Raw genomic sequence first — 91,350 nt, forward strand, 5'->3', positions numbered from 1 at the left:
GCTAATGTCGTCAAAGGCGGTGAAAAATTAGCCAAACAATTGTATATCTACGATACTAAAAAGATCGTATCTCCTCAGCAAAAAGGCAGCTTGAAAGTCAAAGACTATCTCAAAGAAGCCAAGAGCAGTGCCTTAAAAGAGTTGCATTTTAAAGCAATGTTCAAAGACTTCAGTAAGGCTAAAGGTTTAGGGCGAGTTATCCCTGGAATAAATATCGCCAGCAAGACTTTATCGCTCTATGACGGTTTCAATGAATCAAATAAGATGGCAAACGAACATAAGCTAAAAGGCAAGGCAAGAGCAATGAGTCTGATCGGAGGTACAGCGATCGATCTAGGTGATATGGCTGTGACTGCGGGTCTATCGACTGTTGGTAGTATGGTGGGGACAAGTATAACTACAGAATTGCTAGGGGGAGCAACTGCAATGTTTGGCTTAGCAATAACGCCTACTTTGCTAACTGTTGGTGTTGGTGTCGTTATAGGTATTGGTGCAGCAATTGCAGTGTCGAAATTTATTGATGGTTCGGGATACAAAAAGAAAATAAAGCGTGCTTGGAATGACTTTTGGGAAAATATATAAGTTAGTGGAGGTAGAAAATGCATCGAACATTTAGGAAAGTACAATATGCTTTTTTGAGAATAACAACATATTCGAAATTTGAGAACACAATAATGTTATGGATCAACGGTTTCCTTTTTGCTACGTTACCAGTAGGAACGATTCCAGAATATATCCTTTCTTCAGAAACGAAGAAGTGGTTGATATATTTTTATGGAATTACATTAATATTATTAGTAATTGAGCGAATTTTTTGGGATCAATATCACAAAAAAAGATGGGCAGGGGTTGTAGAAGTAATATCTAATTATGTCAATGTCTATACTTTATATAGACTTTTTAGGGTTACGATGGACATATCAGAAAATATGATGTTGGTGGGCTTAATACTGGTGATTTTATATTATGTTAGTTTTATGGCTTTTTGTATATGGTATGAATATCGTGGAAAAAAAGAGAGAAGGGTAACCAAATATATGATATATATGATCGTTATAGTAGGAATGCCTGCGGTTCTAATTGCATACTTTACTGATAATGAATTTTTCTATGGGATTGGTATTCTGATTTGTGCAATGTTTTTCTCACTTAAAGTCATTCCATATTGGCTAATGCTAGATACACCTTATCGTCGTAATCTAATAAAAGAGTTTGGACCTAAAGACATCGAAAAGTCGGCAATTTTTGTATCAAAGAAAAAAGGAGAGAACTAAAATGAGAGTAGTAGCATTACATCAAGAAAATATGATGACCATTGAGCGTCATCTAAAGAGCGAACAGTTGGTAGATCTAGTTGAATATATCGACATGATGGGATATGGCGAAGGGGTCTATAAGACTGGCCCAGCAATGGTATCTCTGCCGACTGATCAATTTTTTGCAGATGAGATCGATTTTAAGGCTTATGCACCGATAAGTGTTGAAGTCGAGCTTGAGGAAAATCCTTTTGATTGGCAAACGATTTTGGATATTCCTGAAGCAGTGACAGAAACGGTCCGCTTTGGAGATGAGATCAATGATGCTTACCAAAAGATCCTTGATTTTCTTAAGGAAAAAGATTTACCGATCCCAGAGCGCTTCTTTATGGTGTTTACGCCGATCTATGCTGATTATTGGGTAGATCTCATCTTTCCGATCAAACCGATCGAAGAAAAGTAGGTGAAAAGTGATGATAGCACATGGACAAAGTATTACTGCAAAAAATGTTATTAGCTTGAATTGTGTTGTTGATATGGAAATGATAAATGAGGCATTCAAAGATTTTATCGATAATGTGATCGAAGCAGGTTATACCCCTGTCGGAAATGTATTTTTTGCTAATGGTGGCGAATTGATGCAAACAGAGGCGATCCCAATGCAACTTTTTGTTTCAGTGAAAGAAGATCATCATGGCGGTTTGACTGAGGAATTTAATTACCGTACTTATTTTCAAGTGAGAAGAATGTTACAAACACGTGTTAAGGGTATGAGTCAGCTAGATTTTGCACGTGGGATGGAAGCTTTGGGAGAAGCCGTAATGAAATTAGATGGCGAATATCCAAACACCCCGACATTTTTTGTTTTCACTGAATTTGAAGGTGAAATTTATACTGATATCGGTGTGGGGCTACAATTTGAAAAAAGAATAAGAGAGGAATTTTTAGATGGGAAAAGTTGGAGTTGACCTTCAAGAGTGGCAAATAACAGTCGATCGCAATCAAGCAGCACTTGGGCGAGTAGATCCACTTAAGCACGCAAATATCAAGAAAACGGACTTAAAGCAGTTTAGAAATGTAGACCAGACGATCGAAAATTTTAATAAAACATTAAACGCTTTGAAGGAGCAGACAGCAAATGAGACACGACAACTGATCCAGTTAGGATTAAATAAGCAAAATGACGATGCCCAGTACGGAAAGTAAGAAAAATAAGGGGATAGTCTAGATGTCACATTGTAAAGTTATTATAGGTGGCTGATCATATTTCAAAGGAAAATGTCTAGCGTGAACATTAAAGATCACACTAGACATTTTTTATTTTGTTGACGAAAAATTCAAAGATAACAGCTTTTTGTGTTTAAAAATATGAGGGACAAAAGATAGTAGTGATCGTGATATATAAAACTTATTAGTAAATATATTTATTTACAAAATAAATATTGACACTGAAATTTGTTACTGATAAAATTAGGGAAACCTAAAAAAGGAGGTGATACCTATGAATAGGTTCCCAATAAAACGTAGACTTGGCTATCGCGTTGGCGGTAGATAAGAGAAACTAGTCTTTGATCAGCAATGATCAAAGACTAGTTTTATTAAGAAAAGGGAGGGGATAATTATGAAGATCAAGCGAACATTGCAGCCATATGTTGAAGATGAAAAAATCGTTTTTGGCTTCGGAAATGCAACATTAGTACGAACTGTACCATATACAGAAGATAATGCATATTTGGTGAAAAAATTAGATAAGTATGACACTGATGATACAGGAAAGTATACAAAAGAAGAATTAAAAAAAGTTGAACAATGGAGAAGTATGGGGTTATTGACAAACAATGATTACAGTGATACTAGATATTCTAGGAATATCAATTTCTTTGAATGGATAGATGTTTCCAGAAATCTTGATCCAAGTACTTATCAACGACAATTAGAGCAAAAAACAGTATTGATCGTAGGTCTAGGTGGTATTGGTGGGAATGTTTCGGAGATCTTAACTAGATTAGGAGTAAAAAAATTTATTTTATTGGATTTTGATATTGTGGACATATCAAACTTAACGCGTCAAAGTGTATTTAGAGAAAAAGACATTGGTCGACCTAAGGTGGATGTTGTAAAGGCGTACTTAAAAGAAATAGATAGTAACGTGGAGATCAAAACTCTGAGTAAAAAAATATTATCAAAAGAAGATCTGGCTAAAATTTATGAAAAATATGATTTTGATCTAGCGCTCTGTTGTGCTGATAAACCTACAGTTAAGATCGATTATTGGTTCGATGATCTTTCCTACCAATATGACCGTCCACTTATTGTTGGTTCCTATGCTTCAACGGTGATAAATTACGCTAGTATTAGACCAGGAAAAACAGAGTCATTGCATAAATTCTATGGTGAAAATATGATCACTGATGATAATCTTTTGAAAAATGAAGTGCCGACAAGCATAATTTCTCCTATTTCATATATGTCAGCGGGATTGATTGCATATCGTGCTTTTTTTGAATTAGTAGAATTGGATAATGTAATGCCCGATGCTTTGCAACTCGATTTGTTAAATTGGCAGGTGATGCAGTATGACCTTTCTAAGTAAATATCCCAAAAATTTCAAAAAATTGCTTTTAAGCGGAGCATCAGATAATATCGGCGATAGTTTTTATGGTGTTGCCTTATTGCTTGGTTTGGTCGAGGTCTATCACATCAAAGCAGATTCTTTATCATTATTTGCCTTGTTGGGAATGATCCCGTCAATGTTTGCGTTTTTGTATAGCCCGCTTTTAGCTAAGATCAAACGGACAAAAGAGTGGTTCCTTGTTTTTAGGGCTTTGTACCTAGTATTAGCGTTACTTGTCATCATTAGTTTTTACTATAAAGTTGCGATTGGCTATATTTATGTCTACAATATTTTATTTAGCATGATATCTTGTATCCAAAGTGCCTTACAGATGCGACTAGTACCTGAAGCATTGGAAAATGACAGTGAGTTGATCGAGCGCTCAGTTGACATTCAGTATTTTACGGGAAATACTTTAGATATTTTAAGTAATTTTGTAGCGTCGCTCTTGTTAGGACTCATGTCATATTTAGGCTTGCTACAGTTGAGTTTACCGTTTTTAGTGTTAGGTATCATTTTTATCGTACAACTAAAGACTTCTAGAGCTTTACTACAGCCAACAACTGAAGAACTTCCACCGTTAAAGAGTTTAGTAGGATACATCAGTAAGTTTTTTAAGCAAAAACAAGCTAGCCAGATCATTGTGATCGAAGCCTTTTTGAGCGGAGCATTGGATCTTTTAACAACATTAGCTCCGTTATATTTGATCAGCTTACACATTGATGTTAAATGGCTAGGCTTGGTCGTAGCTGTTCAACAAGCAGCTGATTTTACAGGTGCTTTATTAGCGCCATATGTTTCAATAGAACATCATAGATTTTTTTGTATCGAATATATCTTTTCGGGAACAGCTTTTTTATTGCTATTTTTAGTTCCACAGCTGTATTTAAAATTGATCTTGTTATTTCTAGGTTTTGTTTTGATCGGGATATCAGGTAATATTTTTGAAAAGATGATCTATAAAGAATATAAGCAGTTGGACTTTTCAATCGTTTCGACTTTGATCACGAGTCTATATTCATTTTTTGGGATCATTTTTCTATTATTACCACAAGTCTACAGCAATATCGTCGTCTTAGGGATCGTTTTAAATGTTTTGACGCTTTTGTTTGGGATCGCCATCTATTATCAAAGGCCAAATAGTTGAACACATTGGCTGTGATATAAGTAGTTATTAATATTATATATATTAATAAAAACTACCGCTAAAGAAAAAACATCTTCAATGCCAAACATTGGAATTGAAGATGTTTTTTACTTATGTCGTGTTTAATAAGTTGGTTTGATCTTTAAGTTTTCTTGAGCAGTTAGATCAGCATCAGGATACTTACGCTTTAAAGCCGTAAGTAAGATCCGCTTAGCTAATTCACCGTTTCTAGCCAGGATCGGGCCGTGGAAGTAAGAACAGTAAACATTCTTATAGATCGCCCCTTCACCTTGATCTTTGCCGTTATTACCATGACCACTGATGACTTTTCCTAAAGGACGCTCACCCTTACCAAGGTAGGTGACACCATTGTGATTTTCAAAACCATGGTATTTTTGCCCCGTTTCTTCATTTTCGATCACGATATCGCCGATGAAACGGTTATTGTCTTGGCTTTTTGTATAATGATCAAGTGCAGCGATCCCCTCGATGCGTTCGCCGTTTGCACCGATATAGTATTTGCCTAGCAATTGGTAGCCTCCACAGATCGCAAGCATCGGACCACCGTCTTCGATATAATCAGTCAAAGCTTGTTTTTTTGCTTGAATATCCTTAGAAACAATGGCTTGTTCATGATCTTGACCACCACCGAAAAAGGCAATATCGAATTTTGAAGCATCAAATTGTTGGTCAAGTGAGATAACTTCTGAAGTCAATTCGATATCCATCTGTTTAGCATAGTATTCTAAAACTAAAACGTTGCCGATATCACCATAAGTGTTCAATAGATCGCCATAAAGGTGTGCTAAGTGAAGTTGGTATTTCATATTAATCCATGCCTCCCTTGATATAGCCTTCATCTGCCAAAAGTTTCCGTAATTGTAAGACTGCAGTATATGTTGCTAGTACGTAGATATGTTCTGTCGGCATCGTTTTGAGGTGAGCTAAGACGTCTTTTAGACTTTCACGTTGCGCAAAGTTTTCTTCGGGAACACCAGCTACACGTAAACGGAACGTGATGTCTTTGTAACGTTCGCCCCCAGTCAAGACACTAGGGATCTTATCAAATGGTAAGTTTTCAAAATCACCATCCCAGATCCAGCTCGTATCGATCCCGTCAGCGTAATTGGCGTTTAGCAAGACTGCCAGTGAAAATGGCTTATCATCGGTCTTGATCATCTCTAAAACTTGGTCAAGGCCGACTGGGTTTTTGACCAAGATCATGGTCACTTCTTTACCATCAAGGTCGATAACTTCTTGCCGACCAAAGACTTTTTCGTCATTTTGACTAAGTGCTTGGCAGATCGTTTTTGGTTCGACGTCTAACTGTGCGCCGACTGCATAAGCGGCTAGGGCGTTATAGATGTTGTAAGTTCCACCGATATGCAGCTCAACTTCATGTCCATTGATCGTAAATTTAGAAGATCCTGGGGTCTGAGCACTGACTTGATCGACTTTATAAGTCAATTCAGGGCGCTTAAAGCCACAATGCGGGCAGAAGTACTTACCTAAGTTGCTGTAAGAACGGTATTTGAAATGCAAGATATGTTGACAACTAGGACACAATAGCCCATCAGTGTTAGCTGGCGCGAGTTGGTCTTTTTCAGCTTTATCTGCAAAACCGTAATAAATGACTTTATTAGGTAGTTTTTTACTATTAAATATAGGTGCATCTCCATTTGCAAGCACAAGTGCATCAGGATGCATCAATACACCTTTTAAGATCTTGTCATAAGTCGTGTAGATCTCACCATAGCGATCCATTTGATCACGGAAAAGGTTAGTCAACACGAACATTTTTGGTTTGATATATTCACAGACGATCGGCACATTGGCCTCATCGGTTTCAAGGACAGCGAGTTTTTTGCCAGAGCTCGTTTTTTGAGCTGTCAAAAAAGCAGTCACGATCCCTTGTTTCATATTAGAACCGCTCTTATTAGTCAAAACATTACCGTATTTAGCTTGTAACACTTTTACGGTCAAAGCGGTCGTCAGTGTCTTACCATTGGTCCCAGTGATGATCACGATCTCGTAGTCTTTAGCTAAAGCTTTTAAAACATCAGGATCGATTTTTAAAGTTAACTTACCAGGCAGAGAGGTCCCACCATGCATAAAATTATGCAAGAACCAGTGAGAAGTTTTACCCGCAGTGATTGAGATTGAACTTTTAAATGACATGAAATTTCCTCCGATTTTTTTATGTCAACTTGTATCTTACCATAAAATACAGATCAGTGCGCAGAAAAACGGGTTGAGCCGTACGGATAGCATAGGATAAGCCAAGAGGCGTTTTTGGCGTCTTGCTTATCCGTAGCTATCAGCTAGGCTCAGTTTTTCGGAGCACGACAAAGATCAGTGCGCACAAAAACAAGTCGAGCCGTACGGATAGCGATACCTAACAAATTTATTAATGAAATTTATGCACAAATCATATATACTAGTTTAGGAACTATTAAAAGGATGGTGGCGTTAGTGGCACAGCTTTTTTTCCGCTATGGAGCAATGAACAGCGGCAAGACGATCGAGATCTTAAAAGTCGCACATAATTATGAAGAGCAAGATAAAAGCGTAATTATTATGACTAGTGGCTTGGATGACCGCGATGAAGTCGGTTATGTTTCGAGCCGGATCGGGCTTAAGCGTAAGGCATTTCCAATTTTTGAGGAAGATGACCTTTTAGCTAAGGTCAAAGAATTAGACCCAAACGCTGCATGTGTTTTGGTCGATGAAGCTCAATTTTTGAGTAAGCATCATGTTTTAGAATTGACACGGGTGGTCGATGAATTAAATATCCCCGTGATGACATTTGGCTTGAAAAATGATTTCCGTAACGAACTTTTTGAAGGCTCAAAATATTTACTACTGTATGCGGATAAGATCGAAGAGATGAAGACGATCTGCTGGTTTTGCAATAAAAAAGCGATCATGAACTTACGGGTCAATGATGGTAAGCCAGTTTATGATGGTAAGCAGATCGAGATCGGTGGCAATGAATCTTATTATCCGGTGTGCCGTAAACATTACGTTACGCCACCAACTGATACAAACAACATTATTAAATAAGGAGAATTTTATGGATAAGTTATTTGACAGATTGCAAATGCTTGAAGATCGCTATGAAGAACTCGGCGAATTGCTCTCTGATCCGGATGTGATCGCAGATACTAAGCGCTTTATGGAACTTTCAAAAGAGATGGCTGATCTGCGTGAAACAGTCGAAAAGTATAACAAATATAAGCAAGTGATCCAACAGATCAAAGATGACGAAGAGATGCTTAGTGCAGGACTTGACGATGATGAAATGACAACGATGGTCAAAGAAGAATTGGCAAGTTCAAAGACTGAAAAAGAACAATTAGAAGAAGAGATCAAGATCTTGCTTTTACCTAAGGATCCTAACGATGATAAAAACATCATCATGGAGATCCGTGGTGCTGCTGGTGGGGATGAAGCGAGTTTGTTTGCGGGCGATCTATTCACGATGTACAGCAAGTATGCTGAACATCAAGGTTGGAACATCGAAGTTATCGATAAGACGATGACAGAAGTAGGTGGTTTCAAGGAGATCGCATTGCTCATCAATGGTCGAAGCGTTTACTCTAAATTGAAATATGAATCTGGGGCTCACCGTGTTCAACGGATCCCTGTAACTGAATCTCAAGGTCGGGTGCATACTTCAACGGCTACCGTAGTTGTCATGCCTGAAGAAGAAGATGTTGAGATCGAGATCGATCCAAAAGACATCAGAGTCGACGTTTATCGCGCTTCTGGTGCTGGTGGTCAGCATATCAACAAGACATCTTCAGCTGTGCGGATGACTCACTTGCCAACGGGGATCGTCGTTGCTATGCAAGATCAACGTTCCCAACAACAAAACCGTGAAAAAGCGATGAAGATCTTGCGCGCACGTGTCTATGACTATTATGCTGCTCAAGAGCAAAGTGCTTATGATGAAAACCGTAAATCTGCTGTCGGTACCGGGGATCGCTCGGAACGTATCAGAACTTATAACTATCCGCAAAACCGTGTTACTGATCACCGGATCGGTCTGAGCTTGAACAAGCTTGATCGTATCATGAACGGTGAATTAGAAGATGTGATCGATGCTTTAGTTCTTTACGATCAAACTAAAGCCTTAGAAGAATTACAAAATGGATAAAATGACCGTTTTTAAAGCTCAGCAATGGGCTTTTTCTTTTATCAAAGATCATGGAAAAGATCCAAGTGCTGCTGATCTGCTCTTGCAAGGTCAGTTGAATTGGAGTACAACAGAGATGTTGATGAATTATCAGACCCAATTGTCAGCTGAACAGTTAGAGCGCTTTTTTACCAATGTCAAGTTGTACTGCCAAGATTGGCCAGCGCAATATTTACTAGGAAAAGCTAACTTTTTTGGCTTGGAGTTCAAAGTAAACGAAGCGACCTTGATCCCACGACCAGAGACAGAAGAATTAGTCGAGTGGATCTTGGAAACTGAACCTAAAACTTCTCTGAAAGTCTTAGATATCGGGACTGGTACTGGAGCGATCGGCCTAAGTTTAAAACATGAACGTCCTGATTGGGAAGTTACTTTAAGTGATATTTCCCCCCAAGCGCTAGCAGTTGCCAAAGAAAATAAGCAAGCCTTAAAGCTAGAGGCCACATTGATCGAAAGTGATCTTTTACAAAATATTACGGGCGAATTTGATGTGATCGTCTCAAATCCCCCGTATATTGCCGAATCAGAGGCAAAATTAATGGACAAAAGTGTTTTAGAGCATGAACCTAAAACGGCTTTATTTGCGCCAGATGAGGGCTTATATCTATATAAGAAATTAGCTGAAAACCTCAGAAAACATCTGACAAAACAGGGTAAGCTCTATTTAGAGATCGGCTTTCAACAAGGTCCAAGTGTAGTCGAGATCTTTAGCAAAGCTTATCCCACAGCTAAAGTTCAATTACGCCAAGATATCACCGGTCATGACCGAATGGTAAAAGTAAGTTTTTAATAGAAAAGAGGAAATAACAGTGTTGATAACTGAGATCTATACACCAGATAAAGTTGCTTTGGCCGCTAGAGAACTACAGTTGGGCGAATTGGTCGCTTTTCCCACTGAGACCGTTTATGGGCTAGGAGCTGATGCAACTAACGCCCAAGCAGTCAAACGCGTTTATCTTGCCAAGGGTCGTCCTTCAGATAATCCCTTGATCGTGACGGTTTGTTCAAAGGAAATGGTCGAACGCTACGTCGAAAAATTACCTGAAACAGCCCAAAAATTGATGGATGCATTTTGGCCAGGCTCGTTGACGATCATTTTACCGATCAAACCTGGTTCACTGCCCGATGCAGTCACGGGTGGATTAAAGACGGCTGCTTTTCGGATGCCTGACAATCAAACAACGCTAGAATTGATCAAAGAAGCTGGAGTCCCATTGGTTGGACCATCAGCTAATTCTTCGGGTAAACCGAGCCCTACGACAGCAGAACATGTCTTTCATGATCTGGAAGGCAAGATCAAAGGGATCGTTGATGATGGTCCGACTACGGTTGGGGTCGAATCCACGATCGTTGACTTAAGTACAGCTGTGCCAACTGTCTTGCGTCCAGGAGCAGTCACCCCAAAACAGATCAGCGAGATTTTAGGTTGCAAAGTTCGTTCAGATAAGCATCATGTCGGTCAAGCCGAGATACCTAAAGCTCCAGGGATGAAGTACAAACACTATGCACCTGATGCTCAAGTTTTGATCGTAAATGCTGATGAATGGAAAGAAGCTCTGGCTTGGGCTAAGACACAAACATCTAAGATCGGGGTGATGGCTTTTGAACCAGAAGTAGCTAAAGTATCTGAGCTACCAGAAAATATCGAAGGCTACTCATTAGGTTCAGACGTTAAGAGTGCTAGCAGTCGGCTCTTTTCAGGGCTCAGGGCTTTTGATAACAAAGACTACATCTTATGTGCGGGCGTTTTGGAAACAGGTTTAGGTGAAGCTTATATGAATCGCTTAAAGAAAGCGGCTGGAAATGCTTTCTTTAAGGAATTCAATAAGAATAAATAATTTAGCGCTAATAGTAGCAAATGGGCGCATTTTCGGCTAAAATAAGTAGCAGAGCTAGACAAAGGAGGAATTTAACAAAATGGGTAAATTTGAAGTCTTAGATCATCCATTGATCCAACACAAACTAACGATCATTCGCGATAAGGATTGCGGGACACGAGAATTTCGTCAATGTGTCGATGAGATCGCAACTTTGATGGCATATGAAGTTTCGCGTGAGATGCCGTTGGAAGATGTTGAGGTCGAAACACCGATGGGCAAGACATACAAGAAACGTTTGGCTGGTAAGAAAGTTGTTGTTGTACCGATCTTACGGGCTGGACTTGGGATGGTAGAAGGTATTTTGAATCTTATCCCTGCTGCTAAAGTTGGTCACATTGGGATGTATCGTGATGAAGAAACGATGCAACCACACGAATATTTCGTTAAGATGCCTAGCGATCTAGCTAGTCGTGAAGTTTTTGTGGTCGATCCAATGTTGGCAACTGGTGGTTCAGCTATCATGGCTGTAGATGCTTTGAAGAAGCGTGGTGCCCAATCGATCAAGTTTGTGTGTTTAGTTGCTGCGCCAGAAGGTGTGGAAGCTTTACGTAAAGCACATCCAGATATCGATATTTTCGCTGCTGCTTTGGATGATCGGCTTGATGAAAATGGTTATATTGTTCCTGGTTTAGGTGACGCGGGCGATCGCTTGTTTGGTACTAAATAGACAAGTCGTGCAATGTGTCGCGGATCTAATACTGGTCAAATGCTTTAAATACAGTTGTTGCCCCATTTTTTAACTTTTAGAATAAATTCATTTAAATTTTGAATTTTGGGGGATTTGGTGGTATTATTGCTTTTGTATTCAAAAATAGTTTTTTATCTATGCTTGAATCTTAATCTTATGGTTCGACCATTTTGTTCAACCGTATTGATCACAATTGAAAAGAGGTGAAACTTGGTGAATGAAGAAGCTCAAGTTTTGAAGCTTTTTGGTATTCCTTTTAATGTAGGTAACTGCCTTTCAGGACTGGTTTCAGCATTGATCGTTTTTGGACTCGTCTTTTGGTTCTCACGCAGATTGCAAATGAAGCCAAAGGGTAAGCAAAATATGATCGAGTGGATGATAGATTTTACAAATGGGATCGTCAAAAGCTCCATGCCTGATGAACAGGGAAAAAAATATGGACTCCTTATTTTTACTCTCTTCTTGTTTATCTTTGTTTCTAACCAAATAGGATTGGCTATTCAGCTTCCAATTAATGGTGTAAACTACATTAAAAGTCCGACTGCTTCGCCCGCAACGACTTTGACATTGGCATTTCTAGTCTTGCTATTGTCACATCTCATGGGAGTTGCGAAGTTTGGCTTTAAGGGATATGTCAAAAATTCGTACTTTAGTCCAATGCCGGCCTTATTCCCAATTAATGTTTTGGAACAATTTACGAATTTCTTGACTCTGGCATTACGTCTTTACGGTAACATCTATTCTGGTGAAGTGTTGTTGACTGTTATCTATGAACAGTTGGCTAAATCACATACACCGTGGACGTATTTACCAGCGATCCCGCTCGAAATGATTTGGCAGGGATTTTCAGTCTTTATTGGATCGATCCAAGCTTACGTTTTCGTAACATTGACAATGGTATATATTTCTCAAAAGGTCGAAAAAGAATAATTAACTTGTAGGATTAATTTTAAGGAGGATTTTTATTATGACAACAGCTTTAGCTTTACTTGGTGCGGGTCTTGCCGCAGGTTTTGCTGCTATCGGTACAGGTGTAGGTAACGGTTTGGTTATCGCAAAAACTTTGGAAGGTATGTCTCGTCAACCTGAACTTTCAGGTCAATTACGGACAACAATGTTTATCGGTGTCGGTTTGATCGAAGCTGTGCCGATCATCGCTATCGTTATCTCATTCATGTTGATGGCTAAATAATCTCTGATCTATCAGTATAACTTTGTCACATTATTGAAAGATTAGGAGGTGTCAATGAATGAACTCAGCATTACTATTGGCTACTGCTGAAGGTGGTGTACAATGGGGCGACTTCTTATTTTATCTCTGTACTTTCTTGATTTTGATCGCACTCGTTAAGCATTTTGCTTGGGGACCTGTGACTGAAATGATGGAAAAACGGGCCGATAAGATCGCAAACGACATTGATTCAGCAGAAAATGCCCGCAAAAAAGCGGAAGAGCTCGCAGCTAAACGTGAATCAGCGCTTAAAGATTCTCATGTTGAAGCTTCAAAAATCATTGATCGTGCAAAGAAGAACGGTGAACAGCAAAAAGCTACTATCGTAAATTCGGCACAAGAAGAAGTCAGCACATTGAAAAAGAATGCTAAAAAAGACATTGAGCAAGAACGCCAAGAAGCGCTCTCCAATGTAAAAAACGATGTAGCTGCTTTATCTGTTGAAATTGCTTCAAAGATCATTCAAAAAGAATTGAGTGCAAAAGACCAAGAAGCCTTGGTCGACTCTTATATCGAAGGGTTGGGGAAGCAAGATGGCATTAGATAAGCAAACAATAGCTAAACGTTATGGAAAAGCTTTGTTTGAAACGGCTAAGGAACAAGATGTTTTAACAGAAACTTCTAGTGAATTGGCTCAGATCAAACAAGTCTTGCAAGCAGAACCACAATTTGTTGATTTCATGACAAGTGCAGCGATCAAACATGCTGCTAAGCTTGAAATGTTAAAAAATCTACAAAGTGGTACTTCTGAATTGACATCTAACTTGTTAGCGATGTTATACGATTACAGACGGATCGCCAATTTAGAAGATATTATTGATGAATTCAACAGATTAACTGATGAAGACGAAAAGACAGTCCGCGCGACGGTGACAACTGCGGTCGAGTTGGATCAAACTCGTAAAGATAAGATCGCAGCTTCCTTTGCTAAGGTAGTTGGAGCTAAAAAAGTAGAACTTGAAACAGTAGTTGATCCCGAGATCATTGGCGGGGTCGTCTTGCAATCAAGTAGTTATGTGTTTGATGGCTCCATTAAGTCGAAGATCGCAAATATTAAGCGTCTGTTATTAAAATGATTTTTAAAGAGGTGAGACTTTTATGAGCATTAAGGCTGAGGAAATCAGTGCTCTTATCAAGCAACAATTAGCTAACTATAAAGACGAACTTACCGTCGATGAAGTTGGTACAGTTACTTACGTTGGTGACGGGATCGCTCGTGCTAATGGTCTTGATAATGCCCTTTCTGGTGAGCTTCTTCAATTCGAAGATGGTACATACGGAATGGCGCAAAACTTAGAATCAAACGATGTCGGTATCGTTATCTTAGGTGCTTATAAAGGCATTCGTGAAGGCGATACGGTAAAACGTACTGGTAAGATCATGGAAGTCCCTGTTGGGGAAGCTTTGATCGGCCGTGTAGTAAACCCCTTAGGCCAACCGATCGATGGTTTAGGGGAGATCAAAACGGACAAGACTCGTCCGGTAGAACGTAAGGCTCCTGGCGTTATGGAACGTCAATCTGTTAATGAACCACTTCAAACAGGTATCAAAGCGATCGATGCACTTGTGCCGATCGGTCGTGGCCAACGTGAATTAGTTATCGGTGACCGTAAGACTGGTAAGACATCAGTTGCGGTCGATACGATCTTAAATCAAAAAGACCAAGACATGATCTGTATTTATGTTGCTATTGGTCAAAAGGAATCAACTGTTCGTACTCAAGTAGAAACATTACGCAAATATGGTGCAATGGACTATACGATCGTTGTTTCAGCTGGTCCTTCTTCACCAGCGCCATTACTTTGGTTAGCTCCATACGCTGGGGCTGCAATGGGTGAAGAATTCATGTTTAACGGCAAGCATGTTTTGATCGTGTATGATGATCTTTCAAAACAAGCTGATGCTTACCGTGAACTTTCCTTGATCTTGAGACGTCCACCTGGTCGTGAAGCTTATCCTGGGGATGTTTTCTATCTTCACTCACGTTTGTTGGAACGTGCAGCTAAACTTAGTGATGAATTAGGTGGCGGTTCGATGACTGCTCTACCATTTATCGAAACTAAGGCTGGTGACGTTTCAGCTTATATTCCAACTAATGTTATCTCCATCACTGATGGTCAGATCTTCTTGGATAGCGATAACTTCTATTCTGGTATTCGTCCAGCTATCGATGCGGGTACTTCAGTTTCTCGTGTTGGTGGTTCGGCTCAGATCAAGGCGATGAAGAAAGTTGCTGGTACATTACGTTTGGACTTAGCTTCATATCGTGAATTGGAATCATTTGCGCAATTTGGTTCTGATCTTGACGAAGCAACACAAGCTAAGTTGAATCGTGGTCGTCGGACAGTTGAAGTCTTGAAGCAACCACTTCACAAGCCACTTCCAGTTGAAAAGCAAGTCTTGATCTTATATGCTTTGACACATGGATTCTTAGACTCTGTTGTTGTTGATGAGATCTTGCGTTATCAAGATGAAATGTTTGATTTCTTTGATAACAACCACAAAGATCTCTTAGATCACATTGCTAAGACTGGTCAATTACCAGACACAGATAAATTAGATACAGCAATCAAAGAATTTGCAGCGACTTTTCAAGCAAATTCAAAATAAGAAAGGGTGGTGAGAGCTAATGCCAGCTTCTTTACAAGAAGTTAAGCGTCGAATCGTTTCGACTAAGAAAACTGGACAGATCACAAGTGCGATGCAAATGGTCTCGACTGCTAAGTTGAGTCAGATCCAAAAGCACTCTGTAAGTTATCAAGTTTATGCTTCGAAGATTCGTAGCGTGATTACCCATTTGGCACAATCTCATCTACTTGATTCTGCCTCAGCAGTTGAAAGTGGGAAAGACCAAACGGGCAAACTCAACACCTTAGGTATGCTAAAACAACGTCCTGTGAAAAAGACCGGGATCGTCGTTGTGACTTCAGATCGTGGCTTGGTTGGTAGCTACAACAGTAACGTTATCAAACAAACGCTTGATCTGATCAAAGAAAACGGCCACACCAAAGATGATGTTGTGATCATCGCAGTTGGTGGTACCGGGGCTGAATTTTTCAGTAAACGTGGTTACAACGTTGCGTATGAATTTCGCGGTGTCAAAGACGTACCGACATTTAGAGAAGTACGTCCGATCGTTGAAGCTATCGTGACGATGTATAGCAATGGGCTGTACGACCAATTGTTTGTTTGTTACAACCACTTTGTTAACACTTTGACCTCTATTTTCCGAGCTGAAAAGATGTTACCTATCACAGCTGAAAATATGGGTGATGATGACTTGACTGCACTTGATGAAGATCAAAAGTATCATATCGAATATGAAACAGAACCTTCACGTGATGCGATCTTAGAAGTTATCTTGCCTCAATATGCGGAAAGTTTGGTTTATGGAGCTATCTTAGATGCTAAGACTTCTGAACATGCATCAAGTTCGACTGCAATGAAGTCAGCTTCTGATAACGCTAAGGATATTATTTCTGCGTTAGAGCTTCAATATAACCGTGCACGTCAAAGTGCGATCACAACTGAAATTACGGAAATCACAGGTGCGCAAGCTGCCTTAGATTAGAACGATTAGGAGGAATTAACTAGATGAGTTACGGTAAAGTAGTTCAGGTAATCGGCCCAGTTGTCGATGTCCAATTCCCTCTTAGTGAATCCTTACCTGATATTAACAATGCTTTAACAGTTGAACGTGAAGATGGATCAAAATTGGTGATCGAAGTTGCTCTTGAATTGGGCGACGGCGTAATGCGGACGATCGCGATGGATTCCACTGATGGTCTTCAACGTGGGGCAAAAGTTGTTGATAACGGCGCAGCTATCAGTGTGCCCGTTGGTAATGATACTTTGGGACGTGTTTTCAACGTCTTAGGGGAAACAATTGATAATGGTCCAGAAATTAGTGCCGACCATCGCAGAGATCCTATCCACCGCGATGCGCCAGCTTATGACCAATTAAACACAAGTACAGAAATTCTTGAAACAGGGATCAAAGTTATCGACTTATTAGCGCCTTATATCAAGGGTGGTAAGATCGGTCTGTTCGGTGGTGCCGGTGTTGGTAAGACCGTTTTGATCCAAGAATTGATCCACAACATTGCACAAGAACATAACGGTATCTCTGTCTTTACTGGTGTTGGTGAACGTACACGTGAAGGTAATGACCTTTACTTTGAAATGAAAGAATCAGGTGTTTTAGAAAAAACAGCCATGGTCTTTGGTCAGATGAACGAGCCACCTGGAGCTCGGATGCGGGTTGCCTTGACTGGTTTGACGATCGCGGAATACTTCCGTGATGTTGAAGGCCAAGACGTGTTATTGTTTATCGATAACATTTTCCGCTTTACCCAAGCTGGTTCTGAAGTTTCTGCCTTGTTAGGCCGTATTCCATCTGCCGTTGGTTACCAACCAACATTGGCAACTGAAATGGGGCAATTGCAAGAACGTATCACTTCAACTAAGAAAGGTTCGGTCACATCGATCCAAGCCGTTTATGTGCCTGCCGATGACTACACTGACCCTGCGCCAGCCACGACCTTTGCTCACTTAGATGCTACAACTAACTTGGAACGTTCCTTGACTCAACAAGGTATCTATCCAGCTGTTGACCCATTGGCATCTACTTCAAGTGCTTTAGCACCTGAGATCGTGGGTGAAGAACATTACCGTGTAGCGACTGAAGTCCAACACGTATTACAACGTTACCGTGAATTACAAGATATTATTTCGATCTTAGGTATGGATGAATTATCTGATGAAGAAAAAGTTATCGTTTCACGTGCCCGCCGGATCCAATTCTTCTTGTCCCAAAACTTTAACGTTGCGGAACAATTTACTGGTGTCCCAGGTTCTTATGTACCAGTTGAAGAAACAGTTAAAGGCTTCAAAGAGATCCTTGAAGGTAAGTACGATGATCTTCCAGAAGATGCTTTCCGAAGCTGTGGTCCGATCGAAGATGTTGTGAAAAAAGCTGAACAGATGACACAAGGCAATTAAGGGGGTAGCGTCCAATGGATGAAAAACCTGTATTAACTGTCAATGTGGTTACGCCTGATGGATCGGTTTATGAAAATACAACTGATCTAGTGATCTGTACAACAACGGTCGGGCAGGTCGGTATCATGCCGAACCGTCTACCTTTGTTGGCATCACTGGCAATTGATAAGATCAGAGTCAAGACAGGTGAAGATACCTTTGATGAAGTCGCAGTTAGCGGTGGATTCATCGAATTTTCAAACAATGTTTTATCTGTAGTTGCATCAGCAGCTGAAAGAAAAGAAGAGATCGACACTTCACGGGCTGAACGGGCGCGCAAACGTGCCGAAGCACGGATCGCAAAAGCCAAAGAAAATCACGATGATAATGAATTAAAGCGTGCTGAAGTTTCTTTACGTCGGGCGATCAACCGTTTGAGTGTTTCGAAGAAATAAGCAAAAAGATCCTTGTCATTTTGGCAAGGATTTTTTTGCTATATCTGAGTAAGCGTTTTATCTGAATTTCGCGTAGATATAGCTATATTTTTTTATAGATTCACCGTAAATGAGTGACTGAACTGAAAAATTATGCTATGATTATTTCGGATTGAGTAAAAGAGAAGAGGGAAAAAGATGCAATATATAGGAATAATGGCGCTTTTGATGATCATCAGTCATTTTGTCTTTATCGCCTTGGCATTTGTGGGACTCCAGTCTTTGAGACTCGATCGCTACATTGAACCAGCACGGCAAAATAGTTTCCGGCTTGTATTAGTCATGGTCGCGGTAGCTCTTGGTTTTGCCTGCAGTTCGTTTTTTACGAGCTTTGTGGACAATGTGGTACATCTATCATATTTGATTTAAATAATATAGTAATTTTCGGAGGAGTAACAATTGGAAAAGATTATTGTGCGTGGCGGGCATAGATTGAATGGAACAGTAGAGATCGAAGGAGCAAAAAATGCGGTCTTACCGATTTTAGCTGCGGGTATCTTACCAAGTGAAGGTCGCACATTTTTGACAAATGTTCCGATCTTATCTGACGTTTATACAATGAACAATGTGATCCGCTTTTTAAATGTTAAGGTTGGTTTTGACGAAGAAAATAAAACGATTGCATTGGACGCAACTGATGAACTTTCTTATGAAGCACCATTCAAGTATGTCTCAAAGATGCGAGCATCGATCGTTGTTTTGGGACCACTTTTGGCGCGTTTAGGTCGTGCTAAAGTGGCGATGCCAGGTGGTTGTGCGATCGGCTCACGTCCGATCGACTTACATTTGAAGGGCCTTGAAGCTTTAGGTGCAAAGATCGATCGGCATGACGGTTACATTGAGGCTTTTGCGCCAAATGGACTCAAGGGTGCAAATATCTACCTTGATTTCCCAAGTGTTGGTGCAACACAAAATATCATGATGGCAGCTACTTTAGCCAAGGGAACCACGATCATCGAAAATGTTGCACGTGAACCAGAGATCGTTGACTTAGCCAATATTTTGAACAAAATGGGTGCTAAAGTCAAAGGTGCTGGGACTGAAACCTTAAAGATCACGGGGGTCGAGACTTTACACGGTACTGAGCATGCGATCATTCAAGATCGGATCGAAGCCGGAACATTTATGGTCGCCGCTGCTTTGACTAAGGGAAATGTTTTGATCAAAGATGCCGTAGCCGAACACAACAAGCCTTTGATCTCTAAATTAGAAGAGATGGGTGTTCAAGTCTTAGAAGAAGAAAATGGCTTGCGCATCATCGGACCAGAACAATTGAAACCAACAACGATCAAGACTTTACCACATCCAGGTTTCCCAACGGATATGCAACCACAATTTTCGATCTTGCAGTTAGCAGCTAAGGGTACGAGCATCTTGACTGAAACTGTTTTTGAAAATCGTTTCATGCATTTAGAAGAGATGCGTCGTATGAATGCTGACTTTAAGATCGAAGGAAATTCGGTCATTATTTACGGTCCAACTGATTTTTCAGGTGCTGAAGTAGCTGCAACTGATCTGCGGGCTGCTGCTGCCTTAGTTTTAGCAGGACTTCTATCACGTGGGATCACCCAAGTCACACATTTACAATATTTGGATCGTGGTTATTACCACTTCCACCAAAAATTAGCTGCTTTAGGAGCAGAGATCAAACGGATCGACGATATTACAAACGAAGAATACGTTATTTCTAAGAAGAAGATCAAATAATAATTTTCAAGGCTGCAGGTTATCTTAGCAGCCTTTTTTTATAAAAAATTTTAAAATTAAACCAATTTGATTGGGGGAACACGGTTTTTCAGGTGCAATTAATATGCTATAATTGGCTGTGTGTATTTTAAAATGAATTGAACTGAGATAAGCTCTCAGTCCTACTTACATGTGTAATTAAAAACAAAAGGAGAAAATTTTATGGCTAAAGATATCGGTATCGATCTAGGTACGGCAAATGTATTGATCAATGTCAAGGGTAAGGGCATTGTGCTAAATGAGCCTTCAGTTGTAGCTGTCGATACGCAAACTGGCCGGGTCCTAGCAGTGGGTTCGGAAGCCTACAAGATGGTCGGCAGAACGCCAAGTAATATTCGTGCGATCCGCCCATTAAAAGATGGGGTCATTGCAGACTTTGACATGACAGAACAGATGTTATCGTATTTCATCAAGAAGTTAAATGTTAAAGGTGTGATGTCTAAGCCGGCCATTCTGATCTGCTGCCCAACTAATACGACTGACATTGAACGTAAAGCGATCCGCCAAGCCGCTGAAAAATCTGGCGGTGGTGATGTTTATTTGGAAGAAGAACCTAAAGTGGCGGCTGTCGGTGCTGGACTCGACATCTTCCAACCTTATGGCAATATGATCATTGATATTGGCGGTGGGACCAGTGATATTGCGGTTCTTTCCTTAGGTGATATCGTGATCAGTCGTTCTTTACGCAGTGCTGGTGATAAGTTGAATGCAAACATTGCTAATTACGTTCGCCAAGAGTACGGTCTGATGATCGGTGAACACACAGCTGAAAAGATCAAGATCGAGATCGGCAGTGTCATTAAGGGTCATCGCAACAAGGAAATGACCGTACGCGGACGTGATGTTGTTAGCGGGTTACCAAAATCGATCCGCATCACATCTGATGAAACGGTAGATGCAATGCGTGATACGATGGATGCTATGATCGCAGCTGCTAAAGAAGTGTTGAGTGAGACGCCACCCGAACTTGCATCTGATGTGATCGATCGTGGGATCGTGATCACTGGTGGTGGTGCCTTGCTTGACGGGATCGAAACTTTATTTGCAGAAGAATTGACGATCCCAGTGATGATCGCAGACACACCACTTGATGATGTGGCAGTCGGTTCAGGTCAATTGCTCGAACAGATCGAAAAACTAAAAAAGAGTAAATAATGAAGATTTTTAGCAAGTTACTTATCTTACCGGTTAAGTTTTACCAAAAGGGGATCTCCCCCTTATTGCCACCGAGTTGTCGTTATTATCCGACCTGCTCAACTTATATGATCCAGGCGATCGAAAAACACGGCGCTTTATTGGGCTTGCTGATGGGATGTGCCCGTATTTTACGGTGTAATCCTTTCGTTAGAGGTGGCTATGATCCAGTTGGCGATCATTTTAGTTTACGTAGAAATAAAAATCCGAAAAAGTGAATTAACATAGGGGGATATACCTTGTCGAAAAAAGAACGTAATATTCAGATCATTGAAAATGAAAAGATGGTGAATGGTGATTTAGTCTTAGAATTGACGATCCAAGATGAAGTGATCGGTAGTGTCAAACAAGACGGAATGCGCTATATTGCCGTTTTATCCAATGGCGAAGAATCAAAGCTCAACTCAAGAAATGAAGCTGTTGACTATCTCTTGCGTGATTACCACTTACACCGCGGATAAGTTAATAAAAAAATAAGTTTGCCGACTGAGCCTTTCTTCAGTCGGCAAATTGTATATAATTAGTAAGAATCAAATAAAAGGAGTGACTTTTAATGGCGCGACAACAGTTCTTACGCCGTGATGAAGACGATGATGCTCGCATCGACTGGGGCATTATCTTTTCGGTCCTTGTGTTAGCTGTGATCGGGATGATCTCACTTTATGTAGCTTTGACGCATGATATGAGTACGACTAGTGTGACACGTACGATGATCACCCAAGCGATGTGGTATGTTTTAGGGATCGGGGCTGTGATCTTTATTATGCAATTTGATGCTGAGCAGCTATGGAAGATCGCACCACTAGCTTATGGGATCGGGATCTTTTTACTGATCTTAGTGTTGTTTTTTTATAGTCGAAGAATGGCCTATTTGAATGGGGCTAAAAGTTGGTTTGCGGTCGGCTCGTTATCATTTCAGCCTTCCGAAGTGATGAAACCTGCCTTTATTTTAATGATGGGACGGGTCATTTCGCAACATAACAGTGAGTATCCTGAACACACGACGCGTTCGGATTGGTTATTGTTAGGTAAACTTTTTGCTTGGACGATCCCAGTGGCAGTCCTATTGAAGCTACAAAATGACTTTGGGACGATGCTCGTGTTCTTTGCGATCTTAGGGGGGATGATCTTAGTTTCAGGTATCACCTGGAAGATCATCGCACCGGTCGCTGGAGCCGTGACTGTTCTAGGTAGTTTAGCGATCTTTTTAGTTGTTTATGATAGGACTTTACTTGAAAAGATCGGATTTCAGGCTTACCAGTTCAAACGGATCGATTCATGGCTCGACCCTTCTGGAAGCACTAGTGGTAGTAGTTATCAGCTCTGGCAGAGTATGAAAGCGATCGGTTCAGGGCAACTATTAGGTAAAGGTTTCAATGTTTCCAATGTTTATGTGCCAGTGCGTCAATCAGATATGATCTTTTCGGTCATTGGAGAAAATTTTGGCTTTATCGGTTGTTGTTTATTGATCTTTATCTACTTATTGTTGATCTTTCAAATGATCCAGGTGACTTTTGACACGAAAAATGAGTTTTATGCTTATATTTCGACAGGGGTCATCATGATGATCTTGTTCCACGTTTTTGAAAATATCGGGATGAACATCGGGCTTTTACCTTTGACAGGTATTCCATTACCATTTGTCAGTCAAGGGGGATCAGCTTTGATCGGGAATATGATCGGGGTCGGATTTGTGATGTCGATGCGTTATCACAACAAGAGTTATATGTTTAGTAATGGGACAGATTTTAGATAGGGTGAGTGTAAATGAAAAAATTCTATTGTTATGCACGTTGTAGTACCTGTAAAAAAGCCGAAAAATGGCTCTTGGAAAATCAAGTTCAATTTGACAAGCAAGATCTAGTTGCAGATCCTCCGACTAAAGAAGAGCTCTTAGCGATCTTTGCCAAAAGTGATCGACCATTGCGTTATTTCTTCAATACCAGTGGTCAAGATTACCGCAAGTTTAACTTAAAAGAAAAAGTTCCCACGATGACAAAAGAAGAGGCAGCAACGATGATGTCGGAAAATGGTAAACTCATTAAACGTCCGCTGATGGTCGATGAAAATACCGTAACTTGTGGCTTTAAGCCTGAAGTTTATCAAGAAACTTGGCTTTAGTCGCCCAAAATATAGAAAAGGCTAAAAATCACAGTATTTTAAACATGATTTTTAGCCTTTTTATATTATCTTTGTTTGGCAAATTTTTTAGCTTCACCGACGAGATGAATGAAAAGCTTTAACGAATTCTCGTGATCTTGGTAAAGTGTCTCAGGATGCCACTGGACACCTAAGAAATTAAAGTTTTTACCAACTGCTGCTTCCACGATCCCATCTGAACTGTAAGCTACAGGGATCAATTCAGAAGAGATGTCTTTTAGCGCTTGATGGTGAAATGAATTTACGCGTGCTGAAGTGCCAAAAAAGTCTTGGATCAAGTTATCTTCTTTGACCTCGATCGAATGTGTCAATGCTTGCCAAGGAGCTGTTTGATATTGGTTGTGTTTGACGGCTAGCCTATCATAGTCACTTAAATCTTGGTAAAGACTGCCACCTAAAAAGACATTAGCAAGTTGGAGCCCGCGACAGATACCCAGAGTCGGAAGATCGCGTTCATAAGCTTGGCGTAAGAATTCGATTTCAAAAGCATCAAGGGTTGAGTCGATCGCACCGAGTTTAAGACTAGGTTCTTCATCGTAGAAATAAGGATCGATATCTTTACCGCCGGGCAATAATAGACCGTCGATCCGATCGATCAAAGCACTGATGCTCTCAAGTGAGCTCTTTGGGGGGATGATAACTGGGATCCCACCGGCTTTTTTTACGGCATCTAAATAGCCTTGCCCGATATAGGAGATAGGTAAGTTTGCGTGTTCAGGAATCAGAGCGCCGTTGAAATTTCCGATAATGCCAATGATTGGTTGCACGTTTATGCCTTCTTTCGTAATTATATTTTGAACAAGGTTTTCCAATTGAAAGTAATTCTCAATTAGACTACAATGATGATAGTATACTTATTTAGTTTAGCGGAGGAATGAAAAATGTCAACTCTTGAAGTAAAAAATCTCCACGTTTCGATCGATGGAAAAGAGATCTTAAAAGGACTTGATCTTAAGATGCAAACAGGTGAGATCCATGCGATCATGGGCCCAAATGGAACTGGGAAGTCGACTTTATCAGAAGCGATCATGGGCAACCCTGCTTACACGATCACTGAAGGTGAGATCTTATTAGATGGTGAAAATATTTTGGATTGGGCGGTTGATGAACGCGCACGAGCAGGGCTCTTTTTAGCGATGCAATATCCAGCTGAGATCCCAGGGGTCACGAATGCTGAATTTATCCGTAGTGCGATCAATGCTCGGTTACCTAAAGATGAACCGATCTCGATCCGAAAATATTTAAAAGATCTCGAAGAAACGATGGACTTTTTAGATATGCCATTTTCTATGGCAGAACGTTACCTCAATGAAGGTTTCTCCGGTGGGGAAAAGAAACGCAATGAGATCTTGCAACTGATGATGATCAAGCCTAAATTTGCGATCTTAGATGAGATCGATTCTGGTTTGGATATCGATGCCTTAAAGGTCGTTTCTAAGGGGGTAAATGAGATGCGCAGTCCAGACTTTGGTTCATTGATCATCACACACTATCAACGACTTTTAAACTATATCGTACCAGATGTCGTGCATGTTATGATGGATGGGCGGATCGTAACGACAGGTGGTCCTGATCTAGCTAAGCGTTTGGAAGCTGAAGGTTATGCTGGTCTCCGTGATGAACTGGGGCTTGATATCAAGCTAGCAGAAGACAAAGCTTAGGTGGTGGTAAAGATGAGTGCACTAACAATACAAACCCAGGCACTAGTAGAGTTTGGTAAACAAAATAATGAGCCTAGCTGGTTTACAAAAAAAAGGACCCAAGCTTTAAAAAAAGCTCAAGAACTTGAGTTACCACGCTTTGAAAAGATCAAATACAAACGTTGGCCGATCGAAGTGACTAAGCCAGTGGAAGTGATCCAAAATAAACTTCCTGAAACTAAGACGGCTGAGATCACGATCAAAGATAATGTTGTTGTCGAATTTGGGCAAACGACCGCCAAATTAGAACTTGATCCAAAGTTAAAAGCCCAAGGGGTGATCGTCTGTGATTGGCAAACAGCTTTAAAAGAACATCCAGAATTCATCGAGAAGTACTTCATGGAAGCGATCAAAGATGATGAAAATCGTTTGAATATGCAACATGCTGCTAATGTTACCAGTGGGGTGTTGATCTACGTACCTAAAAATGTCGTAGTAGAAGAACCTTTGACGTCGTACTTCATTCAAGATGCCACGACAAAACAAGACTTTGTACATCATGTTTTGTTGATCGCTGATGTCAATAGTGAAATTTCATATTTGGAGAATTTGCAGACTTACGGTGAACAAAATACAACTGCTAGCGTGATCGTAGAAGTTTTTGCCAAGGCGGGCAGTCACGTGAAGTTTGCCAGTGTCGATCGCTTGGGTAAAAATACAACTGCTTATCTCAATCGTCGGGGGCATTTGGACCAAGATGCTAAGATCGACTGGTCGATGGGGATGATGAATGACGGTAATATCGTTGGAGACTTTGACTCTGATCTGATCGGTGATGGATCCCATGCTGAAACTAAAGTCGTTGCGATCTCGACAGGTAAACAAGTTCAAGGGATCGATACCCGCGTGACTAATTATGGTAGACATTCGATCGGTCATATTCTCCAACATGGAGTCATCTTATCCCGGTCATCGCTGGTCTTTAATGGGATCGGTCACATCATTCATGGTGCTAAGGGAGCCGATGCACAACAGGAAAGTCGGGTCTTGATGCTTTCGACTAAAGCACGAGGCGATGCTAACCCGATCTTATTGATCGATGACAATGCCGTTACTGCTGGTCACGCTGCCAGTGTCGGACGGATCGATCAAGACCAGTTGTATTACTTGATGAGTCGGGGCTTGTCAAAAGAGATCGCTGAACGTTTAGTGATCCGTGGTTTCTTAGGCCCTGTTTTGACGGCCATTCCAAGTCGGAAAGTTCAAACAGAGCTCTCCGACATGATCGAAAGGAAGCTTATCGATGGACAAGATGAAAAATGAGATCCGGACTGATTTTAAGATCTTAGATCAAAAAGTCAACGGGGAGCCGTTAGTCTATTTGGATAATGCGGCTACGACCCAAAAGCCACAAGCTGTGATCCAAAGCTTAGTGGACTATTATGAACATGACAATGCTAACGTTCATCGAGGCGTGCATACTTTAGCACAACGAGCAACAAATGCTTATGAAGCTACGCGCCAAAAGGTCAAAGAGCTGATCAATGCTGATAGTGAATGTGAAATTGTCTACACTAAAGGTACGACAGAAAGTCTCAATTGGATCGCACGAGGCTATGCAAAAAAATTCCTACATCCAGGAGACGAGATCGTTTTATCCTATGCAGAACACCATTCCAATATCGTTCCCTGGCAACAGGTCTGTGAAAAAATAGGGGCAAAGCTAGTCTATTTGGAGCTAAATGCAGATGGTCAAGTTGACTTAGAAAATGCCAAGCAACTGATCACTGAAAAGACCAAGATCGTATCGCTAGCGCAGGTGTCAAACGTCTTAGGAGCCGTCAATCCGATCAAAGAACTCGCTCAATTAGCACATCAAAACGGTGCTATCATGGTCGTGGATGGGGCACAATCAGTTCCCCATATGCCAGTAGACGTTAAAGAATTAGATATTGATTTTTTAGCCTTTTCTGGACATAAGATGCTAGGCCCAACGGGGATCGGGATCTTGTGGGGCAAGCTGGACTTACTAAACCAGATGGAGCCACTTGATTTTGGGGGTGAGATGATCGACTTTGTCGAATTAGAGCATTCGACCTTTAAAGAAGTTCCGTGGAAATTTGAAGGTGGGACCCAAAATATTGCAGGAGTGATCGCCTTAGGAAAAGCGATCGATTATTTGCAAGCAGTTGGGTTGACCAATATTTTACAGCATGAGACCGAGTTGATGGAATATGTTTTGCCTAAGCTACAAGCGATCGATGGGTTTGAATTGTATGGTTCAGCTGATCCAGCTAAACATGCAGGGATCATTTCGTTTAACCTTGCAGGACTACATCCACATGACACGGCGACGGCGCTTGATATGGAAGGGGTTGCGATCAGGGCTGGTCATCACTGTGCCCAACCGTTGATGAAAAAATTACAGATCGCAGCTTCGGCTCGGGCTAGCTTTTATTTGTATAACACTAAAGAAGATGCTGATAAATTAGTGGAGGCATTGATCAAAACAAGGGAGTTCTTTCGATGAGTTTATCCAGTTTAGATAATTTATACCGTCAAATGATCTTAGAACATGCTGATCGTCCTCATCATCATGGCAATCTTCCTGTAGCTGATAAGCAGATCGAATTGCGCAATCCGACTTGTGGGGATGTGTTAGAGTTAGAAGTCAAACTAGATGATGAAGGTAAGATCGCTGATATTGCTTTTAGTGGGACGGGTTGTACGATCTCACAGGCTTCTGCTTCAATGATGACCGATGAAGTGATCGGCAAAACGCCAGCACAGGTCAGTGAGATGGTCGAGGCATTTTCAGAAATGATCACTAAAAATGAAGATAAAGATTATGAAGATTTATTAGGCGATGCTGTCGTCTTAGAAGGGGTCGCTCAATTTCCAGCACGGATCAAGTGTGCAACTTTAGCCTGGAAAGCGATCTACCAAGCACTAGAGAAGGAGGACAAAGCCCATGACTGAAAATACAATGCCTGAATTGGGTGGCGAATACAAATACGGTTTTAAAGATGATATCGAACCACTTTTTACAACAGGGGAAGGTTTGACAGAAGACATCGTCCGCCAGATCTCGGCTGCTAAAAATGAGCCAGAATGGATGTTAGATTTTCGATTAAAAGCCTATGAATTATACCGCAAGTTGCCAATGCCTGATTTTGGCCCTGACTTATCTCCCCTTGATTTTGAACATATCAATTACTTTAGACGTGATTCTGATCGTGTTGCCCGTGACTGGGATGATGTGCCCGAAGAGATCAAAAAGACGTTTGATCGTCTTGGAGTCCCCGAAGCGGAACGTAAATACTTAGCGGGTTCTTCGGCTCAGTACGAATCTGAAGTGGTCTATCACAATATGCGTAAAGATTTTGATAACTTGGGGATCGTTTTTATGGATACTGATTCGGCTGTCCAAGAATATCCCGAATTAGTCAAAAAATACTTCGGGAAATTGATCCCGCCAGCCGATAACAAGATGGCAGCTTTGAATTCGGCTGTTTGGTCAGGTGGGACCTTTATCTACGTACCAAAGGGCGTTAAAGTCTCAGTGCCGATCCAAAGTTATTTCCGGATCAATGCGGGTAACTCAGGTCAGTTTGAACGAACGTTGATCATTGTCGATGAAGGAGCAAGTATCAATTATGTGGAAGGCTGTACTGCGCCAAACTATTCTGAAGATAGCTTACACGCGGCGGTCGTTGAGGTAAACGTCTTAAAAGATGCTTACTGTCGTTATACCACGATCCAAAACTGGTCCGATAACGTCTACAGTTTAGAGACTAAACGGGCGCGGGCTTTAGAGAATGCGACGATGGAATGGGTCGATGGTAACTTAGGTTCAAAAGTTACCATGAAATATCCAAGTGTCTACTTAGATGGTCGTGGTGCTCGAGGGACGATGTTATCGATCGCCTTTGCGGGTAAAGATATTGACTCTGATACTGGGGCGCGGATGATCCATAATGCTAAAAATACTTCGTCTTCGATCGTTTCAAAGTCACTTTGTAAAGATGGGGGTCGGGTCGATTATCGCGGACAAGTCCGCTTTGGCCGGCACTCCGATGGCTCATTTGCACATATCGAATGTGATACGATCATCATGGATGACAAATCAGCCAGCGATACGATCCCATTTAATGAGATCTTGAATGGCAATGTTTCAATGGAGCACGAAGCCAAAGTCTCCAAGATCTCAGAAGAACAACTCTACTACTTGATGAGTCGTGGGATCTCCGAAGAAAAAGCGACTGAAATGATCATTATGGGCTTTGTTGAACCATTCACCAAAGAGCTACCAATGGAGTATGCGGTTGAGTTGAACCGCTTGATCGAATATCAAATGGAAGACTCAGTAGGATAAAGGAAAACACATCTTGGCGTTTGGCTGGGATGTGTTTTTGTATGGAATGACCAGCTATAACTGTGCTATGGTATAGATGATATTTCTTGGGAAATACTAGAGGTGAGAAAAATGATAGTAGATGAGATCATGGAAAAATGGATACTAGCTTAGCGATAAATGCTAGTATGGAAGATGGTAAAAAGATAATGGATGCTATCGCTTGTTTTCAAATTGATGATGAGTTATATGAACAACTAACGGTCAATACTTATTTAAAAATGTTAGTTGGTTACGTAAAAGATATTTATAATTATTATTTAGGTTTGCGCGATATTTTTGTGTTACTAGTCTGGTTTGGATTAGATATCTGGGTGTTCATCAAAGCGTATCAAAAGATGAATAACTGATATATTTTGAAAGGGTCTGCAATGTTGTCAAAGGCTTTAATGATCATATTTAAAGAGCTGGTGAGAAACTATCACTCATCAGTTCTTTTTTATTATAAAAGTTGTATTATTTCAATGGAAGTACTGGAGAATATCGAGCTAGCTATTATTTTTGGCTAAAGTTTTCCAATGATCTAAATAGATCGAGAAATATTTTACTGAATTCTTCTGATTTTTCTGTAGGTAAATTTTGAAGTTTCAAAAAGAGAAGTTCGGTATATGGAGTCGAATTGTCAGAGAATTGAGGCTTATCGTTAGTAAGTAATGTTGCAAGATCGACATCAAGTGCATCAGCAATATCAGAGAGCTTTTGGATGCTGATATTTTTTGCTGAACCATTTTCTAGTAAAGAGATATATTTAACTGATAACCCACTATTTTCAGCCACTTGTTCCTGTGTTAGCCCTTGTTTTTTTCGATAAAATTTTATTGTTTGACCGATATCAATATGCTTGGCACTCATTTAAAATACTCTCCTATCATGTTTACTTTTAATAATAGAAAAATATTTCCTAGATTATAACTCAATATATTTCTGTATTTTATAGAAATATAGTTCTTGATTATAGTGATTAAAAGAAATATAATTCTTGTATTGGCAAAATTAGGAGCTGTAAGAAGGTGGATATATGTCTAAGAGAAATTACGGTATCGATCTATTAAGAATAGTTTCGATGTATATGATCGTTTTAAATCACGTTTTGCTTAAAGGAGAGGTGATAAAGCAAGCGACTCAGCTAGGGATCGGAACACTAAATTATGATCTAAGTTGGATATTAGATGTTATTTGTTATGCAGCTGTAAACTGTTATGCACTGATATCTGGCTATGTTGGGGTCAAAGCTAAGTTCAAGACCGTAAATATTATTAAGTTGTGGTTGCAGGTATTATTCTATTCTGTCGTGTTAAATATTGTGGTAGCAGGAGTGGTACCTAGAGCTGAGTTGAGTAAGAGCGAGATGATCCAAATGTTTTTTCCAGTATCTTATCAGAGGTATTGGTATTTTTCTGCTTATTTTGTACTATTTTTCTTTATGCCGTTTTTAAATTACCTGTTGAAGAATTTAGATAAGAATATGTTGCAAAAATTGATCTTAGGATCGATCGTATTTTTTTCGATCGGGGAGACGTTTATTTTTAGGGTCAAAGAATTTTTAGCACTCCAAAGTGGATATAGTTTTTTATGGTTGATGGTTTTGTACTTGATAGGGGGCTATATTAAGCTGCACGATTGGAATTTATGGAAACATGATCGACTGATTTTTATAGGAATGGCAGTACTATCATTTGTCGTTTTACTACTGCTTGGTGGCGAAGAAGGACATGGACGACTACTGATCAATTATCCAGCCCCGACGATGCTATTTATGGCGATCGCACTATTAAATCATTTTAAAGACTTAAGGCTTCAGCCATCTCAGATCAAATGGGTAAAAGTATTTGCTCCGTTGACTTTTGGAGTGTACTTGATCCATTTACAACCGATGGTGGCTGTATATATTCTCCAAGGAAGGTTAGCGACGCTTGCGTTTGAGTCGCCTTGGGTATTAGTTGTTGATGTCATTTTTGTGAGCTTTATGATCTATTTATGCTGTTCAGTGATCGAATGGGGCAGACAAAAACTATTTTATTTGATGAAAGTAGAGACCTTAGCAGAAAAATTAAATAACATCTTGTCAAAGCTTATATACGCTAGCAAAAAATTATGAGAGGGAGTATTGTTGTATGAAAACATGGGGTAAAAAAATAAGTGTCTATATCTTTTTTATGTTTTTAAGTATTTTTTTTGTCTTTTTTCTATATAAAACAAGACAGTTAGGGATCGATTCTGATGGAAGTTTTCATTTTTCTAGAGTCGAGGAAATATATCAAAATTTAAAAGCAGGCGAGTTGTTCACCTTTATTGCAACGCATACATTCCACAATAGTGGTGTTGGTTCATTTTTATTTTATCCAACAGTTTTTTTGTATCCTTGGGCGTGCTTACGATTTTTCCTTGATCCGATAACATCATTTTATGTGTGGTATGGTCTTTTTATGTTTTTAACGCTTAGTATTGCATACTATTCGATGTATGGCTTTTCACGAAGCAAGCTTAGAGCACTCATGTTTGCTCTGTTTTATACAATAGCGATTTACCACCTATATTTGGGTGTTAGAAATTATGTTTTAGGTGAATTTATTGCGTATACATTTGTCCCACTGGCATTATATGGATTTTATGAAGTGATCTGGGGAGATCATAGAAAGTGGCCATTATTAGGAATAGGTGTTGCACTATTACTATATAGTCATTTGATAAGTGTCGTGATCACAGTAATACTTATGTTCGTATTATTTATTAGTAAATTGGTCGTTGATATCAAATTTCCTAAAGTCAGATGGATGGCGCTCTTTAAAAGTATCGGTTTAGCATTGATATTATCGCTTTGGGTCATTTATCCATTTTTTACAGACTTTATGCATACAAAATTGGGAACACCTAGTTTTGGCTTTGCTTTTTTGTATAGTATGCAAGACCTCTGGGCAGCTTCTTTGGAGAATCATGCTACTAATCGAGGTGTTGGAATAATATTTTTAATGGCAGCGATCAGTGGTTGGTATTTTGTAAGAAATAAGAAACAAGAATTTTGGATCTATATTCTAGGGTTGATATTTATAGCTTTATCGACTAATTTATTCCCATATACAGAGTTAGCCCGGATAGATAGTTTATTTTTCTTAGGGATGATCCAATTTCCATATCGTTTTTTGACCTATGCATCTTTATTTATGGCAGCTACCTTATCTTTGATATTTGAGCGAGTATTTAATAAATTTCAAGCACATAAAAAAATGTTGTTCTTTTGTGTGCTAGGTGTAATGATGTGTCTTTATATTCAAACACTAACACCAGTATTAGACAGGATCTATGATGCTACGCCAGAAGCGCGACTAAAGAAGGGAAATATTACAGATCCAGTGCCTGCAGGGGCTATTTTGGATAAAGATAATTACTATGATATGTATACTTATCGAGTACTTTATGGCGAGACAGACTATTACCCGAAAGCTTCGTTTGATGGAAATGTAACGATAACTGATTCAAATGTGCAAAAGACGATATTAGATAGATCTCAAAGTATTATGTTGCATAAAGCAAAAATAGAGAATAAAGATATCACTATAGATCCAAGCGTAGCACCTAACGAACTTGATTACCAAGTAAAACTTCAAAAGTCAGCACTAGTTGATCTACCTGTTGTTAATTATCCTAGTGAGAAAGTATATGTTAACGGCAAAGAATTTCCATATTCTGTAAGTGATCGCGGAACAGTCCAAGTAAAACTTGCTCAAGGGAAAAATCGCGTGGTCGTTCGATATGTAATGAAGCAAACATATTATATTTTATGTGGTATTGCGGTAATGACATGGGTAGTTATCTGTATTACTACACTTCTAAAAAAATATAAAGAAGTAAAGACGAATAAAGGGATGAAAATTAAGTCGTAAAAATTAGTGTTGCTGACCCAAGTATTACTTTTTACAAGAATACAGGAAGTGTTTTTTAAAAAAGATATAGATCAATTCGTAAAAAATTAACAAGAAGCGCTAAGTTCTGGCAAAAGCAAGGCAGAACTTAGCGCTTTTTAGTCTGATAAACTTTAAAACCTTGTACCACACATTTTTTTTGATCGATGCTATACTAAAAGCGAATTTATATAAGTGCCATATCAAGTAGGAGTTGATATCTTTGGATGAGCAAAAATCATTGGAACTAGGTGAACTTTTTCGTGAGTTACGAATTGCACGCGGATTAAAATTAAAAGATGTTGCAGGTGATACTCTTTCGATCTCACAGTTATCTAAGTTTGAAAATGGGCAGACGATGTTGTCAGCAGATAAGTTATTAGTAGCCATTGCAAAGATCCATATGAGTTTTTCGGAATTTGGTCATGCACTGAATAATTATCAAGAACCGTTCTTTTTTAAATTAGGGAAAAGCGTTGCTAAATTACATGCCAAACATGACATTGAAGGATTGAAGGGATTATTGGATAGTGTTAAAGGACATGAGACTTTTGAGGTTTATGACCAGTTGAATCTATTAGTAGTTAAAGTAGCATTAAGATCACTTGATAGTAACTATGAGATCTTGGAAAAAGAAAAAGAGTTTGTGACTGATTACCTTTATGGGATCGAGGGATGGACTGAATATGAACTGTATCTTTTTGGCAATACGATGTCTATTCTATCAGACGATGATTTGATTTTTTTAGGGAAAGCTTTTATAGACCGAGATAAAATATATTTATCTTTGACGAGTCATCATAAAACTGCGGAATTAACGTGTTTAAACCTTATTTTATCGTTATTAGAACGAAGGAAAATGTATTATGTAAAATACTTCATGGATGAATTAGAAAAGATGTTAAACTACCAAGATATGTTTGCGACTACCTGCTTACATTTTCTAAAAAAAGTTGTTGCATATCTGACAGATCAAAGTGTTGAATTAGCTGAGTTGGAGCATGATATTGAAATGATCACTGCGTTAGGTAATCCAACAGTAGCCAATATTTTAAATATAAACTTAAAGCGACTTTTACAATAAAATTCTAGGTTTTTAGCCAATTACTTTTACAGTGCTTAAAAACCTAGAATTTCATTAATTTAGATAATAGTTATAAAAATGGTAGTAGGAGAAACGGAAAAAATATTACAAATGAAAAAAATTTTTTTAGCATAATATCATCCTCCTTCCATTTAATTGTAGCTCCTTTTGCAAAGTTATTTCTTAATTCTCAAATATGAAAAAATATTTTGAGTAAGATTCATATCTGAGATTATTAAAATAATGACCGATCAAGTGGTATATTGAGAGTGTGCTCAAGTACACATAGGTTTATCAGATAGCGTCAGTGGTACCTCAAAATTATATCTAAGAAAGGTGTGGCAAAAATGAAAGATGTATTATCACATTTCAAATTAACTAGAATCGAAAAAGGCTTCTTATTTAGTTTAGTGGCATCTGTAGGTGTTGTACTAGCTTTAGGTAATATTTATTGGGTTTGTAACAAGTTTGGTATTCAGTTAGCACCTGGTTGGTATCAAGATATTGTTGATTTTGTTGCCGCTGGCGGATCGATCGTAGATGCTTTTGCAATTGTTGCGGGAGTCACGTTGCCTGCTTGGGTAGGACCAGTCTTGGCTGCGTTTGGTGTCGTAAGTGCGTAATGCTTTGAAAAGATTGGGGGAGAGATGATCTTCCTCAATTTTTTCAATAGAGAAATATTAAAAAATGACGAAAAAAAAATATTTAATTCTGACGTATTTATCAAGTGCCTTGATAGTTTTCTATTTTTCTAATTCTTCTGAAAAACAAGTAATTTTAAATTACGGAGTGGTATTTAGTTGGCAGGATTTTATTCAAATATTACTAAAAAATACGATCGCAAGTATTTGGTTATTGCTAGCTTATGTATTCGGAGAAATAATAGTGTATCTTTTTTTTATAGTTAATGGAGCTATTTTAGGATCATTGCTAGCTGCTTTTCCAACATTTGATTACTTATTGCTAGTCGTACCACATGGGATATTTGAAATTGCTGCTTATATTTATCTTGCTGATGCAACAATTTGTTTGAAAAGAAAAGAACAAACAAAAGTGTATTTTTTAAGACATTTACAAATCTCTTTTTTGTTACTGATATTTGGAGCAGGAATTGAAACTTTTATCACTCCCTTAATGGTCAAATTTCTCAATTAAGGAGAATATAATGAATATCAAAAATCGAAAACTAGCTATATTGTATGCTATTTCACTAGTGCTCTTTATTATCCGAAGTATTTTTATCGCGAAAAGTGAAATTCAAGTAAAATATGATGTAGCTTTTGATTTTAGTACAACACTGATTTTTATAGGGATCTCAGTAGTGATAACTGCAGGAATATTAATCTTAAATGTTAACATTAATTATTTTATTATTGAAAATGTAGGTAGGAAGTTTTGTGGGATAGATCTATTGAAATATGATTTTAAAAATACGCTTTATTATATATATTTATCAGCTTACTGTCTTACTACGATAGTATCTATGATCATTGGAGCAATATTTTCAGAAACTGACCTTGTTACAGTGACAACTAGCTTATGCAATTATCTTATTGTAGCTTGCTTTTTATACTTCAAACTTAGAAAAATTGGAATGTCACAAAAAATCGACGTTCTGATTACAATTACTATTTTTTTAGGAAATTGTCTCACTGTTTTGTATATGTTGTTGAGGTGATATTATGCAACTAAAACCAGTAATAACGATCTCAGAGCTAACAAAAAACTATGGCGGATTTCGTTTGCATATTGATGAGCTAAACGTCAATGCTGGTAGTTTTGTCGGCTTGATCGGAGAAAATGGCGCAGGGAAATCGACACTATTGCAACTTTTGTTAAACCAAATAAGAAGTGACACAGGCAGTATAAGAATTTTTGGGTCAAGTTATCAAAAACATGAACGACAGATCAAGCTAAAACTAGGGGTAGTTTTAGAAAAGAACTTTTTCCCACTTTCTTTTTCAGCAAGTCAGATCGAAAAGATGATGAGAGATATCTACCCTAGTTGGGATGAAGAGCTGTTTTTGACTTTGCTTCAAGACTTTGCTTTACCGACCACTAAAAAACTAAAGGAATTTTCGCGTGGGATGACAGTCAAATTGAATTTTGCGGTTGCCTTAGCCCATCATCCCCAAATACTCTTTGCAGATGAGGCTACTAGTGGCCTTGATCCGATCATTAGAAGAGAGATCTTGTCATTGTTAGAGTCTTATGTACAAAAGCAAAAAATGACCGTTGTTTTGTCTTCCCATATTTTAAGTGATCTGGAGCAAGTCGCTAGTTATTTTGTTTTTATTCATAACGGTGAGATCTTGCTACAAGAGAATAGAGATGACCTACTTAAACGTTTTGTCGTGACCACTAAAAGGCATAAGAAGTGTTATCAGCTCAAACAAGCAGAGACGACAAAATATTTGGTAGAAGTCACGGGTAAAAAAGCTACTGCTACTCGTTATGCTACGTTAGAAGAAATTCTACTATTTCTAGTAAAAGGGGTGAAGATCGATGAAAGGACTACTGTATAAAGATTTTCAGCTTATTTTGAATAAATTTAACCACATTCAGCGTATTTTTCTTGTAGTAGTAACAATTGTAATGATGCTTTTTTTAAAAGAAGCTGGGACCTTATTTTTAGCAATGATCTTACCCTTAGCTCTAGCTGCGTTGCCGACCAGTTTATTAGTGGCTGACCATGAGAGTGGGTGGGAACGATTCGTTGGCGTTTTTCCGATCGCAAAAGAAAAAATAGTGCTAGCTCGTTACTTATTTTGTTTCATGTTGACGGCTTTAGTGGGTGGGGGAGTTTTTTCTTTGTGTTTAGTGGCTCATGCTATTTTTGGGCAATACAGTTTAGAACTTCATCTGATCATTATTGGAGTTGGCTTGCTGTTTGGTATGCTGTATATCGTGATCTTGTTGCCTTTTATTTATGCTTTTGGAACTTTTGGCAATACGCTCGTAAATATAATTTTTTTGGCACTGATCATGGGTGGTGTTTATGCGTTGCAAAAAACAAGTTTTGGTGTAACTTTTACTGTCTGGCTTGCAAAAACTAATAATGCTTTGTTGATAATGGGCGCAGTGCTGGTGCTTCTCATAGGTACAATTATCTCATTAAAAATAGCCACGATCATTTATGGACGAACATTTACTGATTAGGAAGGAAGGTCATCATGAAAAAGAAACTTTATCATCAACTAGCACTTGTATTAGCGGTCCTCTCAGTTATTTTGGCACTAGGACTACTTATCTGGGGTGAAAGAGGAACGGTTTTTATCGCAATTATCCCAGTCTTGTTGGCAGGCATACTAGAGAAAATGAGTAAGCGTTAATACACAAATGACATAAAAAGTATATAGAACTATAATTTATAGCTTCCAGAGAGACTGAATTTCTGGAAGCTATTTTTTGGTCGAGAAATCTCCGTCATTTTAGGGTGAAATGACGGAGATAAATCAAAAATGACGTAGAAAAAGCTGATGAGCTACTCACCAGCTTTTTTGTAATATTAGTCATAGCTATCTTTACCGAACAAAATAAAGTTTCTGTGAGAAAATACTAGGGAAACTTATATAAAAGTATTTGGTTCAATTTGCGTATCTTATAAGTGTAGGACAAAAACCCCCACTCAGTCTACAGACTAAGTAGGGGAAAAAACTAGTTTTGACTAGGTTTTTTATGTGCGATCAAGACAAGTAAAGCCAGTGCGATCACGACTTCAATGATGATATAAACTAACCGTAAGGCGATCTTTGTTCCGCCGAGCCAAACATCAAAGACTACAGAAAAGACAACAAGTGCGATCATTAGATACCATTGTGATCGATCAAAAGCAGTGCCATATTTGAGCTCACGTCGTCTTATCGAAGGTAACAAGGCACCTAGACCGATCAAAACGACGATCGAGACGATATTGATGACCAATTCGTACCACCAAGTATGGCTGAACTGTTCAACATCTTGTGGGGCGATCCCAAGTAGGGTAGCCAATGCCGTAACGAGTAACAATAAAAGTCCAGCAAGATAAGCTAGTTTATCATTTTTGATAAAGACATATTGGGATGGGTATTTGCTAGAGTTTTTGCGGATCCGCATGAAAGCATAAAAGATCCAGCAAGTTACCCCAGGAGAGATGATCCCGTTTAAGTTCAAAAGCCAGTTAAAGACGTCATTCATTTCAGGTAAGAATACACCCAAGAACATAATGAAGGCACATAAAGTACAGGTCAAAATGTAACCGTTGATCGGAAGACCATCTTTGGTCGTTTTACGTAAGAATTCAGGCATGTATTTATCACCGGTATCTGAGATCAACATCCGTGTCATCGCATCTAATAAAACTGCTAGTAAAGCACACATGTAGACGACCGAAGTCCAAGCATAGACATACATGAAGATATCACCGAGCCCAAATTGTTCTCCCAAAGCTCTAAAAGCGTAGTAAGAGCCGTTCATCTTAAGGTCATTTGGTAAGTGATAAGCGTTAAAGTAGATCCCTAAGGCAAAAGAGCCAAAGATCGTTAGAAAAGCTGTCATAACGGCTAAGGCGATCATTGCTTTAGGGAATTCACGCTGTGGTCTACGCATTTGTGTTACATATGGTGCGATCAATTCGCTCCCATTAACAGCGTAGATCAACATTCCGACAGTCGTCCAATATTTCAGATCAAAATTAGGAATGATCGTATGTACGTTCATCGGTTGAGTTGCCATGTGTCCGCCATTTTTAGCCAAGCCAACAAAGGCTAATACGACAAAGAGGATCGTCATGACAAACATCATTCCGCCCCCAACAACGCTTAGAAATTCCATTGAGTTAGCTAAGCGTCGTTGAATAATGATAAAGATAATGAAAATAATAAAAGTCCAAAGAGTAAATTCTGCATTTGACATGGTGTCTTGGAATTTGCCTGAGCCAGTAAAAGCCCAACCAAAGCCAACGACAACAGAGTTAGCTGAGTCAACGACATAAGGCACTGAAGCCGCCCAATAAGTCCAAGCAGTAAAGTAACCGAGAAATTCACCATTTGTCCCTCTGATCCAGGAGCTCAGGCCACCGCCTTCTTTATTGAAGACAGATCCAAGTTGTCCGACCATTAAAGAATAAGGGATAACATATAAAAAGAGCATCAAGATCCAAGATGTGATCACTGTCATACCTTGGTTTTTAAAGTTGTACATAATATCATCAAAGCCGATGACGGTCACAAAAGCCATCAACGTCAAGATCGGCCAACTGATATATTTTCCGTGTGTTTGTGTGTTGTCCATGAAAATAAACCTTCCTTTTTACATAAAATAATCATACCTACAAAGAATATCCTAACCATAGATAAGTTGCAAGAGTGAATCAAGTACAGGATGTAAATAATAGAGTTCATATCTAACAAATTATGATATGAGAAGCTAATGCTAGCTGGATCTATTCAAAATAAAAAATCAGATATTGTTCAAGTAAGCTTTGGAAATACATGGCCTTTTGGTAGAGCATAGACGTACCAAAAATGAATAAGTATAATAGAAGATAGTAAGAATGAGAAAAGGGATGCGAGATTAATGTTGATCGATTTTTTAAATGAATACTATCAAGCTGATCTAGAAACGATCCATGATGTAGCGGGAAACAAGCATTTGACAGGTCACAGCAAGCGGTTTGCTTGTGATCTGTTCGTTAAGATCTTCAAAGATAAAGACAAGTTTTATGCAGAGCAGCATGTAAATCAAGTCTATTGTCCAGATATTTATCTTGATAATGTGATCTATGAGGATAATTACGTTATCGTTTTGAAAGATAGAGTGATGAATGACGTTGAAAAAGAAGATCTAACGCTGGCTAAAGCTTACCAATTTGGCGAGAAATTAGCCTTGTTTCATGCTGGGTTAACAGAAAAAGTGGCTGTTCCTGATGATAAACGTGCGCTGTCACAACGTTTGGAAGAACAGGTGGCTAAATTTGCTGGTACGGCGTATGAAACTGAAGTAAATGAGGTCTTTTCACTCTTAGAAGAAGACCTAGCGCCAGCTGACACAGACTATGATCTACTACCCAAAGTCGTCTTGCACGGTGATTTTAGCATCCGTAACTTGATGCTTTATGGTGATCATGAAGTTTTGATCGATTTTGAACGGGCTCATATGGGGGTAGCTTATGAAGATCTGATCAAGTTTTTCTTTAATGAGGTCAAGGAACGTGATCTGCGCAATGCATTTATTTCAGGTTATCGCAGTCAAAAAGAACTTGAGATCCCTAATTATAGTCTTCAACATTGCCTGTTGTTCTTTTGTGCTTTAGACATTTTGGAATTTCACTTGACTCATGAAAAGCAAAAATTTGGTCAAATGGCCCATGAAATGTTCGAAACTATCAAACAGGGAAAAGCCATCCTTGAATTGTGAGCATATTTTACGTACTGAGTTATTTTTTTCCTAAATACATGACAAAAAATGCCTTTTCGTGGTATCATTTTCTTAGTTATTGGAGACAAAAAGACCGCTGTTAAGGCTGATTTGTGGACAATAAAAAGCCGTATAATAATATTATATATAAGAGGATGGATATACCATTATGGCAGATAAAAAATTGCACATTGCATTGCTTTTTGGCGGAAACTCATCTGAACACGATGTTTCAAAGCGTTCCGCACACACAGTTTACGACGCATTAGATAAGGACAAATATGAAGTTTCAGTCTTTATGTTCACTAAGGACGGTTTCTTACTTGGTAATGAAGACTCAATGAAGATCTTTAATGGCGCTGTGGAAGATGAAGTGGTTGCCGAAGCGATCAAAGATGTTGATTTTTCCAACCCATTAGCTAACTTACAAAATCTTTCAGAAGTTAAAGATGTTGATCTTTTCTATCCAGTTATCCACGGTAACATGGGTGAAGATGGGACTGTGCAAGGGTTGTTTCGTTTATTGAACAAACCTTATATCGGTAGTGGGATCGCTTCTTCAGGTGTTTCCTTTGATAAGGACTTAACGAAACAACTTTTGACTTTACATGGGATCCGCAATACTAAATATGTGGTGGTCACACCTGAAACACGTGCTGATCATCCATATGAAGAATGTGCTGCCAAATTAGGTGAAACATTATTCATCAAACCAGCACGTCAAGGTTCTTCTGTTGGGATCCACAAAGTTGCTAACAAGGAAGAATTTGAAGCAGCTTTAGACGATGCTTTTCGTTATGACTACAAGGTCTTGATCGAAGAAACGATCAATAGCCCACGTGAAGTTGAATGTTCCGTATTAGGTAACCGTGAAGCTAAGGCATCTAAATTAGGTGCAGTTGTAGTTCCTGAAGGCGATGACTTCTACGATTACAACAACAAATTCGTGGATGCTTCAGGCGTGGTCTTTGAAATTCCAGTTGAATTACCAGAAGATCTAACAAAAGAGATCCAGCAAATGTCCTTAGATGCTTTCCGAGTGTTAGACAACCGTGGTATGGCTCGGATGGACTTCTTAGTTGATGAGAACAATGTTCCTTACTTTGGTGAAGTTAACACCTTACCAGGGTTCACGAATATTTCATTGTATCCACAACTTTGGGCTGTTTCTGGTATCAACTACAAGGCCTTGATCGATGAATTGATCCGTTTAGCGATCGCCGAATTTGATGACAATGCTAAGTTGCACTATGACTTCCAAGAATTAGGTTCTGAAAAACTTGGTACAGGTCTTTTAACAGACGAAGATAAAAAATAATCATTATATTTGACAAGGGGATGCGGTTTTACCGTATCCTTTTTTTGTGAGGTGAGAAATTTTGAAAAAATTGGATCAAACCTTAGTGGTCTTAGGTTGTATTATTATATTTTTGAACAGTTTGATGCTGTATTGGCCGATCTTTAGTCTTTTGAGCATTATACTCTTACCACTTTTAGCGACGACTTTGACGAAACAAACTGGAAAGAACTATTTAGCCAAATTATTTTATATCGTTATTTTGTTATTTTTATGGTTGCCATTCAGTGCGCTAAGTTTTAGTTTGGAGCGCTTAAATCAAGTAGCCCTTTCACTTTCGCTCAGTGCTTGGATCTTTACTAATCGGCGGATAATATTGGGAATAGGGCTGATGATCTTTTTAGTGCTCTATTATCTAGCTTTACGTTCATTTTTGGGGATCATCCCGTACTTTACGACGTCAGCTTCACTTAAGGAAACGCTTAAGCAGAGTTTTTCAAAAACTAAGCACCATATTTGGCATTATGCTAAATATATTATATTAGGTGGGATAAGTCTTTGGCTCGTTGATCTATTAGGGCTATGGGCGACGATCTTGGTAACGACTCCAAGAGTGGCTGTACTCTATGCTGTTAGTTTTTGGACGCTCAAGCAAGTCTTATTATTGAGCCTAGTTTTTTGGAGCGTAAAAAGCGAGCTGACTAATAGAGCAGTTGTTGTTTTACCAGCTAAATGGAGAAAGTGGGGTGCGGGAGTTTTGGTACTTTTAGCCTTGGGTATCCAGGTGAATTTAGCATATAAAGCTTTAAATGTTGATCCAGGAACGTTACCACTTGTGATCTCACATCGCGGAGTCGATGGTAAAAATGGGGTGCAAAATACATTGCCTGCACTAGATAAGACAACACACACCGCCAAACCAGCCTATGTCGAATTAGATATCCAAGAGACTGCTGATCGCCGATTTGTGGTGAGCCATGATGAAGATCTCCGTAAATTAGCACATAAGAATTTAGTGATCGCTGATAATTCCTTGGAACAACTGATCCAAGTCAAGCTTAAAGAAAACGGACATGTAGCTTATGTGACCAGTTTTGATAGCTATTTGAAGCAGGCTCAAAAACTAAAGCAGCCACTTTTAGTAGAACTAAAGATCAATCAAGGAACTGGGAAAAAATTTAGTGAGTATTTTTGTGAACTATATGGGAAAAAGTTAGCTAAAAAAGATGCTGTTCATTCGATGGATCTAGCTGCGATCAATGAATTAAAAAAACGTGTTCCTAAAATACAGGCAGGTTATATTTTGCCATTCAATCTCTTTAGTTTGGCAGAAAATAAGGCTGATTTTTATTCACTTGAATATAAGACAGCAACTAGAAACTTTATCAAAACAGCACACGCTAACGGCAAAAAAGTCTATCTTTGGACAGTCAATTCGCCCCAACAAGCTTTGATGGCTTGGGTCTTAGGAGCTGACGGTGTGATCACTGATGAGCCAAGTAAGGTCGAAAAAAGTTTAACTGATCACAGTTCAAAAACATACTTGAAAGCCAATCTAAAATTATATCTAAAGGAGATGATCTAGTGCCACGATGTGATTGGGCGGATAGTGATCCCAAAATGCAAGCTTATCATGATAAAGAGTGGGGTTACCCCGAACATGATGAGCAAAAACTGTTTGAATTGATGAGTTTAGAACTGATGCAAGCCGGGCTGAGTTGGCAAACGATTTTGAACAAACGGACAGCTTTGCGAGAAGTCTTTTATGATTTTGATATCCAAAAGGTCAGTCAGATGGATCAAACTGATGTTACACGCTTAATGCAAGATAAACGTATCATCCGTAATCGCTTGAAAATAGAAGCGATCATCAATAATGCTAAAATTGTCTGTCAACTAGAACAAGCAGGCTTGAGCTTAGATGAGTTATTGTGGCAGGCAGTTGACTATAAGCCGTGTGTTAACCACTTTACCAAACCAGAGCAAGTTCCTGCTAAGACGAAAACTTCACTTGAGTTAGCTAAAAAATTAAAAAAGCAAGGCTTTAAATTTTTAGGACCAACAATAGTTTATTCGCTGATGCAAGCGGCGGGAATGGTCAATGATCATTTAGTTGGTTGCCAGACATAAAGAAAAAAGCTTCGTTGTCCCATGTTTTGGGATAACGAAGCTTAATTATTATTTCTTGTCTTTTTTGTTGAGAGCAGGTTTGTTTTCTAAGTCCGTTCTGACTACTAAAACATCACAATCAGCTGTGCGAGTCACATATTCAGTTACCGAACCGATCAAGAGACGTTCAACGGCATTTAAACCAGTTGCTCCGATCATAATGAGATCGATATTTTTTTCTTCAGGAAGATCCTTAGCAATAACTGCCTTTGGAGCACCATACTCTACTGAATAAGAAATGTTCTTAAGACCTTGTTCTTTAGCTTGCTTTGCGTAACCGTCCATTGTCTTCTTCGCAGTTTCAGTCACTTGTTCGACCATTGCCGTATCGAAACTGGAGATATTTTGGAATGCACGGGTATCAACTACATGGACCAAATACAAACTAGTATCATCACCGTTACGCTTAGCGACTGCAACAGCTTTTTTGAACGCTAATTCGGATTCATGCGAGCCATCGACCGGCACAAGAATGTTTTTATATCTTTGTAACATCAGGATCACCCTTTCTTCTTTATCAATTTTATTTTACTTTATTTGTTTGAAAAATGAAAGCAAGAACAACTACGGCATGCGTAAGTATGTCGGCATTAAGATCGACATGATAAAGACTAAGATCGCATCTAAAATGAGCATTGTGATCTGAAAGGCAAGGATGCCTATAAAAGCAGCAATGATCGTTAAACCACCCAAGATCGTTAAGATATATGCCCATAATGTCATGGCTTTTTTTAGGGCAGGATCATCTTTTGGAGAAAAGACACCAAAGAGCGTTTTGGTGCGGTGGGTGAAGAGATAAAAGCCTATGTAAAGTAAGATCAAGCCTAAGATGATCGTTAGACCTAAAGTTAGCATTTCTTTCACGTGACAAAAATTCCTTTCTCTAAATAAAGATAGCGGTCAAGACAAGATCCCGACCGCTATCCAAAGCTTTTAACTTTAGAATATCCGATAATGCCGTTAATCATCCTTGTAGTTGAACCCGCGTGTAAGCAGGAAAATGTATCCCTAGTCTAACTTTTGACTCCCAGTAAAGGTCTGCCAGCTATTAGACATTGCGAATAACAAAAATTAAAGTTGTTCGGTCAACCTTACATTTATAGGATAACGCGTACATTTCAGAAGTTCATTATCATAGTAGCACATTTTTTTTAGGAATGCAATGAAACCAAATGAAGCGTTATCAATAAATTTAGCTTTTAAATTTGTTCAAACGTTCATACTGTTCTTGCAAGGCTTTCTCATAACGACTGTTGTCTTTAGGCGCATAATAATGCGTATTTTTAAGCTTATCTGGGAGATATTGTTGTTTTACCCAACCGTGTGGATAATCGTGAGGATATTTATATCCAATTCCACGACCTAATTTTTTAGCACCTTGGTAATGAGCATCCCGTAAATGATCGGGTACATCGCCGTAGTTGCCCGCTCTAACATCGGCTAAAGCGGAATCGATCGCCATGATCGCCGAGTTTGATTTAGGTGAAAGACAAAGTTCGATCACGGCTTGAGCTAGGGGGATCCTAGCTTCAGGTAGCCCGAGCTTTTCGGCAGCTGTGATCGCTTGGACCGCATGGGCACAGGCATTGGGATTAGCGAGGCCGATATCTTCATAAGCGATCGTCAGTAAGCGCCGGATGACCGAAGGTAGATCGCCCGCTTCAAGTAGGCGTGCCATGTAGTGCAAAGCGGCATCCGTATCTGAACCACGGATCGATTTTTGAAAAGCCGAGATCACGTCATAATGGGCATCACCATCTTTGTCTTGCACTAAAGCTTTACGTTGAACGCATTCTTCGATCGTTTGTAGATCGATCGTGATCACGCCCGAATCATCGGAGGGTGTCGACATTACGGCCAATTCAAGTCCATTCAACGCACTGCGTAGATCGCCATGTGTAACACGGGTCAAGTGCAAGCGTGCTTCGTCGGTCAGTATGATATTTTGATCACCAAGACCATTTTCCTTATCGGTGAGTGCACGTTTGATCGCTTGGGCAATATCATCTTCGGTCAAAGGTTTGACTTCAAAGATCTGAGTTCGACTGCGGATAGCAGGATTGATCGTGATGTAAGGATTTTCTGTCGTGGCGCCGATCAAGATGATACTTCCTTTTTCCAAATGAGGTAAGAGGAAATCTTGTTTTGGCTTAGTTAAGCGGTGGATCTCATCGAGTAGTAAGATCACAGTCCCACTGATCTTAGCTTCTTCAGCGACTTTTTCGAGTTCTTTTTTCGAGTCTGTAGCGGCATTTAGCATGCGAAATGCGTATTTAGTCGAACCGGCGATCGCACTAGCAATACTAGTCTTGCCGGTTCCTGGTGGTCCATATAAGATCATCGAAGATAATAATTTAGCTGAGACCATTCGATTTAAGATCTTACCAGGGGCAACAAGATGTTGTTGACCTACGATATCTTCGAGTTTTTTCGGACGCATCCGATAGGCTAATGGTTTCAAAAACACTCATCCTTTCGTTCGCTCAATAGTAGTATTATAGCAAACCGACACCAGCTGACAAGCAAATAGCGATCGCAGGACGGCAAGGGATTTGTTATAATAATAAAAATGAGAACTGTAAAGGATGAACAAGATGAAATTTGATGAAATTGGTGATCAAATTATTGATTCAGATCTGGCAGAAGCGTTGCATGCTTTCACATTCCAAGTTATCCGGCGCTGGCAGATCTTAGATAGACAAAAAAATTTAAATACTCAAGTGCTTCCCTTAGTTGGAACTGAAAATGAATATGTTACCGTCCAAGAGGCACAGTTGACATTAAAAACAAAAGCCAATCTTTCGTTAGATGGTGTTTTGACAGATATGGAATTACAAAACCAAGCTTTACGCAAACGGTTAGGTAGTCAAGTCGTATTGTGGCCATTTTCTGAAAAATTACATGCAAGTTTAGCCAAGGGTGTTGGAAGCAAGATCCGCTTAGCCTTACCCGAACAGCTATTTACTGAACTCTATGCAGCTAAATTCAGTAGATCAAAGATCTCGTATGTGACTTTCAGAAACCAAGTCTATCACAAGTTATTGGAAGGATTTAGCCTAAAAAAAGCATTCTTGATCTATTTATTTGGGGCGACCCCTTATGTTTGGGAAACAAAAGCAAGTGATAGTCAAGTCTCACCTAAGCGGAGTGTAGCTGCTCAAGCTAAGCTAGTCGATGACCAAACTACTGGGATCAGACTCAGCGGAACTTATCAAGAACCAAGTGAGATGCAGACTAAGGGGGTCCACTATTTGGAATTTGATCTCTTAGACTTTGATCCATTCCACGAAAACGGTGTTACAGCCCATCAGTTGCGCTTGCTTGAAGTGATGGCTGGTTACTTTTTATTGAATGAAAGTACGATTACACCAAGTGATCTCCAAGCTGCTGACGCTTTGGCTAAGGAAGTGGCACGAGAGAATCCGTTTGCTAAGAGCCAGATCTTTGTACAAGCCCATACTTTCTTGAAACAATTAGATCGGTTCGCTCAAAAATTTGGTTATACTAAGTGGCAAGGGACTTTTGATGTTTTAAAGAAACGTCTAGAAACACCGGCTGAGACCCCAAGTACACGTTTGTTAAGGACACAGGGCAAACACGAAACTTTAGCTGACTATGGTATTTTTTTAGCTCAAAATTATCAAGAAGCAGCATTATTAAAAGAACCAAGTCGGGATAAAAACACGCAAACGGTCTTGGATGAAGCGATCATTTCAGGTCTTAGTTACCAAGAAGTGATGCCAAGTCAAGGGATCGTCGAGTTGAATGGAAAACTGCTTAAACGCGGTATCCAGACGACAAGAGAAAGTGCGATCATGACCGAGATTTGGCAACAAAAGCAGTTGGCTAAACAATATCTTAGCGGGCAAGCGGTCAATACGTCACAAGCTTGGATCGTCAATAACCGCCAAGAGTTAAAGCAACTGTATCCAACACTGAAGGACAAAGCTGTGATCGTTAAAAATGCGGTCGGTGATTCTAAAGCGCAGACGCAGTTGTTTAGGTTACCACCAACACAAGCGGAATTGCTACGTGCTTTTGAAGAACAAGCCAAAGAGACCACACAAGTCATGATCGAGCAAGTCGTTCAAGGTTCGGTCTACCGTGCCTTGATCGTCAATGATGAGATAATAAGTTTAGTTGAGCGTATTCCAGCTAATGTTGTTGGTGACGGACGTTCAACTTTAAAGGAATTGATCAACCGTAAAAATACGCGAGCACGAGCTGAATTTGAGATGATCACACTAGGTGAGGTCGAACGTGAGACCTTAAAAGCACAAGGGATGAAACTAGAAAGTGTCATTCCACGTGGGATCCAGGTCCTCTTGCGTTATGATGCGACTTTCAATACTGGTTCGCAGTCTTATGAGGTCTTAGATGAGATCGATAGTTCATATTTGACCGAGCTCAAGCGTTTGGCTCAAGCTTTGCAACTCCATGATGGGGCTTTAGATATCATTATTCCAAATATCTATCAGCCATACACGGAACAAGCACAGTTGACTTTCTTAAATGCGCATGCTTACCCAGCATTAGCATTGAATGAATACGTCTTATTACAGACAAAAAAACAACCGATCGCGCAAAAAATAATTGAACGATTCAATTAGAAAAAGAGTGTGTCTGCACTGTATAAATAACGATGGACTTATCACGATGCGTATTTTTGCATCATGATGAGTCCATCGTTATTTACTAGATATTACATGTCAAACACGTTATATAACTCAGATGCGTATTTGACATTGATAGCTATATTTTGAAGATAAATAAGAGGTCACTTTAGTTTTCAAATAATTTGTGCAAGCGTTCGAGCGGAGAATCTTTGTGTTCGGGAGCTACTTTTGGTTTAGTTGTCTTAGGGTAACGCTTGGCGACGTCAACGTCTTTAATGTGTAGAGCAGTATTTTTATCACAAACGACGACTGCTAGATCTTTTGGCCCATGATCTAACGTTTGATCAGTGTTACAGGTGAAGGTAACATTTGATTTTTGGGCGATCTGCATCAACTCGCTTAGAAGCGGATTTTTTACTTGACCGTTAATGATGACGTGTAGTTCAGGATGGAGAGTCAATTCCTGCTTAAGATCAGTGAGATACTCAGGATCGTTGATCTGTTCAAAAGTCAAAGTTAGATCTACCCGTTCACGGAAGGTCCCAAGATACTTACGCTTTTCATCAGGTTTGAGTTGGGGTGTGCCATACATCCCTTTATTCATATGATTTTGCAGTTCATCTGATCCACTCATCTTTTAACCACCTTTCTATGATAAAGTATAGCAAATTTTTAAGTAAAATAAAAAGAGCCCAGCCAAAACTGAGCTCTGAAATAATATCAAAATTGATATTAAAGTTTGTTGTAGTATTCAACAACGAGTGATTCGTCGATGTTTGCATCGAGTTCGTCACGTTCTGGTAAACGAACCAATGAACCTTCCATTGTGTTTTCGTCAAAGGAAACAAATGGTACACGACCAACGATTGCTTCCAAAGCTTCTTTAACAACTTTCAAGTCTTTTGAACGTTCACGCAAGGAGATAACTTGGCCTGGTTTTACTTCGTATGAAGGGATATCCACGCGCTTGCCATCAACTGTGATATGACCGTGGTTCACCAATTGGCGAGCTTGGCGACGAGTTGTAGCCAAACCTAAACGATAAACAACGTTATCCAAACGACGTTCCAACAATACCATAAAGTTGTCACCGTGCTTACCTTCGCGGATCTTACCAGCCTTTAAGAAAAGGTTAGCAAATTGGCGTTCAGATAAACCGTATGTCATACGAAGCTTTTGCTTTTCACGCAATTGTAAACCGTATTCAGATAACTTACGACGGTTGTTTTGACCATGTTGGCCTGGTGCGTATGGACGACGAGCTAATTCTTTACCTGTACCTGAAAGAGAGATCCCTAAACGACGGGAAACTTTCCAGGAAGGACCTGTATAACGAGACATTAAAAATTCCTCCAATATTTTGTTTGGAGTAAAATAATGTGTGAGTTTAGTATTCGTGCATTTTATTTTGCGACTTTCACCCTTGCAGCCGAAGGGGTACTTGGCGAACCAAACTGGCAATAAAATGTTGACGAGCTTACCGCTCACTGCTGCATTATTTTACACAAACGCTATTGTAGCAATTATCAAAGCTAGTGTCAAGAAAAAATAAATCAGTTATTTTAACACAAATGGAGTATAATATTAGTTGATATCACTTAATATATTGGGGGATGAAAATGGTTAAACGTCTGATTTTATTGTGCTTAGCACTCGTGTTAGGGGGAGCCTTATTGACACAGAGCGTGTTTGCTAGCAAAAAATATGCCGTTAAATGGGTGAAAGCCAGTGCACCGGTCAGTTTGCCGATCTTGATGTACCACAGTGTGGAAAATAAGCCGGGAAATGGTTTGTGTGTACCACCTGAGCAGTTAGAACAACAGTTGAGATATTTACATGAGCAGGGCTATTATACAGTCACGCCAGCTGAGGCGTATAAGATCTTGGTGCAAAATAAGATACCAAAAAAGCACAAGAAACTTGTCATGGTAACTTTTGATGATGGGTATGAAAACAACTACACCGCTGCCTATCCGCTTTTGAAGAAGTATCACATCCATGCAACGATAGGCTTGATCACAAGCAAAGTCGACACCCCAGGAATGCTGACTTTAAAACAAGTTAAGGAAATAAAGAAAAGCAAGTGGGTCAGTTTTGTTAGCCATACTCAAAATCACCAAGAATTAGATCAACTCAATGAAGCAGGTCAAATTGAAGAGATGCAAGCTTCACGGACTTGGTTGAAACAAAATCTACACCAAAACCCAGACTTGTTGGTCTATCCTGTAGGACGTTACAATGAAGTTTCAACAAAAGTAGCTAAGGAAAGTGGATATAAGCTAGCTTTAACGACTAAGTCGGGGCTAGCTAATGCAGAACAAGGGCTTTATGAATTGCATAGACAACGAGTAGTCCCAAATATGACGCAAGAAGCTTTTGCTAAATTATTACAGCCATAAATGACAAAGGTCCGCCATGATGCAAATAAATCATGGCGGACCTTTCATTACTCATATAGTCATTTAATAATCATTTGGATCGGCAGCTAATGGACCATATTCGTCCATTTGACTATCACGATAATCCCACCATTCATTTTCGTAACCCACGAATCCAGCTTGAGTCATCGCATCGTTTAGGATGGTGTAGTATTTTTCTTGTTCAGCGGTCCGTTTAGCGTTACGAAAAGCTGACGTAGAAAAGTCATCAAATGCTGTTTGCATCGGCATATCATTGCCTTCAAGATCAGTTAAAGTCAGATCAAAGGTCACACCTTTTTGATGACTGAAATTTGGATCAGGTTCAGCCACGAAATTTGGGTCAGGGTAGACCTCAAATAGACGCTTTTGGGCCGAGACGGGACGGTAAGCATCCCAGACTTTGAGGCGGTAACCTTTTGCTTTGACAAGTTCACTAGCTTTAGCCAGCTTATGGGCTGTTCCAGTGCGGGCGATCGCCGTGGTGAAATCATAGATGACTTGTCCGGTAAAGTTATCAGTCGTAGCATACTTTAAATCAACAAAGATCTCGGGATCGAGTTTTTGGATATTGGTAAAACCAGTTAGTTTTTTTACCATAATTTCCTCCATTTTAGAGATGTTTACATAGCGTTTCGACAAAATCACTTAGTAAAACTTCATCTTCAGCGCTAAAACGGCCTAATTTAGGTGAATCGATATCTAAAACACCGATTTTTTTACCATCTTTGATCAAGGGTAAGACGATCTCTGAATTTGAAGCTGAATCACAAGCGATATGTCCTGAAAATTCATGGACATTGGGGATGCGTAAGACTTTACCTGTTTGAAAGGCAGTACCGCAAACGCCTGCTCCGTTTTTGATATGCATACAAGCAACTTTACCTTGGAAAGGCCCAAGATCAAGCTGATCGGTCGTTTCATCATAGAGATAAAAACCGACCCAGTTGATGTTTTCCAGTGTATCGTTCAACAAAGCTGAAGCATTAGCGAGATTAGCGGTCTGGTTTGTTTCATTTTCCAATAAAGCATCGATTTGTGCACTTAAAATAGACATTTTATTTCCTCCGTGTCGATCATAGCGTTTATAGTGTATCAATATCAGTAACTATGATATAATTAGCTTTAGATTTTATACGTAATTGCCAATTCTGGCAAGTGATAAAGTTTAAGCTAGCAATTTAAAGGATGGGACATCAGATGGTAGTAGTTTTAGTTACAATTGTATTAGTTGCGGTCGCAATCTATGCAAGCGTACTTTTCTTTCAGCGTTCATTTGAAGAACGGATCACAAAAGCTAAAAGTAGCATAGAAGAGATCCTCGACTCACCGCTTGAGGAAGAACTCGAGGAAGTTAAAAAAATGACATTATCAGGAGATAGTTTAAGTGAATTTGAAGCAGTAGAACACTCCTATTATGTTTTGGTGAACCAACAATTACCTGAGATCTCAGAGTATTTGAACAAGTTGCAAGCTGAATTAGAGCATTACCGTTTTTGGAAGATCAATGGTGAGCTCAAGCAAAATGAAGCTCAGTTAGCTAAAGCTCAGCAACGATATGAGCAATTAAAGCTTGAGTTAGCTGAGATCAAACAGACTGCTGAGATCCACAAAAAAGCGATCGGTGAACTCAAAGAAGAGTATCAAAAGATCAGAAAGACTTTACTAGCAAAGAATTTCTCTTATGGGCCAAGTATCGATGAACTAGAAAAAGAATTAGCGACATTAGAAAAAGATTTTGACGAGTATTCTAAAGTGACTGAAGAAGGTGATTATGCTAGATCAAGCGAACTTTTAGAAAAACTCAAGCAACAAACACGTTTGTTGAAGATCGCGCTAAAGAAATTACCACCGATCTATCGTAATTTAAAGAATATTTTCCCAGAACAATTGCAGGAATTAAACGCTGGCTATTCCAAATTGCAAGCTGAAAAATATGGCTTTAAAAAAGATCTGGCAAAACACTTGGATGCTATCAAACAAAATTGTAAAGAAAATGAAGCTAACTTAAAGCAAGCTGATGTACCTAAAGCTGAGACCCTTGATCAACAGATCGCCGATATGATCGATGAAGCTTATGACATCATGGAAAATGAGTATAACGCTAAACTTAAGGTAATACGGCAAGAAAAGCATCTAGCTGACTTTATTGAACATGCCAAGCATCAAGAAAAAGAATTATTGATCGAATTGGATCGTTTGAGCCAAAATTACACGCTCAACCATAATGAAATGGAAGAAGCGCATGCATTGAACGAACAGTTAAAGAAGATCGACAAGAATTTTATCGCTTATATGCAAGCTAAGCCAAAAGATGTGATCGTCTATTCTGAAGTGTTAGAACAGCAAACAGCTGATCTGGAAGCTTTAAAGAAGATCGAACTCAAACAAAAAGAGATCGGTGAAAGTGTGGCTGATCTCTTTGAAGAAGAAAAAGAAGCCCAAGCGGCAGTTCAAGGCTTTGATAATGATATCCACCGTTTGAAGCGTGAGGTCGAGATCTTGAATTTACCAGGGCTTCCCAATGATTACGTTGAATATTTCTTCAAGGTCGGACGTGAGATCGAAAGTTTGGATCAAGACCTAAACAAGATCCAGATCGATATGGAACAGATCGCACGTGATCTGATCAATACGCAATCAGATCTTGACGTTTTGGCACAAAAGACCCAAGAGATCATCGATAGTTCAACTTTGACCGAAGCAATGTTGCAATATTCTAACCGCTATCGGACACGTTATCCAGAGGTTGCATCTGCATATGCCCATGCAGTCGAGCTTTTTAACAAGAATTATGACTATATGAGAGCCTTAGATGTTATCTCTGAGGCACTTGAAACGGTTGAGCCAGGGTGTTATAAACGGATCGAAAATGATTATAAGGCGGGAAATGACCGGCGCGAAGTCATCTAAAATATTTGCTAAGGACTAAAGCTAAGTTGCACAACTAAGCTTTAGTCCTTATAATTTGTAATGGCAAATTAATTTGTACTTTTTGTGATTATAAATTACAATAAGTAAGTTAAATTATTAAAGAGGGGTCAGCATGATATATTTTGATAACAGTGCAACGACAAAAGTTCATCCAGAAGTTTTAACGACCTATACAAAAGTCAGTGAAGCGATCTGGGGCAATCCTTCCTCGTTACACAAAATGGGTGAAAATGCCTATAATCTACTTGAACAATCCCGAGCACAGATCGCAGAACTCCTTGGGTGTCAAAAAGAAGAGATCTTTTTTACTAGTGGGGGTACAGAAGGCGACAATTGGGCGATCAAAGGAACAGCGCTCGAAAAAGGGATCTATGGTAAACACTTGATCACGACACAAGTTGAACATCCAGCCGTGCTCAATTCGATGAAACAGCTTGAAAAGTTAGGCTTTGAAGTCACATATCTACCAGTTGATGAAAATGGGAGAGTATCAGTTGAAGATCTAAAACAAGCTTTACGTAAGGATACTATCTTAGTATCAGTTATGGCGGTCAACAACGAGGTCGGAACGATCCAACCGATAAATAAGATCGCCCAAGTCTTAGCTGATCATCCTAAAGTTCATTTTCATGTCGATGCAGTTCAAGCGGTAGGTAAGGGGTTAACTGATCTGATCATGGATGAAAGAGTCGATCTAGTGACTTTTTCAGGTCATAAATTCCATGCTCCACGTGGCGTTGGTTTTTTGTACAAGCGATCTGGGCGAAAATTAGCGCCACTTTTATCTGGTGGTGGACAAGAGAAAAATTTGCGCAGTAGTACAGAGAATCTTCCGGCGATCGCTGCAATGGCTAAAGCCTTACGCTTATTGCTGGAAAATGAAACAAAAAATGTTGTGCATGAACAAGCGATCCGGCAAAAGATCTTTGAGCATTTACAAAAGTTTGATAAAGTGACGCTTTTTTCACAGTTGGATGATAAGTTTGCGCCACATATCTTATGTTTTGCGATCGCAGGCGTACGCGGTGAAACGATCGTCCATGCGTTTGAAGATCAAGGCGTCTTTATCTCGACGACTAGCGCTTGTTCATCTAAAAAAGGTCAAGTTTCATCGACCTTACACGCAATGCAAGTCGATGATAAGATCGCAACCTCTGCTGTACGTATCAGTCTAGATGAAAATAATACGATGGCTGAAGCAGATAAATTCAATCAGATCTTTGATGATATCTATCAAAAATTTTTAAAGATCAATTCGTAAAAATAGAAAGGAAGCAAGATGCAATATACAGAAATTATGGTTCGTTATGGCGAACTTTCAACTAAGGGTAAAAACCGACGTAACTTTATCGATCGCTTAGGTTTCAATGTTCGGCAAGCAATGCATGATTTTCCAGAGTTAGTGGTCAAAGCTCATCGTGATCGGATGCATATTCAATTAAATGGCGAAGACTCGACTAAAGTCATGGAACGTTTGAAACAAGTTTTTGGGATCCAAAACTTTTCACCTTCGATCCGGGTCGCTCGTGATGTCGAAGAAGTCAAGAGAGTCGCTACACAAATGGTGGCTGAACGATTCTGCGAAGGGATGACCTTCAAGATCAACACACGCCGCTCTGATCATAACTTCCAATACGATACTAACGAATTAAATGATATGTTGGGGGGCCACATCTTAAAGACGGTCCCAGGGATCAAAGTCAAGATGAAAGAGCCGGATATGATCTTACGCGTTGAAGTTCGGGCTAATGGGATCTATCTTTCTTCTGAAACGATCGATGGTGCCGGTGGTCTTCCGGTCGGGACAGCAGGCAAAGCCATGTTGATGCTTTCTGGTGGGATCGATTCGCCAGTTGCCGGTTATTTAGCAATGAAACGTGGAGTGGATATTGAAATGGTCCACTTCTTTAGCCCACCATATACCAGTGAACAAGCTTTGAATAAGGCTAAGGAATTGACTGCTAAGTTGACCCCATATGTTGGTCGGATCCAATTTATTGCTGTGCCATTTACTGAGATCCAAGAGACGATCAAAGAAAAAGTTCCATCTGGTTACTTGATGACGATCCAACGGCGCTTTATGTTGCGTTTAAGTGAAATGATCGCCAAAAAGCGTAATGGTTTAGCGATCTTTAACGGGGAAGCTCTGGGGCAGGTAGCTTCACAAACACTGGAAAGTATGGCAGCGATCAACGATGTAACGACGATGCCGGTTTTACGTCCAGTAGTTTCGATGGATAAAAATGAGATCATCAAGATCGCTCAAGATATCGATACATTCGATCTTTCCATCCAACCATTTGAAGATTGCTGTACGATCTTTGCGCCACCAGCTCCCAAGACTAAGCCAAAGATCGATAAGGCACGTTATTACGAAGAACGCCTTGATGTTGAAGGTCTGTTAGCTCGGGCAATGGAAAATATCACGATCACAGATATCAAGATCGGTGATGGATTTATGAACGAAAAACAAGCAGATTTCGCAGAGTTGCTATAAAAAGCGCTTGACGCGTTCTTATTTCAAGGCTAAAATACATCTATAAGCTTTGAACAAGAGGGTCTGATCGCAAACTGTTTTCAGAGAGAAGCGGGTGGGTGCGACGCTTTAACAGACGATCAGATAGTAGCTTGTGAGCTGTCCTACTGAAACTAAGTAAGTAAGACCGGATATCTATTCGTTAACGCAGATCAAAGAGGGGTAAAGACCCAATTTAGGTGGTACCACGGCACTGTCGTCCTAAGCGGATGGCGGTGCCTTTTTGTTTAGATCCGGTCAAGATAAGAAAGGAAGATAATAATGGCACGTGACATCGAAATGTCAACCAAATACGATCCTAGTCAAGTTGAACCAGGACGTTATCAAAAATGGGTCGATGCTGGTTTGTTCAAGCCAAATGGCGATCAAGAAGCTAAACCATATTCGATCGTGATCCCACCACCAAACGTGACTGGTAAGTTACACTTGGGCCATGCTTGGGATACAACGTTACAAGATATGTTGATCAGACAAAAACGGATGCAAGGTTTTGATACCTTATGGCTTCCTGGGATGGACCATGCTGGGATCGCAACGCAAGCCAAAGTTGAAGCACGTTTAGCTGAAGAAGGGATCTCCCGTTATGATCTAGGCCGTGAAAAGTTCATCGATAAGGTTTGGGAATGGAAAGGTGAATATGCTGATATCATTCATGCACAATGGGCTAAATTAGGTCTTTCTTTGGATTATGACCGCGAACGTTTTACCTTGGATGAAGGATTATCTCATGCTGTTAGACGTGTCTTTGTAAAATTATATGAAAAAGGCTTGATCTATCGTGGTGAATACATCATCAACTGGGATCCAAAGGCTCGGACTGCTTTATCCGATATCGAAGTTATCCACCAAGATGACGAAGGGGCCTTTTACCATGTAAAATATCCATTCGTTGATGGAACGACATTTAATGGTAAAGACTACATCGAGATCGCAACGACACGTCCAGAAACGATGATGGGTGATGTGGCTGTGGCAGTCAATCCAAAAGATGAACGCTACAAAGACTTGGTCGGTAAAGAAGTACTCTTGCCACTTCAAGGTCGTCATATCCCGATCATTGCCGATCAATATGTTGATCCTGAATTTGGGACAGGGATGGTGAAGATCACTCCAGCGCACGATCCTAATGACTTTGAAGTCGGTAACCGTCATGACTTAGAACGGATCAACACGATGAACGATGATGGGACGATGAATGAACGGGCTGGTAAATACAATGGAATGGATCGCTTTGATGCCCGTAAAGCGATCGTTAAAGATCTTGAAGATCAAGGTTACATGTTAAATATCGAAAAGATCACGCACAGTGTGGGTCACTCAGAACGGACTGGTGTTCCAGTTGAAGCTCGTTTATCAACGCAATGGTTCGTTAAGATGAAACCTTTAGCCCAAGCTGCTTTGGCTAACCAAGATTCTGATGATCGGGTCGACTTTGTACCAGAACGGTTTGAAAAGACTTTCACCCAATGGATGGAAAATGTTCATGATTGGGTCATTTCACGCCAATTATGGTGGGGGCATCAGATCCCAGCTTGGTATAACAAGCACACGGGTGAAACTTATGTTGGTGAAGAAGCTCCAGCTGATATCGAAAACTGGGAACAAGATCCTGATGTTTTAGATACCTGGTTCTCTAGTGCTTTATGGCCATTTTCAACGATGGGTTGGCCAGATACGGATGCACCTGATTTCAAGCGTTACTTCCCAACTAATACGTTAGTCACAGGTTATGATATCATCTTCTTTTGGGTCTCACGGATGATCTTCCAAAGTATCGAATTTACTGGTCGTCGTCCATTTAAGGATGTTTTGATCCACGGTTTGATCCGTGACGAACAAGGACGGAAGATGAGTAAGTCACTTGGTAACGGTATCGATCCAATGGATGTGATCGATAAGTATGGTGCTGATGCTTTACGTTGGTTCTTATCCAATGGTTCAGCACCAGGTCAAGACGTTCGTTTCTCCTATACGAAGATGGATGCAGCCTGGAACTTTATCAATAAGATCTGGAATGCAAGTCGCTTTGTGATCATGAACCTTGATGAAGATACGACAGCTACTTTGCCAGCTAAAGCAGAATGGCAACTAGCTGACAAATGGATCTTGAGTCGCTTGAATGATACTGTCAAAGAAGTGACTCGCCTCTTTGATAACTATGAATTTGGTGAAGCAGGTCGCGCGCTTTACAACTTCATCTGGAATGATTTCTGTGATTGGTACATCGAAATGGCTAAGGAAAACTTGACAGGTGACGATGCTAAAGCTAAGCAAAATACTCAAAGTATTTTATGCTATGTCTTGGACCAAACATTACGTCTCTTACATCCGATCATGCCATTTGTAACTGAACAAATTTGGTTAGAAATGCCACATGAAGGTGAATCTTTGGTAACCGCTACTTACCCAGTTGAACATCCAGAATTCGATGATCAAGCAGCCGAAGAACAAATGGACAACTTGATCGAATTGATCAAAGCTGTGCGTAACAATCGAGCCGAAGTTAATGCACCAATGTCTTCAGCGATCGATATTTTGATCAAGACGACTTCTGAGACGACTAAAGCAGTCTTTGAAAACAACCAAGAATATATCGAACGTTTCTGCCATCCAAAACATCTTGAGATCGGTGCTGATGTGACAGCTCCAGCCTTAGCGATGACTTCTGTGATCACAGGTGCTGAAGTTTACTTACCGTTAGCTGATCTGATCGATCTAAATGAAGAGATCGCACGTTTGGAAAAAGAAGCTAAGAAATTAGGATCTGAAGTGACACGTGGTGAAAAGAAACTTGGCAATGAACGCTTCGTTGCCAATGCACCAGCTGAAGTTGTTGCTAAAGAAAAAGAAAAATTAGCAGGTTATCGTGAAAAATTAAGCGCAACTAACGAACGGATCAAGGATCTAAAAGCTCAAGTTGATTAATTTTTAAATAACGCTTGCCTTTCGGGGTGAGCGTTTTTTATGTGCTTTGTGTTATACTGGAAATAAGATATTTTTAGGTGAATGAGGCGAAAAAATGCAGATCAAAAGCTATACTGAAGCGGTCGAATTTATTCATGGACGTCGCAAATTTACAAAGTCCCCCGATTTAGAGCGGATGCGCCGTTTTGCTCATTATTTGGGTGATCCACAAAAAAAGACCAAATTCATCCACGTTACGGGGACTAATGGCAAAGGGTCGACCGTTGCTTTTTTAAGTGAACTTTTGCAAAGCCAAGGATTTACGGTCGGGACCTTTACCTCGCCTTACATCACGCGCTTTAACGAACGGATCGCGCTTAATGGCGAACCGATCAGTGATCAGATATTGGTAGAGCTGTTAAATGAATTATTACCAGTCATTTCACGACTTGATAAAGAATATGCTGGTGAAGGACCTAAGGAATTTGAAGTCGTCACAATGCTGATGTTTTTATATTTTGCTAAGATGGCACCTGATTATGCGGTCGTTGAAGTGGGTATCGGCGGTCTTTATGACTCGACTAATATTTTGACACCTGAGTTAGCGGTGATCACTGAGGTTGCGCTAGATCATACTCAGATCTTAGGGGATACTTTGGCTAAGATCGCCACAGCAAAAGCGGGGATCATCAAACAAGCTCGGCCGGTCGTCGTTGGAAAATTAGTGCCAGAATGTTTGGCTGTTATTCAAGCACAGGCTGTAAAAAGAAATGCTTCTTTGTACCAAGCGGGAGTAGATTATACGTTCTTGCCTGAAAAAAGAGCTAGTGTTTGGGGTGAAAGCTTTACATATCAAGGTTTCGGGATCAAAGCTAAGCTAGCGATCTCATTGTTAGGGCAATATCAAGTTGCCAATGCTAGTTTGGCTGTGAGTGCATTTTTGATCTTGGCTAAAAGAGATGGCTTTTCTCCAACTCTAAGAGAGATCAAAACTGCTTTAAAACAGACAAAATGGGCTGGACGCTTTGAAAAGATAAATGATGAGCCGTTGATCGTTTTGGATGGAGCGCATAATGCTGATGCGGTCCAGCAATTAGTTCAAACATTAAAACAAAATTTTGCCGATAAACAGATCTATGTCATCATTTCGGTCCTAGCTGATAAGCAAGCTAAGGCTATGGTAGCCAAATTAGAGCAGTTACCAAATGTCGAGTTGTTTACGGTCAGTTTTGATGCGCCACGTGCAGTCAGTCATGAACAAGGTCGTTTCTATGAAGCATGGCCAGAAGCTTTGGCTGAGGTCATGCAAGAGATCTCAAGCGACGATATGCTACTATTTACGGGTTCGTTATATTTTGTATCGGAAGTAAGAAACTATTTTATTTAGATCGTGAGGATATAAGATGGATTTGAAATTAGTGATCTTTGATATGGATGGTGTCGTATTTGATTCTGAAAAAGTGTATTTTGAAGCTAATAAGCTAGCGGCTGATAAACTCCAAATGCCAAACTACACTTTAAAATATTATAAGCAATTTATCGGAGCAGGGACAGAACCGATGCTTGCCCAGATGGCTAAAGATTATGGTAGCCGTGAGTTGGTCGATCGTTTTTATCAGATGAGTATGGATAATGTTTATCCGATCGTAGAAGCCGGAAAATTAGAATTAAAACCTGGCTTTAAAGAATTGACTGCTTATTTGGATGAACAAAGTATCCCTTATGTCATCGCTTCAAGCAATTTCAAAAAAGATATCGAATACTATTTGGAAAAGACAAATATTTCAGGGCGCTTTGCTCATATCGTTTCGGCTGATGACGTGACACATGCTAAGCCATCACCGGAGATCTTTGAAAAAGCGTGGAAAAAAGCTGGCTGTCCGGCTAAAAACGAAACTTTGATCATTGAAGATTCATTGAATGGTGTCAAAGCAGCTAATAATGCTAAGATCCCAGTCGTTATGGTGCCAGATATCATTTTGCCGACCGTATATGAGAAAGAACATACAGTGGCGATCTTGCCCGATCTAGTGGCTGTACGAGATCTCATCAAAAAATAAATGATTTTTAGCCCCGTTTGCGAATTTTATAAAGTAAGGGGGCTTGAAAATGAATTTAAAGAATTTAACAGATAAGATCGTTTTAAGTGAATTATTGGGATTTTTGCTGGATAACCAATTAGCTGATCAAGTGGTCGAGCGCTACTTTATGCAGGCTGATTCTCTAGCGCAGTTCCAGTATTTTGGAGTTACTGATTGGACCAAGTTGACTGCTGACACCAAACTCCAGTATTATTTATTGCTTTTATGTGAATTTGCTAAGCGCTATGCTTTAAAACCACCGTTAGAATTGGGTCAGATCTGTTCTAGTAAGGTGATCGGTGAGTATATGAGTGCTAAGTTAGCAATGCGTAAACAAGAAGTTCTGTGGGGTGTCTATTTAGATACTAAAAATCAGATCTTAGCCCAAGAAGAGATCTTTGTGGGAACGCTAAATGAAGCTACAGTCCATCCAAGAGAGATCTTGAAATTGGCACTAAAGTACAGTGCAGCCCGCTTTATCGTGGTCCATAATCACCCTAGTGGTCAGGTGACACCTTCACCCAATGACATCGCTTTGACCAGACGTTTACAGGCGTGTGGCGAGCTTTTAGGGATCGCTTTATTGGATCATATTATCGTTGGCGAGCATACATATTTGAGTATGCGTGAAGAAAAAATATTAATTAGATAGGTGGATTTTATGTTACAAGGAACAGTACGTCGTTTTAATAAGGATAAAGGTTATGGTTTTATCTCTCCTGACAATGCGCCTAAAGAGGATCTTTTTGTCCATTATACGGCGATCGAAAAATCAGGTTACAAGATCTTAGAAGAAGGTCAAAGAGTCGAATTCGTTGAAGTTGAGGGTAAAAAAGGCTTTCAAGCGGCTTTAGTCACGATCCTGTAAAGGTTAAGATATTTTAAAAAAATTAGTTGAAATGAAAATTTATCTAGGTTAAATAAAAATTAAGCTTTGATTTATGATATAATACTGAAATTGAAGATGATCAATTTCAAAATTTATAAAATTTTTTGCTAGCTAAAGTAACTGATCGAGTTAGCTGAAAGTTTTTTCAAAAAAGGATCAAAAGTTTTTCTTTTTAATTGTTATTGCTAAGGTAAAAACATGAAAATATGTTGGAAACACGGCGATTCAATGTTACAATTAAAATATCTTGAATTAAGTACTCATTTAGAGTTTGCGAAGGGATGAAACAACGTGTTCGGAATCGGAACAAAAAATATCGGGATCGATTTAGGGACTGCTAATACGATCGTTTATGCTGAAAATAAGGGGATCGTGTTACGCGAACCTTCTGTCGTAGCTAAAAATACTAAAACTGGCGAAGTCGTATCTGTTGGTTCAGAAGCGCGTGATATGATCGGGCGTACACCAGCAAGTATCGTAGCGATCCGTCCAATGAAAGACGGTGTCATTGCGGATTATGATACAACTGTTTCCATGATGAAATACTATATTGAAAAAGCTGTTGGTAGCAAGACTGCTAAGCCATATGTTATGGTCTGTGTACCTAGTGGTGTAACCGAAGTTGAAAAGCGTGCTGTGATCGATGCTACTCGAGTTGCGGGAGCTAAAGATGCATACGTGATCGAAGAACCATTTGCGGCTGCGATCGGTGCGGGTCTACCAGTTATGGATCCAACCGGTAGCATGGTCGTTGATATTGGTGGTGGGACGACTGACGTTGCAACGATCTCCTTGGGTGGGATCGTATCTAGCCGTTCGATCCGGATGGCTGGTGACAAGATCGATGATTCGATCATCTACTATGTACGTAAAAATTACAACTTGTTGATCGGTGAACGTACAGCTGAACAATTAAAGATCAATGTTGCATCTGCTTCTATTGAAGCTGCTAAGGAATTAGATAGTCAAACGATCCGTGGGCGTGATCTGGTAACAGGTCTACCTAAGACGATCGAGATCCGTCCAGAAGATGTAGCTGAAGCGATCCAAGAAGTAGTGCAAGAGATCATCACCGCTATCAAAGAAACACTAGAAGAAACATCTCCTGAGATCGCGGCTGACGTGATCGACCATGGGATCGTTCTAACTGGTGGGGGTGCTTTATTACGCCACTTACCAGATGTGATCTCTGAAGCAACAAAAGTGCCTGTGTTCGTGGCGCAAGATCCACTTGATTGTGTGGCTGTTGGGACAGGTGAATCACTTAAAAGCATTGACGTAATGAAGAAAAGATAAATAGGCGGTTAAAGTCTAGAGTTAGGAGGTTGGGGTTTAGTCGTCCAGCCTCTTAATTTTTAATGCGGATCTTATCGAGTTCAGGAGGTTTTTTATGCAAAAGTTTTTTTTCAATAAAAAACTTGTTATTACACTGGTCGCTTTGATCATCAGTTTTTTACTGATCGCATTTTCGATCACAGTGCGTAATAATCGATCGATGCCAACGTTTGTGCAACAGTTTGGCAATGAAGCTTTTGGTCTAGTTGATCGGGTCATTAGTTTTCCAGTTGCCGGAGTTGCTCATGTAGGGGGCTCTGTTTCTGATCTACTCAACACGTATGAGGAAAATCAAAAATTAAAGCAACAGATCGATAGTTTGGCAGCCGATAAAGTTGAAAATCAGACCTTACGTAAGGAAAATAAACAATTAAAAGAACAGTTGAAATTAGATGAAAGCTTGACTGATTATTCAAAGATCAGTGCCCATGTTTTATCACGGACACCCTCTTCTTGGCAAAATCAGATCATAATCTCAAAGGGATCATTTGCAGGTGTGACTAAAAATGCTGCGGTTTTGTCACGTAAGGGCTTAGTCGGACGTGTCGTTGAAGTCAATAAGACCAATAGTAAAGTCGAATTGCTCACGACGCAAAATGATTCGGCTAACCGCTTTGCAGTCCAACTAGAAAGTGATGGTGAGGTGATCAACGGCTTGATCACTGGCTATGACAAACAAAAAAATCAGTTGATCATGGGACAGATCACTTCTAAGAAAAAGATCAAGAAGAATACAGAGGTCATTACTTCTGGAATGGGTGGTAATACACCTAAGGGCTTATTGATCGGAAAAGTTGTCAAGACAACGGATGACGATGATGGTTTAGCTACAAAAGTTTATATCGAGCCAGCTGCTGATATGACAGATCTTAGTGTTGTGACCGTGGCTAAACGTGCAGACTAGGGGGCATAATGATGGCAAATTCCAAGCTAAAATATTATTTTCCCCTAGGGTTGATCATCTGCATCGTTTTGGACGGGACGTTTAGTAGCTTATATGCTCAGTATTTTTTTACAAGTTCGCTTTCGATCGAGAGTCGTTTGACTTTGCTATGGCTAGTGATGGCGATCTTCTATGGCGAAGTTGACCGTTTGATGTTGTGGGCATTTATTGCTGGGGTGATCTTTGATATGTACTATACGGGGATCTTAGGGATCTTTATGATCATTTTTCCTTTGATCATTTATTTGAATCGAGAAGTGTATCGTTTTTTCACTTCTAACTTTATTGTGGTACTATTAATATATCTGATAGATGTTACGCTCGTTACGGCTTTGGCATATTGGGCCAACTCTTTGATCGGTCTGACGACAACTGGTTCAGCTGATTTTGTGGTTCAGACTTTAGGGCCGTCACTGGCGTATAACTTGGCGGTATTTTCGCTATTATTTATCCCAGTCAAAAATTTCTTTGAGAAGTATTCTTCTCGATAAATAAGGAAGGTGCAAGCTGATGCAGGCAGCTGTGTTAAAGGGCTACAAAGACGGATATGAACTGATCATACGTGATAATGCAGATTTTGATCAAGCCCTATCCGAATTAAAAGACCTATTTCGAAAACTACAACTTGATACTGTCGGTGAAGAAAAACAGATCTCATTTACGGTCAATACCGAAAAACGCTTGTTGGGTGCAAAACAAAAGCAAAAGATCGAAGAGTTAGTTGGAAATTATCCTCGTTTTTCGATCTATAAGTTTGTTTCTGATGTGGTAGATACTAAAGATGCACTTGAATTTATGGAAGAACATACAGTTCATGTCAATAGTGATACGATCCGTAATGGTCAAGTCAAGTTGATCAAAGGCGATGTCTTGTTTTTAGGCAATATCCATAAAGGTGGCATTTTACAAGCGACCGGGAGTATCTTTGTTTTAGGCGATGTCGAAGGGATCTTACATGCTGGTTACAATGATAATGTGATCGCAGTGATCGCTGGGAATTTTAAACGAGCACAACAAGTTCGGATCAGTGATCTAGTGGACATTATCGAGCCAGATATGCAAGCTGATAAAGTCGTTGCTTATGTCAATGACCTGCATGCTTTAAGTTATACGACGCTTGCTGAATTAAAAACACTTAGGCCTAAAATTTTTACACAAATAGGAGGGTTTTAAATGGGAAAATCGATCGTTATTACATCGGGGAAAGGCGGTGTTGGTAAGACAACTACGACTGCTAATCTCGGAACTGCCTTAGCTTTAATGGGCAAAAAAGTCTGTCTGGTCGATCTAGATATCGGTTTAAGAAACCTAGATGTTATTTTAGGCTTAGATAATCGGATCATTTACGATATCATTGATGTGGCGCAAGGTAGAGCTAAATTACCCCAAGCCTTGATCAAAGATAAGCGCTTCGGCGATAATTTATTCCTGTTGCCTGCAGCTCAAAATACGGATAAATCAGCGCTTGAACCAGAAGAGGCTAAACAGATCGTTGCTGAGTTACGGTCTGAATTTGACTATGTGTTGCTCGATTGCCCAGCTGGGATCGAACAAGGCTTTGCTAATGCGGTAGCAGGTGCTGATGAAGCGATCGTAGTCTCAACACCTGAGATCTCGGCAGTTCGTGACGCTGATCGGGTAGTAGGACTGCTTGAACAACAAAATTTAGAAGAACCACCGATGCTTATCATCAATCGGATCAAAAAAAAGATGATGCACGATGGTCAGATGATGGATGTTGATGAGATCACGCGTCATTTGTCGATCAAATTGATCGGGATCGTCTTTGATGATGATAATGTAATTGGTTTTTCTAACAAGGGTGAACCTGTTATCCTAGATGAAAAGAGTGAAGCATCTAAGGGATATCGTAATATCGCACGTCGCTTAGAGGGTGAAACGATCCCATTGATGACACTCAAAGAAGACGAACAAGGTGGCTTTTTCAAGAAGATGAGTTCTTGGTTCAAACGTAAATAAGCCAGATTTGTTGTTGACAGTTTTACCGATAAATGGTAATCTTTATGAAAAATTATTTAACGATATCGAGCGGAAGAGTAGAAGATGTTTACCTGAAAAAGAGACTATCTGGGAGCTGAAAAGGATAGAGGTGGCATTTTTGAACCACATCCGTGAATTGGTACACTGAACACAAAGCAGTAGGTGTATCCGGTCAGAAGTCCGTTACACTTGAGTTAAGTTAACTCACTGAGACTCCTTTTGCGAGAAAGGAGTAAATATGAGGTGGAACCGCGTAAAACGCCCTCTTGGATCTTTTCCAAGAGGGTATTTTTTTACCAGTAAGTTAAAAAATGGAGGAATTTGGGATGGATTATATCATGGAAGTCATGCCCTCGTTGATTTCAGGTATGGGAGTGACCTTATCAGTATTTTTTTGGACCTTAGTTGGCTCTTTGCCTCTAGGGTTGATCGTTTCTTTAGGGATGATGTCACGGTTTAAGATACTTCAAAAAATATTAGGCATCTATGTTTGGCTGATGCGGGGGACACCGCTGTTATTGCAGTTGATCTTTGTCTTTTATGGACTCCCACTATTAGGAACGGGGATAGTGTTACCACGTTATGAAGCTGCATTGGTGGCATTTATTTTGAACTATACAGCATATTTTGCCGAGATCTTTCGTGGGGGACTACAATCGATCGATAAAGGGCAATATGAAAGTGCTAAAGTCTTACGTTTGAGTTACTGGCAAACGATCCGCAAAGTCGTAGCTCCACAAGTGATCAAGATCGTGATCCCTTCGATCGGTAATGAAGTGATCAACTTAGTCAAAGACTCGAGTTTAGTTTATGTGATCGGTCTAGGGGATCTCTTGCGGGCTGGTAATGTTGCAACAAGTCGTGATGTGACTTTAGTACCACTATTATTAGTGGGAGCGATGTATTTGATGATGACAGCTTTTTTCACTTATGTTTTGAAAAAGGTCGAGCAACACTATAGTTATTGGAAATAAGGAGTGATCAACATGCTAGAACTAAAAGAAGTAACTAAAAAATTTGGCGATAAGACGATCTTAGATCATGTTGATCTGACTGTAGAAGATGGCAAGATCTTGTGTATCGTAGGACAATCCGGTGGTGGCAAGACCACACTTTTACGATGTATCAGTGGTCTAGAGCAGATCGATAGTGGGCAGATCTTGGTGGATGGGGTCGCCTTTGATCCATATGTCAATAGCACTAATGATGCTGTGATCGGTGTCGTCTTTCAAGAATACAATCTTTTTCCACATTTGACCGTGTTACAAAATGTGATGTTAGCTCCAACGATGGTCTTAAAAAAAGACAAGAAAAAAGTACAAGTAGAAGCCCAAGAACTTTTGCAAAAGTTAGCGCTTGGAGATAAGGGTGATCTTTACCCTTGGCAATTGTCTGGGGGACAAAAACAACGAGTCGCGATCGCACGCGCCCTAGCGATGAAGCCACGGATCTTATGTTATGATGAACCTACTTCAGCTTTAGATCCAGGCTTGCGAGATACTGTCAAAGAGATCATTTTGGACCTAAAGAAAGATGAAATGACACAGATCATCGTCACGCACGATATTGATTTTGCTGAAGAGATCGCTGATGATATTTTACGTGTGAAACCACTGGCTAATTAAAGGAATTGAGATAGATGAAACGATATTTAAAATTACTAGCGCTTGGTTTAAGTCTAAGTCTCTTATTAGTCGTTTCGGGCTGCAATGATGTCAAAAAAAGAGCAGATACGGTCGATACTTGGCAACAGATCGAGCAAAAAAAGCGGGTCGTGATCGGACTAGATGATAGTTTTGTACCAATGGGCTTTCGTCAAAAAGATGGCAAGCTCGTTGGATATGATATCGATCTAGCTAAGGAAGTCTTTAAATTGTACGGGATCACGCCTGATTTTCAGACGATCGACTGGTCAATGAAAGAAACTGAATTGCGCAACCAAACGATCGATCTGATCTGGAATGGCTATACGAAGACGGATGAACGGGCTAAAAATGTGGCTTTCAGCCAGCCATATCTAAAGAACGAACAATACTTAGTAAGTAAAAAAAGCCAACAGATCATAAATGATAGTGCCATGAAAGGGAAGATCTTAGGCTTACAAAGTGGATCTTCGGGCTATCAAGCCTACTTGGATGAACCAAAAGTTTTAAAACAATATGTAAAAGAAGCGATCCAATACGATACATTCAACAATGCTTTCATGGATCTAGATGCTGATCGGATCCAAGGTCTATTGATCGATAGTGTTTATGCCAATTACTATATTGCACACAAAAAAGATCCAGCTAGTTATCGGAAAGAAAACGCTGGATTTGCGTCTGAAGATTTTGTAGTCGGGCTACGCAAGGGAGACAAGACCCTTCAAAAGAAGATCAATGAAGCGTTTAAAGTTTTAAAGGAAAATGGGACGTTAGAGCGTTTGAACCGTAAATGGTTCGGTGAAAATGTAAACTGACCCTGACAGCTTTAAAACTAAGGTGTATACTAGGTTAATGATCATATAATGGAGGGGTAGAATTTAATAATGGACACATTAGTTAGTGTGCTGATAGTGATATTACTATTGAACGTCATTGCAGCGATCATCACAGTTTTTAAAGAAAAACGTGATATTACAGCAACTTGGGCTTGGTTATTGGTGCTCAATCTATTGCCAGTGATCGGTTTTGGGATCTATCTATTAGTTGGGAAAAAGATCTCCAAAGAAAAGATGTTTGATCTAAAAATGCAAGAGCGGCTCGGGATCGATCAGCTCGTTGAGTTGCAAAAAGAACAATGGCAAGAAGAAGAGCTTTTACCAGAAGGGTTGCGTACACCCGAAGCACGCCAAACAGTTCGTTTGTTACTTGAAACTGATCAAGCGATCTTGACCAAAAATAATCAAGTCGATATTTACGATGATGGTCATGATAAGTTTGCTAAACTACTAGCCGATATCGATGCTGCAAAGCATCACGTTCACTTGGAATATTATTCTTTTTTCAGTGATCGGATCGGTAATAAGATCTTAACCAGCCTTGAAGCAGCGGCTAAACGTGGTGTTAAAGTACGCGTGATCTATGATAGCATGGGATCGCGAGGACAAAAACGGCATTTCTTTGACAATTTGGAAAAATTTGGTGGTGAGGCAGAACCATTCTTTGCTTATAAAAAAGCTTGGATCCACAGCCCACGGATCAATTATCGTGAGCACCGTAAACTAGCGATCATTGATGGGATGATCGGCTATATCGGTGGCTTTAATATTGGTGATCAGTATCTCAGTCGTTCCAAGAAATTTGGTCATTGGCGTGATACGCATCTACGCGTTGTCGGTAATGCTGTTATCGCCATGCAATCACGCTTTTTGATGGATTGGAACGCAACGATCAAGAATGTTCGGGGCAAAGAACCAGTTAAATATGATGAGAGTTTGTTCCCATTGCAACGACAAAAAGGTAATGTTGGTCTACAGATCATCTCCTCAGGACCAGATAGTGAAGTTGAAGCGATCAAGAAGGGCTATCTCAAATTGATCAGTGGGGCAAATGACTACATTTACATTCAAACTCCGTACTTGATACCAGACGATTCAGTGTTAGAAGCGTTAGTCGTAGCGGCCTTATCTGGGGTCAAAGTCAAGATCATGATCCCTTGTATGCCAGATCATGCATTTGTTTATCGGGCAACTGAATATTATGCTAAAGTTTTGGTCGATAGCGGGGTCGAAGTTTATACTTATGATGATGGTTTCTTACATGCTAAGACGTTTGTCGTCGATTCACAGATAACTTCAGTTGGTTCAGCTAACCTTGATTTTAGAAGCTTTAAATTAAACTTTGAGGCAAACGCTTTTGGCTATGATCGTAAATTGGCACTTAAACTCAAGGAGCTCTTTGAAGCCGATCTAGCTAAGTGTACAAAATTAACACCAGAATATTTTGAACGTCAGTCACGTTGGCGTAAATTTAAACAATACTTTTCAAGATTGTTATCACCGATCTTGTAGGCAAAAGGGAAAGAAAGATGAAAAAGCACAGAAAAAAGATCATTATTGGGATCATTGGACTATTATTGTTGATCTATGTTGGGGTAAATGGCTACCTTGTTAATTATGCTTTTGTGCGTGATTCGGCCAATTTGGGATCACCAGCACCTAAAAAAGCTGCACTTTTGAAGAAAGATCAAGCCTGGTTGGCCCAGACTAAGCAACAAACTTGGACAGAAAAGTCAGCTGATGGTAAGTTGACGTTAAAGGCGCGCTATGTGCCAGCTGAAAAAGCAACAAATGAGACGATCGTGATCGCTCATGGGTATCGCGAAAATAGCTTGCGGATGGCAAGTTACATTCGGATGTTTCATGATCTAGGCTACAACGTCTTAGCACCTGATGATCGTGGAGCAGGTAGAAGTGAGGGACGCTATATCACTTTTGGTTGGCAAGATCGGCTAGATTATCAAAATTGGCTCAAACAGCTCATTGCTAAAGAGGGACAAGATTCCAAGATCGGTCTGTTTGGAGTGAGTATGGGTGGTGCTACGGTTATGATGATGAGTGGTGAAAAATTACCTAAGCAAGTCAAAGTCATCGTCGAAGATTGTGGTTATTCATCGATCAACAAAGAATTAGGGACACAATTGAGCGCACAATTTGGTCTACCTAAAGAACCGATCTTGACGACAGCTAGTTGGGTGGCTCATCCATTTATCGGATTTAATTTCAAAAATGGAAGTGCAACTGAACAACTAAAACAAAATAAATTACCGACCTTATTTATCCATGGAAGTAAAGATCGTTTTGTCCCAACGGAAATGGTGTATGAAAATTATCAAGCTAGTGCTGGTAAAAAGGAATTATGGGTCGTAAAAGGAGCTTCCCATGGGATGTCCTATTACCAAGATCCAACGATATATACTGACAAAGTTGGCGCTTTCGTCGCTAAATATATGAACTAAAAAAGGAGCAGCCTGAAAATTGGGCTGTTCCTTTTTTAGTTCATCATTACTTTTAGAAGAAAGCACTAAGTGAGCCGAGGATCACACTACCAAGTGTGAAGATCAACATGAGCCAAACAACGATCATGGTGATCTTTTGAAATGTTGTGCGTTTCTTTTTTTCTCTCACGGTACTCGACACCTTTCCGATTTTTACTATACTATACCTTTAAAGGTTGGTCGCTGTCAAATCTCACAGTACAAGTGAGCTGTTAGTTTCTTTTGATGAAGCGTTAAGATTTCCTTGTTTTTGGTGGGTCTATAATTGATTTGTAGCAAAAATACTTGGTATAATAGGGATAATATTTTAAATTGAGGATGGTAGTGATGTTTACAGCGATCGCAACGTGGTATATCATGCCAATTGTAATTTTGATCATTTGGATGGCATTGACATTTTTAAAGAAAAATTTCGCTAAATATTGGCCTAAACGCTTAAGGATCATTGATATCATGATGCTTATATTATTACTAGGGATCCACGGACTTTCGGTCACTTTAACGGGGCTTTCGTTATTACCGTTTTTAGCATTTGCGGCTAGTGCTTTTGGTCTAGTTTTGACTGTGTATTTAGTGTACATCGAAGATGATTTTCGGGTCCGCCGTTTTTTTGTGGTCTACTGGCGGACTTTAGATATTTTTATCGTTGGAATGTACATTATTTTATTGTTGATCGAGGTCACAAGCTTTTTAGGTATTATGTAAGTTAAATGCGAACAAGCTAATATTTAGTAAATATCTAAAACGTTTTATAAAAATCGTGAATTTGTTAGTTATTATTGTGGTTCAAAGTGTGGAACTATGGTAATATCTAATTGTATAACATATATTTAATACATATTTTGATGATCGCTTTTTGATCATCGTTATACATTGGGATCAAGAAAGATGAAAGCTGTAGGAATTAGAAAATGACGGAATTTAATCATGTGACTGTGCTATTAGAAGAAGCAGTTGAACAACTCAATATCAAACCAGACGGCGTATACGTCGATTGCACTTTAGGTGGTGGAGGTCACACCAGTTTAATTTTGTCAAAGCTTTCAGATAAAGGAAAATTGTTCTCGTTTGACCAAGATCAAACTGCGATCGATTACAATACTAAACGTTTACAAAATGAGTTAGCTAGTAAAAAGTTGACCTTTATCAAAAGTAACTTTCGTGATCTAAAGGAATGTTTAGCAGAGCAACAGATCACTAAAGTTGACGGGATCTTATATGACCTAGGTGTTTCTTCACCACAATTTGATGTAGGTGAACGTGGCTTTAGTTATCAACACGATGCAACACTGGATATGAGGATGGATCAAAGTCAAGCTTTGACTGCTAAAATGGTGATCAATGATTGGTCTTACCAAGAACTAGTCCGGATCTTCATGCGCTATGGCGAAGAAAAATTTGCTAGATCGATCGCCCGGCGGATCGAAGCCGCTAGGCAACAAGCGCCGATCGAAACAACAGGGCAACTAGTTGACCTGATCAAAGCTGGGATCCCGGCCAAAGCCCGACGCAAAGGGGGCCATCCAGCTAAGAAAGTTTTTCAAGCGGTCCGCATAGCAGTCAATGATGAGCTGGGTGCTTTGGAAGAGTCGTTAGATCAAGCCTTTGAAGTACTTGATATTGGTGGTCGGATCAGTGTGATCACGTTCCAGTCGTTAGAAGATCGGTTAGTTAAAACGATGTTCAAAGAAAAAGCGAGTTTGCCTGAACTTCCCGCCGGATTACCAATCATTCCAGCTGAACTTGAACCAGAATTTAAATTGATAACACGTAAACCGATCTTACCGTCTGAAGCAGAACTTAAAGCTAATCATCGGGCGCACTCGGCTAAATTAAGAGCAATTGAAAAATTAAAGTAAAGGATGTGAGACTTTGGCACAAGCAGCAAGAAAACTCGAAACACCTCAAGCATTACCGACAAAAACTACGCTAGATCAGCAACCACAAAATACAACTGGACAGTTGCGAAAAATGTATTTTAAACAAGAACGCAATGCAGCGATCGCTTTAAGTGTGTTGTTAGTGGTCATGTCATGTTTGGTGATCTGGTCGAATACGGCTGTGACCAAGACCCAAGCAACGATCCAAGATATCAATCAAAAAGTCTCAACTTTACAGACTTCAAATGCTAACATGAAAGAGGAGATCAGTGAACTGTCTAGCCGGACACGTTTGATGGAGATCGCCAAGGATGTTGGTTTACAAATGAATGATAAAAACATAAGGAATGTTACCAAATGAGTACTAAAAAACGGCAGATAAATGTAAAACAAGACCCGCGAAATCGCAGTTATTTTGGAAGAGCGTTATTTTTCATCGTCATCATCGTCTTTCTTACATTTATTGGTCGTTTTTTTTATGTGGGTTTGACACACACGGCTCACGGAAAAAATCTGACCAAATTAGCACAGACGATGTATGCCGAACAAACTGAGATCAAAGCAAAACGTGGGACGATCTATGATGCACAAGATCAACCGATCGCAGAAGATACAACGACTTATTCGATCTATATCGTCTTATCTAAATCGGCGAAGACCCTTGAAGGCAAACCAGACTATTTGCAAGATTCACAAAAAGCTAAAGCTGCTAAGGTCTTAAGTCAAAATCTAGGGATGAATTATGATGATCTACTCAAGCTCTTTGATGCTGACGATGGTCTCTATCAAGTTGAGCTTGGTAGTAAAGGTAAGCATATCTCAATGGAGACTAAAAAAAATATCGAGGCCGCTAAGATCAGCGGGATCAAATTTACGCCTGCCCAAGCACGTTTATATCCTAACGGGGTTTTTGCGTCCCACTTAGTTGGTCTAGCAGAAAATGAACAATCCCACTTAGTTGGGGTAATGGGCTTAGAAAAGGTTTTTGAAAAGCAATTAAAGGGTGTCAACGGGGTCAATAAGCTCGCCATCGATTCACGTGGGACGACTTTACCTAATTCTAAATCGCAAAGTAAGCCCGCTAAAGATGGTGACAATGTTTATACCACTTTAGATACACGGACCCAGACTTATTTAGAGACTTTGATGAATAAAGCCCAAGAAACTTATAAGCCAAAATCGATGACAGCTGTTTTGATGAATGCCAAAACTGGCGAGATCATTGCTGCGAGTCAACGTCCGACTTTTAACCCTCAGACTGGTGAAGGGCTAAATGATATGTGGCGCAATATCTTGTTAGAAGATACCTATGAACCAGGTTCGATCATGAAGATCTTGACGATGTCAGCAGCGATCAATAGTGGAAACTATAATGCTAACGCCACCTTTAAGTCAGGGTCTTATCAGATCGATGGTCAACGGATCAATGATTGGAATACGACTGGTTGGGGTGATATTACCTATCGTGAAGGTTTCATTCGTTCCTCAAATGTTGGGATGGCTAAGCTAGAACAGGCAATGGGGGAAAAGACTTGGTTAAATTACATCAAAAAATTTGGTCTTTTGAAGTCAACGAATGCTGGCTTAGGTAATGAAGCAGCGGGTAGTATTGAATATAAATATCCGATCGAACAAGCTAATACTGCTTTTGGTCAAGGGATAAATGTGACAGTCTTTCAAATGCTACAAGCAATGTCGGCTGTGGCTAATAATGGTAAGATGGTCAAACCTTATCTAGTAAGTAAAGTTGTTGACCCAAATAATGGCAAAACAGTCTTTTCGCAATCACCAACTGTGGTCGGAAAACCGATCAGAAGCTCAACTGCTAAAGAAGTTCGTGAAATGATGCAAGATGTTGTGACTGACAAAGACGGGACTGGGACTGCTTATAAGATCGATGGCTATGATGTTGGGGTCAAGACTGGGACGGCTCAGATCGCCAACGAAAATGGAACAGGCTATTTAAGTGGTGAGACTAATTATCTTTTCTCCGTTGCTGGGATGGCACCGATAGATGATCCTAAGTACATCTTATACATCACGATGAAACAGCCTAAGACTTTTGCTGATCAAGGTGAAACAGGAATGTTAGCTTCTATTTTTGATCCTTTGATGAAACGAGTTTTGGATGAGGAAAATGACTCAAATGATGAAAAGGCACAGACTAGTGTCCCAGATGTGAAGGGGATGTCACCTAAAGAAGCTAGTGAAGAAGTGACCCAAAGTGACTTAGTACCAGCAATAGTTGGAGAAGGTAAAAAGATCATTAAACAATCACAGACCGCAGGCACGAGTATGTTGACTGGTGAGCGTGTGATCTTAATCACAAATGGAACGCTGACGATGCCAGATATCACTGGTTGGTCGCGACTTGATGTGATGAAATTATCAGAACTGACTGGTATTGACTTAGACGTACAGGGGAATGGCTATGTTACTAAGCAAAGCATTGCACCTGGCGAGAAGCTAAGTAAGCAAACCAAATTGACAATTGAATTAAAATAGATAGAAAAAAAGAGGAAGGAAAAATAACATGACTATTTTTCAAATGTTGATCCCGGTGATCAGTAGTTTAGTATTGACTGCTTTATTTACACCGATGTTTATCAGCTATGCACACAAAAAAAAGCAAGGACAGATGATCCGTGAAGAAGGGCCAAGTTGGCACCAAATAAAAGCGGGAACTCCAACGATGGGGGGCTTTGTCTTTAATTTAGCGATCATCGTTACGGGGCTTTGGGTCCCATTAGGCTTGCACATGCTGAGTCCTAAGATCTTGGTCTTAGATTTTATCTTACTGTTATATGGCTTTTTGGGTTTCTTTGACGATTCTGTTAAGTTATGGAAAAAGCAAAATGAAGGATTGAAGCCTTGGCAAAAATTATTGGGGCAAATAATCGGAGGCTTGATCTTTTTAGCCGTCTATCACCATGAAAAGTTGCCCTTTGCGCTTTCATTTTTTGGACACGAGGTCACTTTAGGCTTCGTTTATGTTTTGTTTGTGCTTTTTTGGTTGGTCGGCTTTTCAAATGCGGTCAATTTGACCGATGGGATCGATGGTTTGGTATCAGGTCAAGCGATCATTGCCTTTGGTGCTTATGCGATCATCGCTTATCACCAAGCACAATACGATGTTTTGATCTTCTGTTTATCTGTGATCGGAGCTTTGATCGCCTTTTTAGGGTTCAATCATAAACCGGCCAAGATCTTCATGGGTGATACTGGTTCTTTAGCTCTAGGGGGAGCTTTAGCAGCCGTTTCGATCATCTTACATCAAGAGTTATCGTTGTTGGTGATCGGGATCATCTTCGTATTAGAGACACTTAGTGTGATCTTACAAGTAGCAAGCTTTAAATTGACTGGCAAACGGATCTTCAAGATGAGTCCGATCCACCACCATTTTGAAGAATGTGGCTGGAGTGAATGGCGTATCGATCTAACTTTTTGGGCAATTGGTCTAGTAGCTGCGGTCATTGCAGTTATGACGATAATTTAATATCAAAGGAAGTCGTTAGATATGAAAAATGTGACAGATTATAAGGGTAAAAACGTATTAGTCGTTGGTTTAGGTAAAAGTGGGCTCAATAGTGCCTATCTGTTAAAAGAGCTCGGAGCAAATGTAACGGTAAATGATAAGAATATTCCAACAGATAAGCAAGTCTTGACTGAGCTGGAAAATGCCGGTATCAAGGCAGTTGTTGGCTCACATCCGCTTACTTTGTTGGATGACGTGGAATTGATCGTCAAAAATCCTGGGATCCCATACACGAATCCTTTGATCGCTGAAGCACAAAAAAGGGGCTTTTTGATCATCACCGAGCCAGAATTGGCGTATGAGATCGCTGACGCTGAACTAGTAGGTGTTACTGGGACAAATGGAAAGACGACAACGACGACTTTGATCTCCTTGATGTTAGATCATCTAAAGAACAAAAATAAGGCCTATGCTTGTGGTAATATCGGGATCTCAGCTGTTAAAACAGCACAAAAAGCAAGCGCTGATGATATCTTAGTCATGGAACTCTCCAGTTTCCAATTACTTGGGATCACTAAGCTCCATCCTAAGATCTCGGTCTTGACTAATATTTACGAAGCTCATACTGATTATCACGGTTCACGTGAAAATTATGTCAAAGCTAAGATGCGTTTGTTGAAAAATCAAACAGAAGCTGATCACTTTGTAGTCAATTTTGATCAAGCTGAATGGCGTGAGCTTAGCCAACAAGCTAAAGCTAAGGTCGTACCATTCTCACGAACAGCCTTTACTAAAGAAGGTGCCTACGAAGAAGATGGGATCTTATATTTCAAAGATGAAGCGATCATGCCTGCTGATGAGATCAAAGTTCCCGGAACGCACAACATTGAAAATGCCTTGGCAGCGATCGCAGTGGCCAAACTCATGGGAGTAGCAACAGCTGATATCGTAGAAGTATTGCAGACTTTTTCGGGAGTCAGACATCGAACTCAATACGTAACAACGTTTAATGGACGTAAGTTTTACAATGACTCCAAGGCAACCAATATCGAAGCAACTGAAAAAGCACTTGCCGGTTTCAAAACACCAGTTGTTTTGTTAGCTGGTGGGCTAGATCGTGGCTTTACTTTTGAGCGTTTAGTACCATATCTAAAAGAACATGTCAGTGCTTTGGTCGTCTTTGGTGAGACCAAAGAATTATTGAAAGCAGCCGGAAAACAGGCTGGTCTAGAACAGATCGTCGAGGCTAAAGATGCAGTCGACGCTGTGCCTAAAGCCTATGCTCTCAGTCGACCAGGTGATACGATCTTATTGTCACCAGCATGTGCAAGTTGGGATCAATGGAAGACATTTGAAGAACGTGGCGATAAATTTATCGAAGCAGTAGAAAATTTAGAAAAAAAGGATGAATAGTATGCGACTATTAGTATCTGGTGGCGGAACGGGTGGTCATATCTACCCAGCGCTAGCACTGATCGAAGCTATCAAACAACAACGACCTGACACAGAGGTTTTATATGTCGGGACAACTAAGGGATTAGAGAGTAAGATCGTTCCCAATGCTGGGATCTCATTTAAAACGATCGAGATCCAAGGCTTTAAACGTTCACTTTCACCTGAAAATTTTAAGACAGTATATCTCTTTTTAAAGAGTGTGCATGACTCTAAAAAGATCATCAAGGAATTCAAACCAGATGTTGTGATCGGGACTGGTGGTTATGTTTGTGGAGCAGTGGTGTATGCGGCTGCCAAAATGAAGGTCAAAACGATCATTCACGAGCAAAATAGCGTTGCTGGTGTGACGAATAAATTTTTGAGCCACTATGTTGATAAAGTTGGGATCTGTTTTGATGATGTGAGATCTGATTTTCCAGCTAAAAAAGTTGTCTTTACTGGTAATCCACGGGCACAACAAGTAGCTACAATGAAGCCAACGGGGCGCTTAGCTACAGAATACCAACTTGATCCAAACAAAAAGACGATCTTGATTTTTGGTGGTTCACGTGGGGCGTTAGGTATCAACAATGCTAGCTTGGAAGCGATAGAATATTTCAAAGATCAGCCATATCAAGTATTATTTGTGACGGGACGTGTTCATTATGATAAGATCATGGAAGATAGTCGTGTCAAGGACTTGCCAAAAAATGTAGTGATCAAGCCATATATTGCTGACATGCCGTCGATCTTACCCGAGATCGCTGCGATCGTTGGTCGCGCTGGAGCAACTAGTTTGGCCGAGATCACTGCGCTAGGGATCCCAACTATCTTGATCCCTAGCCCATATGTCACACATGATCATCAAACTAAAAATGCTCAAAGTTTAGTAAATAAAGGAGCAGCTTTGATGATCAAGGAAAATGAGCTTAGTGGCAAAGTCTTATTTGAAAATATCCAAGCGATGATGGCTGATCCACAAAAACAAGCACAAATGGCAGCTAATGCTAAAAAAGCAGGTGTGCCAGATGCAGCTGATCGTTTGATCAAGGTGATGAAAGATTTACTAAACTAGTAGTTAGTGAGAGGGGCTGAAGAGGATCAGATTTTGGAAGAAAAAGAAGCCAGTTGTCCCTAATCAGAAACTTCAACCATGGCTCGAAAAACAAGCAAAACGCGGTCAGGCCAAGCAAAAGCCACCAGCAAAAGATCTGTTCAATGGTAAATTGATCCGGTTGACTGAACAGCGCAAAAAAGCATTGCGTCAACAAGCGTTATTTCCATTAGTCTTTTTTTCGATAATGACATTATTGACGCTTTGTTTGATCTTGCCGATCAGTCGCGTTAGATCGGTGACAGTCGATTCAAATGATAAACAGTTACGCGTGGCAGTCATCAAAGCCAGTGGACTTCATTATTATGAATCCTTGTTTAGTGTCTGGTTCAATGCTAGCAAGATCGAAAATAAGATCCAGCGCAAAGTAGGCTTAGTTGAGCAGGCGACATTGCGCTATGTAGATGTTAACAATGTAGTGATCGACGTGAAAGAAGATCCCCAAGTTGGTTATATTTATCGGAATAATAAGTATTATAAGATCGGAACGACTGGACGGCCTTTGAGTGAAGGAACTCCTTTAGTAAAAGGCAGTTACCCTGTATTTTATAATTTTAAAGATAAGGCCAAGTTGAAATTAGTAGTTACAAAAGTACAGGAATTACCTACTGAATTGAAAAAATCCGTCTCGGAGATCCACTATGCCCCATCTAAAGTAAATCCAGATCGGATCAAACTTTACATGAATGATGGCAATGAGGTCGTCGCCGATCTTTCGACGCTGACAAAGAAAATGGAATACTATCCTCAGATCGCGACTAAAATGGATCAAAAAGGCATCGTTGATCTTGAAGTTGGGGCGTTTTCATACCCTAAAAATTAAGAATTAGAAATAACTAAAATGTTGTGAACTAAATTTTTTATTTTGGGGGGTTGACAAGTAGCCAATTACTATATTTATGTGTTAAAATTAACCTATTGAATTTAAATAATAAACAATGAGAACATTATTAAAATCATAAGGGAGGCAAATTGATGGGAAACTCTAGTATCTATGTTGGCATAGACATCGGTACGACTTCGATTAAAGTCATAATAGCTGAGTATCTCAAAGACCAGATCAACATAATCGGTTACGGTAATACACGTTCTGCCGGTCTCAATCGTGGAGTGATCGTTGATATTGACCAAGTTGTTAAGGCGATAAAAGAAGCTGTGAAGCAAGCCGAAGAAAAGGCAAATATTCAAATTTCTGAGGTGAGCGTTGGTGTTCCAGCTAATATGCTCCAAATAGAGCGTTGTAAAGGGATGATCGCCATCGGAAACGAAGACGGTAACTCTAAAGAGATCAGTGATATTGATGTTCGGCGTGTGACCGAAGCTGCTTTGGTCCAAAATTTACCACCTGAACGCGATGTGATCGATATTGTTCCAGATGAATTTATCGTTGATGGCTTTGATGGGATAAAAGACCCACGAGGTATGGTCGGCGTCAGATTAGAGATGCAAGGAGTAATGTACACAGGTCCCAAGACGATCTTACATAATACTCGTAAATGTATCGAACGGGCAGGATTAAAGATCAAAGATATGATCGTAGCTCCACTTGCGTTATCTCAAGTTGCATTGACCGATGGCGAAAAGGACTTTGGAGCTATCTTGATCGATCTTGGCGGAGGTCAAACGACTGCTGCTGTGGTCCACGATCATCAATTGAAGTATACTTATGTCGATCAAGAGGGGGGCGATTATGTGACCCGTGATATTTCGATCGTCTTGAATACTTCGATCGAAAATGCTGAGATCTTAAAACGAAATTATGGCTATGCCGATGAAACATTAGCTTCAAATGAAGATACTTTCCCGGTAACTGTTGTAGGACAACAAGAACCAGAGATGATCACTGAAGGGTACTTAGCTCAGATCATTGAAGCTCGTTTACAGCAGATCTTTGGTAAGTTAAAAGCTGATCTAGATCGGATCAATGCTTTACAGTTACCTGGGGGGATCATATTAACTGGTGGCTTAGCTGCCTTGCCAGGTGTCAAAGAATTGGCTCAAAAGATCTTTGGGGTCAATGTTAAAGTCTTTATTCCTCAAGAGATGAATTTACGGATCCCATCTTTTGCACAGGTCATCGGGATCGTAGAATACGTCACGCAAGAAAATGAGATCGATCAGATCGTCAGACGAACGCTCGACGGTCAAGAATTCATCAGTGAACCAAAAGTAAATCAGATCGACGAAGATGAGCAACAAGATGTCGAGACTGATTTTGATCCAGTAGCTGATGAGTATGATACACCTAGGGATAAAAAGAAAGATGATAAACCTAAGGGCATAGATCGATTCAAGGCGATATTTGACAAATTCTTTGACTAAAAGATTAGGAGATGGAGGAATATAGAATGGAATTTTCATTAGACGCAGATCAAATGGAACATGGTGCCACAATTAAGGTTATTGGTGTTGGTGGCGCTGGCGGTAATGCGGTCAACCGTATGATCGCTGATGACGTTAAAGGGGTAGAATTTATCGTTGCAAACACAGATGTGCAAGCATTGAAGAATTCTAACGCTGAAACAAAGATCCAATTAGGGCCTAAATTGACTCGTGGATTGGGTGCAGGAGCTAACCCTGAGATCGGAAGTAAGGCTGCTCAAGAAAGTGAAGAAGCTTTAGCGGAAGCCTTGAGTGGTGCCGATATGATCTTTGTCACGGCTGGTATGGGCGGTGGCACTGGTACCGGTGCTGCACCGATCATTGCTAAGATCGCCAAAGAGCAAGGAGCTTTAACGGTTGGGGTCGTGACTCGCCCATTTAGTTTCGAAGGTCCAAAGCGTGCCCGTTTTGCTGCTGAGGGTGTAGCAAAGATGAAAGAGCATGTTGATACTTTGGTTATTATCGCTAACAACCGCTTGCTTGAGATCGTTGATAAGAAAACACCGATGTTACAAGCTTTCCAAGAAGCTGATAACGTGTTACGTCAAGGTGTGCAAGGGATCTCTGATCTGATCACCTCACCAGGTTACGTGAACTTGGACTTTGCCGACGTTAAGACAGTGATGCAAAATCAAGGTTCGGCTTTGATGGGTATCGGTTCTGCTAACGGTGAAAACCGAACTGAAGAAGCGACTAAGAAGGCTATCTCTTCACCATTGCTCGAAGTTTCGATCGATGGTGCAGAACAAGTCCTATTAAACATTACTGGTGGTCCAGATCTAAGCCTATTTGAAGCTCAAGCTGCTTCAGATATCGTTTCACAAGCAGCTACAAGTGATGTCAATATCATTTTTGGGACTTCGATCAACGAATCCTTGGAAGATAACGTAGTCGTGACTGTGATCGCAACTGGGATCGATAAAAAGAAAAAAGAAAGTAGCACATCTAAAGTTGTACCACCGCGGACATTCAATACACCAACGCCAAGTGCACCAGAAAACAATACGGCTGCACGACCAGCGCAAAATAATGATCCATTAGGTGATTGGGATCTTTCACGTGAGATCAACGGTACGAGAAAATCAGCTCAACAACGTGAGACGGAATTTCAAAATGTTGAGAAGAAGGATTTTAACGTCTTTGGTTCCAATTCTTCAGCTGAACAAAGTAGTGACGAAGACGATCTAAATAATCCACCGTTCTTTACTCGGCGCCGTCATTAAGACAAGGAGGCTGAAAAATGTCATTTTCAAGCAAACTCAGTAGTTTCTTCAGCGCAGATGATGATTTTGAAAATTATGAAGAAGAGCCACGTGAGGAAAGTTATCCAGAATCTAAGGCTACCACTGAAAGTCGAGATGAGAGAAACGTAATGGCTTTGCACAATGAACGTCGGCCACTTGAAAAGAAGATCATGTTGTTTGAACCTCGGATCTTTTCTGATGTTAAGGCGATCGCTAGCAAGCTTTTAGCAGGGCAAGCAGCAGTCGTTAATTTTCAAAGGATCGATGATGAGCAAGCACATCGCGTAGTTGATTTTCTTTCAGGCGTAGTTTTTGCCGTCGATGGTGAGATCCAACGCATCGGTGAACAGATCTTTTTATGTACTCCGCATGACTTTGAAGTTGAAGGCAACTTGACTGATACGATGCGTAATGGTGATTATAAGTATAATTAAGGAGAATAATTTGGGAATATTAAGTCTTATCAGTAGTTTATTTAGTTTGTACTCTTTTTTGATCATCGCCTACTGTTTGTTATCTTGGTTTCCAGGCGCTTATCAGACCCAGTTAGGCCAATTATTGATCAAAGTGTGCCAACCATATTTACGGTTATTTGATTTTATTCCACCGATCGCAGGGATCAGTTTTGCTCCGGTGATCGCATTGATCGTTTTACAGTTTGTTGAAAAAGGAGTCTTTATGTTGTTTTATCTCTTTTAGTGAAATGGGGGAGTATGGTGAATAGTGTGGTCTATCAACATTTTCGCGTAGAAGAAAAGCCATTGATCGATTCATTGAGCGATTATATCAATCAAGCGCAAAATGAATACCGCCCGATCTTGACACACTTCTTAGATCCTAGACAACAGCATATTGCCCAGTTCTTATTGCAGGCTGATGATATGATCAAAGTCAAAGCTGACGGAGGTTTTGCTCAAGCAGAAAGAAAGCGGCTCTTATTTTATCCTGACTATTATGAACCACAGGCAAAGGATTTTGAGTTGCAGCTGCTAGAGATAAACTATCCAACTAAATTTGTGTCGTTGACCCACGGACAAATTTTAGGGACTTTGGCAAACAGTGGGTTAGAGCGCGATGTTTTAGGCGATATTATCACAGATTCACAGCGTTGGCAGATCGTCGTTCAAAAAAATATCAGTGATTATCTGCTACAACAAATCGAACGGATCGGTAAGATCAATGTTCGCCTGTCAAAAAGACCACTGGCTGAGCGACTTGTTCCTAATAATGATTGGGAACTTGAAACTGTTTCGACCAGTTCGTTTCGGATCGACACGGTGATCGCAACAGTCTATAATATATCGCGTAACCGTGTCAAGGAGTTGATCAATGCCAAGAAAGTCCAGCTAAATTGGATGGTGTTGACCAAACCAGATACAGAATTGGGTGCTTTAGATATTGTTTCGGTCCGTGGTTTTGGCCGGATCAAGTTGATCGATGTATTAGGCAAATCAAAGCGAGGTAAGTTGCGCTGTGAAGTTGCTGTAATTAGAAAATGATTTAAAAATTTGGAGGTGTTGGGGATGTCATTGACCCCTTTGGATATTCATAATAAAGAGTTTCATACCAAGTTACGTGGTTATGATCAAGATGAAGTCAACGATTTCTTAGATCAGATCATCAAAGACTATGAATTAGTCTTAAAAGAAAATGCACATTTAACTGAGAGCTTGAAACAAAGCCAGGAAAAATTAAAGTATTTCAATGATTTAAAAGATTCTTTGAATCAATCGATCATCGTTGCTCAAGAAGCTGCTGATAAGGTCAAAGCTAATTCGCAACGTGAAGCTGAGATCATCAATCGTGAAGCTCAAAAGCAAGGACAAGATATTATTGACCAAGCAAATGAAAAAGCACGTCATATTATCGATGAAGCTTCCAAGAAATCAAAACGTTTGGCTTTGGAGACTGACGATCTGCGCAAGCAAGCTCGTATCTTCCGCCAAAAGCTTCAAGTTATGTTGGAATCGCAGCTTGAAGTTGTTAAAGGTAGTGAATGGGACGATATTTTGCAACAAGGTGAAACAACGAGTTATGAAGCGATCCAAGAAGCAATTCGTCACGATGATACCCTTGACAAATCCAATGCAAAAGAAGTAAAATCATTCTCAAATGATACAGACGCAGAAAATGAAGTTTATGTTGCTGACAATACACCTGTGAGTGAACCAGTTGAAGAAACAAAAGAGACTGAAACAGTTGTTATCTTCCCTGATTCTAACGACAATGCTAGTTCACAACGGTTTGCTGATGACAGCAACAACAACTAGGCGTCTAGCTTAACAGATATATTGCTAAGATTATAAGAGAACACGGACCTCTTTTTATGATGTCAGCGAGCCGGAAAAATGGTGCAAGGACCGGCCATCCTCTGAATTTAGGTTTATCATCTCTTTTTTATCGAACTGAAATCAAGTAGGTTTGGTCGGTTGATCGCGTTATATGATCAAAGAGTGGAATTTATTTAAATTCTTAAATTGGGTGGTACCGCGAGATCTCGTCCCTTTGTGGACGAGATCTTTTTGTTTTATCAAAAAGAAAGGATAGCTGTGTCTTACCACCTGAGCACAGTGGGTAAAGAGTATGCGAATCAAAGATACTTTGAACTTAGGGAAAACCAAATTCCCAATGCGCGGCAATTTGCCTGTTCGTGAATTAGAACGTCAAAACGAATGGGAAGAAAATAAGGTTTACGAAAAGCGCCAAAAATTAAATGAAGGTAAACCAACTTTTGTCTTACATGATGGACCTCCATATGCCAATGGTAACATCCACATGGGACATGCGATGAACAAGATCTCAAAAGATATTATTGTCCGTGCTAAGTCAATGATGGGCTTTAGAGCGCCATATGTGCCTGGCTGGGATACACATGGGTTACCGATCGAACAACAGCTCAAAAAAGCTGGGGTCGACCGTAAAGCTTTATCTGTAGCTGATTTCCGTGAAAAATGTCGCGAATATGCTTTAGAACAAGTTGATAAGCAACGGACCGATTTCAAACGTTTAGGGGTCGCAGGCGAATGGGATGACCCATATGTGACTTTAGATCCTGAGTATGAAGCTCAACAAATTCGTGTCTTTGGTAAGATGGCGCAAGAAGGGCTTATCTACAAAGGTAAGCGTCCTGTTTATTGGTCTTGGTCATCAGAATCTGCTTTAGCTGAAGCCGAAGTTGAATACCATGACGTGACTTCGCCATCTGCTTTCTATGCAGAACGAGTTCTTGATGGCAAAGGTGTCTTAGATGAAGATACATACATGGTCGTATGGACAACGACACCATGGACGATCCCAGCTTCAGAAGGTATCACTATCGATGCTTCTTTTGATTATGCGGTGGTCCAACCAGCTGGTGAAGAACGTAAATTCGTGATGGTAGCTGATCTGATCCAAAAGAATGCTGAACTATTCGGTTGGAAAGATGTTAAGACTTTGAAAGTCGTTAAGGGTCGAGAACTTGAATACATTACAGCACAACATCCATTCTATGAAGATCGTGAATTATTAGTCATGTTAGGTGACTTTGTAACGACTGAATCTGGTACAGGTTTAGTCCACACAGCTCCTGGTTATGGTGATGATGACTACAAGATGGGGATGAAGTATGGATTAGAGATCTTTGCTCCGATCAATGATACGGGTCATTTGACAGCGGAATGTGGTCCTGAATTTGATGGTGTCTTCTATGAAGATGCTAATGAAGTTGCTTTAGACAAATTACGTAAAGCTAACTTGCTCTTAAAGGAAATGGATTATTCTCACAGCTATCCATTTGACTGGCGGACTAAAAAGCCGATCATCTTCCGAGCAACACCACAATGGTTCGCTTCGGTCGATAAGATCAGAGATAACATTTTGAATGCGATCAATGAAGTTAAGTTCTTACCTGAATGGGGTCAAAAACGTCTCTACAATATGATCCGCGACCGTGGTGACTGGGTCATCTCGCGGCAACGTGTTTGGGGCGTTCCACTTCCGATCTTCTATGCTGAAGATGGAACAGCGATCATGGAAAAAGAAACGATCGAGCATGTGGCTAAATTAGTCGAAGAACACGGTTCAAACATTTGGTTCAAGTTAGATGCTAAAGATCTGTTGCCAGAAGGTTACACTAACGAACATTCACCAAATGGTAAGTTCACTAAAGAAACTGACATTATGGATGTGTGGTTTGACTCTGGTTCTTCCCATCAAGGTGTTTGCGCCCAACGTGATTACTTGACCTATCCAGCTGATCTTTACTTGGAAGGATCTGACCAATATCGTGGTTGGTTCAACTCAAGTTTGATCACAAGTGTGGCGGTTTCTGGACATGCTCCATACAAGCAGATCTTATCTCAAGGTTTCACCCTGGACGCTGAAGGACGTAAGATGAGTAAGTCATTAGGTAACACGATCGTTCCTGAAGAAGTTATCAAGAAGATGGGGGCTGAGATCATCCGCCTTTGGGTCTTGAGCGTTGATACTTCAGCTGACGTTCGTGTCTCAATGGAAAGTTTTGCTCAAATTTCTGAAAGTTACCGTAAATTCAGAAATACGATGCGTTTCTTACTAGCTAACACAACAGATTTCGATCCAGCTAAAGATACCGTACCATTTGACGAACTCGAAGCGATCGATCAATACATGTTGATCTTAGTCAATAAGTTTACCAAAGAGATCTTGGATGACTACGCTAACTACAACTTCATGGATATTTACAAGAAGGTCATCAATTTTGTAACGACAGAATTATCTGCTTTCTACTTGGCAGTAGCTAAAGATGTGGTTTATGTCGAAGCAGCAGATTCTAAGAAGCGTCGTTCGATGCAAACTGTTCTATACGAAACAGTTGTCCGTTTGGCTAAATTGATGACACCAGTAGTGCCACATACAACTGAAGAAGTTTGGAACTTTGTCAAAGAACCTGAAGAATATGTACAATTAGCTGAAATGCCTGCAGTTGAACATTTCGATAGTGAAGCACAGATCGTGGAAAACTGGACTCGTTTCATGAAAGTTCGTTCCCATGTTTTGAAGAGTTTAGAAGAAGCCCGCAATCAAAAATTGATCGGTAAATCTTTTGAAGCTCATGTAACACTTTATGTTTCTGAAGGTGTAAAACAAGAATTGGCTAACTTAGGTGCTGATGTTCGTGAAGCCTTGATCGTATCACAATTAGATGTCGTTGATCTAGCTGATGCTCCAGCAGATGCGGATGATTATGGTGAAGTTAAGATCAAAGTTGAACATGCTGCTGGTGAAACTTGCCCACGTTGCCGTCGGATCACGTCTGATGTTGGTACTGACGAACGCTTCAAGGAATTATGTGCTAGCTGTGCTAAGATCGTCGCTAATAACTTTCCCGAAGCTGTTACTGAAGGTTTAGAAAAATAATATTTCCCAACAAGCTGTGTTTTTGCCGTGGCAAGAGCATGGCTTGTTGATGTTTAGTCAGATCGTATTTTTTGCTATAATGACAAGTGAGGTGAACGAAATGGATTTTGAAGAAAAAGTTACAAATGTTGAACATTTATTTGATGGTAAAGTGATCGATCTTGATCGTGAAACAGTGATCCTTCCAAATGGAAAAGAAGCTTTGCGTGAGATCGTACGTCATCATGGTGCTGTTGGTGTGATCGCGATCACACCTCAAGATAAAATGGTCTTTATCAAGCAATGGCGCTCACCTTTAGGGCAAGTGACCTTAGAGATCCCAGCGGGAAAGATCGAGCCCGATGAACAAAATTCGCCTTTAGAAACTGCAACACGTGAGTTGAATGAAGAGGCGCGTTACATGGCGGAAAATTTAGAATTAGTGATGCCTTTTTACACATCACCTGGTTTTGCTGATGAAAAGATCTATTTATATCACGCAAGTGGTTTAAGTCCAGTAAAAACTGAATTACCACAAGATGAAGATGAATTTTTAGAAAAGGTCGAATTGACTTTACCCGAAGCTTTAAAAGCCATGCAAGAAGGTTTGATCTGCGATAGTAAAACGATCATGGCCGTAATGTTTTGGCAATTGATGAATTAGGTAACTGCCAATGACAGAAAACAATCCAGAAGAAAAACCATTGCGTCGGAGTAAAAAAGCGGTCGAGAACGCAGAAGATACCGGTTTTAGCAGAACTAAGACGCGTCAAAAACAAAAATTAGAAAGTCAAGCAGAAAAGACAAAGCAGTTAGCAAGAAAACTGAATTATGCCATTATCGGTTTGATCGTTGCGATCATCTTAGTTTTTCTTTTTATGCGTTTTGTCAATTTCTAAGTTTAGAAAGGTCGTTTATTGATGAAGTATGGAATTATTTGTGCGATGGAAGAAGAGATCAAGGAATTGCGGGCTCAGTTGACCCACAGTACTGAAAAAATATTAGGTGGGATAGCTTTTTATGAAGGCCAGCTCAACGGGCATGATGTTGTTTTAGTGCGTTCGGGGATCGGTAAAGTCCAAGCAGGTGTGACGACAGCATTATTGATCGTTGAATTTGGAGTCGATCACTTGATCAACTCGGGTTCAGCTGGCGGGATCGGTGAAGATCTTAGTGTCGGTGATGTGGTTTTTTCAACTGGGGCAGCTTATCATGATGCTGATGCAACAGCATTTGGCTACCTACCAGGGCAGTTACCACAGCAACCGCAGATCTACCCAGCTGATGAAAAGTTGTTGCATGCTTTAGAAAAAGCAGCTAGAAAAGCGGATCTGACGACTAAGAACGGCTTGATCGTCACTGGTGATCAATTTGTGGCTTCAAGTGATAAGATCCAAGCGATCAAAGAGATCTACCCTAAAGCGCTTTGCTGTGAAATGGAAGGTGCTGCGATCGCACAAGTGGCTTATCAATTTAAAGTGCCATTTGTCATCGTACGGGCAATGTCAGATGTCGGTGATGAAGATGCGGGACAAACATTTGATGAATTTATCATTGATGCTGGCAAGCGTTCAGCTAAGATGATCTTAAATTTGATGCAAGATTAGTGAGGAATAAACGTGAATAATATTTATTTGGATAATGCTGGGACAACTCCGATGGATCCAGCTGTTATCGAAACGATGACGGAGATGATGCATACCGTTTTTGGCAATGCTTCGGCGACTAATTCTTTTGGTCGCAAAGCGCATAGCATTTTAGAGCAAAGTCGTCAAAAAATAGCTGCTTCGATCAATGCACAAGATCCTAATGAGATCATTTTTACGAGCGGTGGGACAGAAAGCGATAATACTGCGATCATCCAAACTGCTTTGAAGCGAAAAGAAGAGGGGCGACATTTGATCACGACCATGATCGAGCACGAAGCTGTTTTAAAACCAATGGCTTATTTGGAAGAAAATGGCTATGAGGTGACTTATTTACCAGTTGATAAAAATGGTGTGATCTCGTTGGATGACCTAAAGCAAGCTTTACGGCCAGATACGATCTTAGTTTCGATCATGACGGGCAACAATGAAGTTGGTAGTCATATGCCGATAACTGAGATCGGAGCTATCGTGGCTAAAAGCAATGCTTGGTTCCATACTGATGCAGTCCAAGCTTATGGGATCTTAGATATCGATGTCAAACGCGATCAGATCGATCTCATGTCAACTTCGGCTCATAAATTGAATGGACCAAAACAAATGGGCTTTTTATACGAACGTGAAGGCCTTGGGCTAGCACCCCATCTTATGGGGGGCGATCAAGAAATGAAAAGACGGGCTGGAACAGAAAATATCC

The 91,350-nt window shown here is 40.0% G+C and carries 97 protein-coding genes, 1 pseudogene and 2 other annotated features; of the genes and pseudogenes, 85 read left to right on the forward strand and 13 right to left on the reverse strand.

All coding sequences use genetic code 11. The features are described 5' to 3' along the window. The 7 genes and pseudogenes from Q9Q35_RS07545 to Q9Q35_RS07575 form a co-directional block, all read left to right on the forward strand. Nucleotides 1-582, forward strand: a pseudogene (locus Q9Q35_RS07545) (hypothetical protein); the annotation flags it as partial. Between the two features lie 17 nt (nt 583-599). Continuing rightward, complete coding sequence (locus Q9Q35_RS07550; protein ID WP_304652818.1) at nt 600-1,274, forward strand: hypothetical protein; 675 nt, start codon at nt 600-602, stop codon at nt 1,272-1,274. Nucleotide 1,275: 1 nt separating this feature from the next. Further along, nucleotides 1,276-1,719 carry a hypothetical protein gene (locus Q9Q35_RS07555; protein WP_304652819.1) on the forward strand — a complete coding sequence of 148 codons (444 nt, stop codon included), beginning with the start codon at nt 1,276-1,278 and terminating at the stop codon, nt 1,717-1,719. Between the two features lie 10 nt (nt 1,720-1,729). Beyond that, the gene (locus Q9Q35_RS07560) at nt 1,730-2,224 is read left to right on the forward strand and encodes a DUF5085 family protein (RefSeq protein WP_304652820.1); all 495 of its coding nucleotides are present in this window, start codon (nt 1,730-1,732) and stop codon (nt 2,222-2,224) included. Further along, nucleotides 2,205-2,462: a hypothetical protein gene (locus tag Q9Q35_RS07565; RefSeq protein WP_304652821.1), complete on the forward strand. Its 258-nt coding sequence runs from the start codon at nt 2,205-2,207 to the stop codon at nt 2,460-2,462. Before Q9Q35_RS07560 ends, Q9Q35_RS07565 begins: the two co-directional genes overlap by 20 nt. 415 nt (nt 2,463-2,877) lie before the next feature. After that, complete coding sequence (locus Q9Q35_RS07570; protein WP_304652822.1) at nt 2,878-3,849, forward strand: ThiF family adenylyltransferase; 972 nt, start codon at nt 2,878-2,880, stop codon at nt 3,847-3,849. Then, on the forward strand, nt 3,833-5,017 hold the full coding sequence (locus tag Q9Q35_RS07575; protein WP_304652823.1) for an MFS transporter: 1,185 nt from the start codon (nt 3,833-3,835) through the stop codon (nt 5,015-5,017). The genes Q9Q35_RS07570 and Q9Q35_RS07575 overlap by 17 nt, the downstream gene beginning before the upstream one ends. A gap of 122 nt (nt 5,018-5,139) precedes the next feature. On the opposite strand, the gene Q9Q35_RS07580 is transcribed toward Q9Q35_RS07575, so the two are convergent. Both Q9Q35_RS07580 and Q9Q35_RS07585 read right to left on the reverse strand, forming a co-directional pair. Then, nucleotides 5,140-5,844 carry a type 1 glutamine amidotransferase gene (locus Q9Q35_RS07580; RefSeq protein ID WP_304652824.1) on the reverse strand — a complete coding sequence of 235 codons (705 nt, stop codon included), beginning with the start codon at nt 5,842-5,844 and terminating at the stop codon, nt 5,140-5,142. Nucleotide 5,845: 1 nt separating this feature from the next. Next, the gene (locus Q9Q35_RS07585; RefSeq protein WP_304652825.1) at nt 5,846-7,195 is read right to left on the reverse strand and encodes a Mur ligase family protein; all 1,350 of its coding nucleotides are present in this window, start codon (nt 7,193-7,195) and stop codon (nt 5,846-5,848) included. Nucleotides 7,196-7,489: 294 nt separating this feature from the next. Between Q9Q35_RS07585 and Q9Q35_RS07590 the strand changes: the two genes are divergently transcribed. The 20 genes from Q9Q35_RS07590 (at nt 7,490) to Q9Q35_RS07685 (ending at nt 23,549) form a co-directional block, all read left to right on the forward strand. Then, on the forward strand, nt 7,490-8,080 hold the full coding sequence (locus Q9Q35_RS07590) for a thymidine kinase (RefSeq protein ID WP_304652826.1): 591 nt from the start codon (nt 7,490-7,492) through the stop codon (nt 8,078-8,080). A 10-nt stretch (nt 8,081-8,090) separates the two neighbouring features. Then, entirely contained in the window at nt 8,091-9,176 is a 1,086-nt protein-coding gene (gene prfA, locus Q9Q35_RS07595; RefSeq protein ID WP_010688647.1) for a peptide chain release factor 1, read from the forward strand. Then, nucleotides 9,169-10,005, forward strand: coding sequence for a peptide chain release factor N(5)-glutamine methyltransferase (gene prmC, locus Q9Q35_RS07600; protein WP_304652827.1), 837 nt, complete (start codon nt 9,169-9,171; stop codon nt 10,003-10,005). The genes prfA and prmC overlap by 8 nt, the downstream gene beginning before the upstream one ends. 19 nt (nt 10,006-10,024) lie before the next feature. Further along, nucleotides 10,025-11,053 (forward strand): L-threonylcarbamoyladenylate synthase, encoded by a 1,029-nt coding sequence (locus Q9Q35_RS07605; RefSeq protein ID WP_304652828.1) that lies wholly within the window; start codon nt 10,025-10,027, stop codon nt 11,051-11,053. Between the two features lie 79 nt (nt 11,054-11,132). Next, nucleotides 11,133-11,762, forward strand: a complete 630-nt coding sequence (gene upp, locus Q9Q35_RS07610) for a uracil phosphoribosyltransferase (RefSeq protein WP_304652829.1) — start codon at nt 11,133-11,135, stop codon at nt 11,760-11,762. Between the two features lie 234 nt (nt 11,763-11,996). Then, the gene (gene atpB / locus Q9Q35_RS07615) at nt 11,997-12,713 is read left to right on the forward strand and encodes a F0F1 ATP synthase subunit A (protein ID WP_304652903.1); all 717 of its coding nucleotides are present in this window, start codon (nt 11,997-11,999) and stop codon (nt 12,711-12,713) included. 37 nt (nt 12,714-12,750) lie between these two features. Further along, the gene (atpE, locus tag Q9Q35_RS07620) at nt 12,751-12,975 is read left to right on the forward strand and encodes a F0F1 ATP synthase subunit C (protein ID WP_004049169.1); all 225 of its coding nucleotides are present in this window, start codon (nt 12,751-12,753) and stop codon (nt 12,973-12,975) included. A gap of 58 nt (nt 12,976-13,033) precedes the next feature. Further along, nucleotides 13,034-13,561 (forward strand): F0F1 ATP synthase subunit B, encoded by a 528-nt coding sequence (gene atpF, locus Q9Q35_RS07625; protein WP_010688654.1) that lies wholly within the window; start codon nt 13,034-13,036, stop codon nt 13,559-13,561. Then, nucleotides 13,548-14,090, forward strand: coding sequence for an ATP synthase F1 subunit delta (atpH, locus tag Q9Q35_RS07630; protein ID WP_304652830.1), 543 nt, complete (start codon nt 13,548-13,550; stop codon nt 14,088-14,090). Before atpF ends, atpH begins: the two co-directional genes overlap by 14 nt. 22 nt (nt 14,091-14,112) lie before the next feature. Then, complete coding sequence (gene atpA, locus Q9Q35_RS07635; RefSeq protein WP_304652831.1) at nt 14,113-15,624, forward strand: F0F1 ATP synthase subunit alpha; 1,512 nt, start codon at nt 14,113-14,115, stop codon at nt 15,622-15,624. 19 nt (nt 15,625-15,643) lie between these two features. After that, complete coding sequence (locus tag Q9Q35_RS07640) at nt 15,644-16,585, forward strand: F0F1 ATP synthase subunit gamma (RefSeq protein ID WP_304652832.1); 942 nt, start codon at nt 15,644-15,646, stop codon at nt 16,583-16,585. Between the two features lie 23 nt (nt 16,586-16,608). After that, nucleotides 16,609-18,015: a F0F1 ATP synthase subunit beta gene (gene atpD, locus Q9Q35_RS07645; RefSeq protein WP_004049159.1), complete on the forward strand. Its 1,407-nt coding sequence runs from the start codon at nt 16,609-16,611 to the stop codon at nt 18,013-18,015. A 14-nt stretch (nt 18,016-18,029) separates the two neighbouring features. Then, complete coding sequence (locus tag Q9Q35_RS07650) at nt 18,030-18,449, forward strand: F0F1 ATP synthase subunit epsilon (RefSeq protein WP_056959779.1); 420 nt, start codon at nt 18,030-18,032, stop codon at nt 18,447-18,449. Nucleotides 18,450-18,626: 177 nt separating this feature from the next. Further along, nucleotides 18,627-18,857: a DUF1146 family protein gene (locus Q9Q35_RS07655; protein WP_304652833.1), complete on the forward strand. Its 231-nt coding sequence runs from the start codon at nt 18,627-18,629 to the stop codon at nt 18,855-18,857. Between the two features lie 30 nt (nt 18,858-18,887). Next, the gene (gene murA / locus Q9Q35_RS07660; RefSeq protein WP_304652834.1) at nt 18,888-20,195 is read left to right on the forward strand and encodes a UDP-N-acetylglucosamine 1-carboxyvinyltransferase; all 1,308 of its coding nucleotides are present in this window, start codon (nt 18,888-18,890) and stop codon (nt 20,193-20,195) included. 201 nt (nt 20,196-20,396) lie between these two features. Continuing rightward, nucleotides 20,397-21,389, forward strand: a complete 993-nt coding sequence (locus Q9Q35_RS07665) for a rod shape-determining protein (RefSeq protein ID WP_289189996.1) — start codon at nt 20,397-20,399, stop codon at nt 21,387-21,389. Continuing rightward, nucleotides 21,389-21,646 carry a membrane protein insertion efficiency factor YidD gene (gene yidD, locus Q9Q35_RS07670; RefSeq protein ID WP_004049147.1) on the forward strand — a complete coding sequence of 86 codons (258 nt, stop codon included), beginning with the start codon at nt 21,389-21,391 and terminating at the stop codon, nt 21,644-21,646. The genes Q9Q35_RS07665 and yidD overlap by 1 nt, the downstream gene beginning before the upstream one ends. A 21-nt stretch (nt 21,647-21,667) precedes the next feature. Beyond that, nucleotides 21,668-21,889 (forward strand): DUF2969 domain-containing protein, encoded by a 222-nt coding sequence (locus Q9Q35_RS07675; protein WP_304652835.1) that lies wholly within the window; start codon nt 21,668-21,670, stop codon nt 21,887-21,889. 92 nt (nt 21,890-21,981) lie between these two features. After that, a complete protein-coding gene (locus Q9Q35_RS07680; RefSeq protein WP_304652836.1) occupies nt 21,982-23,184 on the forward strand; it encodes an FtsW/RodA/SpoVE family cell cycle protein in 1,203 nt (400 codons plus the stop codon). Between the two features lie 11 nt (nt 23,185-23,195). Beyond that, the gene (locus Q9Q35_RS07685) at nt 23,196-23,549 is read left to right on the forward strand and encodes an arsenate reductase family protein (RefSeq protein ID WP_304652837.1); all 354 of its coding nucleotides are present in this window, start codon (nt 23,196-23,198) and stop codon (nt 23,547-23,549) included. Between the two features lie 65 nt (nt 23,550-23,614). Here the strand turns inward: Q9Q35_RS07685 and Q9Q35_RS07690 are convergent, their stop codons facing one another. After that, complete coding sequence (locus Q9Q35_RS07690) at nt 23,615-24,355, reverse strand: gamma-glutamyl-gamma-aminobutyrate hydrolase family protein (RefSeq protein ID WP_304652838.1); 741 nt, start codon at nt 24,353-24,355, stop codon at nt 23,615-23,617. A gap of 114 nt (nt 24,356-24,469) precedes the next feature. Between Q9Q35_RS07690 and sufC the strand changes: the two genes are divergently transcribed. The 6 genes from sufC (at nt 24,470) to Q9Q35_RS07720 (ending at nt 29,992) form a co-directional block, all read left to right on the forward strand. Next, nucleotides 24,470-25,249: a Fe-S cluster assembly ATPase SufC gene (gene sufC, locus Q9Q35_RS07695; protein WP_304652839.1), complete on the forward strand. Its 780-nt coding sequence runs from the start codon at nt 24,470-24,472 to the stop codon at nt 25,247-25,249. A 12-nt stretch (nt 25,250-25,261) separates the two neighbouring features. Next, nucleotides 25,262-26,551 carry a Fe-S cluster assembly protein SufD gene (gene sufD / locus Q9Q35_RS07700; RefSeq protein ID WP_304652840.1) on the forward strand — a complete coding sequence of 430 codons (1,290 nt, stop codon included), beginning with the start codon at nt 25,262-25,264 and terminating at the stop codon, nt 26,549-26,551. Further along, complete coding sequence (locus tag Q9Q35_RS07705) at nt 26,532-27,758, forward strand: cysteine desulfurase (RefSeq protein WP_304652841.1); 1,227 nt, start codon at nt 26,532-26,534, stop codon at nt 27,756-27,758. Before sufD ends, Q9Q35_RS07705 begins: the two co-directional genes overlap by 20 nt. Further along, a complete protein-coding gene (sufU, locus tag Q9Q35_RS07710; protein ID WP_304652842.1) occupies nt 27,755-28,207 on the forward strand; it encodes a Fe-S cluster assembly sulfur transfer protein SufU in 453 nt (150 codons plus the stop codon). Before Q9Q35_RS07705 ends, sufU begins: the two co-directional genes overlap by 4 nt. Then, nucleotides 28,200-29,603, forward strand: coding sequence for a Fe-S cluster assembly protein SufB (gene sufB, locus Q9Q35_RS07715; RefSeq protein WP_304652843.1), 1,404 nt, complete (start codon nt 28,200-28,202; stop codon nt 29,601-29,603). Before sufU ends, sufB begins: the two co-directional genes overlap by 8 nt. A 137-nt stretch (nt 29,604-29,740) precedes the next feature. Beyond that, nucleotides 29,741-29,992 carry a hypothetical protein gene (locus tag Q9Q35_RS07720; protein WP_304652844.1) on the forward strand — a complete coding sequence of 84 codons (252 nt, stop codon included), beginning with the start codon at nt 29,741-29,743 and terminating at the stop codon, nt 29,990-29,992. Between the two features lie 145 nt (nt 29,993-30,137). Here Q9Q35_RS07720 and Q9Q35_RS07725 read toward each other — a convergent pair whose 3' ends face one another. Continuing rightward, nucleotides 30,138-30,494, reverse strand: a complete 357-nt coding sequence (locus Q9Q35_RS07725) for a helix-turn-helix domain-containing protein (RefSeq protein WP_304652845.1) — start codon at nt 30,492-30,494, stop codon at nt 30,138-30,140. Nucleotides 30,495-30,660: 166 nt separating this feature from the next. On the opposite strand from Q9Q35_RS07725, the gene Q9Q35_RS07730 reads away from it, so the two are divergent. The 9 genes from Q9Q35_RS07730 (at nt 30,661) to Q9Q35_RS07770 (ending at nt 37,957) form a co-directional block, all read left to right on the forward strand. Beyond that, nucleotides 30,661-31,740, forward strand: coding sequence for an acyltransferase (locus Q9Q35_RS07730; RefSeq protein WP_304652846.1), 1,080 nt, complete (start codon nt 30,661-30,663; stop codon nt 31,738-31,740). A 16-nt stretch (nt 31,741-31,756) separates the two neighbouring features. Then, nucleotides 31,757-33,523 carry a hypothetical protein gene (locus Q9Q35_RS07735; protein WP_304652847.1) on the forward strand — a complete coding sequence of 589 codons (1,767 nt, stop codon included), beginning with the start codon at nt 31,757-31,759 and terminating at the stop codon, nt 33,521-33,523. Nucleotides 33,524-33,764: 241 nt separating this feature from the next. Next, nucleotides 33,765-34,625 carry a helix-turn-helix domain-containing protein gene (locus tag Q9Q35_RS07740; protein WP_304652848.1) on the forward strand — a complete coding sequence of 287 codons (861 nt, stop codon included), beginning with the start codon at nt 33,765-33,767 and terminating at the stop codon, nt 34,623-34,625. A 347-nt stretch (nt 34,626-34,972) separates the two neighbouring features. Further along, nucleotides 34,973-35,248, forward strand: coding sequence for a class IIc cyclic bacteriocin (locus Q9Q35_RS07745; RefSeq protein ID WP_304652849.1), 276 nt, complete (start codon nt 34,973-34,975; stop codon nt 35,246-35,248). 64 nt (nt 35,249-35,312) lie between these two features. Then, entirely contained in the window at nt 35,313-35,780 is a 468-nt protein-coding gene (locus Q9Q35_RS07750; RefSeq protein WP_304652850.1) for a stage II sporulation protein M, read from the forward strand. Nucleotides 35,781-35,790: 10 nt separating this feature from the next. Continuing rightward, nucleotides 35,791-36,303, forward strand: coding sequence for a hypothetical protein (locus tag Q9Q35_RS07755; RefSeq protein ID WP_304652851.1), 513 nt, complete (start codon nt 35,791-35,793; stop codon nt 36,301-36,303). A gap of 4 nt (nt 36,304-36,307) precedes the next feature. Next, nucleotides 36,308-37,150, forward strand: coding sequence for an ABC transporter ATP-binding protein (locus Q9Q35_RS07760; RefSeq protein WP_304652852.1), 843 nt, complete (start codon nt 36,308-36,310; stop codon nt 37,148-37,150). Beyond that, a complete protein-coding gene (locus Q9Q35_RS07765; protein WP_304652853.1) occupies nt 37,131-37,784 on the forward strand; it encodes an ABC-2 transporter permease in 654 nt (217 codons plus the stop codon). The genes Q9Q35_RS07760 and Q9Q35_RS07765 overlap by 20 nt, the downstream gene beginning before the upstream one ends. A 14-nt stretch (nt 37,785-37,798) precedes the next feature. After that, a complete protein-coding gene (locus tag Q9Q35_RS07770; protein WP_304652854.1) occupies nt 37,799-37,957 on the forward strand; it encodes a hypothetical protein in 159 nt (52 codons plus the stop codon). 325 nt (nt 37,958-38,282) lie between these two features. Here Q9Q35_RS07770 and Q9Q35_RS07775 read toward each other — a convergent pair whose 3' ends face one another. Continuing rightward, nucleotides 38,283-39,896, reverse strand: coding sequence for an APC family permease (locus Q9Q35_RS07775; RefSeq protein WP_304652855.1), 1,614 nt, complete (start codon nt 39,894-39,896; stop codon nt 38,283-38,285). A gap of 285 nt (nt 39,897-40,181) precedes the next feature. On the opposite strand from Q9Q35_RS07775, the gene Q9Q35_RS07780 reads away from it, so the two are divergent. From Q9Q35_RS07780 to Q9Q35_RS07795, 4 genes are all read left to right on the forward strand, one after another. Continuing rightward, nucleotides 40,182-41,021 carry a phosphotransferase family protein gene (locus tag Q9Q35_RS07780; RefSeq protein WP_304652856.1) on the forward strand — a complete coding sequence of 280 codons (840 nt, stop codon included), beginning with the start codon at nt 40,182-40,184 and terminating at the stop codon, nt 41,019-41,021. Nucleotides 41,022-41,190: 169 nt separating this feature from the next. After that, the gene (locus Q9Q35_RS07785) at nt 41,191-42,339 is read left to right on the forward strand and encodes a D-alanine--D-alanine ligase family protein (RefSeq protein ID WP_304652857.1); all 1,149 of its coding nucleotides are present in this window, start codon (nt 41,191-41,193) and stop codon (nt 42,337-42,339) included. 61 nt (nt 42,340-42,400) lie between these two features. Next, nucleotides 42,401-43,903, forward strand: coding sequence for a glycerophosphodiester phosphodiesterase (locus Q9Q35_RS07790; RefSeq protein ID WP_304652858.1), 1,503 nt, complete (start codon nt 42,401-42,403; stop codon nt 43,901-43,903). Next, the gene (locus Q9Q35_RS07795) at nt 43,903-44,448 is read left to right on the forward strand and encodes a DNA-3-methyladenine glycosylase I (protein ID WP_304652859.1); all 546 of its coding nucleotides are present in this window, start codon (nt 43,903-43,905) and stop codon (nt 44,446-44,448) included. Before Q9Q35_RS07790 ends, Q9Q35_RS07795 begins: the two co-directional genes overlap by 1 nt. A gap of 48 nt (nt 44,449-44,496) precedes the next feature. Here Q9Q35_RS07795 and Q9Q35_RS07800 read toward each other — a convergent pair whose 3' ends face one another. The 3 genes from Q9Q35_RS07800 to Q9Q35_RS07810 form a co-directional block, all read right to left on the reverse strand. Continuing rightward, on the reverse strand, nt 44,497-44,982 hold the full coding sequence (locus Q9Q35_RS07800) for a universal stress protein (RefSeq protein ID WP_304652860.1): 486 nt from the start codon (nt 44,980-44,982) through the stop codon (nt 44,497-44,499). A 69-nt stretch (nt 44,983-45,051) separates the two neighbouring features. Further along, entirely contained in the window at nt 45,052-45,342 is a 291-nt protein-coding gene (locus Q9Q35_RS07805) for a hypothetical protein (protein ID WP_304652904.1), read from the reverse strand. A 337-nt stretch (nt 45,343-45,679) separates the two neighbouring features. Continuing rightward, nucleotides 45,680-46,948, reverse strand: a complete 1,269-nt coding sequence (locus Q9Q35_RS07810) for a replication-associated recombination protein A (protein ID WP_304652861.1) — start codon at nt 46,946-46,948, stop codon at nt 45,680-45,682. A 133-nt stretch (nt 46,949-47,081) separates the two neighbouring features. Between Q9Q35_RS07810 and Q9Q35_RS07815 the strand changes: the two genes are divergently transcribed. Continuing rightward, nucleotides 47,082-49,097 (forward strand): bifunctional glutamate--cysteine ligase/glutathione synthetase, encoded by a 2,016-nt coding sequence (locus tag Q9Q35_RS07815; RefSeq protein WP_304652862.1) that lies wholly within the window; start codon nt 47,082-47,084, stop codon nt 49,095-49,097. A 172-nt stretch (nt 49,098-49,269) separates the two neighbouring features. Here the strand turns inward: Q9Q35_RS07815 and Q9Q35_RS07820 are convergent, their stop codons facing one another. Then, nucleotides 49,270-49,737 carry a YueI family protein gene (locus tag Q9Q35_RS07820; protein ID WP_304652863.1) on the reverse strand — a complete coding sequence of 156 codons (468 nt, stop codon included), beginning with the start codon at nt 49,735-49,737 and terminating at the stop codon, nt 49,270-49,272. Nucleotides 49,738-49,835: 98 nt separating this feature from the next. Next, nucleotides 49,836-50,444, reverse strand: coding sequence for a 30S ribosomal protein S4 (gene rpsD, locus Q9Q35_RS07825; protein ID WP_004049031.1), 609 nt, complete (start codon nt 50,442-50,444; stop codon nt 49,836-49,838). A 278-nt stretch (nt 50,445-50,722) separates the two neighbouring features. On the opposite strand from rpsD, the gene Q9Q35_RS07830 reads away from it, so the two are divergent. Further along, the gene (locus tag Q9Q35_RS07830) at nt 50,723-51,502 is read left to right on the forward strand and encodes a polysaccharide deacetylase family protein (protein ID WP_304652864.1); all 780 of its coding nucleotides are present in this window, start codon (nt 50,723-50,725) and stop codon (nt 51,500-51,502) included. 63 nt (nt 51,503-51,565) lie between these two features. Here Q9Q35_RS07830 and Q9Q35_RS07835 read toward each other — a convergent pair whose 3' ends face one another. Then, nucleotides 51,566-52,120: a M15 family metallopeptidase gene (locus Q9Q35_RS07835; RefSeq protein ID WP_304652865.1), complete on the reverse strand. Its 555-nt coding sequence runs from the start codon at nt 52,118-52,120 to the stop codon at nt 51,566-51,568. Between the two features lie 13 nt (nt 52,121-52,133). After that, nucleotides 52,134-52,577, reverse strand: a complete 444-nt coding sequence (locus Q9Q35_RS07840; RefSeq protein ID WP_304652866.1) for a GAF domain-containing protein — start codon at nt 52,575-52,577, stop codon at nt 52,134-52,136. Nucleotides 52,578-52,720: 143 nt separating this feature from the next. Between Q9Q35_RS07840 and ezrA the strand changes: the two genes are divergently transcribed. From ezrA to Q9Q35_RS07930, 18 genes are all read left to right on the forward strand, one after another. Further along, the gene (gene ezrA / locus Q9Q35_RS07845) at nt 52,721-54,433 is read left to right on the forward strand and encodes a septation ring formation regulator EzrA (RefSeq protein WP_304652867.1); all 1,713 of its coding nucleotides are present in this window, start codon (nt 52,721-52,723) and stop codon (nt 54,431-54,433) included. A gap of 133 nt (nt 54,434-54,566) precedes the next feature. Then, nucleotides 54,567-55,715 carry a cysteine desulfurase family protein gene (locus tag Q9Q35_RS07850; RefSeq protein ID WP_304652868.1) on the forward strand — a complete coding sequence of 383 codons (1,149 nt, stop codon included), beginning with the start codon at nt 54,567-54,569 and terminating at the stop codon, nt 55,713-55,715. A gap of 18 nt (nt 55,716-55,733) precedes the next feature. Continuing rightward, entirely contained in the window at nt 55,734-56,951 is a 1,218-nt protein-coding gene (gene thiI, locus Q9Q35_RS07855) for a tRNA uracil 4-sulfurtransferase ThiI (RefSeq protein ID WP_304652869.1), read from the forward strand. 40 nt (nt 56,952-56,991) lie between these two features. Then, nucleotides 56,992-57,197 (forward strand) — a binding site (T-box leader). A 54-nt stretch (nt 57,198-57,251) separates the two neighbouring features. Next, nucleotides 57,252-59,915, forward strand: a complete 2,664-nt coding sequence (locus Q9Q35_RS07860; RefSeq protein ID WP_304652870.1) for a valine--tRNA ligase — start codon at nt 57,252-57,254, stop codon at nt 59,913-59,915. Between the two features lie 94 nt (nt 59,916-60,009). Beyond that, a complete protein-coding gene (locus Q9Q35_RS07865) occupies nt 60,010-61,281 on the forward strand; it encodes a folylpolyglutamate synthase/dihydrofolate synthase family protein (protein WP_304652871.1) in 1,272 nt (423 codons plus the stop codon). 16 nt (nt 61,282-61,297) lie between these two features. After that, nucleotides 61,298-61,954, forward strand: a complete 657-nt coding sequence (locus tag Q9Q35_RS07870) for an HAD family phosphatase (RefSeq protein ID WP_304652872.1) — start codon at nt 61,298-61,300, stop codon at nt 61,952-61,954. A gap of 49 nt (nt 61,955-62,003) precedes the next feature. After that, a complete protein-coding gene (locus Q9Q35_RS07875) occupies nt 62,004-62,627 on the forward strand; it encodes a RadC family protein (RefSeq protein ID WP_304652873.1) in 624 nt (207 codons plus the stop codon). Nucleotides 62,628-62,636: 9 nt separating this feature from the next. Continuing rightward, nucleotides 62,637-62,843 (forward strand): cold-shock protein, encoded by a 207-nt coding sequence (locus Q9Q35_RS07880; RefSeq protein ID WP_304652874.1) that lies wholly within the window; start codon nt 62,637-62,639, stop codon nt 62,841-62,843. A 312-nt stretch (nt 62,844-63,155) separates the two neighbouring features. Further along, the gene (locus Q9Q35_RS07885) at nt 63,156-64,160 is read left to right on the forward strand and encodes a rod shape-determining protein (protein ID WP_304652875.1); all 1,005 of its coding nucleotides are present in this window, start codon (nt 63,156-63,158) and stop codon (nt 64,158-64,160) included. Between the two features lie 94 nt (nt 64,161-64,254). Beyond that, on the forward strand, nt 64,255-65,103 hold the full coding sequence (gene mreC, locus Q9Q35_RS07890) for a rod shape-determining protein MreC (protein ID WP_304652876.1): 849 nt from the start codon (nt 64,255-64,257) through the stop codon (nt 65,101-65,103). 11 nt (nt 65,104-65,114) lie between these two features. Beyond that, nucleotides 65,115-65,633 (forward strand): rod shape-determining protein MreD, encoded by a 519-nt coding sequence (mreD, locus tag Q9Q35_RS07895; protein WP_304652877.1) that lies wholly within the window; start codon nt 65,115-65,117, stop codon nt 65,631-65,633. 19 nt (nt 65,634-65,652) lie between these two features. Next, nucleotides 65,653-66,315 carry a septum site-determining protein MinC gene (locus Q9Q35_RS07900; protein ID WP_304652878.1) on the forward strand — a complete coding sequence of 221 codons (663 nt, stop codon included), beginning with the start codon at nt 65,653-65,655 and terminating at the stop codon, nt 66,313-66,315. After that, nucleotides 66,316-67,122 carry a septum site-determining protein MinD gene (minD, locus tag Q9Q35_RS07905; protein ID WP_304652879.1) on the forward strand — a complete coding sequence of 269 codons (807 nt, stop codon included), beginning with the start codon at nt 66,316-66,318 and terminating at the stop codon, nt 67,120-67,122. Nucleotides 67,123-67,178: 56 nt separating this feature from the next. Beyond that, nucleotides 67,179-67,412, forward strand: a binding site (T-box leader). A gap of 57 nt (nt 67,413-67,469) precedes the next feature. Next, nucleotides 67,470-68,117: an amino acid ABC transporter permease gene (locus tag Q9Q35_RS07910; RefSeq protein WP_304652880.1), complete on the forward strand. Its 648-nt coding sequence runs from the start codon at nt 67,470-67,472 to the stop codon at nt 68,115-68,117. 12 nt (nt 68,118-68,129) lie between these two features. Next, nucleotides 68,130-68,768, forward strand: a complete 639-nt coding sequence (locus tag Q9Q35_RS07915) for an amino acid ABC transporter ATP-binding protein (RefSeq protein ID WP_304652881.1) — start codon at nt 68,130-68,132, stop codon at nt 68,766-68,768. A 14-nt stretch (nt 68,769-68,782) separates the two neighbouring features. Then, entirely contained in the window at nt 68,783-69,601 is an 819-nt protein-coding gene (locus Q9Q35_RS07920; protein ID WP_304652882.1) for an amino acid ABC transporter substrate-binding protein, read from the forward strand. Nucleotides 69,602-69,670: 69 nt separating this feature from the next. After that, nucleotides 69,671-71,134 (forward strand): cardiolipin synthase, encoded by a 1,464-nt coding sequence (gene cls / locus Q9Q35_RS07925; RefSeq protein ID WP_304652883.1) that lies wholly within the window; start codon nt 69,671-69,673, stop codon nt 71,132-71,134. A gap of 17 nt (nt 71,135-71,151) precedes the next feature. Continuing rightward, a complete protein-coding gene (locus tag Q9Q35_RS07930) occupies nt 71,152-72,081 on the forward strand; it encodes an alpha/beta hydrolase (RefSeq protein ID WP_304652884.1) in 930 nt (309 codons plus the stop codon). Nucleotides 72,082-72,133: 52 nt separating this feature from the next. On the opposite strand, the gene Q9Q35_RS07935 is transcribed toward Q9Q35_RS07930, so the two are convergent. After that, nucleotides 72,134-72,250: a DUF4044 domain-containing protein gene (locus Q9Q35_RS07935; RefSeq protein ID WP_304652885.1), complete on the reverse strand. Its 117-nt coding sequence runs from the start codon at nt 72,248-72,250 to the stop codon at nt 72,134-72,136. Nucleotides 72,251-72,447: 197 nt separating this feature from the next. Here Q9Q35_RS07935 and Q9Q35_RS07940 point away from each other — a divergent pair, with 197 nt between their 5' ends. The 19 genes from Q9Q35_RS07940 to Q9Q35_RS08030 all read left to right on the forward strand — a co-directional run. Continuing rightward, nucleotides 72,448-72,825 (forward strand): DUF3397 family protein, encoded by a 378-nt coding sequence (locus Q9Q35_RS07940; RefSeq protein WP_304652886.1) that lies wholly within the window; start codon nt 72,448-72,450, stop codon nt 72,823-72,825. Nucleotides 72,826-73,031: 206 nt separating this feature from the next. Further along, entirely contained in the window at nt 73,032-73,979 is a 948-nt protein-coding gene (gene rsmH / locus Q9Q35_RS07945) for a 16S rRNA (cytosine(1402)-N(4))-methyltransferase RsmH (protein WP_304652887.1), read from the forward strand. Between the two features lie 13 nt (nt 73,980-73,992). Further along, on the forward strand, nt 73,993-74,361 hold the full coding sequence (gene ftsL / locus Q9Q35_RS07950; protein ID WP_304652888.1) for a cell division protein FtsL: 369 nt from the start codon (nt 73,993-73,995) through the stop codon (nt 74,359-74,361). After that, complete coding sequence (locus Q9Q35_RS07955) at nt 74,358-76,505, forward strand: penicillin-binding transpeptidase domain-containing protein (protein ID WP_304652889.1); 2,148 nt, start codon at nt 74,358-74,360, stop codon at nt 76,503-76,505. The genes ftsL and Q9Q35_RS07955 overlap by 4 nt, the downstream gene beginning before the upstream one ends. A gap of 28 nt (nt 76,506-76,533) precedes the next feature. Beyond that, complete coding sequence (mraY, locus tag Q9Q35_RS07960) at nt 76,534-77,496, forward strand: phospho-N-acetylmuramoyl-pentapeptide-transferase (protein WP_304652890.1); 963 nt, start codon at nt 76,534-76,536, stop codon at nt 77,494-77,496. A 21-nt stretch (nt 77,497-77,517) separates the two neighbouring features. Continuing rightward, entirely contained in the window at nt 77,518-78,888 is a 1,371-nt protein-coding gene (gene murD / locus Q9Q35_RS07965) for a UDP-N-acetylmuramoyl-L-alanine--D-glutamate ligase (protein WP_304652891.1), read from the forward strand. Between the two features lies 1 nt (nt 78,889). After that, a complete protein-coding gene (murG, locus tag Q9Q35_RS07970) occupies nt 78,890-79,984 on the forward strand; it encodes an undecaprenyldiphospho-muramoylpentapeptide beta-N-acetylglucosaminyltransferase (RefSeq protein WP_304652892.1) in 1,095 nt (364 codons plus the stop codon). Nucleotides 79,985-80,144: 160 nt separating this feature from the next. Beyond that, on the forward strand, nt 80,145-80,846 hold the full coding sequence (locus tag Q9Q35_RS07975; RefSeq protein WP_304652893.1) for a cell division protein FtsQ/DivIB: 702 nt from the start codon (nt 80,145-80,147) through the stop codon (nt 80,844-80,846). 152 nt (nt 80,847-80,998) lie between these two features. Further along, a complete protein-coding gene (ftsA, locus tag Q9Q35_RS07980; RefSeq protein WP_304652894.1) occupies nt 80,999-82,345 on the forward strand; it encodes a cell division protein FtsA in 1,347 nt (448 codons plus the stop codon). Between the two features lie 26 nt (nt 82,346-82,371). Next, nucleotides 82,372-83,628, forward strand: a complete 1,257-nt coding sequence (gene ftsZ, locus Q9Q35_RS07985; RefSeq protein WP_304652895.1) for a cell division protein FtsZ — start codon at nt 82,372-82,374, stop codon at nt 83,626-83,628. A 17-nt stretch (nt 83,629-83,645) separates the two neighbouring features. Next, a complete protein-coding gene (locus tag Q9Q35_RS07990) occupies nt 83,646-84,083 on the forward strand; it encodes a cell division protein SepF (RefSeq protein WP_010688742.1) in 438 nt (145 codons plus the stop codon). Nucleotides 84,084-84,093: 10 nt separating this feature from the next. Then, nucleotides 84,094-84,348, forward strand: a complete 255-nt coding sequence (locus Q9Q35_RS07995; protein ID WP_370648890.1) for a YggT family protein — start codon at nt 84,094-84,096, stop codon at nt 84,346-84,348. A gap of 17 nt (nt 84,349-84,365) precedes the next feature. Next, nucleotides 84,366-85,148 carry an RNA-binding protein gene (locus Q9Q35_RS08000; RefSeq protein ID WP_304652896.1) on the forward strand — a complete coding sequence of 261 codons (783 nt, stop codon included), beginning with the start codon at nt 84,366-84,368 and terminating at the stop codon, nt 85,146-85,148. Between the two features lie 24 nt (nt 85,149-85,172). Next, on the forward strand, nt 85,173-85,919 hold the full coding sequence (locus tag Q9Q35_RS08005; protein WP_304652897.1) for a DivIVA domain-containing protein: 747 nt from the start codon (nt 85,173-85,175) through the stop codon (nt 85,917-85,919). Between the two features lie 313 nt (nt 85,920-86,232). Continuing rightward, entirely contained in the window at nt 86,233-89,028 is a 2,796-nt protein-coding gene (gene ileS, locus Q9Q35_RS08010) for an isoleucine--tRNA ligase (protein ID WP_304652898.1), read from the forward strand. A gap of 100 nt (nt 89,029-89,128) precedes the next feature. Further along, complete coding sequence (locus tag Q9Q35_RS08015; protein WP_304652899.1) at nt 89,129-89,671, forward strand: NUDIX hydrolase; 543 nt, start codon at nt 89,129-89,131, stop codon at nt 89,669-89,671. A gap of 10 nt (nt 89,672-89,681) precedes the next feature. Continuing rightward, nucleotides 89,682-89,906, forward strand: a complete 225-nt coding sequence (locus Q9Q35_RS08020; RefSeq protein ID WP_304652900.1) for a hypothetical protein — start codon at nt 89,682-89,684, stop codon at nt 89,904-89,906. Between the two features lie 21 nt (nt 89,907-89,927). Continuing rightward, on the forward strand, nt 89,928-90,614 hold the full coding sequence (locus Q9Q35_RS08025; protein WP_304652901.1) for a 5'-methylthioadenosine/adenosylhomocysteine nucleosidase: 687 nt from the start codon (nt 89,928-89,930) through the stop codon (nt 90,612-90,614). Nucleotides 90,615-90,626: 12 nt separating this feature from the next. After that, nucleotides 90,627-91,350, forward strand: a 724-nt coding sequence (locus Q9Q35_RS08030) for a cysteine desulfurase family protein (RefSeq protein ID WP_304652902.1), incomplete at its 3' end; no start/stop codon positions are given.

It is taken from the genome of uncultured Ligilactobacillus sp. (assembly GCF_948826705.1).
GTDB lineage: Bacteria > Bacillota > Bacilli > Lactobacillales > Lactobacillaceae > Ligilactobacillus.

Excerpts from the sequence above, each read along its gene's own strand:
- Q9Q35_RS07735 (WP_304652847.1), top strand. The coding sequence starts at position 31,757 with ATGAAAACATGGGGTAAAAAAATAAGTGTCTATATCTTTTTTATGTTT.
- Q9Q35_RS08015 (WP_304652899.1), top strand. The coding sequence starts at position 89,129 with ATGGATTTTGAAGAAAAAGTTACAAATGTTGAACATTTATTTGATGGT.
- Q9Q35_RS07940 (WP_304652886.1), top strand. The coding sequence starts at position 72,448 with ATGTTTACAGCGATCGCAACGTGGTATATCATGCCAATTGTAATTTTG.
- Q9Q35_RS07750 (WP_304652850.1), top strand. The coding sequence starts at position 35,313 with ATGACGAAAAAAAAATATTTAATTCTGACGTATTTATCAAGTGCCTTG.
- Q9Q35_RS07900 (WP_304652878.1), top strand. The coding sequence starts at position 65,653 with ATGCAGGCAGCTGTGTTAAAGGGCTACAAAGACGGATATGAACTGATC.
- ileS (WP_304652898.1), top strand. The coding sequence starts at position 86,233 with ATGCGAATCAAAGATACTTTGAACTTAGGGAAAACCAAATTCCCAATG.
- rpsD (WP_004049031.1), bottom strand. The coding sequence starts at position 50,444 with ATGTCTCGTTATACAGGTCCTTCCTGGAAAGTTTCCCGTCGTTTAGGG.
- atpH (WP_304652830.1), top strand. The coding sequence starts at position 13,548 with ATGGCATTAGATAAGCAAACAATAGCTAAACGTTATGGAAAAGCTTTG.
- Q9Q35_RS07805 (WP_304652904.1), bottom strand. The coding sequence starts at position 45,342 with ATGCTAACTTTAGGTCTAACGATCATCTTAGGCTTGATCTTACTTTAC.
- sufU (WP_304652842.1), top strand. The coding sequence starts at position 27,755 with ATGAGTTTATCCAGTTTAGATAATTTATACCGTCAAATGATCTTAGAA.
- Q9Q35_RS08025 (WP_304652901.1), top strand. The coding sequence starts at position 89,928 with ATGAAGTATGGAATTATTTGTGCGATGGAAGAAGAGATCAAGGAATTG.
- murD (WP_304652891.1), top strand. The coding sequence starts at position 77,518 with ATGAAAAATGTGACAGATTATAAGGGTAAAAACGTATTAGTCGTTGGT.
- Q9Q35_RS07745 (WP_304652849.1), top strand. The coding sequence starts at position 34,973 with ATGAAAGATGTATTATCACATTTCAAATTAACTAGAATCGAAAAAGGC.
- minD (WP_304652879.1), top strand. The coding sequence starts at position 66,316 with ATGGGAAAATCGATCGTTATTACATCGGGGAAAGGCGGTGTTGGTAAG.
- Q9Q35_RS07930 (WP_304652884.1), top strand. The coding sequence starts at position 71,152 with ATGAAAAAGCACAGAAAAAAGATCATTATTGGGATCATTGGACTATTA.
- Q9Q35_RS07770 (WP_304652854.1), top strand. The coding sequence starts at position 37,799 with ATGAAAAAGAAACTTTATCATCAACTAGCACTTGTATTAGCGGTCCTC.
- atpF (WP_010688654.1), top strand. The coding sequence starts at position 13,034 with ATGAACTCAGCATTACTATTGGCTACTGCTGAAGGTGGTGTACAATGG.
- Q9Q35_RS07680 (WP_304652836.1), top strand. The coding sequence starts at position 21,982 with ATGGCGCGACAACAGTTCTTACGCCGTGATGAAGACGATGATGCTCGC.
- Q9Q35_RS07640 (WP_304652832.1), top strand. The coding sequence starts at position 15,644 with ATGCCAGCTTCTTTACAAGAAGTTAAGCGTCGAATCGTTTCGACTAAG.
- Q9Q35_RS07800 (WP_304652860.1), bottom strand. The coding sequence starts at position 44,982 with ATGTTACAAAGATATAAAAACATTCTTGTGCCGGTCGATGGCTCGCAT.
- Q9Q35_RS07780 (WP_304652856.1), top strand. The coding sequence starts at position 40,182 with ATGTTGATCGATTTTTTAAATGAATACTATCAAGCTGATCTAGAAACG.
- ftsZ (WP_304652895.1), top strand. The coding sequence starts at position 82,372 with ATGGAATTTTCATTAGACGCAGATCAAATGGAACATGGTGCCACAATT.
- Q9Q35_RS07875 (WP_304652873.1), top strand. The coding sequence starts at position 62,004 with ATGAATTTAAAGAATTTAACAGATAAGATCGTTTTAAGTGAATTATTG.
- Q9Q35_RS07765 (WP_304652853.1), top strand. The coding sequence starts at position 37,131 with ATGAAAGGACTACTGTATAAAGATTTTCAGCTTATTTTGAATAAATTT.
- ftsA (WP_304652894.1), top strand. The coding sequence starts at position 80,999 with ATGGGAAACTCTAGTATCTATGTTGGCATAGACATCGGTACGACTTCG.
- mraY (WP_304652890.1), top strand. The coding sequence starts at position 76,534 with ATGACTATTTTTCAAATGTTGATCCCGGTGATCAGTAGTTTAGTATTG.
- Q9Q35_RS07860 (WP_304652870.1), top strand. The coding sequence starts at position 57,252 with ATGGCACGTGACATCGAAATGTCAACCAAATACGATCCTAGTCAAGTT.
- Q9Q35_RS07920 (WP_304652882.1), top strand. The coding sequence starts at position 68,783 with ATGAAACGATATTTAAAATTACTAGCGCTTGGTTTAAGTCTAAGTCTC.
- Q9Q35_RS07775 (WP_304652855.1), bottom strand. The coding sequence starts at position 39,896 with ATGGACAACACACAAACACACGGAAAATATATCAGTTGGCCGATCTTG.
- thiI (WP_304652869.1), top strand. The coding sequence starts at position 55,734 with ATGCAATATACAGAAATTATGGTTCGTTATGGCGAACTTTCAACTAAG.
- prmC (WP_304652827.1), top strand. The coding sequence starts at position 9,169 with ATGGATAAAATGACCGTTTTTAAAGCTCAGCAATGGGCTTTTTCTTTT.
- Q9Q35_RS07915 (WP_304652881.1), top strand. The coding sequence starts at position 68,130 with ATGCTAGAACTAAAAGAAGTAACTAAAAAATTTGGCGATAAGACGATC.
- Q9Q35_RS07725 (WP_304652845.1), bottom strand. The coding sequence starts at position 30,494 with ATGAGTGCCAAGCATATTGATATCGGTCAAACAATAAAATTTTATCGA.
- prfA (WP_010688647.1), top strand. The coding sequence starts at position 8,091 with ATGGATAAGTTATTTGACAGATTGCAAATGCTTGAAGATCGCTATGAA.
- sufC (WP_304652839.1), top strand. The coding sequence starts at position 24,470 with ATGTCAACTCTTGAAGTAAAAAATCTCCACGTTTCGATCGATGGAAAA.
- Q9Q35_RS07830 (WP_304652864.1), top strand. The coding sequence starts at position 50,723 with ATGGTTAAACGTCTGATTTTATTGTGCTTAGCACTCGTGTTAGGGGGA.
- Q9Q35_RS07665 (WP_289189996.1), top strand. The coding sequence starts at position 20,397 with ATGGCTAAAGATATCGGTATCGATCTAGGTACGGCAAATGTATTGATC.
- Q9Q35_RS07760 (WP_304652852.1), top strand. The coding sequence starts at position 36,308 with ATGCAACTAAAACCAGTAATAACGATCTCAGAGCTAACAAAAAACTAT.
- sufB (WP_304652843.1), top strand. The coding sequence starts at position 28,200 with ATGACTGAAAATACAATGCCTGAATTGGGTGGCGAATACAAATACGGT.
- Q9Q35_RS07850 (WP_304652868.1), top strand. The coding sequence starts at position 54,567 with ATGATATATTTTGATAACAGTGCAACGACAAAAGTTCATCCAGAAGTT.
- Q9Q35_RS07560 (WP_304652820.1), top strand. The coding sequence starts at position 1,730 with ATGATAGCACATGGACAAAGTATTACTGCAAAAAATGTTATTAGCTTG.
- Q9Q35_RS07785 (WP_304652857.1), top strand. The coding sequence starts at position 41,191 with ATGGCAGATAAAAAATTGCACATTGCATTGCTTTTTGGCGGAAACTCA.
- Q9Q35_RS07910 (WP_304652880.1), top strand. The coding sequence starts at position 67,470 with ATGGATTATATCATGGAAGTCATGCCCTCGTTGATTTCAGGTATGGGA.
- Q9Q35_RS08020 (WP_304652900.1), top strand. The coding sequence starts at position 89,682 with ATGACAGAAAACAATCCAGAAGAAAAACCATTGCGTCGGAGTAAAAAA.
- sufD (WP_304652840.1), top strand. The coding sequence starts at position 25,262 with ATGAGTGCACTAACAATACAAACCCAGGCACTAGTAGAGTTTGGTAAA.
- Q9Q35_RS07720 (WP_304652844.1), top strand. The coding sequence starts at position 29,741 with ATGGATACTAGCTTAGCGATAAATGCTAGTATGGAAGATGGTAAAAAG.
- rsmH (WP_304652887.1), top strand. The coding sequence starts at position 73,032 with ATGACGGAATTTAATCATGTGACTGTGCTATTAGAAGAAGCAGTTGAA.
- upp (WP_304652829.1), top strand. The coding sequence starts at position 11,133 with ATGGGTAAATTTGAAGTCTTAGATCATCCATTGATCCAACACAAACTA.
- Q9Q35_RS07835 (WP_304652865.1), bottom strand. The coding sequence starts at position 52,120 with ATGGTAAAAAAACTAACTGGTTTTACCAATATCCAAAAACTCGATCCC.
- Q9Q35_RS07820 (WP_304652863.1), bottom strand. The coding sequence starts at position 49,737 with ATGAGTGGATCAGATGAACTGCAAAATCATATGAATAAAGGGATGTAT.
- yidD (WP_004049147.1), top strand. The coding sequence starts at position 21,389 with ATGAAGATTTTTAGCAAGTTACTTATCTTACCGGTTAAGTTTTACCAA.
- Q9Q35_RS07815 (WP_304652862.1), top strand. The coding sequence starts at position 47,082 with ATGAAATTTGATGAAATTGGTGATCAAATTATTGATTCAGATCTGGCA.
- murG (WP_304652892.1), top strand. The coding sequence starts at position 78,890 with ATGCGACTATTAGTATCTGGTGGCGGAACGGGTGGTCATATCTACCCA.
- Q9Q35_RS08005 (WP_304652897.1), top strand. The coding sequence starts at position 85,173 with ATGTCATTGACCCCTTTGGATATTCATAATAAAGAGTTTCATACCAAG.
- Q9Q35_RS07550 (WP_304652818.1), top strand. The coding sequence starts at position 600 with ATGCATCGAACATTTAGGAAAGTACAATATGCTTTTTTGAGAATAACA.
- atpD (WP_004049159.1), top strand. The coding sequence starts at position 16,609 with ATGAGTTACGGTAAAGTAGTTCAGGTAATCGGCCCAGTTGTCGATGTC.
- Q9Q35_RS07705 (WP_304652841.1), top strand. The coding sequence starts at position 26,532 with ATGGACAAGATGAAAAATGAGATCCGGACTGATTTTAAGATCTTAGAT.
- Q9Q35_RS07650 (WP_056959779.1), top strand. The coding sequence starts at position 18,030 with ATGGATGAAAAACCTGTATTAACTGTCAATGTGGTTACGCCTGATGGA.
- Q9Q35_RS07585 (WP_304652825.1), bottom strand. The coding sequence starts at position 7,195 with ATGTCATTTAAAAGTTCAATCTCAATCACTGCGGGTAAAACTTCTCAC.
- Q9Q35_RS07755 (WP_304652851.1), top strand. The coding sequence starts at position 35,791 with ATGAATATCAAAAATCGAAAACTAGCTATATTGTATGCTATTTCACTA.
- Q9Q35_RS07685 (WP_304652837.1), top strand. The coding sequence starts at position 23,196 with ATGAAAAAATTCTATTGTTATGCACGTTGTAGTACCTGTAAAAAAGCC.
- mreD (WP_304652877.1), top strand. The coding sequence starts at position 65,115 with ATGGCAAATTCCAAGCTAAAATATTATTTTCCCCTAGGGTTGATCATC.
- Q9Q35_RS07655 (WP_304652833.1), top strand. The coding sequence starts at position 18,627 with ATGCAATATATAGGAATAATGGCGCTTTTGATGATCATCAGTCATTTT.
- Q9Q35_RS07570 (WP_304652822.1), top strand. The coding sequence starts at position 2,878 with ATGAAGATCAAGCGAACATTGCAGCCATATGTTGAAGATGAAAAAATC.
- Q9Q35_RS07575 (WP_304652823.1), top strand. The coding sequence starts at position 3,833 with ATGACCTTTCTAAGTAAATATCCCAAAAATTTCAAAAAATTGCTTTTA.
- Q9Q35_RS07580 (WP_304652824.1), bottom strand. The coding sequence starts at position 5,844 with ATGAAATACCAACTTCACTTAGCACACCTTTATGGCGATCTATTGAAC.
- Q9Q35_RS07870 (WP_304652872.1), top strand. The coding sequence starts at position 61,298 with ATGGATTTGAAATTAGTGATCTTTGATATGGATGGTGTCGTATTTGAT.
- ezrA (WP_304652867.1), top strand. The coding sequence starts at position 52,721 with ATGGTAGTAGTTTTAGTTACAATTGTATTAGTTGCGGTCGCAATCTAT.
- Q9Q35_RS07955 (WP_304652889.1), top strand. The coding sequence starts at position 74,358 with ATGAGTACTAAAAAACGGCAGATAAATGTAAAACAAGACCCGCGAAAT.
- Q9Q35_RS07990 (WP_010688742.1), top strand. The coding sequence starts at position 83,646 with ATGTCATTTTCAAGCAAACTCAGTAGTTTCTTCAGCGCAGATGATGAT.
- atpE (WP_004049169.1), top strand. The coding sequence starts at position 12,751 with ATGACAACAGCTTTAGCTTTACTTGGTGCGGGTCTTGCCGCAGGTTTT.
- atpA (WP_304652831.1), top strand. The coding sequence starts at position 14,113 with ATGAGCATTAAGGCTGAGGAAATCAGTGCTCTTATCAAGCAACAATTA.
- Q9Q35_RS07730 (WP_304652846.1), top strand. The coding sequence starts at position 30,661 with ATGTCTAAGAGAAATTACGGTATCGATCTATTAAGAATAGTTTCGATG.
- Q9Q35_RS07880 (WP_304652874.1), top strand. The coding sequence starts at position 62,637 with ATGTTACAAGGAACAGTACGTCGTTTTAATAAGGATAAAGGTTATGGT.
- Q9Q35_RS07565 (WP_304652821.1), top strand. The coding sequence starts at position 2,205 with ATGGGAAAAGTTGGAGTTGACCTTCAAGAGTGGCAAATAACAGTCGAT.
- Q9Q35_RS07555 (WP_304652819.1), top strand. The coding sequence starts at position 1,276 with ATGAGAGTAGTAGCATTACATCAAGAAAATATGATGACCATTGAGCGT.
- cls (WP_304652883.1), top strand. The coding sequence starts at position 69,671 with ATGGACACATTAGTTAGTGTGCTGATAGTGATATTACTATTGAACGTC.
- Q9Q35_RS07840 (WP_304652866.1), bottom strand. The coding sequence starts at position 52,577 with ATGTCTATTTTAAGTGCACAAATCGATGCTTTATTGGAAAATGAAACA.
- Q9Q35_RS07865 (WP_304652871.1), top strand. The coding sequence starts at position 60,010 with ATGCAGATCAAAAGCTATACTGAAGCGGTCGAATTTATTCATGGACGT.
- mreC (WP_304652876.1), top strand. The coding sequence starts at position 64,255 with ATGCAAAAGTTTTTTTTCAATAAAAAACTTGTTATTACACTGGTCGCT.